Source organism: Undibacterium sp. 5I1 (genome assembly GCF_034314085.1).
Classification (GTDB): Bacteria; Pseudomonadota; Gammaproteobacteria; order Burkholderiales; family Burkholderiaceae_D; genus Undibacterium.
In genome coordinates, this window is record NZ_JAVIWI010000001.1 from 1,499,460 (window position 1) to 1,614,802 (window position 115,343).

Consider the following 115,343-nt stretch of genomic DNA (forward strand, 5'->3'; position numbering starts at 1 on the left):
TCATATATACTTACCCACAGTATATTTTAACGTCTAGGTTTATTCTGGACAATGAGGCTATTTTTGACACATACTCCCCTTTTTTTAGATATTTTAGGGGATTTATTTATATTGATCTCGCTCTTTAAGCAGCGCAACAATAACGCAATATTCGGTGCCAGCCCGGCAACACCATGCAGTGCGCATTATCATTGTTATTACTTTTTCTGCTCGTCCAACTGTTTTTGCTCATTTTTTAATTTCAACTCAGCATCTAGTTCTTCAATATGCTCTTTGCGTTTATAAGCTTTTGCTTCTACTGAGATACGCTGCAAAATAACAGAATGCTTGCGGCGACTAAGCTTGGCGTTGTCCAGACAAGAGTTGACGAAAAAACGTTCGTAACAAGTGTGTTGAGTGCGAATATACCAAGCTTGCAATTGTCTTTGGGTTGGCTCTACTTGGGCTAATGCGGCATCGGCAGCTTCGACGGTTTGAATGGCTTTTGGTGCATACGTCTGATCCAGTTTGCCGACAACACTAGCCAACTCATCCAGCGTCAAAGGCGGATCTTGTATCTGAGCAGAGGATACTGAGCAAAAACTGAATAAACCAATAGCCAGGACAGACGACAAATAAGTAAATCTGCGGTGAAACGGTGTCATAGATCAAGCTTTCAGAATAAGTTAAGTGAGAGTATCAGTACTGTGCCGCTGATCGGTTTCCATGTATTCACGCGATTGCATCTCGATAATACGCGATACGGTACGGTGAAACTCATTCGATAAAGTACCTTGTGTGTACAACTCTTCTGCAGGCACTTCAGCCGACATAATCAGCTTGACCTTGTTATCGTAAAACACATCAATCAACCAGGTAAAGCGACGTGCCTCAGACGACATTGCTGCCGACATGCGCGGGACCGAGGACAATATCACGGTATGAAAACGGCTGGCAATTTCAAGATAATCATTCTGCGAACGGGGGCCGCCACAAAGCGTGCTGAAGTCAAACCACACTGCAGTACCGGCGCGCCGTAAGGCTTTGATGTCCCTGCCCTCAATATTGACTCTGGAGTCTTCATCAGCGGTGTCTGCCAGTTTGGAAAATGCTGTGCGTAACGCTTTATCGGTCGCTGCATTGAGCGGTGTGAGATAAGCATCCACCTGTTCCAGCGCACGCTTGCGGTAATCGTTACCCGAATCGACATTTAAGACATCTAGCTTGTCTTTCAATAGCGCAATGGTGGGTAACATACGATCGCGATGCAGTCCGTCTGGATATAAAGTGTCGGGCTGATAGTTGGATGTCATGACAAATGACACGCCGTTTTCAAACAAGGCGTTCAGCAGATTGTATAGGAGCATGGCATCAGCCACGTCGGATACGTGGAACTCATCAAAGCAAATCAGACGGTATTTTTTAGCAATGCGACGTGCGACTTCATCCAGCGGATCCGCTACACCAGTCAACTCATCCAACTGCCGATGGACTGCACGCATAAATTCATGAAAGTGCTGACGAGTTTTACGCACAACTGGCACGACAGAATAAAAGCTGTCCATCAAAAACGATTTGCCACGCCCTACCCCGCCCCACATATACACGCCGCGTGGTACATCGGGACGGGTGATCAAACGGGTGAACTTGTTGGCGCGCTTGGATTTGTATTCCACCCATTCATCATAGGATTGTTGCAGCCGATCGACTGCGAGTTGTTGTGCAGCATCCGCTTGAAAACCACGCTTGGTCAGGGCTTCTTGATAAAACTCTAGAACATTCATTTTTTACCGCTTAGGAATAAATACGCCGCTGAGAGGATATTTATCCCATCAGCGGCGTCATGTTCAAAAATCGTTCTGATTAGAAGTTCAACGAACGTTTGTCTACTGCCAACGCCGCCTCTTTAGTCGCTTCCGACAGAGATGGATGTGCGTGACAAATACGGGCGATATCTTCTGCTGAGGCTTTAAACTCCATTGCTACAACAGCTTCTGCGATCAACTCCGATGCCATTGGACCGACAATGTGTACGCCTAAGATTTCATCCGTCGTCGCATCTGCCAAGAATTTGACCATCCCGGACGTATCACCTAAAGCACGGGCTCGACCATTCGCCATAAATGGGAATGTGCCAGCTTTGTAAGCAACACCATCTGCCTTCAACTGTTGCTCAGTGCGGCCAACCCAGGCGATCTCAGGTGAAGTATAAATAACCCACGGAATCGTATTGAAGTTGACATGACCATGCTGACCAGCGATGCGCTCAGCAACTGCAACGCCTTCTTCTTCCGCCTTGTGTGCCAGCATAGGGCCACGCACGACGTCACCAACCGCCCAGACATTTGGCAAATTAGTTTTGCAATCACCATCAACCGCGATAAAACCACGCTCATCGAGTTTTAAACCAACACCATCCGCATTCAAGCCGTTGGTGTTAGGTGTACGACCGATGGAGACGATCAATTTATCGAATACCGCTACATGCACAGTACCTTTGTCATCACTGTAATTGACGGTGACGTCGTTCTTACCTTTGACGATCTCGCCAATCTTTACGCCGAGATTGATGGACAAACCTTGTTTCACAAACAGTTTGTGCGCTTCTTTTGCGATTTGCTCATCCACTGCGCCAAGGAAGGTTGGCAGAGCTTCTAACACAGTCACATCAGCACCCAGACGACGCCAGACGCTGCCCATTTCCAAACCGATTACACCGGCACCGATGACGCCCAGTTTTTTCGGTACTGCTGGCAACTCTAAGGCGCCAGTGTTGGACAGAATCAATTCTTCATCAAACTCCGCACCCGGCAAAGCACGTGCATTAGAACCCGTCGCCAGAACGATATGCTTGCCAACGATGCTCTCTTCTGTTTTACCTACGACTTTGATTTCATAGCCGCCTTCAACTGCCTTGGTAAAAGACCCGTGACCGTGGAAAAACGTTACTTTGTTCTTCTTAAAGAGATACACAATACCGTCATTATTTTGCTTAACGATGGTGTTCTTACGTGCCAGCATTTGGCCGATGTTAAGCGCCAGGCCTTTGACTTCGATACCATGATCTGCAAAGGAATGGCCGGCATGCTCATAATGCTCGGATGATTGCAGCAAAGCTTTGGAAGGAATGCAACCAACATTGGTGCAGGTGCCGCCTAATGCTGGCGTACCTTTATCAGTACTCCATGCATCGATACATGCGGTGGAAAAACCGAGCTGTGCTGCACGGATCGCTGCTATATAGCCGCCAGGGCCGCCGCCGATAACGACGACATCAAATTGTTTACTCATGAATATTTTCCTGATGTGTTCAGATTGTGTTCGCTCTATTTATTCTTCTTCCGGGATAAATATCCATGCAAGGATATAAGCCACCAGACCAGAACCAAAATAGAAAGTGAACATAACGAAAAGCAAACGCCAGATCCAGGATTCGACTCCGGTAAGTTTGCCAAGACCACCACAAATGCCACCTAGCCATTGATCTTTTCTGGACCGGCGGAACTGATTTAATTGATTGATCGTTTGATCAGTGCCAGACCATGATTGTTCAGCACTTTCATTCGACGCCAGCAACTTAGCCTTGGCTTGCGCGAATTCGGCATCAGTCAGTGCGCCCGACTGATGCAGTTCGTGCAGACGTTTGATTTCGTCAGCGAAGTTCATATTACAGATCTAGCAACAAGCGAGCTGGATCTTCCAATGCTTCTTTCATTGCGACCAAACCTAAAACTGCTTCGCGACCATCAATGATACGGTGGTCGTAAGACATCGCAAGATAGTTCATCGGGCGGATTACAATTTGACCATTTTCAACAACAGCACGGTCTTTAGTTGCATGCACACCTAAGATTGCGGATTGCGGTGGATTAATAATCGGTGTGGACAACATCGATCCAAAAGTACCACCGTTGGAGATGGAGAACGTACCGCCAGTCAAATCTTCCAGTGTCAGTTTGCCGTCTTTGGCTTTGGCACCAAATTCACCAATTTTCTTCTCAATCTCAGCAATCGACATTTGATCCGCATTACGCAAGATAGGTACTACTAAACCACGTGGGGAACCGACTGCAATACCGATATCAAAATAGCCGTGGTACACGATGTCATTGCCATCAACAGAAGCATTAATAACCGGATATTTTTTCAAAGCAGCAACGGCAGCTTTAACGAAGAAAGACATAAAACCCAGTTTAACGCCATGTTCTTTTTCAAATTTGTCTTTGTACTTATTGCGCAATTCCATAACTGGTGCCATGTTGACTTCATTGAAGGTCGTCAAAATCGCATTCATCGATTGAGATTGCAACAAGCGCTCTGCAATACGGGCGCGCAAACGGCTCATTGGCACGCGCTCTTCAGGGCGATCACCTAAGTTCATTGCCGGCGCATTGACTTGCTGCAAAGCTGGCTTGCTTGCAACTGGTGCTGCGATTGGCGCAACTACTGGTGCAGTCGCTGTAACGGCAGGTTTTGCAACTGCGGCTAAGGCGTCGCCTTTGGTAACGCGACCGTCTTTGCCTGTGCCATCAATTGCACTGGCAGACATATTGTTTTCAGACAAAATTTTTGCAGCAGCTGGCATTGCAACACCAGCAGATTTAGCAGCAAGACTATTGATTGCATCAGTTACTGGATCAGTTGTTAAAGCAACTGGGAGTGCGGTGACTTGGAGCGGACTAACCTTGGCAGATGCGTCAGTATCCAAAATAGCAATGATTTCACCAGCAACCACGGTACTACCGTCTGGTTTGATGATTTGAGTAATAATACCGGCCTCTGGTGCAGGTAACTCCAGAACAACTTTGTCCGTTTCTACATCAATCAAGTTCTCGTCACGTTCGACGGATTCACCAACTTTTTTATGCCATGTGAGCAAAGTTGCCTCTGCAACTGACTCGGATAATTGCGGTACTTTTACTTCGATAATTGCCATGTTTTTTCTCCGTTTCGGATATCTGTTGGGCGCAGCAGCTTCTGCTGCGCCACGGATCACTAATTGATTTATGCGTAATGAATACGCACAGTCAATACAAGATCGTTATTTAGTCAGGACGTAGCCTTTGAGTTTAGAAAATGCCGTATCCAGCAATGCTTTTTGTTGTGCGTAGTGCTTGTCGTAGTAACCTACAGCAGGCGATGCGCTAGCTGGACGACCGGCATATGCCAGTTTTTGACCTTCATCCAGACTTTCAAAAATATTGTGCTGAATCTGGAACCAAGGTCCCTGATTTTGCGGCTCATCTTGTGCCCAAACCAACTCAGCCAATTGTGGGAATTTTTTCAACTCAGCTGAGAAGCTCTTATGTGGGAACGGATATAACTGCTCCACACGGATAATCGCCGTATCAGTCTGACCACGCTCTTTACGTGCGTTGACCAGATCATAGTAAACCTTGCCTGAACAAGCGATCACACGCTTCACTTTTTTGGCATCGATCTTGTCATCCACTTCGCCAATCACTGTATGGAAACTACCTTTTGCTAATTCAGACAACGGAGAACCCGCATCTTTATTACGCAGCAAGGACTTCGGCGTCATGATGACCAAAGGCTTACGGAACTGACGGATCATCTGACGACGCAAGAGATGGAAAATTTGCGCAGCATTCGTCGGCTGAACCACTTGCATATTATTGTCAGCGCACAACTGTAAGAAGCGTTCAGGACGTGCAGATGAATGCTCTGGACCTTGGCCTTCGTAACCATGCGGCAACATCAGCACCAAACCAGAAGCACGACCCCATTTTACTTCACCGGAGCTGATGAATTGATCGATAACAACTTGAGCACCGTTAGCGAAATCGCCGAATTGTGCTTCCCAGATTGTCAATGTATTTGGTTCTGCAGTGGAATAACCATATTCAAATGCCAATACAGCTTCTTCTGACAATACAGAATCAATCACGACGAATGGAGCTTGCTTGTCTGAAATGTTTTGCAAAGGAATATAAGTACCTGCATCCCAACGCTCACGATTTTGATCATGCAAAACCGCGTGGCGATGTACAAATGTGCCGCGACCGGCATCTTGACCCGTCAAACGGATTGCATAACCAGACGCAACTAAAGATGCGTAGGCAAGATGCTCGCCCATACCCCAGTCAAGATTTAATTCACCGCGACCCATGGTGGCGCGGTCGCCCAAAACTTTTTCAACCAGACTATGCGGCTTGAAGCTTTCTGGCACCGTCGTAATACGCTCAGCTAAACGCTTCAACTCAGAAAGAGGTACTGCTGTATCTGCTGCGTCAGTCCATTTACGGTTTAGGAAAGGAATCCAATCCACTGCATATTTGTTCTTGAAGTTGGAGATGACCGGATCAACCGTATGCTTACCTGCATCCATAGCATCACGGAAAGCCTTGACCATCGTATCGCCACCATCAGCTGGGATCGTACCTTGCGCTGCCAATTTATCGGCGTACATTTTACGAGTACCAGGGTGCTGAGCAATTTTTTTATACATTAAAGGCTGCGTCAGCGCTGGTGTGTCCTGCTCGTTATGACCTAGCTTGCGGTAGCAAATAATATCAACAACGACATCCTTCTTGAACTCCATACGGTAGTCCAAAGCGATCTGTGTTGCCAGAACAACGGCTTCAGGATCATCAGCATTAACGTGCAATACAGGTGCTTCAATCATTTTTACGACGTCGGAACAATACAAAGTAGAACGGGAATCGCGCGGATCAGATGTAGTAAAACCAATCTGATTGTTGATCACGATATGTACCGTTCCGCCAGTACCATAACCACGTGTTTGCGCGAGGTTCAGCGTTTCCATGACAACGCCCTGACCTGCAAACGCAGCGTCACCATGAACTAATATAGGTAGAACTTGAGAACCATCTTTGTCGCCACGACGCTCCATACGCGCCTTAACCGAACCCTCAACTACTGGATTAACGATTTCAAGATGGGATGGATTGAATGCAAGGGACAAATGGACTGGTCCGCCCGGAGTGGAAATATCTGATGAGAAGCCTTGGTGGTATTTAACGTCACCTGCTGGCAGATCGTCACCATGTTTACCTTCAAATTCAGCAAACAAATCTTGTGGCATCTTGCCCAGAGTATTGACCAACACGTTCAAACGACCACGATGCGCCATACCGATAACGATCTCTTCAACACCACGTTCACCAGCACGTTGAATAGTCTCGTCCATGGAGGCGATAAAACTCTCACCACCTTCGAGTGAGAAACGTTTTTGACCAACGTAACGAGTATGAAGGTAGCGCTCTAAACCTTCTGCTGCGGTCAAGCGATCAAGAATATGTTTTTTCTTTTCAGCGGAAAAACTTGGAGTCGAACGAATGGACTCAAGCTTTTGTTGTAACCAGCGCTTTTCAGTTGGGTCGCTGATATACATAAATTCAGCACCGATCGAACGACAGTAAGTATCGCGCAAAGAATTCAGCAAATCGCGCAATGATGCGGTTTCTGGCCCAAAATAGGTGTTGCTAATGTTGAACTGAATATCCATATCAGCATCTGTAAAGCCATAAAAACTAGCTTCAAGTTCTGGGATATTTGGACGTTCTTGACGTTGCAAAGGGTCCAAATTCGCCCAATGGCTACCTAAGAACCGATAGGCAGCAATCAATTGCTGTGCAGCGACACGTTTACGACCCATTTCGGCGTCGGCACTCGCACTGACTGTACGAATAGGACCTTGTTTGGCTCGCTCAGCAAACGAAGCAATCACAGGTGCATGCGCTACGTCCGGTTTACTTGAGCCATCGACCGCAGGAACGTTTTGCATCGCGTCAAAATACGCGCGCCAGTTATCAGGAACAGATCCGGGATTGTTTAGATACGCTTCGTAAAGTTCTTCTACGTACGGCGCATTGCCGCCGAACAAATACGAGTTAGCGTTATATTGTTGCATCATCTTGCTCACCTTTCTTCGCGTTTCGCGAGATTAGCGGGTTAATCTAACCTTCCGCGACACGGCCTGACCGGTTAGCGGATTGCACATCAAGTTGTGGGGAAGGGCTGGTTTCTAACTACTCCACTTTTAAATCAAAACTGTCATTCGTATATTTAAAAAAATAACTTTTTTGAATTAAAAATGAATTTACATCTAAAAATCTACTTACTAATTGAAGCATAGCATATTTAATGTAAAAAAAAGCGAGTCTAGCTGACTCGCTTTTTTCGATACCAACTATCCACGCTGATCAATAGGCAACACGGTACGCGTCTGAGATCCGACAAATAATTGGCGTGGTCGACCAATTTTTTGCTCTGGATCAGAAATCATTTCTTTCCACTGCGCGATCCAGCCAACTGTACGAGCCAAGGCAAAAATACCCGTAAATAAGGAAGTCGGAATACCGAGTGCACGTTGTACGATGCCGGAATAGAAATCGACATTTGGATACAATTTACGAGAGACGAAGTATTCATCTTCCAACGCAATTTTTTCTAACGCCATCGCAAGTTTAAACAATGGATCATCTTGCAAACCGAGTTCTTGCAGAACTTCATAGCAAGTTTCACGCATTAATTTAGCACGTGGATCATAGTTTTTATAAACACGATGACCGAAGCCCATCAATTTTACGCCAGAGTTTTTATCTTTTACTTGGGCAATAAATTCAGAGATATTATCAACGCTTCCTATTTCTTCCAACATGCTCAAAGCAGCTTCATTAGCACCACCGTGTGCAGGCCCCCACAAACAAGCGATACCAGCAGCGATACACGCAAATGGGTTTGCCCCAGACGAACCCGCCAGACGAACTGTAGAAGTAGATGCATTTTGCTCGTGATCAGCATGCAGTATCAAAATACGATCCAAAGCGCGAACCAAAACTTCATTTACCTTATATGGCTCACATGGCGTAGAAAACATCATGTGCATGAAGTTAGCGCTATATGACAAGTCATTACGAGGATAAACAAAAGGCTGCCCAATGGAATACTTATAGGCCATAGCAACCAGAGTTGGCATTTTTGCGATCAAGCGAATTGCAGATACTTCGCGGTGACGTGGATTATTAATATCGAGGGAATCATGGTAGAACGACGCTAAAGCGCCTACTGTACCAACCAGAACAGACATCGGATGTGCATCACGACGGAAGCCACGGAAGAAAAATTGCATCTGCTCGTGCACCATAGTGTGATTCGTTACAGTAGCAACAAATTCAGCCTTTTGCTCAACTGTTGGCAACTCACCGTTCAATAGCAGGAAACAAGTTTCTAAAAAATCACCGCCATTAACTGCTAGTTGTTCAATGGGGTAGCCGCGATACAGCAGTTCGCCTTTGTCGCCATCAATGTAAGTAATTGACGAGTTACATGCTGCCGTTGACATGAAGCCTGGATCATAAGTAAACATCCCTGTTGCGCCATACAATTTACGTATATCGATTACGTCAGGACCAACTGTACCTTTGTAAATTGGCATTTCTAATGATGCAGAACCATCAGAGAAAGATAGTGTGGCTTTTGTTTCAGAATTCGTCATGGCTCTTCCTTCAACATAGAGTTGAGTCGTTAATCAAAAAAACGAGAGAAAATTTTTATCAATAAATCTCTATCAACATCAGGCAATCTGCAAGCGAGCCAAAAGTGCGTGCACGTGCGGCAAATCAACTTCAGCTTCTGGTTGCTTTTTAGCCAAAATAAGGTCCATCAAAGTATTATCAGGCAATTCCATCAATCGACCAAAAGCATCCACTTCATCATCTGTAAGAGATGTCTCATGTAAATCTAAAAAGCGAGTGAGTATGAGATCATTTTCCAAAAGACCGCGTCTGGAGCGCCACCTTAGGCGAGCTCGTTTTACGGGGTCACTTTGATGGGATACGATTTTAATTTCAGACATAATTGCTTTCAATACTGAATTCATATTTCATGCAATTCTTGAGACTGCCATTCGAAGCAAAACAAAAATTACATAAAATAAGAGCTCCAAATTCAACATTCGAGGAATAACGAACTTGTAGCTCTCGATTGTTTTACTCGATTAAATTCTGCAACGACTAGACAGCTCGCCTAACCATTAACTCTTTAATCTTGCCAATAGCCCTGGTCGGATTAAGACCCTTAGGGCAAACATCAACGCAATTCATGATCGTGTGGCATCGGAACAAACGATACGGATCTTCTAAGTTATCCAAGCGCTCATTGGTCGCCTCATCGCGTGAATCTGCAATGAAACGATAAGCTTGCAATAAACCGGCAGGGCCAACGAATTTGTCTGGATTCCACCAAAACGAAGGGCAAGATGTGGAGCAGCAAGCACACAAGATGCATTCATACAAGCCATCTAATTCTTCACGTTCTGCAGGCGTTTGCAGGCGCTCTTTTTCAGGCGGAATCGACTCGTTCATCAAATATGGTTTGATGGAGTTGTATTGCTTGAAGAACTGCGTCATGTCCACGATCAGATCACGAATGACTGGCAAACCAGGTAAAGGACGCAAAACAATAGGCTCAGTCAATTCGTTCAGATTAGTGGTACAAGCCAAACCATTTTTACCATTGATGTTCATTGCATCCGAACCACACACACCTTCACGGCATGAACGACGCAAGGCAAGAGAATCATCAACGTCAGCTTTGATGCGTTGCAATGCATCTAGCAACATTTTGTCTGTGTCTTGCAGCTCAACTGTAAGATCTTGCATGTAAGGCTTTGCATCCTTGTCAGGATCGTAGCGATAAATTTTAAATTTGAGTGTACGTGCCATTTTGTTCTCTTCGCAATTCTTAGAAAGTACGTGCTTTAGGCTTGAAGGTCTCTACAGTCAGCGGCTTGGTAACAACTGGTTTGTAATCCAGACGATTAGCCTCCGAATACCATAGCGTGTGTTTCATCCAATTTTCATCGTCGCGCTTCTCATAATCACGATGCGCATGAGCACCACGCGACTCTTTGCGCGCAGCAGCAGATGTGATGGTCGCTTTTGCGGTTTCAATCAAATTATCCAATTCTAAGGCTTCAACACGTGCTGTGTTAAATACCTTAGATTTGTCTTTGAACGAGACATGCTTACGACGTTCATCTAACTCCATGATCTCTTTGACGCCCTCTTGCAGCAACTCGTCAGTGCGGAATACACCGCAGTGATATTGCATCGTTTTACGAATCGCATTCGCGACGTACTGTACACGCTCGGTACCCGTGCTAGTTTCCAGTTTGGCCAAACGAGATAATGCAAGATCTGCTGCATCCGCTGGCAGATCCTTATTGCTGCGAGCCTTCAAATTGCTGGCAACGATATGATTACCTGCTGCGCGACCAAATACTAGTAAGTCCAACAGCGAATTGGTACCTAAACGATTAGCGCCATGCACTGAAACGCATGCACACTCACCAATCGCATATAAACCATTCACTATTTCATTAGGGTTACCGTTTTTAGGGGCGACAACCTGACCGTAAATATTAGTTGGAATACCACCCATTTGATAATGAATAGTTGGCACTACCGGGATCGGTTCTTTGGTCGCATCTACGTTAGCAAACTTATGTGCGATCTCCAGAATCGATGGCAATCGTTTCTGAATGGTATCTGCTCCGATATGACGTAAATCCAGCATGACATGATCTTTATTTGGACCGCAACCGCGACCTTCTTTTATTTCCTGATCCATAGAACGGGAAACGAAATCGCGAGGAGCAAGATCTTTTAGTGTCGGTGCATAACGCTCCATGAAACGCTCGCCCTGGCTATTGACCAGAATACCGCCTTCACCACGCACGCCCTCTGTGATCAAAACGCCAGCTCCAGCAACACCCGTTGGATGGAATTGCCAGAACTCCATATCTTCCAGAGGCAAACCAGCGCGTGCAGCCATACCCATACCGTCACCAGTATTGATAAATGCATTTGTTGAGGCAGCCCAGATACGACCTGCACCTCCGGTTGCAAAGATGGTTTGCTTGGCTTCAAGCATCATCACTTCGCCAGTTTCCATTTCCAAGGCAACTACGCCCAAGACATCTCCATCAGCATCACGAATTAAATCAATTGCCATCCACTCGACGAAGAAATGAGTACGAGCACGAACGTTACGCTGATACAAAGTGTGCAATAACGCATGACCAGTACGATCTGCAGCCGCACATGCTCGCTGTACTGGTTTTTCACCGAAATTTGCAGTGTGTCCGCCAAACGGGCGCTGGTAAATAGTGCCATCAGCGTTACGGTCAAATGGCATACCGAAATGTTCTAACTCATAAACTACTTTAGGTGCTTCACGACACATAAATTCAATTGCATCTTGGTCGCCCAAATAATCTGATCCTTTTACGGTATCAAACATATGCCAGTACCAATTATCCTCGGACATATTACCTAGTGACGCGCCGATACCACCTTGTGCCGCAACTGTGTGCGAACGCGTAGGAAATACTTTAGACAATACAGCGACGTTCAGGCCAGCTTCTGCCAATTGCAAGGAAGCACGCATGCCCGAGCCACCTGCGCCAACGATCACCGCATCAAAGCGGCGGGATGGAATTGCGGGTTTGATTGCTGCCACGGTTACACTCTCCACAAAATCTGTGCCGCATATCCGACACAAGCGATCAGCCACAAAATAGTGGCGACTTGAAACACCAGACGCAATGCAACGCTGTGCGTCACATAATCCATCCAGATATCACGCATACCTACCCAAGCGTGATAAAACAAACACATAAAGACAGCAAAGGTCGCCAACTTAAACCACTGTTGCGCAAAAATACCTGCCCAGCCAGCATAACTGAAGTCGTTTGCCGTTAAAAACAATCCAAGTAGCAACACGGTATACAGCGCCATAACGATAGCTGTGACACGTTGCGCCAACCAATCGCGCAAACCATAATGCGCACCAGTGACAAACCGATTAGGCCCAATATTGTTATTTGCCATTTAAAATACTCCAAATAATTTAAGAGCAATCAAAGCAGCCAAAGACAGGCTCACAGCGAATACACCAACGGCAGATTGACGTGCAGAGTCTTTATTCAAGCCAACATGAAAATCCATGAACAAATGACGAATACCAGCACAAAAATGGTGCAAATAAGCCCATGACAGCGCCAAAATAGTCAATTTAACAAAAATACCCGAAGTGAAATTTTTGAGCACTGCAAATGACAGTTCTGAAGTAATGCTTTTATCCAATAAATACAAAATGAATGGTAAGAGCAAAAACATCAGCATTCCGCTTGCGCGGTGCAGAATAGAAACGAATCCAGCTAGTGGCAGCCGATATCCTGTGGCATCAATCAGCCGCATCACCCCGTAGCGAGGTTTAGCTTTTACTACTTCAGACATAAATAATCTCCCCATTAACTAGTCTGTACATGAACTTTATAATTTTCGCCTATTTTGGTGCATTGCACCAACCAAAAAGACATTTTGCTACAAAATAGTCATATCTTACTGCGAAATCTGAATACGTATTTTGACACGTAATGCCAATAATCGTCCTATATGACCCGCATTAACTCAGTTCATTACGATAATGATGTTGGTCGGTCAGATAAAGCCCACGTCGTAACTCGACAGGCTTATCGCCATAGGTAAACGAAATTCGCTCCACCTTTAACAAAGGTGCACCAACATCTAACTGAAGCAAATTAGCGGAAACCTCATCAGCACAAACCGCTCGAATTTCTTCGGACGCTCGGATCATGTGCGTACCAAACTCAGTTTCAAACAAACCGTACATCGGGCCTTTGTATTCATTAAGGCGCTCAGCAGTCAATCCCTTAAAGATCACCCCTGGCAACCACAATTCATCCAAAATGGTGGGTACGTTAGAAAAAGATTGAACTCTTCGGATAAACACAACAGAGTCACCTGACTTGATATCTAGTGCACGCGCAACATCAGCTGGTGCACGGAGCCGCTTCACCTCGATAATTCTATTCTCAGGATAATGTGGAATGCCAACATCTGGCACCAAGCGCAAAAAACGGAATTGGGAGCGCGCCTCATGATGAGTTGCGACAAAAGTACCCTTCCCCTGTCTACGTATAACCAAATTTTCTGCAGATAGCTCATCAATCGCCTTGCGAACAGTACCCTGACTTACCTTAAAACGACTAGCCAATTCCATCTCACTAGGGATCAACTCACCAGGCTTCCACTCGCCCGACTGCAAACTCTGGGTAATCAAAGCTTTAATTTGCTGATATAAAGGGCTAAAAGTAGGAGATGCGCCAGATGTCACATAACCAGGCGCAGCAACACCTACAGTCGAGCTATTAGGATTATTACCCTGATTATTGGCGGTTGGCACAGTAGAATTCATAGACCACAATTTCACCACAGAAAGTAGCATTCCGTCCACAACAAATTAACAAGTAATATGTCTTATATAAGACATAAGATATTGATTGACACTTCGTTCTAGCCAACCTAAACTCCCGTATGAACGAGTTGACACGAACCAACATTAAAGTCGTCAAGCAATATTAGTTCTTATAGATTCAAAGTAAAGAAGAAATCCACAAACACCGTAGATTGATATAAAGATTGAAGCTTAATATTGATAGATTAAGAAATTAGAGGTCGCTTGTGAATTTGGCTGACGCGCCCTACTTTCAACGGTATCATTGTGTGCTTTTTATGCTTAATAATCGAGTTTGAAATGATTGATTATAAAGCGTTAAGTCGACATAATTTTCACACCACTTCGGAGATGCATCATGGCAAAATCCCCTATGCGCGTAGCTGTAACAGGCGCTGCTGGCCAAATTGGCTATTCCCTTTTATTCCGCATTGCCAATGGCGACATGCTTGGCAAAGACCAACCGGTTATTCTGCAATTGTTAGAGATTCCTGACGAAAAAGCGCAAAAAGCACTTAAAGGCGTTATGATGGAAATCGACGATTGCGCATTCCCATTACTCGCTGGCATGACTGCTCATAGTGACCCGATGACTGCTTTTAAGGATATCGATGTTGCCCTGTTAGTTGGTGCGCGTCCACGTGGACCGGGAATGGAACGCAAAGATTTATTGGAAGCGAATGCACAAATTTTTACAGTTCAAGGTAAAGCATTAGATGCCGTTGCTTCGCGTAATGTGAAAATCTTGGTGGTTGGTAATCCTGCAAACACTAATGCGTACATCGCAATGAAATCGGCACCAAGCTTGCCATCCAAAAACTTCACTGCAATGTTGCGCTTGGATCACAACCGTGCGTTGTCACAAGTAGCCGCAAAAATTGGTAAACCAGTTGCCGCAATTGAAAAGCTTTGCGTATGGGGCAATCATTCGCCAACCATGTATGCTGATTATCGTTTTGCAACTGCTGATGGTGCATCGGTTAAAGATTTGATCAACGATCAAGAATGGAATAAAGACGTATTTTTGCCAACAGTTGGCAAACGCGGTGCAGCCATTATTGAGGCACGCGGCTTGTCTTCTGCCGCATCTGCGGCAAACGCAGCGATCGATCATGTTCGCGACTGGGTACTTGGCACTAACGGCAAGTGGACAACGATGGGCGTTCCCTCCGATGGATCTTATGGGATTCCTGAAGGTACTATGTTTGGTTTTCCTGTCACAACAGAAAACGGCGAATACAAAATTATTCAAGGTTTAGAAATCGATGCATTCTCTCAAGAACGTATCAACCTTACGCTTAAAGAATTGCAAGAAGAGCGTGATGGCGTAAAACACCTGGTTGGCTGATTTTTATCAGAGGCAAGTTGGTCGTAGTCTATGTCCAACTTGCCAAATCACTTCCTCTCTCATAGCGTGAAGATGCACCCTTCCCAAGTTTTATTTCAGGATCAGGAACAACCGACATTTTTGCCGGTATGTGATCACTATGCCGGATCTGAAAAACTCATGCATAAATCCATGTCGCTGCAAAATGCGCTGGGTGCTGTATTTGATATTACATTTGATTGTGAAGATGGCGCAGCAGCAGGCAATGAGGTCGCACATGCAAAACTTGTTGGCAATCTGATTGCATCAGAGAGTAATTATCTGCAGCGAATTGGCGTACGCCTACATGATGTCAACAGCCCTTATTTTGAACAAGATATTGATCTGATTGCACCTGTTGCCGGAGAAAAAATTGCTTATTGGGTACTGCCAAAAGTTGATGGCGTAGAGCAAGTCATCAAAGCCATACAGAAAATTAACCAGTACGCGACGAGTTCTCGACAAAGTCCCGCACCCATTCACGTCTTAATAGAAACTCACGGCGCATTGGCCAACGCTCATCAAATTGCCGCTTTACCTCAAGTCGAGTGCCTGTCATTTGGCATTATGGATTTTATTTCAGCGCATTATGGTGCTATTCCGTCTAGTGCAATGCGATCACCAGGACAGTTTACGCATCCATTAGTCATGCGCGCCAAGCTAGAGATTGCCGCAGCTTGCCATCGTTTCGGCAAAGTAGCGTCACATAATGTAACCACTGAAATCAAAGACACTGCAATTGTTGCAGGTGATGCTAATCGTGCAGGCATCGAATGTGGTTACACTAGAATGTGGAGCATACATCCTGATCAAATTAAGCCCATCGTCAAAGCATTGTCACCAAGAACTGCAGAAATTAACGAGGCAATTTCAATTTTGATTGAGGCTCAACAGAATGACTGGGGGCCGATACAGATCGCCGGACGACTACATGATCGAGCCAGCTACCGATATTATTGGACTTTGTTAAAAAAAGCCCAGCGCTGCCAGTTAGCATTACCAGATTCTGCGCTGATATTATTGTGATTTATCGTAATCGTTATAAAACTCAACAACGTTCCAAGAACTTATGTAATCAGGAGATATGAATGAAGAAAATTATCTACATCGTCAGCTTTATGGCGCTCACGTCCAGCATTTTGTGTTCGCCACTTTTGTCACAAGCGCAAACAACAAGTACCAGCAAAAAAGCAACTGCCAAAACAAATAAAATTGCGGAAAAACTATCTCCAGTAAAAGCTGTACCTGATGAAGATGATTTAGAACCAGACATCACCGAAAATAAAACTTTCGATTACAAATGTGAACTCGGCAATTTCTTCACTATTTATACCAACGCAGACGATGATAAACACGTTGCGATACGTTGGAAAAAACGTTTATATCGTCTCAGCAGAATTGATACGACAACCGGTGCTAACCGGTTTGAAAATAAAAAAGCTGGATTTGTATTTATCGGCATTCCATCTAAAAGTATGTTGTTAGATTCACGTCATGGCCAACAGTTAGCCAATGAATGTAAAACACCAGAGCAAGTTGTAGCAGAAACCGAACGACTCTCGACCGCATCGCAAGCGAAATAAACAAGCGTTTTGTACATTTCGTATTTAACTGAAGTGATTTAATAAGTAGATTTTTTTGATCATTGATTTTTGTAAAAAAAAGGAATAGCCATGAGCCAAAATGCGTATAAAGATGCATTCAAAACCCTGAAAGATTTCAAGATTTCAGATTCTAAAAAAGGCAAATTCTACTCATTGCCAGCACTAGAAAAAAATCTGGGTGTAAAGATTTCGCGCTTACCAATTTCCATCCGTATTGTGCTGGAATCTGTCCTACGCAATTGTGACGGCAAAAAAGTCACTGACGAACACGTTAAGCAACTCGCTAACTGGAGCGCTACTGGCGACCGTACTGACGAAATTCCTTTCGTCGTGTCTCGTGTAGTTTTGCAAGACTTTACCGGCGTCCCATTACTGGCTGACTTGGCAGCAATGCGTAACGTCGCTGCGAAACAAGGTAAAAATCCAAAAAATATCGAGCCTTTAGTACCAGTTGATTTAGTAGTCGACCACTCTGTTCAAATTGATCATTTCCGTGAAAAGAAAGCCTTGGATCTGAACATGAAATTGGAGTTTCAACGCAATAACGAGCGTTACCAGTTCATGAAATGGGGTATGCAAGCTTTTGATACATTCGGCGTTGTACCTCCAGGTTTCGGCATTGTCCATCAAGTTAACCTGGAATACTTGGCACGCGGCGTACATAAAGTAAAAGATGCAAAGAAAAATGATATCTACTATCCAGACACACTGGTAGGTACAGATTCACATACAACAATGATCAACGGTATCGGCGTCGTTGGCTGGGGTGTTGGCGGTATTGAAGCTGAAGCGGGCATGCTGGGCCAGCCAGTTTATTTCCTGACGCCAGACGTAGTTGGCGTAAACCTGACAGGCGCGTTGCGTGAAGGTTGTACTGCAACCGATTTGGTATTGACCATTACAGAATTGCTGCGTAAAGCAAAAGTTGTAGGCAAGTTTGTTGAGTTCTTTGGCGAAGGTACACGCACATTGTCTCTGACAGACCGTGCAACTATCGCCAACATGGCACCAGAATATGGCGCGACTATGGGTTTCTTCCCTGTTGATGAAGCAACGATTGATTATTTTAAAGGTACCGGTCGTACTAAAGCTGAGATCGATGCATTTGAAGGCTATTTCAAAGCCCAGAAAATGTTCGGCATTCCTAAAGCTGGTGACATTGATTACACAACAGAAGTATCGTTGGCACTGGACACCGTTGCACCATCTTTGGCTGGTCCAAAACGTCCGCAGGATCGGATTGAAATCGGTAACGTCAAATCGACCTTCGCTGATTTGTTTGCTAAACCAACCTCAGAGAACGGCTTTAATAAAAAAGCTGAAGATCTGGATGCGGTTTACACCAATGCAGACGGCGTTAAAGTTAAAAACGGCGATATCCTGATTGCTGCAATTACGTCTTGCACAAATACCTCCAACCCAAGCGTACTATTGGCAGCTGGTTTGTTAGCTAAGAAAGCTGTCGAAGCTGGCTTGAAAGTTGCACCACACATTAAAACATCGCTGGCACCAGGGTCGCGTGTTGTTACCAAGTATCTGGAAGCTGCGGGTCTGTTGCCATATCTAGAAAAACTCGGCTTCGGCGTAACCGCTTATGGCTGCACGACATGTATCGGTAACGCTGGTGATTTAACACCTGCCATGAACGAAGCCATCGTAGCAAACGACATCGTGGCATCTGCAATTCTCTCCGGCAATCGCAACTTTGAAGCCCGGATTCATCCGAATATTCGCTCCAACTTCTTGGCCTCCCCTCCTTTGGTTGTTGCCTATGCAATCGCGGGCAATATGACAAGAGATTTGATGACTGAACCAGTTGGCCGCGTAAAAGGTAAAGATATTTTCCTTGGCGACATCTGGCCAACCAGCGCAGAAATCCAGAAGTTAATGAAGTTCGCGATGAACTCAAAAACATTCAAAGAGAACTACGCTGACGTCAAAGGTGCACCAGGCAAATTGTGGGAAAACATCAAAGGTGTGGCAGAAGGTCAAGTCTACGACTGGCCAACCTCCACTTACATCGCTGAGCCACCGTTCTTCGCTGACTTTACTATGGAGCCAAAAGCTGCTGCTACTGGCATCACTGGTGCACGTGCATTGGGTGTGTTTGGTGATTCAATTACAACCGATCATATCTCTCCTGCTGGTTCAATCAAAGAATCTAGCCCAGCAGGTATTTGGTTGAAAGCAAATGGCGTACTGAAAGCAGATTTTAATTCCTACGGCTCACGTCGCGGCAACCACGAAATCATGATGCGCGGTACTTTTGCCAACGTGCGTATCAAAAACTTGATGATTCCAGCGAAAGAAGACGGCTCTCGTGTTGAAGGTGGCGAAACGCTGTTCCAGCCAACTGGCGAGCCAATGGCGATCTACGATGCCGCGATGAAATATGTTGCTGAAGGCACGCCAACGATGATCTTCGGTGGCGAAGAGTACGGCACGGGCTCATCCCGCGACTGGGCAGCTAAAGGCACGCAATTACTGGGCGTTAAAGCTGTCATCGCTCGTTCATTCGAACGTATCCACCGCTCTAACCTGGTCGGCATGGGCGTATTGCCATTGCAGTTCCTGGGTACTGACAGCGTTGATTCTTTGGGTATTACAGGCACAGAATCCTACGACCTGAAAGGTATCGAAGATGATATCAAGCCACAACAGCAAGTGACACTGGTGATTAACCGTGCCAATGGTGACAAACAAGAAGTCAAAGTCTTGTTGCGTATCGATACACCAATTGAAGTTGACTATTACAAGCATGGCGGCATCTTGCCATTTGTATTGCGTCAACTGTTAGCGGCTTAAGGGTTGAAAAACTGACATTCATCACCTTAGTTACCGACTTAGGCCGGTAACTAAGGAATGAAATGAAAAGAGGGCTGGATCAAAATCCAGCCCTCTTTTTTTGCGTAGTCAAAAATCAAACAAGCTACGATTGGACCAAGGAGTTTCATATACTCCCTATTTTTTATACTAATTATGCCAGATCGTCCAAAGAATCATTGGACAACTAAAATATACTAGTCAGCAGTATATTTAAAATAAATACTGAAAATCAATCGTTACTCGTCGATTTGCGGTAAAGCAATACTCCGTAATTGAAAGCGACCGTCATCGTTAAACAACCAAGTTTCAATAATTTCTAAGCGTCCATTACGCACCAGATGTGGCAGAGGCTTGGGGAATGGCGCACTGACTCGCAGACTATTCAAAGCAGTCGCCTCTGTCACTTTGTCGTGATTACTGCGCATAATTTCGCTTTTGATTAACTTACCATCTGACGCCAAAATAAATTTTAAAACAATGACAGACCGCAACAACGCTTGTGGCTGCTCTGAATATGATTTATCCGCATTGTGCTTTGTAATATATTGAGCAAGATCGCGTTTGTATCCATTGATCGTAAAAGCAGTCGAAGAGCTGGGAGCGGTCACAGGTTTTGGGGTCGCGGCTTTGCCTGCGTCTGGAGTTTGACCACGCGGGGCTGGCTCTTCTAACGAACGCGTAGCACAGCCGGTCAATACAAACACAACGAGCATGACCAGTTTTGATTTTTTCATCATGGATACGCCTTTCCAGCAGAATTTACGTCTTTTAAATAATTGAGAAAAGCTGAGTGCTATAAAGCAGACATCGCTTGCGCAATATCAGCAATTAAGTCATCGGCGTCTTCCAATCCAATATTAAAACGCACCAGCACACCTTGATGTGGCCATGTCGTCCGCATCTGCTGAATACGATAAGGTACGCATAAACTATTCGCACCGCCCCAGCTAAAGCCAATTTTAAACAGCTTCAAGGCATCGACAAAGCGGTCCGTTTGCTGCTCGGTATAAGCGCTATCAAATAACACAGAAAACAAACCGCCAGCACCACTAAAATCGCGCTTCCAAATATGATGTCCGGGACAGTCTGGCAAAGCTGGATGCAAAACCTTATTGATCTCCGGACGAGTTGATAACCAAGTCGCGACTTTACGGGCGCTGGCATCATGCGCATCAAAACGTAATTTCAAGCTAGGTAAATTACGCAATATTAGATAGGCATCATCCATACCGACGCCAAAACCCAAACGCATATGGGCTGATTGAAGACGTTGATTCAATAATTTGTCTTTGGTAATAACAGCCCCCATCAAGACATCAGAACCACCACTTTGATATTTGGTTAATGCCTGCATAACAATATCCACACCATGCGCAAAGGCGGGGAAAGCCAATCCACCAGACCAGGTATTATCTAGCGCCACCGCCACACCTTGCGCATGCGCTGCGGCACAAATGGCGGGGATATCTGGCACTTCCATCGATACAGAACCCGGCGCTTCGGTCCAAATCAATTTGGTATTTGACTTGATTAGTGCCGCAATACCAGCGCCAATGAGCGGGTCGTAGTAACGTACACTCAACCCAAAACTACTTGCCAGCCAATCACCTAATTCACGATTGGGATTGTAGACATTATCTGGAATCAAAACATCGTCACCGCTTTGCAACAAAGCCAGATCGATCAGCGTAATTGCAGCCAAGCCACTAGGTGCCAGCAAACAATGGTCGCCCTGCTCTATCTCAGCTAATCGCGCCTCTAAAGTAAAACTTGTGGGCGTTCCATGCAGACCATATGTATAGGCTGATTTATCTTGCCAACTGCGAGCACGCATTGCAGCAACATCTTTAAATAACACCGTAGAAGCGTGATGAATCGCCGTAGGAAAAGCCGCAAATCCATCTGGTGCTACATAATCAGAATGAATTAATGTCGTGTTTGTACCTGGGATTGTCATCATGAACGCTCGCGGAAATTTAGATAGAAGCGCCCAAAGATAAATATAAACTCTGACGCGGTGTTGAACCTATTGTTACAGATCACGCGATTACTTGGAAGTACAGCGAGGGACAATTTTATAAGTCCGTTATCTGAGGCTGAGTGCCAGGCAATGCAATTTTAATATTCTGAGCAGACAGGAAAGCCAGCTTTGACTAGGAATTATTGTGCAGCCTTCAAATGCAACGAAGATGCTCTCTTAGATTTACCAGTCTTACTTACTGCTGACGGCATTAATTCGAGAATAAAATCTTTGATGGTCTTACCGTCATCGGACTGCCATTTGCCACGCAGAATTTTGCCCTCTAACTTACCATCCCATTGACCAGAAACGTCGATACCATCTTCAGATTCTTCCATGCTTAAGGTAGTCCCATTGACCTCGCCGGCCAACAAGATTTTATGGCCTTTATTTCTGTTTCCACCAAAGACGATGTAGTCGCCCTCGACACTGTCAATATCTTCTAGCTTGGGCTGTAGACGCATTTCAACGACATCTTCTCCCAACTTACCACGCCACCTTTGTGCTTCTTTAAAAATGGGCGTGGTCACTCGCGTAGCTGCCGCGTTGGTGACCGTATTAGCAGTATCTTGCTGAGCGTGTGCAGCGGAAAATGATAAAAACAGCGTTGCAAGCAACAAGACTAAGGAGAAAATCCTAAATTGAATATTCAGAGCCGGCATAGACTTAAATCGCTTCGCCCCACAAATCGTGAGCATCAGCTGCCGTGAGTTTGACCTCGACAAAGTCACCTACTTTAAGTTTGCGATGTGGCTCGAATGGCGGTTTTACATAGACTACGCCATCGATCTCTGGCGCATCTGCAGAGGAACGTCCAACGCCGCCACTGCGGTCAAGAGAGTCAATCAACACGCGAATCGTTTTGCCAACTTTCGCTTGCAGACGTTTTTTGGAGATACCTTCTTGCAATTCCATGACGCGACGACGACGATCTTCACGGATATTTTCTGGAACTGGATTCGCCAGTTCATTCGCAGTAGCGCCGTCTACGGGCGAATAGGCAAAGCAGCCTAAGCGATCAATCTCAACTTCTTTTAAGAAATCTAACAGGTATTCAAACTCTTCTTCAGTTTCGCCAGGAAAACCGGCGATGAAAGTTGAACGTATTGTAATTTCAGGACACATTGCGCGCCATGCTTTAATCCGCTCAATATTTTTTTCGCCGCTAGCTGGGCGCTTCATGCGTTTTAGCACGTCTGGATGCGCATGCTGTAACGGCACATCAAGATACGGCAAGACATGCCCGTTGTTCATGAAGGGAATAATTTGATCAACATGCGGATAAGGATAAACATAATGCAAACGTACCCAGGCATCATATTGTTTTGCCAAATCACCCAATGCCTCGACTAATTGTGTCATATGGGTTTTGACTGGTTTGCCATTCCAAAAACCGGTGCGGAATTTCACGTCCACCCCGTAAGCACTGGTATCTTGTGAAATAACGAGTAATTCTTTTACTCCAGCTTTGAACAGATTTTCTGCCTCCAGCATAATGTCGGCAATCGGACGAGATACCAGATCCCCGCGCATGGATGGAATAATGCAGAAACTGCAACGATGATTGCAGCCTTCAGAAATTTTGAGATAAGCGTAATGCTTAGGTGTCAGTTTAACGCCTTGAGCCGGTACCAAATCAATAAAAGGTTCGTGTGGTTTAGGCAAATGCAAATGGACAGCATCCATCACTTCACCCAAGGCATGTGGCCCCGTCACCGCCAACACTTTGGGATGGATAGACATAATCATGTCATTACCATTGGCGTCTTTTTTGGCCCCTAAGCAACCTGTGACAATAACTTTACCATTTTCAGCCAGTGCCTCGCCAATTGCATCCAGAGACTCTTGAACTGCCGCATCAATAAAACCGCAGGTGTTGACGATCACTAGATCGGCGCCATCATAAGATTTAGCGGTATCGTAACCTTCGGCACGCAATTGTGTCAGGATTTGTTCGGAATCAACCAGTGCTTTTGGGCAGCCGAGAGAGACAAAACCGACCTTAGGATTAATTGCTGAAGGTTTGACTGAAGTGATAAGAGTATCTATGGACATAATAAAAAGAGGTACAAAGCAATCCGCTATTGTACCTCTTACTCACATGGCCACCTCAAAAGTGACTGGTTATCACCATTTAATTGGTGAGTTTATTAAATTTATAGCGATTTACTTTGGCTTACCGTCTGGATTGAAAGGAAATGTGCCGAATATATTCTTAGTTTGATTTTGCATTTGCTCTTGCATTTGTACAAATAAGCTTTTGCTTTGTTCAATATAATTACCCATCATTCCCTGCATCATTGGGCCTTGGACACTCATAAACTGCGCCCACATCTCGGGACTAAATGGTTTCCCTTCATAAACTCCCTTAGAGTTTTCTGTCAGTTTGTTCTGGATATCGATAAAAGCTTGGATGTTTTTCTCAAGATACGAGCCCATCATGCCTTGCATAGCGTGACCGTAGTAGCGAATAATCTGGGACAAAGCAACACTGGAAAACATGGGCGTGCCACCAGCTTCTGCTTCAAGAATGATTTGCAACAAAATACTCCGGGTTAAATCTTCTCCGGTTTTAGCATCTATTACTGCAAAATCATCATTCTCTAAAACGAACTGTTTTACATCAACCAAAGTGATGTAGCTACTTGTTTGGGTATCATAAAGACGACGATTAGGATATTTTTTGATCAAATGCTGCGTCGATTTTTTTGCACTATTCATTGAAGTCTCAATTAACAAATCGTTAAGCTTTTCGGCAAACGACTTAAGTATTGCCCGTCGTTTGCACTTATGCCCAATCTAAGCAAACAAATAATGTATTCATTGCAAGTAATGAAAAACATTAAATTTGTTTGTCACCTATTTTCGATAGTACAACTATTTTTGTTTTAAATGACAATGCCTATCGAAATCAATGATTCCGACAGGCATTATTTCGCCGCAATGCGACAAAAAATAAGGATCAACTAGCCCATATGTAAACCACCGTTAATTGAAAAGTCTGATCCAGTGGCGTAGCCACCTTCGTCAGAAGCAATCCAAGCAACGATAGAAGCAATTTCAGACGGTTCAGCTAAGCGCTTGACTGGAATGCCAGAAACGATCTTCTCCAGTACATCGGGACGTATTGCACGTACCATATCAGTACCTACGTAGCCTGGAGAAACAGTGTTAACCGTCACTCCTTTAGTCGCTACCTCTTGCGCCAATGCCATAGTAAAACCGTGAATACCGGCTTTGGCCGTGGAATAATTTGTCTGACCAAACTGACCTTTTTGGCCATTAACAGAAGAAATATTAATGATGCGCCCCCAACCACGATCGGCCATACCATCAATAATTTGTTTAGTTACGTTGAATAAAGAATTCAGATTGGTATCCATTACAGCATCCCAATCCGCCTTACTCATCTTACGGAATTGACCATCACGCGTAATGCCTGCGTTGTTGACCAGAACATCGACCTCACCGATTTCCGCTTTAACTTTATCAAAAGCTGCTTTAGTAGACTCCCAATCAGACACATTGCCTTCGGAGGCATGAATATCATGACCTTCTGCCCGCATATCAGCTAGCCATTTATCTTTGCGCTGAGAGTTTGGGCCACATCCGGCAACAACGATAAAACCCTCCTGGCATAAGCGCTTGCATATTGGAGTTCCAATTCCACCCATACCACCAGTTACATAAGCTATACGTTTTGACATACTAAATCTCCAATTTTTTTATTTAATCTGCTCTTACTTTGACATATCGCCCAGGTGCAGGCTCTATTGGTTTAAAACTGGCATTTCCTGGCTTTACCGGGGCTTTCACCATCTTGCCGCCGTGCTCACTCAAAAAAATTGCCCACTCTGGCCACCAACTGCCAGGATGTTCTGTTGCACCATCAAACCAGGTTTGTGCATCTGATCCGAGGCTAGAATTAGTCCAGTAACTTCTCTTCTTTTTCGCTGGAGGATTTACCACTCCGGCAATGTGACCAGACGCCCCCAAAATAAATTGATTACGTGATTTCTTCTTGGGGTTAAGCAAAACGCAGGAAGCGTATGCAGCCTGCCAAGGAACAATATGATCCTCGCGCGAACCATAAATAAAGACAGGCGCATCAATTTTACCGAGATCAATCTTGTTTCCAGCAACCGTCAGTGCATTTGGTTTTTTTAATTTATTTTCCAGATAAGTATTTCTCAGGTACCAGCAAAACATTGGTCCAGGCAAATTAGTGCTATCTGCATTCCAGTACAACAAATCAAACGGAGGTGGACTATCCCCCTTCAAATAATTAGTCTGAACATAATTCCAGACTAAATCATTCGCGCGCAAACTGGAAAAAGTACTCGCCAGATCACGCCCGGGCATCAGACCGCCTTGACCAATCGTTTGTTCACGCATGCTTACCTGCATTTCATCGACAAACACATCCAAAATACCTGTGTCTGAGAAATCCAATAGCGTAGTAAGTAACGTTAGACTACTAACGGGATGCTCTCCACGATCAGCCAAAGCAGCTAACGCTGTGGAAATAATTGTGCCGCCAACACAAAAACCAAAAGCATTAATTTTGTCTTGCTTACTAATTTCTTGAACAGTATGGATCGCCTGAATTGCACCCTCCTCTATGTAATCATTCCAACTAACGGTCGCCAAAGACTCATGCGGATTAGCCCATGAAACAAGGAAAACAGTATGACCCTGCTCTACCGCATAACGCACTACCGAATTCTCTGGTTGTAGATCAAGAATGTAAAACTTGTTAATGCAAGGGGGAACCATCAACAATGGGCGTTGATGTACAGTTTTGGTTAATGGACTGTACTGGATCAGTTGAAATAGGCGATTTTCAAAAACCACTGTACCTTCGGATGTAGCAACATTTTTACCAACTTCAAATGCAGATTCGTCGGTCTGTGAGATGCGTCCTTTTTGCATATCAGCCAACATATGCGTAATACCTTTTGCCAGGCTTTCGCCTTTGCTTTCTATAATTTTTGTTTGAGCTTCAGGATTAGTAACAAGAAAATTTGCAGGCGACATTGCGTCGGTCATTTGCTGCACCGCAAAACGAATTTTCTGCTTCGTCTTCTCGGGAGCCTGAACTGATTCAGCCATTGCCATCAAAAATCGAGCATTTAGCAAATATGACGCTGCGCTATAAGCATGCATGGCATGATTATGCCAATCGGGGGATGAGAAACGTTTATCGTTAAAATCAGGTACTTTGGAGACAGCAAAATCTTGCCACAACTTGCTAAATTCCTGCATATAATCACTTTGCAGTTTAGACATGGTTGCGGGGTCAATTTTTGCACCAACTTCTTTTAGTGACTCCAACATTGGGATGTGATTGATAGCCTCTGCTGGCTTCATCCAATCCTGCCATTTGTCCTGCTTCATTAGCTGTGACATCCAATTGGAGTACGTAGCTTGAGGATCAAAAGTCGTCATGCGTGTCTCCTGTTTTTAACTTGTCGTTATTATGTTATTGCAGTTACGTTGTGACACACTAAAATTTTTCAATGGATGTTTTAGTGCGACTTACAAATTACTTATAAATCTCTAATCTCTTCGGATTAACTTTAAGGCTTAGCAGTATGTATATTATCGCGATTGCCTGGATCTACGTTGTTTTAATGATGTCAATTACTGAAGCATCAGTTGTTGCAGGAATTATGACGTTTTTAATGTACTGTGTGTTGCCTTTAGGCTTATTTTTATACTTGTGGCTGACGCCAGCAAGAAAAAAACAAAGGGCTAGGGACAAAGAACTGATGAAAGCCGCACTAGCCAATAATACGACCGCTGCCAATACAAAAGCAGAGGCCTCCAGCCAAGATGCAGCAGAAAGTTAATTTATTCTGCGATCCAAATGAGGCTTGCCATCCGCCCTGTGATGCCATCCCTTCTGTAAGAATAAAATTGAGCTTTTTCAGTTACGGTACAGCGATCTCCACCATACACTTTGTCCACGCCTTCCTTTACCAAAATATAACGAGCTAGCCCATAAATATCGGCCACATATTTATCTTGCGTTATTCTTCTTTTAAAAAATTTTTCAGATATTCTGCTACTTAAACGAAACGCGTCCAGCACGTCTTGCCCCACCTCGAATTCATCAGGGCCAATGGCGGGTCCCATCCATGCGACAATATCTTCAGCGCCAGAATCACGCATTTTAGCTAATGTATTTTGCAATACTCCTGCGGCTAAACCGCGCCATCCAGCATGGGCTGCTGCCACCACTTTGCCTTTCATATCTGCAAACAAAACAGGCAAACAATCCGCCGTTAAAATTCCGCAAACAGTATTTGGTTCTGTAGCAAAAACTGCATCACCGACACTTGTATCAATCAACATTGCCGCATCCAACACAACTGTGCCGTGCACTTGCGATAAAAATCTGACATCTTCAGGTAAAAAACGATTAAGTATCTCGCGGTTCTGGGCAACGACTTTTATATCATCCCCTACATGATCGCCAAGATTATTGCCGCCACCTCCCAATCCATTATCGTAAGGAGCTAAACTAAATCCTCCAGCGCGAGTGGTAGAAAAAGCCTGTACGTTAGCAGGCAAGCCCTTCCAATTCGGATGAATAATAGGAAGGCTCAATAAACTTTCATTTATCTGGCCTGAAAAATTCATAGCAACATAGTAGTTGTAATGCCTGCTTGCAGTAACAAGTCAGAAAAATCATCCGCCAGATTCACCTCCCACTCCACATAGTCATGTGTCATCGGATGAATCAAACCCAGCTTACGAGCTTGTAATGCCTGGCGTGGGAAAAACCGTGCGAGATGCTGTTTGCCATACAGAGTGTCGCCAACCAGAGAAAATCCCAACGATTGCATATGCACACGAATTTGATGCGTACGTCCGGTTTCCAGTTGGCAGGCGACCAGACTGACTGGGAAGCGCTCCAGCATACCTGCAGCTTTCCGTTGGAAATGAGTAATCGCGGGCTTAGCCAACATACTCTCAGATACCGCCATTTTGATTCGATCTCTCGGATGTCTCGCCATTGCGGCATCAATCGTCCCGGTTGGTTTAGGTGTCCCCCAAACCAAAGCATAGTATTCACGACTCACAGTACGGTCTTGCAATTGCCTTACCAGCTCAGTTTGCGCAATCAAAGTCTTGGCGACTACCATCAAACCCGAGGTATCCTTATCAAGCCGATGCACAATGCCTGCACGCGGCACACCTGCCAAAGCAGGAAAGCGATGCAATAAGCCATTAAGCAAAGTACCTGACCAATTACCTGCAGCAGGATGCACGACTAAACCTGCTGGCTTATTGATAATAAGAATGGCATCATCCTCATAAATAATATCCAACGGCATTTCTTCAGGCTTGTAAGCACCTTCATCTGGCGCTGCCTGTGGTTGGATAATAATATGTTCGTCACCTAATACGGTGGTCTTACCGCGTACAATCTGGCCATCCAAACTAACAAAGCCAGCCTCTATCCATTGTTGAATGCGGCTTCTTGAATATTGTGGAACCAGTTTTGATAAAGTCTTGTCCAAGCGTTCGCCACAAACGTCTGGGCTTAATTTGAGTTCAATAACATCGATTTGCGGAGGCAAATCATCGATTTCGTCACCATCTTCAAGCTCGACAAGCCCCTCTTTAAATTGAGGATCTAATAAAATCGCTGCTTCAGTTGGTCTAACATTAATTGCCATCGGCTATAATCCGTAAATTGTTCTAATGCACACGCAAAAACTTATGCAAATTAAATCTATAAAATTGTTCAGTCTCATCCTCGCCTTGGCACTCACAGGTTGCGGCGTATTCGGCGACAAATCGGACGAAACTAAAACATGGTCTGCTGCAAAATTATACGCTGAAGCAAAAGACGAAATGAACAATGGTGGTTATGAAAGAGCAGTTCAGTACTTTGAGAGGTTGGAATCGCGCTTCCCGTTTGGTACCTACGCCCAGCAAGCACAAATGGAAATTGCTTATGCTTACTACAAACAAGGCGATCAAGCGCAAGCTCTGGCCGCGGTAGAACGTTTTATTAAACTGCATCCAAATCACGAAAGTGTTGATTATATGTACTACTTGCGCGGCTTGATCAATTTTAATGATCAACTTGGCTTTATGAATTTTATTGCCAACCAAGATATTACTGAACGAGATCCTAAAGCATCACGTGATTCATTTGACGCTTTCAAGCAACTTGCTATCCAGTTCCCAGACAGTAAATACACGCCAGATGCGATTTTACGTATGAAATATCTGGTAAACGCCTTAGCGCAATATGACGTTCATGTAGGAAAGTATTATCTTCGTCGTGGTGCTTATCTGGCTGCTGCAAACCGCGCCCAATCAGCCATTACAGAATATCCAGACGCGCCAGCAATTGAAGAAGCGATGTACATATTGGTTCGATCCTACGATGCGATGGGCATGACAGATCTGCGTGATGACGCTAACCGGGTATTTTTAAAGAACTTTCCTAATAGTCCGTTTTTAACTGGCAAAGCAGCCGGAAAAACTGCCTGGTGGAAGTTCTGGTAAAACTTACTAGAACTCATTAAGTGAAAAAGCCTCCGACATGGAGGCTTTTTTGTTTGAGTGAGCAGAATGTATACAAGAAAAATAATTAAACGTCCCTTACTTCAGCTTTCCAATTTACGCCTGAATACCCAATGTTGCGAATCAGACTCTTCTTGATTAAAGGAATATCCTTCAAAATCAAAAGTTTTTATTTTTTCAGGATTCTGTATTTTATTTAATGCGCAGTAACGTGCCATTAACCCTCTTGCTCGTTTTGCATAAAAAGAAATGATTTTGTACTTACCATTTTTCCAATCCTGAAAAATCGGCGTAACGACAGAGCCATTCAACATCGTAGGTTGCACCACTTTAAAATACTCTTCTGAAGCTAAATTCAACAACACTTTGTTTTTTTGCTCCGATAAAACTTGATTTAAAGTCTCCGTCACTTTAGCGCCCCAGAAAGCATACAAATTCTTACCGTTTGGGTTTTCCATTCGAGTACCCATCTCCAGTCGGTACGCTTGCATCAAATCAAATGGTCTCAATACTCCGTAGAGTCCAGACAAAATCCGTAAGTGATTTTGAAGATAATTAGATTGAGTATGACTTAATTGTTGCGCTTGTAAGCCCTCATAAACATCACCATTAAAAGCCAAAATAGCCTGCTTAACTTTGTCCGCCTTTGGTAAACGCGTCCAATCTTGAAAGCGATCTACATTTAATTGTGCTAACGCAGGAGAAATATCCATCAACTGCGCCAACTGATCTACTTTGTATTTTTTAGCTACTTTAATTAATTCTGCCGCCTCGTCCATTAATTCTGGATGAGTCACAATTTTACTTTTTACAGGCGTATCGTAGTCTAGGCTTTTGGCAGGAGATAATATAATGAGCATAATAATTTAAAGAAAGATGATTACCTCAATGATACCTAAGCGTGTGGTTCTTGACACTAATGTGTGCCTAGATTTGTTCGTATTCCATGATCCAAGATGGACTGCATTATTAGAGGGATTAAAGGATGGCAGCATCAAGGCAGTTACAAGGGAGGATTGCAGGCAAGAGTGGCTAGTCGTGCTGACCTACCCTCATCTGCCAATTAAAGAAGATCAGCGTAGCTCTATTATTTCGAGCTTTGATGCACTAATCGAATTGCAAGCTGGGATGGAACAAGTCAACATACGACTACCAATTTGTAGCGATAAGGATGACCAAAAATTCTTGGAAATTGCGAGGGATGCAAAAGTGGACGTGCTTATAACAAAAGATAAGGCTTTATTAAAACTAGCTAGAAAAGCGATCCAAGCCGGTTTATATCAAATCGAAACACCTGAAAAATTTTTGCTCCGCTTACAAACAACTTTTAAAGATAATTAACAATTTCCTCACCTTGTTTTTACTCGATGATTTGCAACAACCAAGAATGATCGATGCATTGTTAATATCGTTATCGGACGTATGTGTGTTGCAGAGTGTTGTAATAACGCTTGCAACTAATCCGTCAAGTGAAATCAATCGGTAAAAACGTGAATAAAAGATGACAAGTTTTATTTCCTAGAGTTATTCTAAGCTCATGTAAGTCCTGTTACTATGGCATGAAGGGGCGTGATTGTAATTATTCATTCGTCACGCGAAATTTGATCTGTATGAGATACCATGATATTTGTGAATACCGTCACAAAACTATCAAAGCGATTATGGAGAATAGAGGACTATGACCGATTCAGCAGATGATCTGGACGCATTATTCGAAGAAATGGCCAATCAACGCGTAGAGGCCGTTCCCCCGCCTCCCGCAGCAAGTGCACAAGGAACTGCTGACACAGCAGAAGTTGAAGATCCATCGCTAGCACTTAAAAATAAATTCCAAAGTACTGAAGATCAATCCGCCAAACCGATGTTTGACCGTCTGGGTGGTTTAGTGCGCATGATGCACGACTCCATGCGAGAACTTGGTTATGACCGTTCACTTTCTGACGTTGCCTCACAAATCTCTGATGCTCAAGGCCGACTAGAATATGTCGCGTCTCTCACAGAACAAGCAGCTAATAAAGTGCTGAATGCAACTGATGCAGGCATGCCAGAACAAGACGCTTTGGCAAAAGGAGCAAAAGATATCGATACCCGCTGGGCGAGCGTTTTCGCAGGCAAATTAAGTATCGACGATTTTAAAATACTGGCAAATGACTCAAAAACCTTTGCTAACACGGTAATCGCCTCCACCGATGCAGAGAAAGCTCGGCTGCTCGATATTATGATGGCGCAGGACTTCCAGGATTTAACGGGACAGTTAATTAAAAAAGTGCTGATTATTACCCAAGCAGTAGAACGGGAATTAGCACAAATTTTGATCGATAATGCACCGGTAGAGTTGAAAGAGAAAGCCATCGAATTGATGGAAGGGCCTTCCGTTCCAAATGCTGCACTAGAACAGGACGACGTAGATAACCTACTTGATAGTCTGGGCTTCTGATGGATGATATGCTCAAAGAATTTGTCGTCGAAGCTTTGGATCTGGCGACAAACGTAGAAGAACACTTGCTTACCCTGGAACGCAACCCGGGTGACATGAATACGCTTAATGCGGTGTTCCGTTCTTTCCACACCATTAAAGGTGGTGCTGGCTTTATGAATTTGACGGCAATGGTGTCTGCTTGTCATCTGACCGAGAATCTGTTCGATGCACTCCGAACAGGCCAAGCACCAGTCACTCCGATTGCGATTGAAGCGGCATTAGAAGCCAGCGGATTTGTTGCTGACCAACTGACGGCGCTATCTAATGGCACGCGTCCGGATCAACTGTCTACCATGCCCAAATCGCTGGAACAGCTGTTGACTGATGCGATCGAGGGTAAAATTACCTCGCGCAAAAAAACAACGCTGGCAAAAGAAGCACCAGCGCCGGCTGCAGCCAAACTCGATACCAGCGTAGCGCCAGCCAGTAGTGACGGCGTTAATTGGGAAGCCTACTTCCGCGCGGTCGTGCCTGAAGGTACCCTCCCCGAGCTAGTTGAAGATGAAAATACACAAGTCATTGAAGAGCACGAGGCGGTTAAAACTTCCTTAGCTTCGCCAACAACCGATGTAAAACAAAACGCGCCAGCTAAAGAAGAAAGTATTCGTATCGACGCAGTCAAGCTAGATGTGCTGCTAGAAGTTGCAGGTGAATCGGTACAAGCAGCAAACCAGGCTGCAGTCTTACTGGAAAAACTCTCTCAATTTAAATTTGATGGTCAGGCAGCGCCACTGATGTCGGCATTGACTGAAACCTTGACGAGAGCATCGCGCTACTCCACTGAGCTACAAAGAGCAACGCTAGCAACACGCATGCAGCCGGTGGGTCGACTATTTCAGAAATTCCCGCGTTTGATTCGTGAGCTTGCCCGCGATTTGGGTAAAGATGTTGATCTGAATATCTCAGGTGCAGAAACAGAAGTAGATCGCGTCGTAGTAGACAGTTTGTATGATCCGCTCGTGCATATGTTGCGTAATGCGCTGGATCATGGGATTGAAACCTCGGAAGAGCGCGCCGCCACTAAAAAATCGGTAAGAGCGACGATCTCGCTCAAAGCATGGCAAGAAGCTAGCAGTGTCATGATTGAAGTCACCGATGATGGCAAAGGGATGGATGCTCAGCGCCTGCGTGAAAAAGCAATTTCTAAAGGTCTGATCAACTCTCATGATGCTCGTACCGATGATGAGGCATTCCAATTAGTGTTTTTACCAGGATTTTCCACCAAAGAAGTCGCTTCCAGCGTATCTGGTCGTGGTGTCGGCATGGACGTGGTGAAAACGGCGGTAGAGCGGCATCGTGGTGCGATTCGTATTTCATCGCAGTTAGGTACTGGAACCACCTTCTTGATCCGCCTGCCAATCGAATTATCGATCGTACCGACGATGCTGGTTCGTACTGACGGCGCATCTTTAGCCTTACCTATGGCGACAGTACAGCGTGTGGTGGAATTGCCAGAAACCTTCGAAAGCGTCGGCGGTCATCCTGTATTGCGTGATTTAGGCAGACCATTGCCGGTACGCTCCCTCGGACAAATTTTGGGCTATGAAAAAAGTTCAGAACGCGTCGGTATCGTGATTGCAGCGCCAAATCCTTATATCTTATCGGTGGACTCGGTCGATGGAACAGCAGATTTGGTCATCAAACCACTCACATGCATTTCTACTCCGGGTATTACTGGAACGGCACGATCTGCCGAGGGAGAATTAGTGTTAGTCACTAGCCTCTCGTTCTTGCTTGATGGCTGCAAAATTACGGAGAGACTCACCGCTTAAGTTTTACAACTCAGTTTTAATTAAGCTTAATAACTAAGCAATGCTGCGTTCTGGCAAATTGGCTCTTGAAATAGCGATCTATTTCAAGAGCTTTTACTTTTTTAAAAAAGAAAATAAATCATTCCGAGTTTAAAACTGCAGTTCATCAGTTTTAGTAACGTCAGCGAACGACTGAGTCATCACAAAATATCCCAAAGTTATATTACGTCTGTCTCGTAATACCACCGATCAAAATCTAAGTAAGATATCAATGCGATATGACTGAGATTGACCAAAAAAAGATAGAAAATCATATACTCCCCTACTAATCACCTAAAATTAAGCGCTTAACCAATTAATACTAGGACAATTAAACTATACTAAGGATCAGTATATAAATTATCAATATGTTGATCGGTCGACTAATTCAATTATTTTGTATAAAAATATTCTAAGTAATATCAAAGTAATTGGCGAAAGTGGCTACGGCAATCCACTCTTCAGCCAACAACATAAACAACTCTGATAGATAAAAAACCGACTTTGCTTGAGTCTGTCAAAATGGAGTTCGTTAATATCCATTTCGCACTGGCTGCGACAATTACGCAATGACCAACACCGTTATCAGCACGCAACATAATTCATCTGACTTGCACGATTTCAGCAGTCTCAACTTAAGTAATCATTTTGCAACACTGCCTGCCGAGTTTTATACAAAACTATCCCCTACCCCCTTAGCTGCACCGTATCTGGTTGGCGCTAGCGCTAAAGTCGCGGCAAGCATAGGCCTGAGCAAAGATAGCTTTGCCGATCCGATATTTACCAGCATTTTTACCGGTAACCAGTTAGCCAGTAATAGCGAGCCACTGTCTGCGGTGTATTCGGGTCATCAATTTGGTGTTTGGGCAGGTCAATTAGGCGATGGACGCGCGATCTTACTGGGCGACGTAGCAGATAACGCACCTGACCAGAAAGAAACGAATCCGTCAGCCCGAATTGAAATCCAGCTCAAAGGCGCTGGCATGACACCTTACTCGCGCATGGGGGATGGTCGTGCCGTGCTTCGCTCATCAATACGCGAATTTTTATGTTCGGAAGCAATGGCAGGACTCGGCATTCCAAGTTCACGCGCACTCTGCGTGACTGGCTCGGATCAATACGTCATGCGTGAAACGCCGGAAACTACCGCCGTCGTTGCCCGGCTCGCCCCGAGTTTTATCCGGTTTGGCTCGTTTGAGCACTGGTACTACAACAACCAGCCAGAACAATTGCAAACCCTGGCCGATTTCGTACTGAATAACTATTACCCTGATTTATTAAAACAGCCCAATCCTTATCAAGCATTGCTCATAGAAGTCACGCAGCGGACTGCACGCTTGATGGCGCAATGGCAAGCCGTCGGCTTTATGCATGGTGTGATGAATACCGACAATATGTCGATTCTAGGACTGACACTGGATTACGGTCCATTTGGTTTTATGGAGGCATTTGATGCCAACCATATCTGTAACCACACCGACACCCAGGGACGCTATTCTTACCGCAACCAGCCACAAATCGGACATTGGAATTGTCATGCACTTGCTCAGGCATTATTGCCATTGATCGGCACAGTAGAAGATGCCCAAGCCGGATTGGCGGTATATCAGCCTACGTACAAAGAAGCCATGGATCGCTTGCTACATAAAAAATTTGGCTTGCCGTTCGTTGAACAACAGGGAGCAGAAAATGGTATTTTATTTGACCAATTTTTTGCTTTGATGCAGGAGAATCAGGCCGACTTTACACAAAGCTTCCGTCATTTAAGTAATCTGACATCAGAAAAATCAGACGCCGACGAGGCACTGCGTGATGGTTTTATAGATCGTCAAGCGCTGGATCAATGGTTAGTGCAATATAGAACCCGGTTGCATGCGGAGAAAAGCGATGATACAGAACGCCAGCAAGCCATGCGTAAGGTTAATCCCAAATATATACTGAGGAACTATCTGGCGCAAATTGCTATCGAAAAAGCCCAAAAGAAGGATTTTTCAGAGGTCGCCAAGCTGTTAGAAATATTAGAAAATCCGTTTGATGAACAACCAAAGCATGATCACTATGCCGATTTGCCGCCAGACTGGGCACGCGAACTAGAAGTGAGCTGCTCTTCCTGATTTGAAAAAACATACCGAAAGGCACAAAAATGTCAAAAATCACCAAAACCGATGCGCAATGGCGCGCTGCTTTAACCCCGATTGAATATCAAGTCACAAGGCATGCCGACACTGAGCGCGCTTTTACCGGCAAATTTTGGGATCACCACGAGGTTGGCACTTATATCTGCGTTTGCTGCGGCACTCCTTTATTTGAGTCCGACACTAAATTTGATTCTGGTTGTGGCTGGCCAAGCTACTTTAAAGCACTCAATCCCGCCAATGTGTTAGAAAAAGTTGACCGTACACATGGCATGACGCGCACCGAGATATTGTGTAATATCTGCGACGCTCACTTAGGGCACGTATTTCCAGATGGCCCGCCGCCAACTGGCTTGCGTTATTGCATTAATTCTGCCTCGTTAAAATTCGAGCCAAAAGCCTAGATTTTTAAATAAAATCTTTTAGTAAAGTACCTATGAAATTTTTGTACGACATTTTTCCTGTCCTTCTGTTTTTCGCCACTTTTAAATTAGGTGAAAAATACCCTGTTAACGCGCAAGAATTGGTCAACCGCTACCTGTCAGAATTCATCTCTGGCGGGGTAATTGCACCCGATCTGGCACCAATATTATTAGCTACCGCCATCACGATTCTTGCTGCGATCGTACAAATTGGCTTCCTACTAATACGGCGTAAAAAAGTCGATGCAATGTTGTGGATTTCATTCATCGTCATTGCCGTATTTGGTAGCGCGACGATTTATTTTCATAGTGAAACGTTCATTAAATGGAAACCAACCGTCATTTATTGGTGCTATGCAGGCGCTTTTTTGATGGGTCAATTTATATTTAAAAAAAATCTATTGCGCACAGCCATGGGAGCCCAAATCAACTTACCAGAACCGGTCTGGGGGAAGCTTAGCCTAGCTTGGATAAGTTACTTTATCGTGATGGGCTTAGGCAATATATATGTAGCATTCTCCTTTCCCACAACGACTTGGGTTAACTTTAAGCTTTATTCCATTGCTGCTTTGCCTGTCTTTGTTATTTTGCAAGGCTTTTACCTGTCAAAATATATGGAAGAGCCGACATGAACGATCGTTTTCAACGCATAGAAAGCTATTTACAAGAAAAATTACAGCCCGTTTCTTGCAATCTGCAAGACGACTCAGCCGCCCATGCAGGTCATGCTGGCGCAGCATCTGGTGGCAGTCATTACAGCGTAAAAATAGTTTGTTACCAATTTGAGGGCTTAAATCGTGTTTCCCGACATCGACTGGTGTATGATGCCGTTGGCGATATGATGCATACGGAAATTCATGCCCTTGCAATCACTGCGTTGGCTCCGTCAGAGATACCGACCTAACCACTTTGTTTTTACTTACTTTGTTATTTTAGGAACAGATAATGACTTTTAAACCTGCTCATTTGCTGGTAGTACTTTTCGCAACTGCCCTGCCTGTCATGGCTCAAAATCTCGCCGTTGTTAACGGCAAAGCAATTCCTGCTAATCGTGTTGACGCAATGGTCAAACAACTTGCAGAACAAGGTCAGAAAGATTCGCCAGAACTGCGCGAAATGGTCAAGAAAGAACTGATCAACCGTGAAGTGCTGATGCAAGAAGCTGACAAGGCTGCTTTAGCCTCGAATCCAGACGTCAAAACTCAATTGGAAGTTGCGCGTCAATCCATTTTGATCCGTGCCTTAATGCTTGATTATGTCAAGAAAAACCCAGTAACTGATGCTGAAGTCAAAGCAGAGTACGACAAAGCAAAAGCACAAGCTGGCGACAAGGAATACCACGCTTTCCATATTCTGGTAAAAACTGAAGATGAAGCAAAAGCGATTATTTTGAAATTGAAAGCAGGCGCTAAGTTTGACGAATTGGCAAAGCAATCAATCGATCCGGGTTCTGCAGGCAAAGGCGGCGATTTAGACTGGGCATCACCAGCAACCTTTGTTGAGCCATTCTCAAAAGCGTTAGTCGCTTTGCAAAAAGGTCAGTTCACTGAAACACCAGTGAAAACAGAATTTGGTTACCACATCATCAAATTGGATGATGTACGTACTGCTAAATTCCCGACGATGGAAGAAGTTAAACCACAAATCGTGAATGGCTTGCAACAGCAAAAAGTACAAGCTTATCAACAGTCTTTGTTGAAAAAGGCGAAGATCCAATAAGCAATTACAGATCTGATAAAGCTTCGATTCTGCTTTAATTGAGCTGCAATAAAAAAGACGCTACGGCGTCTTTTTTATTTTTATGATTAGATTTAAATGGTTTCACTCCAGCATCAAATAATATACTCCAGTATGTATATTTTATTGTCCATATTTTTATTGGTCAATAGAACGATTTTTTAAAAAATGATGGGGAGTATATGAATGTAGATAATTATTCAAAACAAAAAAACGCCACAGCAAACTGCGGCGTTTTTGCATTACTTACTATGCGTGAACTTATGTTTAAGTCTACGCAAATCCCTTATGCTACCCACTGACGTGCATTGCGGAACATCCGCATCCACGGAGAATCCTCGCCCCAAGCATCTGGATGCCATGACTGCAATACCGTACGGAATACGCGTTCGGCATGCGGCATCATGACGGTAAAACGACCATCTGTGTTTGTCACCGCCGTAATACCTTGCGGTGATCCATTCGGATTGTATGGATAAGCTTCTGTTGTAGCACCGTTGTTGTTCACAAAACGCATTGCCACTTGTGCCGCTTTAATGTCGCCAGTAATAGAGAAATCGGCAAAGCCTTCGCCATGCGCAACAGCGATTGGAGTTTGCGTCCCGGCCATACCCTGGAAAAAGATCGATGCAGACTCTTGCACTTCGACCATAGCGAAACGCGCCTCGAATTGCTCTGACTTATTCTTGGTGAATTTAGGCCAGGCTTGCGCGCCAGGAATAATCGATTTTAAATTGCTCATCATCTGGCAACCATTGCAAATACCTAGGCCGAAAGTGTCGTCACGCTGGAAGAACTCAGAGAACTGCTCTGCCATCATGGCATTAAACAAAATCGTTTTAGCCCAACCTTCACCAGCACCTAATACGTCGCCATACGAGAAACCACCCACTGCCATCAAGCCTTTGAAATCAGCCAGACGCGCACGTCCAGCGATCAGGTCGCTCATATGGACATCAACCGACTCAAAGCCTGCTTTGTGCATGACATAGGCAGTTTCAATATGAGAATTGACACCCTGCTCGCGCAAAATTGCCACGCGAGGACGAGCACCTGTATTGATAAACGGCGCGGCAATATCTTGTTGCGGATCAAAGCTCAGTTTCGGCTGCATACCTTTGTCACTAGCATCCAGCAAGCGCGCGTATTCAGCATCGGCGCAGGCTGGATTGTCACGCAGACGAGCGATTTGCCAGCTGGTTTTACTCCATATCTGATGCAAGCTTGCGCGTGGCTGGCTATAAATCTGCTTAGCATCGCGGGTAAATTCAATCACGTCACTAGCGTTGACTTTGCCAATTATATGGCTACAAGCACCCAGATTATGTGCGCGTAATACATCCATCACCTCTGAGCGTTGTTCGGTACGGATTTGGATAACAGCGCCTAACTCCTCGTTAAACAAAGCACGCAACGTCTGGTCATTGCGACGTTCTGCTACCTGCCCTGCCCAATTTTTGGCATCGCCCCAGTCAGCGGCCTCATCCATCGTCAAAATATCCAGATTGACGGATAAACCACTACGACCGGCAAACGCCATTTCGCAGAGCGTCGCATACAAACCACCATCAGAGCGGTCGTGATACGCCAGTAATTTGTCTTCACTATTTAATTGTTGAATCGCAGCGAAAAACGCTTTGATATCTTCGGCGCTATCCGCATCTGGCGTCTGATCACCGAGTTTTTGCATGACTTGGGCGAAACAAGATGCGCCAAGACGATTTTTACCTCGACCTAAATCGATCAGTAACAAGCTAGTGTCGCCAGCATCCAGACGAATTTGTGGGGTCAAAGTTTTACGCACATCAAACACGGGCGCAAAGGCGGAAATAATCAGCGAGACTGGTGATGTGACTGACTTGTCTTCGCCATCCTCTTTCCACGTTGTACGCATTGACAGCGAATCTTTACCAACGGGAATACTGATGCCTAACGCTGGGCATAATTCCAAGCCAATCGCTTTGACCGTATCGAACAAAGCAGCATCCTGACCGGGCTGACCACAGGCAGCCATCCAGTTAGCGGACAACTTAATGTCAGAGATATCTTTAATCGGCGCAGCAGCGATATTGGTAATTGCCTCACCAATTGCCATACGCCCCGATGCAGCAGCGTTAATCACGGCGAGTGGAGTGCGTTCGCCCATCGACATGGCTTCACCCAAATAGCCTTCAAAACTCATGGTTGTGACGGCACAATCGGCGACCGGAACTTGCCAAGGGCCGACCATTTGGTCACGCACTGTACTGGCGCCAACAGTACGATCGCCAATCGTGATCAGGAAGGATTTATCAGCAACCGTCGGCAAGCTTAATACCCGCTCAGCCACGACTTTTAAATCCATGCCAGTTAAGTCAATCGCAGGAAATTTTTTCTCTACATGCTTCACATCGCGATGCATTTTTGGCGGTTTGCCCAACAACACATTCATCGGCATATCAACCGGTACATTGTCGTGTTGAGGATCGATGACTTTTAATTGGCGCTCTTCTGTCGCAGTGCCGACTACTGCAAACAAAGCTCGCTCACGTTCGCAGAAATATTGGAATAGCGGCAGACTTTCCGGAGCGATACCAAGCACATAACGCTCCTGAGACTCGTTACTCCAGATTTCTTTTGGCGCCATACCACTCTCTTCCAGAGGGACTTTACGCAAATCAAAAATCGCACCACGTTTGGCATCATTCGTGATCTCTGGAAAAGCATTCGACAAGCCGCCAGCACCGACATCGTGTATCGACAAAATCGGATTAGCATCGCCCATTTGCCAGCAAGAATTAATCACTTCTTGTGCCCGACGCTCCATCTCAGGATTACCACGCTGGACCGAATCAAAATCCAGATCAGCGGTATTCGATCCTGTCGCCATGGATGACGCGGCACTACCGCCCATACCAATACGCATACCAGGACCACCTAGCTGAATCAGCAAGGTGCCAACGGGCAGATCATTTTTCTTAGTATGTTTATCTGAGATGCTGCCGATACCGCCAGCGATCATAATGGGCTTGTGATAACCATGTACCGTGCCGCCAACATTTTGCTCATAGGTACGGAAGTAGCCGCCCAGATTAGGACGACCAAATTCATTATTAAACGCAGCACCGCCCAGCGGGCCCTCGATCATAATTTGTAAAGGTGACGCGATGCGATCTGGCTTGCCGTAGACCTGGCCAGAAGGCGCGCTGTCAGAGCTAGCTATCGTATCTGTTGTGTTTTCCCAAGGTTGCGGCGCATCTGGAAGCATCAGATTAGAAACCGTAAAACCAGACAAACCTGCTTTAGGTTTAGCACCACGACCTGTGGCACCCTCATCACGGATCTCGCCACCAGCGCCAGTCGATGCGCCAGGGAATGGAGAAATTGCTGTCGGATGATTATGTGTCTCCACCTTCATCAAGGTGTGCGTCAATTCTTCTGACGCCTGGTACACATTGCCCTCTGCCGCTCCACGCGGATAGAAACGTTTTACTGTCGCCCCCTCCATAATGGAAGAATTGTCGCTATACGCAACGATGGTGCCTTTGGGTTGTAACAAATGGGTATTTTTGATCATGCCAAACAAGGAGATATCTTGCGCGACGCCGTCAATGGTCCAGTCTGCATTAAAAATCTTATGACGACAATGTTCGCTATTGGCCTGCGCAAACATCATCAGCTCAACATCGGTAGGATTACGCTTAGCTGTGACAAACGCAGCCACCAGATAATCAATCTCATCATCGGATAATGCTAAGCCAAGCTCAGTATTGGCTTGCAATAATGCGTCTTTACCACCGATCAGCACATCGATAGAAGCTAATGGTTTCGCTTCCAGCTCAGAAAATAGTGTCTGAGCTGACTCAACATCCGGCAGCACCATCTCTGTCATACGGTCATGCAATAAGGCCACCACTGCTTGCTTGGATTCTTCTGCCAGTTTTTTAGCGCCGCCCAGCAAACCCGACTTGACTTGCACAACATAGGAGATGCCGCGTTCAATTCGCTTGATTTGCTTCATGCCGCAGTTGTGAGCGATGTCTGTGGCTTTGCTGGCCCACGGAGAAATCGTACCAAAGCGAGGGATCACCACAAATACATCGCCCTCTTCTTTTCCGACAAATGCATCGCCATACGTCAGCAAAGCATTTAGACGAGCAATATCATCTTGCGGCAACGTGCTTGCTGTATCCACAAAATGGGTAAAGCGACCACTAATACCGATAATGTGCGGATCGATAGCTTGCAATTTGGATAACAGACCTTGGGTACGGAAAGCAGACAAGGCATTAGAGCCTGGCAATATCAACATGGCGAGAGAGTAGTTGAGGTAATGCGCACGAAAGTCAGGGATGACATCAGCGACATCACGGGTGGAATCAAAAAGCAAGATTATACCTTGATGCCTGCCTGCACTCCAGCCTGAAACCTAAAGCCAGTGACTACATCAGCAAGGTGTGTGCAAGACAAATACAGCGTGGTGAATGACACATGTGCGATGTAAGCAGTCTATGCATACATCATGTGTATTGGTGCGTCTAATACGCACAAGGACTTAGTTCAAAAATAAACTTACATTGGCAAATTTTTGACTAAGTCTAAAATTCTTCGAATAGGTCTTAGAGGTAAACAAGGCGACGTCGCGGTTTAACACGACTACTGCTAAAGATGACGTATTTGCTACATGTTCAAAATCGGAAGAACTCAGCGCAATATTATTTTTATGTAGCTTATTCCCCCAGAACAAATCACTGCTACGACTCTCGATTATATAAATTGGTTTTTTTAAATAAAAAGCCAGCGAAGACTGATCTTCAAATATTTGAAATAAAAATATCTTACGCTCTGAGTACTCACTCTTTAGCACATCTGCAATTGGACGGGCTGATGTCCACTCAGCGGAAACATGCAAAACATTTAAAAAAATAAACAAGCTTGCCATCGGTAACAAAACATACGCGAGAATACCAACACGTGACCAACGCCATGCCGATATGCCAGATATCGCTGCAACAAACACTAGTGCAAGCAAAGCGTAAAGTAGAAATTGATTGGCGCTCAAGCCCATTATTTGGACCGCATCCAGCTTCTCTTGCGGGTGGCGGAATAGAAACCATGCCAAACCGCCGAACAAGATTGCCAGAAGTAATCCAGGCAATAAACGCCCCCATCGGCCGCCGTATTGCCTGTTTTCCAGTAGCAGCGCCAGTTGAAAACTCGCTAGTGGCATCACCGTAACAAGGTAATAATTTGCCTTTGCACTAGAGATTGAGAAAAACAGCATTGGCATTAACCAGGCCAAACTCAAAAACCACTGTAGTTGCTTTGTTAATGGTCTGCTCGATTGAGACTCTGCCGACCCAGCTTGTTCGGCTTGTCCAACTAAGTCAGTTTGCTCTACATTTTTTTTAGCAAAAAATACCCCAAGTACTAAAAAAGACCAAGGAAAAAGATATAAGACCATTCTCGGCAAGTAATACCACCAGGCTCCAGCGTAATAATCATGTGGCTCGCGCTTGCCTAAAAAACGCAGAACATGCTCATTAATAAAATAAAACCAGGCGAAAATTGGTTCGGTGAGAACCGCAACTATATGCCACGGAAGAACGATTAATAAAAAAATACCGATCGCTTTCCAATTCCCGCATCTACCTAAGCGAATAAAAAAATCTTTGACTGACGTCGATTGACTTAAGATAAAACTACCAATGACGGCACAAAACAAAATGATCGCAATAAATCCTTTTGCCATCACCGCCAAAGCAAGAAAAGCGTAGGAAAAACGTGCAGTACGAGCATCATGATCAACGACAAAAAAATAGGCCCACATCAGGGCTGCCGTCAATAAAGCAGTCAGCAACATATCAAACATCAAAGTACGCGACATTGCCATGACGCCAAGACCAGAGATAAACATGATTGCGGCTAAGCGCACCGATTGAGGTCGTCCCAATTTACGACCAAACCAGAGCAATAAGCCTACACAAGACAACGCGGATAAAGCGGGCACCAGTCTGGCAGACCATTCAGATTCACCAAAAACGGCAAAAAACAACGCTGTCAGCCAATATAACAACGGGGGTTTTTCCATGTAGGCGAGGCCATTCAAATGCGGAATAACCCACTGATGCCAATCGCCAGAGCGCAGCATTTCTCTGGATATTTCTGAGTACAGCCCTTCGTTATTATCGAGAATAGCGTAGCTACCCAAACCGATACCAACAAAGAAAAATGCGGTCATCCATACCATCCAAACAGGAATGGATAATATAAAAGTATCTCTATTAGTTTTCGCTTGCGAGGTGTGCAGCATTAATAAATAATTTAAATATTTTGAATAAAGTAGCTGCGCATTTTGATATGTTTATTATCGTTTTGACGTCTCATCCGATAGCTGTCATAGAATTTACGTTATTACCTAAGTCCTAAAACTAAGTCGCAATCATGACAGGAGTCTATGCTATCGTTTTCTGTCATATTTTTCTATCGCATTTTTCTCTTGCTCACATAACCTCTATTTTCGCATGAAGCCCACTAATTCCAAATCGATTAGCACACTAAATTCTTATTCTCGCAAAGCACTAGTAGAAGCCAGCTTAGAGGTTGCCACCCAAAGTCGATCCATTTTTACGAAACTATATCCAGCATCGGCTTTGGCTGCGGCCGTGCAAGCAGACCATATGCGCAGTCTCGGCATGCCTGCGCTCTCCCCAATTGCAGGCTTGCCGGTTTCGATTAAAGATTTATTAGATGTGGCAGGAGAACCTACTTTAGCAGGCTCTGTTGTGCTGAGAAACGCAGCACCAGCATTGCAAGATGCACCTGTTGTGCGTCGCCTTAGGTTAGCGGGTGCTGCGATTATTGGTAAAACCAATATGACGGAATTTGCTTTTTCCGGTGTTGGGCTTAATCCACATTACGGTACTGCATCCAATCCAGCAGATCAAACGGTGGCGCGAATACCAGGCGGCTCGTCTTCTGGCGCGGCGGTTTCTGTTGCGACTGGCCTGTGTATCGCAGCGATTGGTTCGGACACCGGAGGATCGATTCGTATCCCTGCGGCACTCTGCGGATTGACTGGATTTAAACCAACTGCTAGCAGAGTCTCTAACGCGGGTACGGTGCCATTGTCCTTTAGCTTAGACACCATTTGCGCCATGGCAAATAACGTTGACGACTGCATCGCGATGGATCACATCATTGCAGATCATTCACTAAGCATCGTTGATTTACCGCTGAAAGGCTTACGTCTGGCGGTACCACAAACATTGGTGTTAGATGGATTGGATAGTGCGGTCGCCCGCGCATTTAGCACTACTTTGTCGTGCTTATCAAAAGCGGGGGCAAACATCATTGAAGTAGAAATGAGACCGCTGGCCGATTACCGGAAGATGGGGTCGTTCTCTGCTTCAGAGGCATATGCCTGGCATCGCACACTTTTGGCTACCAGGTCATATGAATACGATCATCGGGTGGCGCAACGAATCCAGTCTGGCGCAAGTTTGTCTGCGGCAGACTATATTGATTTACATAAAGCGCGTAATCAATGGATACAAATCATGGAAACTTTATTTGCGCCCTTTGATGCGATCATCATGCCAACAGTGCCTATCGTAGCGCCAGCCATCGCGGACTTGGAAGCATCCGACGACGTGTTTTTTGATATCAACGGACAACTTCTAAGAAATACCGCAACAATTAATGTTTTAAATGGCTGTGCAATATCGATTCCCTGCCATACACCTGATAGTTTGCCTGCTGGTTTAAGTATTGCCGGTGTGGCAAATTCGGATGCAAAAATTTTAGCTATTGCTCGCGCAGTTGAGGCCGAGCTGGCTCGTATTCGATAGCTTTTAATTTCAAACGATCATATATCCTCACGTAGTGTATATATTAGCTCCCCATAGAATCATTGGAGGATAGTAGATATTATAAAAAAATATTGGGGAGTATATTTCAAATGAGATTCATAAAAAATTGGGATTGGCCGTTTGAAGTGGAGAATCCCAATTTTTCATACGCAATTTTGCATCACTTATTTCCGTACATTCTGGCGACGGTTTCAGGCTGCTTATTCAGTTCGCTTAATTAATATACTGAAATAAAGATAACGACGATGTTTTTACAAACGATTGTTGAGCCGCTTGCAAAGTCACTTGTTGCTGGTTCAGCTCAGTAATTGCCTTGGCATAATCCAGAGACTGAATATCAGACAGAGATTGTTTGTATACCAGACCAATGCTATCGCCAGCGCTATTGAGGCCATCGATTTCTTTCAGGCTGGTACCGATAGCAGCTCTTGATGTTAACACGTTGGATAAGGACTTATCAACATTGTTATTCGCTTGCGATAAAGCGGCAGTCAAATCTGCCCTAGCGCCAGCGGTTGCTGTTGGCGTATTTAGCGCTTTGATAATGTCGGTCAACGTCTTAAAAATATCTTGATTGCCCGATTGGATGGTAAATTTATCCCCCGGCGCTGGTGCACCTGGCGTATTAGTCAACGTCGTGCTGATGCCATCAAAAGTTACCGTCTGCGGGCTGGTATAAGCAGTACTTGGGACGACAGTGGCCCCAGTAGTTTTATTTAACACACTGAAATTAGTGCCGGTATTATCAAATATAACTTGATAATCGTTACCTGTTAATGCGTTTTGGGTTGCCGGATCAATTGCCGCAGTGGTCACCAGTTGCCCTGTATTAGCCGAACTTGGGACGATATTAAATTGCCCAGTCGATGTACGAATGTTACCGAAAATAGCAGAGCCAATATCGCTGATAGCAAGCTGTCTTGACGTATCGACCTGCAATAAACGTTGTCCTTGATCGCCACTATATGCAGCGCCGTTGGCGGTCTTGGTATAAGGAGCGTTGGAATTCGAGAAACCTGCAAACAAATAGCCACCCGTGCCATCAGTCGAATTAGCATAGCTAATTAAATCATCCAGATTACCTTGTAATTGCGTCGCAATATAACCACGGTCAGTATCTGACAAAGCACCATTACCAGCACTAACCACTAAAGTTTTAACGTTCTGTATAGTGGTCGTTACGCTTTGCAGTACGCCCTCAGCGGTACTCAGACTATTAGTCGCGTTTTGTCTATTGACGGCATATTGGTCATTAATAGCATCTGACTGCGAAATGACCAAAGCACGTGCCGAACCGACTGGGTCATCGGAGGGCGTCAAAATTTTTCTACCCGCTGCGATTTGCTGTTGCGTCTTGTTTAAACTGACCTGTAAGTCGCTAATCCTCGAGCCGCCAGTATCATAAATAGTGCTAGTGCTTATACGCATGATGATGCCTTAAAGATTTAAGGATTAATGTTGAGCAATACGCTGAATAATTGACTAGCAATCTGCATCAATTTTCCCGCCGCTTGGTAGGCTTGCTGGTAGCGCAGTAAATTAGTGGCTTCTTCATCAAGATTAACACCCGATTGAGATTGTTGAATCTGAACACTTTGCGCCAACAACTGCGTTTCTGATGCACTAGTGGCTTCTAATTCATGCGTTTTATTACCTACCAAACTGACGAATTGAGCGTATGCCCCTTGGTATGTAGTCGTATTGCCAGCGACATTATTTTTTGTTTGTAGGCCAGCAAGCAAAACAGCATTTCGACTGTCGCCGGTACCAGTCGTATTTTGTGCAATATTAAATATATCGCCGTTTGCGGGCGAACCTGAGACATTAAAACTTGCACCGCTAAAACTGATCGTCGCACCGCTTGTGTATGGTACTGGCGTGTTAGCGACATAAGGACCGTACGAGGTGGTTACACCATTGTTAGTCACACTTACATTTGATCCGACGGGAAAACCAGTGAACGCATTAGCAGAAAAAGCCAGTTTTACAGGTGTGGATAGGCTTGCCGAAGTGTAAGTCGAATTCACGACACCTGCACTGATCGCGCCAGATCCGGTGTTGGTACTTGGTACTGACGTGGTAACAGGCGATGCAGCAGCGATTTTAGAGGTGTCAGTAATCGCTACGCTCAAGAAAGAGGCGCCGTTAATCGTTGGCTTGATCAAAAATTCATCGCCCGCTGCGGGTGTGCCGGTACCAGCAAAACTCAGCCCGTCAACCGTGCCTAGCGCTGCGAGGGTAGTCGCTGTAGCAGGTGAAGTTGGAAACGTTGCGCCATCAGACAGTCTCGTCAGTTTGTAATTGGTACCATCGTATTGCAAGCGGTAATCGCTAGTTGTCAAAGCACTGGCGCTGGCAATCGATGTAGTGACAGTCTCCGTACCAGTGTTATTACTGCTGGCATTCGTTAAAGGAGTTGCCACATTAAAAAAATTGCCACCCAGTTGCCCATTAAGATCCTGACCGAGTTTATGCTGATCATTGAAAGTGGTCGCAAGACTAATTGCTACACGTCCCAAAGAATTTTGCGCCACATCGAGCGTATTACTTCTAAAGTCAAATAAGCCTCCCAGTGTCCCACCAGGCAAACTATTCTCACCTAATAAAACAGTTTTTCCATTGGTAACATAGGCAACATCTAAACGCGACGGGTCAGTCAAAGACTGCGCCGCCTGCAACTTATTTATGTTAGCGCCGACTACAAGTGGTTGGCCACTGCCTATGAAAACATTGTATTTGGGGCCATCAGATATGACGGATACTTTTGTCAACTTACTGAGTTCAGTTACTAGTTGATCGCGCTGATCGAGTAAATCATTTGGTATAGCACCACCGTTAGTTGAACTCTCCGCGGTGGCAATAGTATTATTTAATTCAGATATTTGTGTCGCATAGCTATTAATTGAACCAACCGTCGATTGAATAGAATCGTTCACGCCGCTACGAATTTGGTCCAATTGATTTTGTAAGCTGTTAAATCTGGAGCTAAGTGCCTGAGCCGAGGACAATGTCGATTGTCTCGCGGCAGAACCAGCCGTGCCATTAGGGCTGGCAGCTAAATCTTGTACCGACTTGAAAAAATCTTGTAGTGCCGGAGAAACGCCGGCAGAAGGATCTGCAATCAAATTATTGATTTGCTGAATTTGGGAATAATAAGTGCCAACCTGATTACTGCTAGATTGGGAAGCATTGACTTGCTGTGCTAAAAATTGATCATAAACACGACTAATTTGACTAACCTGCACACCTTGACCAACAAAATTACCGCCTAAATTTTGCGGTGTGTTCGCTGTTTGAATTACAACCTGCCTGTTATAGCCTGGAGTTGATGCATTAGCAATATTATGACCGGTCGTCGTAATACCCAACTGAGCTGCAGCTAAGGCACTCTGCCCAACACTAAGAATATTTGAACCCATGGATGTTCCTGCCTGACGCTTTTATTGCTTCTGTTGTTACTCTATTGAGAGGTATCAATATTGTTTTCGGAGAAATCCTACAAAACTTTAATAAGTAAATCTACCGAAGAATGGTTGAAATCAAATGCCTGGCTAAGTTGACAAGGTTTGATTGATGATTTTTGACAACTTATTAGCATACTGAGGATCGGTTGCATAACCCGCTTTTTGCAAACCTTGCGCAAAACTAGAAGCATCTTTTGAGTTTGCAATTACACCTTCATAACGAGGATTATTTGTCAGTAATTTGGCGTAATCTTTGAAAGCGTCGCCATAAGAATCATAGGACTTAAATTTTTCTACTTTCTTGTACGCAACTCCGTTCACATACTCAGTCGTAACCGCATCAACCGTCTTGCCCTTCCATTTGCTATTAGCTTTCATGCCAAAAATATTGTGACTTGGCGTTCCATCAACTGATTTGATTTCTTTTTTGCCCCAACCACTCTCTAACGCCGCCTGCCCCAACATAAATTTGGCAGGTATACCCGTTTCTATACTGGCTTGTTCTGCATGCGCAGATAATTTTTGCTGGAACTCCTTCACATTGCCAGTTCCACTAATGGGAGAATCATCGGCAATACTCATTTTCTGCCCCAGCTTCATGTTGCTCAGGTAAGAGTCAATTCCACGCGCATTGATACTAGTAAGATTATTATTTAAACCACTATTTTGAGATAAACCGTCACCTTGCAATGCCTGACTCAATTGCGTATTCGAAAGCTGTTTAACCAAAGCGTCTGCCAATCCTATGCCGCGTTTTGCCATATTTTGTGACAACTGCTGATCGAGCATGGACGTGTACATCTTACTTTGCTCATTATCAAAAGGACCATCCTGACCACCTGCCTGTCGCATCGACTTCAACATCATCGTCATGTATAAGGCCTCGAACTGCTTGGCAGCCGCCTTCAACGCATCTGGAGAATTGTTCTTGGCAGATTGCTTGAGATCATCCAAACCTTTGGTATCAAAAGCAAGTTTATCCGAAATGTCTGCACGTCCTATCATGGCAACACCTTAAATGATTTCAAGATCGGCACGCATAGCACCGGAAGCTTTCATTGCCTGCAATATTGCAAGCAAATCTTGCGGTGTTGCGCCAATGGCATTGAGTGCTTTAACGACATCGGTCAAAGTAGTACCTGCCTTCAACATAACGAGCTGCCCTGCATCTTTGGTAATAGTGATATCAGATTTCTGAGTAAGCTCGGTTTGCCCGGCAGCAAGTGCATTTGGCTGACTCACTGCGGTATCTGTATTGATCACCACAGACAGATTGCCATGCGCGATGGCGCAAGCGTCTAGAGTAACCGCTTGATTCATCACAATTGATCCGGTTCTCGCATTCAGGATAACTTTTGCTGCAATTTGGGCAGGTGTGACTTCTATGCTCTCAAGATTGCCTAAAAATGCGACTCGCTGATCGCTGCCAAGCGGTGTTCTGACCTGGATTACGCGACCATCCATCGCCGCCGCTGTACCAGCACCGAATTTTTTATTGATTGCATCAACAACCTTGCTCGCAGTAGAAAAGTCACTGGTGTTCAATTCCAGATGCACTACACCATCTTGCCCCAATATGGATGCGACGGCTTTTTCGACAGTCGCACCGGAAGAAATACGTCCAACGCTCAGATGATTGACCTGCACTTTGCTTCCACCAGCGGCAGCGCCAACACCACCGACTAAAACGTTGCCTTGTGCCATTGCATAAATTTGGTTATCGGCACCTTTGAGCGGCGTCATCAATAAGGTACCGCCTCGTAAACTCTTGGCATTGCCCATAGAAGAAACGGTGATATCGAGTGTTTGCCCTGGCTGAGAAAAAGGAGGAAGCGATGCCGTTACCATGACAGCCGCTACATTTTTTAATTGCAAACTCGTGCCGACGGGAATACTCACGCCCAATTGCTGCAACATACTAATCACACTTTGTACCGTAAACGGCGTTTGCGTTGTCTGATCGCCGCTGCCATCCAGACCGACTACCAGTCCATAGCCCAGCAGTTGATTCTGACGCACGCCTTGAATACCAGCGATATCCTTCAAGCGCTCGGCATGGGATTGCATTGCCACCGTTGATCCCAACAGGCACATACAGACCATGCTGCGTCTGATCCAATTTAATATCATCATTTCAAGCCCCCAACTCTATTCCACTCAACTACAACTTCCATTGCCACAATCAAAGTGGAATAAAACTTAAGAAAAACCGCGTCAGTAAGGAATTAACCTCAGCGCGATCAATTCTGGCGGTAGATCGATATTCAAAACGAGCATCAGCAACTTGTCCTGATGCGACCACGTTGGCGGCCGAGATACTAGCCGGTGTTACTACGCCCGAGAAACGCACATATTCAGCCCCTTGATCAAAGGCAATTTGCTTCTCGCCACTGACCAATAAATTTCCGTTTGGTAAAACATCAATCACAGTGACTGCAATCGTGCCCGTAAAATTATTACTCGCTGTTTGTGCACCTGCTGAGTCAAATTTACTGGACGATGTACTTGATAAACCGGCATTACTGGTAATAGCAGAAGACAAGCCAAGAAATGAAGGTACATTGAACGAGGTGCTACCACTCTTGTTGGCAGAACTTGCACCGGCTTTACCGGCACTGGTTTTTTCGCTGATAGAGATGGTCAATACATCGCCTAACAAACGACCTTTTTGATCTTCAAATAAAGGCCGGTAAGATGCTGATTGATAAATTGCGCCATTAAGCTCCCTCTGCGGCTTAGCTGATTGTGGCGCTATCGTCATCGGTTGATGAATAATTGGCGGCGGCACGACAGCACAGCCAGCCATAGAAAATAAAACCGCTAAGAACAAGACAAAAAGGAAGGATGTAGATTTCATATGAAACTCACATTTGCGTTAATTTTTGCAGCATTTGATCCGAGGTTGTGATCGCCTTACTATTAATCTCGTAAGCACGCTGGGTCTGAATCATATTGACTAACTCTTCTGCAACATTGACATTAGACGTCTCAATAAAGCCTTGTGTCAGTAATCCAGCTCCGTTTGTACCAGGCGTGTTGGTGCCCGGGCTACCTGATGCCGCTGTTTCTGTATATAGATTTTCACCGTTCGCTAACAATCCGGCCGGATTGATAAAAGTAGCCAACTGTATGGAACCGACTTGCACCGGCGCAGCGGAACCGGGCTGCGTCACGGAGACAGTGCCATCCCGCCCTACCGTGATAGATTGTGCATTTGCTGGGATCGAAATAGCAGGCTGAATCACAAATCCACTAGACGTCACCATTTGGCCTTGGCTATCGGTCTGAAATGAGCCATCTCTGGTGTAACCAGTAGTGCCATCGGGCAGCAACACCTGGAAGAAACCTTCTCCCTGGATGGCAACATCCTTAGAATTACTTGTCTGTTGCAAATTGCCTTGAGTAAAAATGCGCTCTGTCGCAACTGGACGGACGCCCGTACCCAATTGCAAACCTGAAGGTAATTGAGTTTGTTGAGAACTCTGGGCGCCAGGCTGACGCAGTGTTTGATAAAGCAAATCCTCAAATATCGCACGCGACCGTTTAAAACCCGTGGTACTGACGTTGGCCAGATTGTTTGAGATGACATCCATTTGCGTCTGCTGCGCATCAAGCCCGGTTTTGGCAATCCATAATGAGCGTATCATTTTATTTCTCCTGAGCACGAAGGCAACATATCAATTCTTTAGTCATTTTGAGGCTAATAGCATCAAGTCAAAGCCATAATCTGACTAGCTTTAGTAGCGTTACTCTCAGCGTTCTGGAGTAACTTCATATTCATTTCAAATTGTCGGGCCAGATTAATCATTGAGACCATAGACTCGATAACACTGACATTGCTACCCTCCAACGTGCCACCGGCAACATTTACCGCAGGATCAGCGTCGAGCGCGCTGCCATCTTTGGTCTTAAATAAACCGTCGTCACCGCGAACCAAGTTTTGTTCAGGGGGATTGGCCAGTTTTAAACGCCCGATAATCTCCACTGCACTGGTTTTTGGGCCGTTTGGAACGCTGGAAATTGTGCCGTCGCTCGCAATGGTGATCGTTACGTCAGGCGGCACCGTGATCGGTCCGGTCTCACCGACGACATTAAGACCGCTTAGGGTCTGCAGTACGCCATTTTCATTCAGCTTTAAACTGCCATTGCGGGTCATCGCCTCACTGCCATCATCGCGCTGAACGACTAGCCACCCCTTCCCCTGCACCGCCACATCTAACGCGCGGCCTGTGATTTGGGCATTACCAGTAGAAAAATCCGAACCGACCGTCGCATCGACAACAAAAGCGCGTGTTGGTAAGCCCGGTCCAATCACTGGCACCGCACGAAAAGAATCTATCTGAGCACGAAACCCTGTAGTAGTCGCATTGGCGAGATTATTAGAATTTGTCGCCTGCTGCTCAAGGATGTGCTTCGCTCCCGTCATCGCGGTATAGATCAAACGATCCATTTCATATCTCTCTTCAATAAGCAATACACATTTTTACTGATCATACAAACACAATTAAACGCTAACAATTACCGTAATTTCATTTCTATTGCTTCAAATTTATAACGAGGAACTTAATATACTCCCCATCACTTTCTTAAAAATCGCCCTATTAGCAAAAAATTACCTAGACAATTAAATATACATACTAGGAGTATATAAATTAAAACATAAAAGAGTAAAGCATCGTACGAACCATTTAACGTCAACCCGCGCGGTGTAACTACGGATTTGCTTCACGCCCACCACACCAACGTAAAGGCGCACCCCGCATTCGCGCGAGTCATATCAGTCTATTGATTTAATGCTTATCGCAAGTTCACCAAGGTTTGCTGAATTTGATCTTCTGTTTTGATCGTCTGGGCATTAGCTTGATAAACTCGCTGGGCAGTAATCATGTTGACCAGTTCCGCCGTAAGATCTGTGTTTGAATCCTCAACGGCAGACGAGGTCAAAGTTCCTTGACCGCTAGAGCCTGGTGCGCCAATTAACGCTTGGCCAGAGGTTGAAGTCTCGTTCCATTGATTATCGCCAACTGACTGCAAACCATTTGCGTTGGTAAAACTCGCCAGAACAACTTGCCCTAACACTGCTGTTTTACCGTTGGTATAACTACCAACGATCGTCCCGTCTTTAGCGGTACTAAAACTGGACAACTTACCTGACGCAAAACCATCCTGCTTGAGCGTACTAACACTGAAATTAGAACCGAATTGGGTTGAACCAGTAAAATCTAATTTGATATCAATCGGCGTTGAAATTGGGGTAACCGCGCCAGTGGTAACTGGAACAGCAACCTTTAACGCTCTTGGATCATTTGCAGAAAATGCCGGCGTTGCAGCAACCATCTTGCCCAAATTGTCAAAGGTCAACTGTCCTAAGGCAACAGGCGCTGCTGGAGGCACATAACCAATCGGTACTCCATCACTTGTGGCATAAACATTCCATGTCAACGCGGCGGGGTCTTTTGCAAAAAAAGTTTGCAGCTCATGTGAATTACCCAAGCTATCAAAGACAGATACGGAAGTCGCGTTGTTATAAGAAGTTGGATCCGTTGGTGAAAACGCGATCGGTGAAGCACCACCAGGATTTGTCTGACGCGAATCCAGATTGACGAGTGCATTTGCGACCTTGGTTTGCGCTGGCGAAATATCAGCCGTGTTGATATTAATCGGCGCTGGGGCACCAGTCGATAAGACACCGTTTGCATTAGCAACATAGCCCGTTAGCTGTGCACCCTGCGCATTGATAATATTGCCGTTTTTATCTAACTGGAATTGACCATTCCGGGTATAAGACACTGAGCCATTCGTGTTCATTCTAAAAAATCCATTGCCATTGATCGCGATATCCAAAGGATTATTCGTATTGGTCACATTACCCTGCGTAAATTGCTGAGCAATCGCGGCAACTTTAGTACCAATACCAACTTGTCCACCACCTGAGCCATTGAGAGAATTGGCATAGACATCGGCAAATTGCACTTCTGCCTGTTTAAAGCCAACCGTGCTGGCATTGGAGATGTTATTGCCGATCACGTCTAACGATTTGGATGCCGCGTTTAAGCCGCTTAAGCCTTGTTGAAAACCCATGATATTTCCCCTTATTTACTAGAATTAAATTAACTGAAGTTGAACTTAAAATGACAAGAATAGATTTTTTGCAGATTGTTCTTAATAGATTTTTCTGATATCGGCCATACTGATATCACCAATATTCGCCACACTCAATTTAACTCCTTGCGCGTTGGATGTAACGCTAGACACGAGGCCAAAACTTAATGCAGTTGCATCCACCGCTTTGCCTGCTGAAGTTGCAGCTACAGAGAATGTGTACTGGCCGTCAGCCGCAACACCACCAGCATCGGTGCTACCATCCCAGGTTAATTGATTAAGGCCTGATGCTGTTGAGCCAAGACTAATTGTCTTAACCGTAGCACCGGCGGCATTTTTAATCGTGACATCGACCTTGTCTGCGCCCTGAACTAAATCGATGCCATAAATCGATTTACCGCTAGACAAACTAATTGCACTACCAGGTGCAATCACACCATGACCAATCATGTTGGCGGCCTGTAAATTTTGTCCAGCAATCATATTGGTGCTTAAAGTAGCGACTGCAGCATTGAGCTGATTGATCCCTGTTACTGTGGATAACTGGGCTAACTGACTTGTCACCTGAGCGTTGTCCATCGGGTTCAGTGGATCCTGATTTTTCATTTGCGTTACGAGCAAATTCAAAAATTGATTTTGAGTATCTGCTACAGTCGATTTTGTCGCTGCAGTACCGTTCTGCGTCGCCAGTAAAGCTGGATCAACGGTATTAGTAATAGTAGTCATTTGAACTCCTTCATCCAGTATTTAGAGCGTTGCAAAAGTATTTTATTGATACGCTGATGAGACATTTTTAACACAATGCTTTTACTAATTTTGCTAATAACAAAACTAAGTAGCATTGAACAACATGATTACTTACTGACCTAAAGTAAGGGTTTTAAGCAACAAAGTTTTAGCGGCATTCATCGTATCAACGTTTGTCTGGTAAGAGCGAGAGGCAGAAATCATATTCACCATTTCTTCGACAACATTGACATTTGGCGTCGCCACATAACCTTTTTCATCGGCAAGAGGATGCTTAGGGTCATATATCAATTTAGGTTGATTACCATCTTCGACGACCTCCTTCACCTTGACGGATGTGGCAGTGGCATCGCTGGACGGCACGGCGCTAAAAACGACCTGTTTGGCTTTATAGGGCTGACCGTTTGAGCTGGTTACGCTATCGGCGTTGGCTAAATTACTAGACACCACATTCAAGCGCTGTGCCTGGGCACTCATGGCGGAACCTGCGACATTAAAAATATTGAATAAGGACATAATTACCCCTGGATAGCGGCCAACATGCCGCGAATCTGCATATTAATCATAGTAAGGCTAGCCTCATAACGCAAAGAGTTATCCGCGAATTGATTGCGCTCCACATCCATATCTACCGTGTTGCCGTCCACGTTGCTCTGTACGGGGTTTCGGTACAATAGCTGACTAGTGCCGGCACTATTTTGTCCGTCAAGATGATTAGGAGATGTTTTTATTAACTCAGCTGAGGATTGATTTACTGTTTGGCTCATTGCATTATTAGCCAAATTGCCATTCTGGTTGACGGCAGCGCCAGTCGATGTTGAAGTGGCTGCATTATTCAATGCATTACTCATCGCGGACGAAAAATCGATATCGCGCGCTTTATAATTGGGCGTGTCAGCGTTAGCGATATTGGATGAAATCAATTGCTGACGCTGCCCTCTGACAGATAGCGCAGTTTCTTGAAAACGAAAATAATCGTCGATTCTGTTAGCCATATTCCCTCCAATTACGATCTGCTTTAGTCCAGTTTTAGCTTGATAACAACGCGATAATTTAAGTAAAAGCAATATCAGCGGCTGTTTAAACGGTTTTTGATGCTTTGCATGTTATCCCCGTAAAGGCAAGTCCAATCGTCTAAAAAGAAGACCAAAATACCGTCTATTCCTCGATTTACTTTCCAAGATAAAACCTACAATTTGATTCAATGCTTCCACCGAGAATCCAATGAAAAAGCGATTAATATCGAGATCAATGCTGGCCATCCTAAGCATAATCTTGAGCACGCAAGTCGTTGCCGAGCCAAACAACGCTCAGCAAAATCCCTTGGCGGTGAGAGAGGCAGCAGAAAACTTTTTAAAAACACAGTCCGCCGGCCAATCTGGCGATGTGCGCATTAGCGTTGGGCCACTGGATAGTCGCTTAAACTTAGCTGCATGCCCTAATTTATTGCCATTTTTACCTCAGGGAAGTAAACCTTGGGGCAAGATTACGGTAGGCGTACGCTGCGCAGAACCAACGCCTTGGATTGTGTATCTCACAGCAAATGTGCAAATTACTGGCGATTACTATGTCACTGCGGGATCTTTGGCGATAGGACATGTTCTGACAGCCTCGGATCTAATCAAAACCAAAGGAGAATTATCAAGCCTACCAAATGGTGTTGTGACAAATCCAGAGCAAGCGATAGGCAGGTCAATAACGACATCCGTCACGTCTGGCACTACATTAAGAGGAGACATACTAAAAAATCCTCCGGTAGTGCAACAAGGACAATCCGTGCGCGTAACCAGTACGGGTAAAGGATTTCAAGTGGCGACTGACGGACAGGCATTAAACAATGCCAGCGAAGGACAAGTAGCAAAAGCAAAGACAATGTCAGGTCAAGTAGTTAGCGGAATAGCCAGAGCTGGTGGGATCATTGAGGTCACCTATTGAATCGGAAATTACCATTTGGAACGATATTTCCTTACTCAAGGTTAAAGTTTAAAATAACGCAGCCGATATACATAACGTAGATGTATATAAATCCGAATAAAGAGGGTAACGCTGTGAAAATTAATGACGCACTACCAAGTACGCCGGCAGTACCAACTGGTACTCAGGTTCGTACTGATCGCTCGCCCGATAAAGCAGAGGTAGCAACGACGCCTTCGCATACGGTGCAGATCTCGCCCCTGTCGACGCAATTGCAGGCTTTACAAAATACTCAGGCTAATAGCGGTGTGTTTGCAACAAAAAAAGTGGAAGAAATTAAGCTCGCCATTTCTGAAGGACGCTTCCAGGTCAACTCAGAAAAAGTAGCTGATGGCTTGCTTGAGACTGTTAAAGATTTATTAAACTCCAGAAAACAATCATCATGAACCTCTCCAGCGCAAAACTACTCCAATTAAATCAATGCCTTGAAGATGAAGTCGTAGAAATGACATCATTATCTGAGTTGTTGAAATTGGAACAAGCTGCGCTAGTTGAAGCACGTGTGAATGATCTAATTGATCTGACTAAAAACAAGAGTCTCATAATAGCAAAAGTGTCAGAATTAGAAAAATTGCGCGCATCAAGCTTAAAAGAATTAGGATTCACTTCAGATAATTCCGGCATGCAGGCATTACTAGAAAAAGCTCCGGCAGAAGTAGAAACATCGAATTACTGGAAAACACTTTTAACAATTTCTGAGCAAGCGCAAGAAAATAACCGCACAAATGGCATTTTAATTAACCGCCAATTCACTCGCAACCAAAACGCATTAAATATACTGCAACAAAATAATCCCGCTGGATCAATGTACGGACCTAATGGTCAGTCCACTGTCAAAAATATGACGGGTCGTGGTGTCGTTGCAGGTTAATTGAACCCAACGACAGTTACTGCGTCAACTCTGGTTTGTCTGCGAAAGTCACAATTAGATAACAATTTTTGATAGCTATATATTGTTTTACAAACTAGGTAGCTTGATATACTCCCCTACCATACCCTCCAAATATATCTTATCGCCTAATAATTATTTGTACGACTAGACTATACTCATAGTGAGTATAGTCTAATCGAGAATGAGTATTTGATCCAGTATTTCACGTTACCTAGCAAAAAAGTAAAATATAACGAGCACGTAGCTGTATTTTTGTGCAAGGCTGATAACTAGTATTGCACTTATACTTGCACTAACACATTACACGCAGATTACAAGCTCAGTTAGTTCTTTTATCGGCAGAGGTAACCGGAACATCAATACCCGATTCCGGCAAAATAGCCAAGATAGTGACAGTGACGCGTCGATTCCTCGCTCTGCCGTCTATAGTGTCATTTGATCCAACTGGCATTTTTGGTCCCTGACCAACTGCAGTCATTCGATTCTCATCGACCCCATTTTCTGTGAACAATCGAACTACGGTGCTTGCACGTACAGCAGATAATTCCCAGTTCGAGGGAAAATTAGTATTTTTGATAGGAAGATTATCGGTATATCCCTCGACCTGAATTGCGTGACTATCTAACTTCAATACAGAAGCGATCGCCGTTAATGCCTGGTTTGAATCATCATTGAGCTTCGCTTCACCAGGGGCAAAAAGCACGCTAGCATTAATTTCTATCGTTACGCCGCGACTAGTCTGAGTTACGCGTACTTTCCCCTCTCTGACCAACGGTTCCAGCACGGCCAAAATATCGCGTGCAATGCCAGTCATTTGCTCACGTTCTTTGCGTAATGGTTCCGCATTTTTGGGTCTGATGATGGGAAGAGGATCTAGCTTAATCGTCGGTTCAACGTCGATATCCCGTTTTACTGATTGCACCAAAACTGCTTTACCGAATGCCCCCGTAAGAGAATTAGACAACACCCGATATTTGCCTTCGTTGACCGATGATATCGCGTACATCACTACAAAAAAAGCAAATAATAAGGTGATGAAATCGGCGTAAGAAACTAACCATCTGTCATGGTTATCATGTTCTTCCTGGTATTTCTTTCTCTTCATGACCAATTTAATTTTTATGGTTTGCCAGGCGCTCTTCGATTACACGAGGGCTATCACCAAGAGCAATGCTATAAAAAATATCTGATAACATCTCGCGCCGGACAACTTCCCGGTGAATAATTTCTTTGAGCTTATTACTAATGGGTAGAAAAAGTAGGTTTGCTAATCCAACACCGTAAATAGTCGCGACAAAAGCGACTGCAATACCACTACCGAGTTTGCTTGGGTCTGTCAGATTCTCCATAACATGGATTAAGCCGAGTACCGCCCCCAAGATTCCTATCGTCGGCGAGTAGCCTCCCGCGGCTTCCCAAATTTTTATTGCTTGTCTTTGCTCCATCTCGTACAAAGAAATATCGACGTCAAGAATGTCTTTTAAGCGGGATGGATCAACACCGTCAATCACCAGGCGTAAGCCTTTGCTAATAAATTGATCTTTACTAGAATCCATGTAGCGCTCAAGACTGAGGAAACCCTCACGACGTGCGACAACACTCCAGATCAAGGCTTCTTGTATAGTTTTTTTACTTGTATCTATTGGCATGGAGATGATCCACCGTAGCATTTTTATGCCACGGATAAACGTGGGCATCCGGCTTTGCAACAAAACAGCGCCAATCGTGCCGACGACAACGATAACAAACGCAGCAGGCTGCACTAAGGAGGATAAGCGTCCACCCTCAATCAGCTGGCCTGAAAAGATGCCGACAACTACTAAGATAAATCCAATTAGGCTAGCCCAGTCCACGCTTTCTCCCTTAACGAAGCCCTGAGTCGGGCTACTGCCTGGCTATGAAGTTGCGATATCCGGGATTCGGATACGCCCATGACGGCGCCTATCTCTTTTAAATTGAGCTCTTGTTCGTAATACAAACCCATGAGTAGCTTTTCTCGCTCGGGCAAACTATCAATCGCGAAGATCACAGCATCACGAAAATCGCCATGCAAAAGATCTTCTAAAGGATCGCCTGAACGATCGTTACAGTAATGATCGAGGAAATGCTCTTTGGTATCTGCATCATGAAAATCTTCGTAATACACGAGTTGATGTCCGCCACTCTCACCCAGCAAATCCTGGTATTCGGCCAGACTCAATTTCAGCAACTTAGCAACTTCCGTTTCTAGCGGTGGACGTCCTAATTTTTGCTGCAATGCGTTCATTGCGTTTTCAATTTTGCGCATGTTTTGGCGCACACCACGCGGCAGCCAATCACTGCTGCGCAATTCATCCAGCATTGCACCGCGTATGCGTTGCACTGCATAGGTTTCAAATTGTGCGCCGTGATTGTCTTCATAACGGTTAACGGCATCTAGCAGACCTATCATACCGGCCTGCACTAAGTCATCAACTTCGACGCTGGGGGGCAATCTCGCTTTTAATTGATAAGCGAGTCGCTTCACTAGTGGAGCATGCTCCGTAAGTAGGGAATTTTTATCTGATTTTCCGCTAGCGGTGTACATAATCAATCAAATTCCGAGACGAATACCTAACTCTGGCAATCCATGTAAACCTAATGTTGAGCGGGCTGTTGATCTTGCGGTCAAGGCAAGCCGCTCAGCTAATTGAGAAAACGCAATAGAGGCACCCGCCAATGGGAATGCATCAATCACCGAACGACCTAAATGCGCTGCTTTTTTCATGTGATCGTCCTCTGGCACGTAGCCAACAAAATGCAAAGGTACTGCTAAATATCGACTAGCTGCTTGTGCCATATTGGTATAAACCAATCGTGCTTCCGGTTCTGTTACACCCGATACTAAAATACCATAAGAACGACGGCCTACGCGGTTATTGACACGTTTAATCAAACCATAAGCATCTTTAATCGTGGCCGCATTGGCAGATACTTGTATTACGACTTCGCTCTCTTCAAATGAAGCTAGCGGGAACGCATCATCGCCATCAATTTCGCTGTCCACAATGACTAAGTCCGCACTGTTTGCAGCAACATCAAAAACACGGGATAAACGCTTAGTATTTTCGGCCGGCAGTCGCGCCAATGCAGTCGCATATTTTGAGAGCATCGTCACAGATAAGCCTGCTGATACAATTTTTACTGCCTCTTGCATTGTACGCCGTTGTCTTGCAACGTCCAACAAGGTCTGCTCGGTATTTGCATTGAGCCACGCGCCAATACTATTGGCCGAAGATCTGGCGTCAACCATCAAGACTTGCTGCCCTTTTCTCGCAAGAGAAGCACCTAAATTAATAAGCATGCCACTTTTTTCTTCGTCACGCAAAGCGGATAAAAACGTGAGCACACGAGGTCTTGGCGCCTCTAACATCCGGCGCAAGCCTTCTGCCTGATCAAAACTAGCCAAAAGACACCTCCCTCAAACCATTATTGGTATTCGCGGCGGAGGCGATAGCCGCATTTGCCATCACCATCGGTAGCTCTTCATCTTGCAATCGATAGGCAGATGTCTCTCGTTTTAATTTGAATGCGCGATCAACCAGGTACTGCTTGTTTGCGATGTGCAAATCCTCAGGCACACGCTGGCCACTGGCGAGATAATAGATATGAAGCTTTTGACGAATTGCGATATCTAACACGCCGCCGATAGTCGCGGCCTCATCAAGCTTGGTCAAAATACATCCCGCCAACCCGCTACCCTGATAAGCCCGAACGACCTCACTGAGTGTCTCGCCTGTAGAGGTCGCGTTTAAACACAATAAGCGTTTCACATTGGCATCTGCACCAGACAACATAGCAACCTGCTCCGTCACCATTTTGTCGCGTTGGCTGACGCCGACCGTATCGATTAATACGGTATGTTTATTTTTTAGTTCAGACAAAGCAATTCGTAAATCAGATTCATCTTTGACCGAGTGCACCATCACGCCTAATATTTTGCCGTAAATACGCAATTGTTCGTAGCCACCAATACGATAACCATCCGTCGTAATCAATGCCAGTTTGGCAGGGCCATGGCGCATCACGCAGCGGGCAGCGAGTTTTGCTGTGGTGGTGGTTTTGCCTACGCCTGTAGGGCCAACCAAAGCATAAACGCCGCCTTTTTCTAAGATTTCGCTCTCATTATTGATGGTAGATAAATTGCGATTTAAGACCGCTTTAATCCAATCCATGCTGCTAGCGACAGTTTCTGAATCTGGCATTTTATCGACGAGATAACGGGACAAGCTTGCACTGAAACCCGTTGCCAGCATCTCCCGCATTACTTCTGTTTTTTGAGGTTGACGCTTTTGGGTATTCGTCCAGGATATCTCCGCCAGCTGCGCTTCCAGCATACTGCGCATAGACCGGATTTCAGTCATCACGTCGGCTAATTCACCGCCACTGACTAAGTTATCTAAGGCGTGTGGCTGAGATTTTGAGAACAGAGGCGATTCGCTGGCTTGCCGTCCCTGTTCAGCCTGCTGTAACCGTGGTGGAAATTTCGCAATCTCTGGGATCGTACGCGAATCCGATGATGTCGCAATTGAACTCATCGTCTCATCTGTCATCGCCAGTATTTCCACTTTTCCATCGACATTACGGTTAGAGAGAATGACCGCATCCGAACCGAGTGCATCCTTCACCATACGAATTGCCTCGCGCGATGTATTCGCTGAAAATTTCTTCACGTTCATAATTGCCCTCCAACCAGGCCGGTAACTCTAATTGTTTTTGTTTCTGGTAATTCTGCTTGCGATAACACTTTTAACTGAGGCAAAGTGCGTCTCAAGAAACGCGACAACAGCGCTCTTAAAGGACCGGGTACTAAGAGAACCGGCGCTAAACCCATCTGCTCTTGATGCTTGGCTGCGGCCTCTGTCTGTGTTGCCAAGGTATCGGCCAATCCTGGCTCAATACCAGCACCATCAGAGCCACTCGTTTGCAATGCTTGCATCAGCAAACGTTCTAACCGGTTATCTAATGTCATGACAGTCAACTCATTGGTGGACGGGAATATCTGCTGCACAATTGCACGACCTAATGCAATACGAACGTAAGTCGTTAGCTCGTTCGCGTCTTGGGTATGCATGCCATGCTCTGACAAGGTTTCGATAATGGTGCGCATATCGCGGATGTGCACACCCTCGATCAAGAGGTTTTGTAATACCTTCTGCAAAATAGAGAGTGGCAATAGTTTGGGCACCAATTCCTCGACTAACTTTGGCGTATCTTTTGCAAGGTGATCCATCAATTGCTGAACTTCATGACGACCTAACAATTCAGCCGCATGCGATGTAATTAAATGGTTGAGATGAGTAGCAATGACAGTACCGGCATCCACTACGGTATAACCCATCGTCTGGGCTTGCTCGCGCATGGCAGCGTCAATCCAGGTTGCAGGCAATCCGAACGCTGGATCTGTAGTAATCGGACCCGGCAAGGTACCAGATACCATGCCAGGATTAATCGCCAGATACTGACCAGTAATTGCCTCACCAACGCCAACCTCAACACCTTTGAGCGTGATCCTATAAGCAGACGGTTTCAATTCTAAGTTGTCTCTGATATGCACAGGAGGCGACAAGAACCCCACCTCTTGCGCAAACTTCTTGCGGATACCTTTAATGCGTCTAAGCAGCTCCCCGCCCTGCCCTTTATCAACTAAAGGAATGAGGCGATAACCAACTTCTAAACCTAAAGTATCTACTGGCAGGATGTCTTGCCATGTTGCTTCTTCCATTTCAGATGGCGCAACTGGCGCTACAACTTGCTCTTCAGGCTTTGCGACGACATCCGATTTTTTGGTTAATAAATAACCGCCACCGATCAAAAGTAAGGCTAACAATAAAAAAGCCACATGTGGCATACCTGGAATCAGACCCATTCCACCAACGATACCACCTGTAATAAACAGCACCTGTGGTTTAGCGAATAATTGGCCTATCAGTTGACCGCCAATATCCTGATCACTGGCAACCCGAGATACGACGATACCTGCTGCTGTTGAAATAATCAGTGATGGGATCTGCGCAACCAAACCATCACCGATCGCCAGCAAAGTATAGTTTTTTAGCGCCGTTGCAAAATCCAGATCATGCTGCACCATACCTACAATTAAGCCACCGACAATATTGATGATAGTGACCATAATGCCTGCCACGGCATCGCCACGCACATACTTACTAGCACCGTCCATCGCGCCATAAAACTCAGCTTCTTGCGCGACTTCGGTACGGCGACGACGTGCTTCTTGTTCTACAATCAGACCTGCATTTAAATCTGCATCAATCGCCATTTGCTTACCAGGCATCGCATCCAATGCAAATCTGGCACCGACCTCCGCAATACGGCCAGCACCTTTGGTAACGACAGTAAAGTTAATAATCGTCAAAATAACGAATACCACAATACCAACTGTATAGTTACCGCCAATCAGAAAATGACCAAAGGCCTCAATCACTTTACCGGCAGCATCTGGACCAGTATGCCCCTCGGTCAACACTACCCGGGTTGATGCCACGTTGAGTGACAAGCGCAACATCGTGCTTACCAATAACACGGTTGGAAACACCATAAAATCTAGTGGCTTGATGGTGTATAAGCTGGTCAGCAAAACAATGATTGCCAAGGCAATATTGAAGCTAAAAAAGACATCGAGCACAAAGGCGGGCAGCGGCAATATCATCATCGACAACATCATGATGATGAGTATCGGTGCAGCAATGGCCTTATTGCTAAATATGCTCATCCAAGCGGGTAATTTAAAACCATTCATGGATTAGCTCCGACGGTATTGGCTGGTTGAGGAGCGTTATTTGGATCAAGTTCGGCAGGAACTGCCAGATCGAAAGGCGCAGACGGCCTGAGGCCACCATGCTGACGGAATGTTTTTAACTGGAAGACGTAAGCCAACACTTCTGCAACGGCGGCGTAAAGTGTTTCTGGGATTTCGTCGCCTAACTCTGTGTGCTTGAACAAAGCACGTGCTAACGGTGGTGCCTCCAGCAAAGGAATATTGTTCTCAGCGGCCAATTCACGAATTTTTGCAGCGACGGCGTCAGCGCCTTTGGCGACCACTCTTGGCGCACCGTTGCTACCATCTTTATATTTTAAAGCGACTGCATAATGCGTTGGGTTGGTGACCACGACATCCGCTGTCGGCACTTCTGACATCATCCGGCGACGTGCCATTTCACGCTGTTGCGCGCGGATTTTGGCTTTAATCTGGGGATTACCATTGGCTTCTTTTGATTCTTGTATAACCTCTTGATGTGTCATTTTGAGCTTTTTGGCATAACTCCACATTTGGTATGGAACATCAATTCCGGCAATCAATACCAAGGCACCGACGATCGATAAAAAACAGATCGCAAGCATGGTTGCCATGTGCGCGCTGCCAGCGGCCAAAGGCTCGGAAGCAAGGCCGAAGATGGCATCTTTTTGATTCATTACGACGATCCAAGCAACCGTTCCAACAATCAGCGCTTTGAGAATTGCCTTAACTAACTCCACACCGGCCTTGGACGAAATCATATTCGTCAGACCAGACAAAGGATTCATACGACTAAAATTAGGTTGCAAGGCTTTAGCACTAAAAAGCCAGCCACCGATTAGTAACGGAGATCCAATCGCAACCAGCATCAACAAACCACCTAGCGGAGCAAAAGCAAGCAACACATCCATCAAGATCATGCCGATGTGAGAAAACAACATATCGTGATCAAACGCCAAAGTTCGCTCCATCGATAATCCATCGATGAGCATATGATTCAACTGTCTGATTAAAGAACCGCCGGACATCCACAAGCCAGCGCCCGCAGCAAGCAAGATCGTGCAAGTAGACAACTCTCTTGAGCGCGGGACATCACCCTCCTCACGCGCCTGCTCTAAGCGCTTGGGCGACGCCGGTTCGGTTCTTTCGAGATCGCTATCTTCGGCCATTACCGACTCCCATCTATTTCTAAGAAGCAAGCAAAACGCTGCTATTACACATTTATACAAGTGTGATTATTGGCGATGTTGCATTCTGTAGATGCGCCGAACAAGTGACGATTTACCCCCTATTTCAGTAAACCAAAAAAAACGGAGCGAGTGAGATGTGACGTAAACTTAGATTTTCAGAAAAGACAGCTTTTTTAAAAGCGACGAAGCACTCTTGATCTGCACGCGCAATAGCGATGGCGTGATTAGAACAAGCAATATTGAAGAGCGGAATCAGAGATAGAACGATGGCTTTTATCTATCGTTCAAATAGTTGAATTAAACGCGAATGCATTAAAGAGGAATTAGAGAAAGAAAATATACTCTCCACGGGTATATTTTATTGTCCAGGTAATCACTGGACAATAGAGCATATTTATCAGAAATGGTGGGGAGTATATTAAATTTAGACTTTCTATTAGACCGCTACCACTTCTTTGCAACCCAGATAGCGTACGGCGCCCAGGGGATTAACGCCATCACGGTTTAAGTACAAACGCTACACCTACAATTGCACCTTTGGCGAACTGCCTTGCGTTGTTCTACTGGAAAATTTTGATTTAAAAAAAGAAGTGTTACAGCTTGCGCGAGATGAGGAAAAACATGGCTCCTCATCTCTGCAATTAAGATATCGTAATTAAGACTTGTTTTGCCTGCCTCTGTTAAAGCGAGGCAATGTTTTTAGCCCAAACTAAAGCCGCAAGATGTGCCGTGTTGACATCTGTTGGTGTAATACGCAGCGACTCTGCTAAAGAGCCAACCAACATACTATTTAACTCACAAGCCTCGGCTAATGCCAAATAAGGGCCATAGCTTCCGCCTCTGGAAATCAGCGCTTCGGTAACAGCTTCTGGTAATTGGATCGTTGATAAAACCTCATCCATAGGCACGCCCAGCAATCTATCCAGCAAAGAGAACATACCGGCAACGAAAAGATTTTCAGCTTCAGATTTGGACATGTGAGGCTGTCCAAGTAACTCTGCAAATCGACCACGGACAATGGCTGTTTCTAATAAAACTGGTGAGTAACCGCTGGTACTTGCGGTCGCCAGCAATACAGATAGCCAGCGATATAAAGGGCTATAACCTAGTATCTGCACAGCATGCTTGAGGGATTGCACTTCTGTACGCAAACCAAAACCAGCAGAGTTGATGTAACGCAATAATTTATACGCTAAAGTAGCATCTCTCTTTACAACAGATTCTAATTGTTGAATGTCAGCGTTTTTCCTGATCATTTCCATTAACTGCAAAATGGTCGTCTGCGCTGTATTTAATCCTTTTTTGTCCGCGCTAGGGCGAGGCGTTAAATGTAGCTTACCAACGAACGACTCTAAGCCAAGCGCAGAGCATGCATCAAAATCCTGCCAAGTTGACACATTGCGAGCAACCATATGTATGGCGGATTGTTTTAACGCTGCATACACCTTTGCCTGAGATGCAAAGTTAGACGCGTTCAACTGGACTTCAATATGAGAAATCTGCATGAAGAAAGATCTCTCCAAGGTGCTCAGATCAGCGCCACGCATACAAATACCATAACCCAAAGCACGTAGTTCTTTTATCGCCTCTAAGGTAGTCGGGTTAGTAAAATCACGTTTTGACAATATCAATACCGTGTTTTTAGGTGGTAATAATTTCAGGCCGTCGGTAAGCAATAGTTCTGGCGCTGCCTCTAAAAATAAGACGCTATCTCCTAGTAAAAATCCAGTTTCTTCATCGTTCAAATTCTCAGCAACAAACTCCATCAAGGAATCCAGATCCTGAATACTCATTGGCGCAGATTGACTTGGACTTTGCCAAGATAACTGGAAGCCGATAACGCGCTGTTTGGGATCAAGCAACGGCTCTCTTACAATGAAATTAGCGTCACTCATAAGGCACAATAGGTATAGTGGAATTAAACAGAAAAAAAGATACAAGATTCAGTAATTAAAAAGCAACGCTATCAAGCAATTCTTACACAGCTCGTTCAGGTAACTAAGCTTAGACGATGACGGCTGTCATGCAACAGCCTGGTCATATTAACGACTTTGGTACAGAGCTCATTTTATGGAATAGTGTTGTCCATATCTACACTCATATTTACTTCTTAATAAATACAAGTTCTGCTATGCAGGCTTTCCTAATTTTTCAAAAATTTTCGATAATTTCTCATCAAGAGTCGCTGCTGTAAATGGTTTCACAACATAACCATTTGCACCTGCTTGAGCAGCCGCAATAATATTTTCTTTTTTCGCCTCGGCAGTCACCATTAATACTGGCAACTTAGCAAGCGCTGGATCAGCACGAATGTGTTGCAACATCGTCAGCCCATCCATGTTAGGCATATTCCAGTCAGAAATCACGAAATCGAAATCACCACTTTTCAATTTGGCTAATCCCATGGCACCATCCTCTGCCTCATCGACATTAGAGTATCCAAGCTCTTTAAGCAAATTACGTACAATACGGCGCATCGTTGAAAAGTCATCAACAACTAAAAATTTGAGATTCTGATCGGCCATAAATTACTCCATTATTTCTTTAAGTATAGTTATAAACATTATCTGTCAAATTAATACAAAGTGGTGAGCAAAATCCACAAGAATATGAATTTTGCTCACTTAAACGCGCAAGGCTCGACTACCGTGTAACGCAAGATAATGCAAAACCTTGGTTGGCAACTCATTTAAGGGACCAACTTCATGTGTCGCACCGATTGCGATTGCTTCTCGAGGCATTCCAAATACTACACAAGTTGCTTCGTCTTGGGCAAAATTATAGGCGCCTGCGTTTTTCATCTCCAACATACCAACAGCACCATCCTTGCCCATTCCGGTCAGAATAACGCCAACTGCATTTTTACCGGCATAGGTGGCCGCAGAGCGAAACAAAACATCTACAGAGGGGCGATGTCGGTTCACTGCAGGACCGGCATCTAGCTGGGTCACATAATTTGCGCCACTCCTGGCCAAAAGCAAGTGGGAATGGCCAGGCGCAATATAAGCATGTCCTGGCAATACACGCTCGCCACCAGCGGCCTCACTAACTGAAATTTTACAAAGCCCGTCTAATCTTTTAGCGAAAGAACGAGTAAAACCCTCAGGCATATGTTGAGTGATTAAAATCCCAGGGCAATCCGAGGGCATTTGAACTAAAAAATTCTTGATCGCTTCTGTTCCACCAGTAGAAGCGCCAATGATGATGAGTTTTTCACTACTGGTCAGCGGATTTTTCACCATTGGCAGTGCAGTTAAGTCACCTTTATTCAAATCACTTGCATGAACTGCCCGTGGTCGAATTCGCGCCTTTGAAGCAGCACGAATTTTATCGGCAATCAGTTCTGCATATTCCAACATACCGCTTTGAATCGATAGCTTTGGTTTGGTAACAAAATCGACTGCGCCCAGTTCTAGCGCTCGCATGGTGATTTCAGATCCACGCTCAGTCAAAGACGAAACCATAATGACTGGCATCGGTCTAAGGCGCATGAGTTTTTCTAAAAAATCTAGCCCATCCATCTTTGGCATTTCAACATCAAGCGTCAAAACATCTGGATTTGTTTGCTTGATCAAATCCCTGGCGACCAACGGATCGGGCGCGACGCCAACGACTTCCATATCGGGCTGTCTGCTAATGATCTCACTGAGAACGCTCCGTATTAGCGCCGAATCGTCCACAATCAATACTTTAATTTTCATCACATACTCCGCGCGTACAACAGTCTCTTATTATTTTTGCTTAAAACAAATCAATTTCACCACTAACAGGCGTGGCTTTGAGTCGACTGGCGTAATCATTTTCGCGTTTCCTCAACGTATCATTGTGTTCAACTTTGAGCTTCTTCACAAGAACCTTACCTGTTTTTGGAAAAAAATATACTTTGCGAGGGTAGATGTCGTTTAAGTCCTCAGCAATAACGCGCATTCGCTCAGCGCGCAAATAATCGAGCACAAATTTCGCGTTTCTTTCACCAACATTGATCGCAGTAAACCCTCTCAAAACATTACCCCCGCCAAATACTTTGGCCTCCATGTTTTCGCGTTTAGCACCCGCTTTTAATAATTCATTGATCAGAACTTCCATTGCATAGGTACCGTAGCGCATTGATGCAGAAACAGGATTATCAGAATCTGCTCCGCCATCTGGCAGCATGAAATGATTCATCCCTCCGACACCAGAAACACGATCCCTTATGCAAGCGGAGACGCAAGAACCAAGAACGGTAACAATCAACATATCTTTTCCTGTGAAATAAAACTCACCAGGCAAAATTTTTGCAGCGTCACAATCAAAGGTACGGTCGTAATAAATATTCGTAGCGAAATGCTCTTCACTTAACTGGCTCATGGCTTAACCTTTGTTCGAATGGCGCGAAACTGCTTTACTACGTACTTCATGTTCACTTGCCAGCTCGTAGACTGTTTTGCCTCTAAGTTTGAAGTCATCAGATACGTACAAAAAATTCTCAGAATGTCCAGCAAAGAGTAAACCATCTGATTTCATTAATGGGACGAATTTTTTTAGAATTGCACCTTGGGTCGGCTTATCGAAGTAGATCATCACATTGCGACAAAAAATAGCATCAAAAACACCATTAATTGGCCAAACATCGGCTAACAGATTCAGCTGTTTAAAAGTGATTAAATCTCTCAACTCTGGCCTAACCCTAACCAATCCATCTTGCGCGCCCTTCCCTCTTAGGAAAAATTTCTTCGCTCTATCTGGCGACATCTTATCCAAGCGATCAAGGTTGTAGACTCCTCTTGAGGCGGTCGCTAATACGTTGGTATCTATGTCGGTTGCGATAATATGCACTGGAGGCTTCAGAGTACCAAATGCCTCGCACAAGGTCATTGCGATTGAATAAGGCTCCTCGCCAGTGGAGCTAGCAGAGCACCAGACGTTAATTGGCTCTTTTATTTTTTTAACGTGTTCGGCAAGTAAGGGAAAGTGATGCTCCTCTCGAAAGAAAGAGGTCAGGTTGGTGGTAAGCGCATTAGTAAAAGCCTCCCACTCAGCTTCAGAATTATCGGTCTCCAAACTATCGAGATAAATAGAAAACGAGTTCATTCCTGTTGCCCGAAGACGACGAGCTAAGCGGCTGTAAACCATCTCTTGTTTACTATCAGCAAGAGAAATTCCAGCCTTTTGATAAATCAAGTCTCTGACGCGATTAAAGTCTTTTGCATTAAAGTCAAATTCCTTTGAGGTCTCGCTCTTACCCTTTTCAGCAGACTTGGTCATTAAATTATCCTTAATATTAAGCATATTGATTAACTCATCATCCTAGATTAAGTTAATTTCAGAAAAATATGCATATACCTGCCTAGGGTAGTTAATCAGATTAAATTTGCACTTTGATGCTTAGGTGTTTTAATTTTTATGATTAACCAAAATTCGATATAACAAAAAAAGTAAATTTAATCATTTTAGTCATTATTAAATACTAAATTAAAACTCTTCCCAGTCATCCGTATTCTCCTTTTTTGCACTTTTACCAGTTGATACGGAAGACTCTGCCCGAGAGGCGATTTGTTTTAATTTTGGTTTAAGGTCTTTTTTCTGGACCACAGGATTCACTCGTATTGACTTTGCCGGGGGAGTGTTACTTGCGGAGGTAAGTTTAAATACGCTAACCGCCTGCGCCAAGGCCTGCGCCTGCTCTTCCATACTCTCTGCTGCCGCTGCTGCCTGCTCTACCAACGCTGCATTTTGCTGCGTCATTTCATCCATCTGCGTAATCGCTAGATTGACTTGTTCTATCCCTGCACTTTGCTCTTGGCTGGCGGCGGTGATCTCGCTCATGATGTCGGCGACATGCTGGACGCTGGTGACAATCTCGTCCATGGTTTTGCCAGCTTCGTCTACCAGTTTGCCGCCTTGGTTGACTTTGTCGACCGAGTCGTCGATCAGAGATTTGATTTCTTTGGCAGCGCTGGCACTGCGTTGGGCGAGATTACGCACCTCTGAGGCGACAACGGCAAATCCTCGTCCTTGCTCTCCGGCTCTGGCAGCTTCTACTGCGGCATTGAGGGCGAGGATGTTGGTCTGGAAGGCGATGCTGTCGATGACGCTGATAATGTCGACAATCTTGCGGGAGCTTTCTTTAATCGAGCCCATGGTGCTAACGACTTGATTGACAACAGCACCACCTTTGACGGCAACACCAGTAGCGGAGACAACGAGTTGATTGGCTTGCCGGGCGTTATCTGCATTTTGCCTGACGGTGCTGGTGAGCTCTTCCATGGAGCTGGCAGTTTCTTCTAGCGAGCTGGCTTGGGATTCTGTTCTGCTGGAGAGATCGGCGTTGCCTGAGGCAATCTCTTGGGATGCGACTGTGATCGTTTCTGTGCCAGTTCGTACTTGACCAACAGTATTAGCCAAACTTTCTGTCATCTCTTTTAAAGCGAATAAAAGAGATGAAACTTCGTCTTTACCACTCACACTAACATGGGCAGATAAATCACCAGATGCAACCTGTTCAGTAACAGAAATAGCTTCTTTTAAAGGCTGCGTAATACTCTTAGTAATAATCCATGCAAAAAATACGGCAATGGCTAGCGCACCAGCTAATACAACGAACAACCAAAAGTTTAGCTTGGTGCTGTTGGCGCCTGAGATTTCAAATACTTGCTTTGATGCAGACTCCTGCAGATCAACTAACTTGTTCATTTCCAAGATAGATTTAGTACTTAATGGATCAATAACCGAGGAGATAATTTTAATCGCGCCTTCAGCATTAAACGCTAGAGCCTGACCGACAGCGTCTTTAAACGGCTTGTCTATTTCCTGATCAATTCTCGCAATCTCTGCAAGAATTTTCTTCTCATCATCATTCAACCCAAGCTTTGACAGTTTATCCTTTGCGTCGTCGTAGCGTTTGCGTTGCAGTTTTACTTTGGCATCTTCTTTCTGCATCTCTGAGACATCGGATTGAATGCCAATATTTCGCATCGCAATACCACCCTCGAGCAAAGAGCTTTTCATAGAATTAACCAAGGCCTGCTTTTGGCTCGCTGTATTTAAGCCTTGAATCATGGTATTTCTGTTTTGTGAAGATAACAGGCTAGCCAGTATCAACACAATAATCAGTCCGCCAATGATGAAGCCAAAACCTATACCTAGTCTTGCACCGATCCGAAAATGACGTAAATTCATAGCCCGAGTCTCTCAATTTTTTAGGTTTAATTTTTACAGACACTTGTTGCAACTAGACAAAAATACCGCGCTTAATTACACGTCTACACTTCTAAACTTGAGAATCAACAAGCCCCATTTCTGGACTCGACATTAATTTATCGATGTCGACCAAAATGAGCATGCGCTCTTCTAAGGTACCCAAACCAATCAGAAAATCTGAACTAAATGTTGTTCCCATCTCTGGTGCCGGTCGTACTTGCTCTGGCAACAAAGTTGTCACATCGGAGACACTATCAACAACCATGCCGACAATACGTCCGCCAATATTTAAAATAATAACGACCGTGAACTGATCGTAAGTTGGCTCACCCAAATTAAATTTAATCCGCATATCAACAACCGGAACGATAATTCCGCGCAGATTGATAACACCTTTAAGAAAATTTGGTGCGTTAGCAATACGTGTTACGGCTTCGTATCCACGAATTTCCTGAACCTTCAGAATATCAATTCCGTATTCCTCGTTGCCGAGAGTAAACGCTAAAAATTCGTGTGTAGCTATATCTGATCCCGAAGCATCGAGTTTGGCATCTTTATTGTCAGACGTTTGCGCAGACTGCATCATATTTCTACCCCTTGTTATTAACTGTAAATACTAAAACTACCTAGCTGATCTCAATAAAGCAGCGACATCAAGAATCAAAGATACGCCACCATCACCCAAAATAGTAGCACCAGAAATTCCTGGGATTTTACGATAATTGGATTCAATATTTTTAACGACTACCTGCTGCTGCCCTACTAAATCATCAACAAATAGCGCTGCTTTTTTCCCATCAACTTCTACGATTACAGCAATACCATCAGAAGGCTGTGTAAATTTAGGTTGGATATCAAAACATTCGTATAGAGGAATTAAGGGTAAGTATTCTCCACGCACTTTAACTACTCGCCCCTTACCACTAATTTCTTTGATATCTTGCATCGCAGGCTGCAATGATTCCATCACAAAGCCAAGAGGTAATATATAAACTTCCTCACCGACCTTAATCGACATGCCATCTAAGATTGCCAGTGTCAGCGGCAACGAGATAGTGATGGTCGTACCAAATCCTTTAGCTGATCGAATATCGACCACGCCTCCCATGGCAGTAATATTGCGTTTAACCACGTCCATACCAACGCCACGCCCGGAAACATCGGTAACGGCCTCCGCAGTTGAAAATCCTGGCGCAAAAATAAGCAACCAAACTTCGCTGTCAGACATAGCATCAGATACGGGCAAACCATTTTGCTTGGCTTTAGCGAGTATTTTTTCACGGTGCAATCCACCGCCATCATCACTAACTTCGATGACAATATTACCGCCTTGGTGAACTGCAGATAACGATAACTTACCGGCCTCGTGTTTACCTGCCTTTAGCCTGGACGCTGGCATCTCAATACCATGATCAATGCTATTTCTGACCAGATGAGTTAAGGGATCAACGATTCTTTCGATCAATCCTTTGTCTAACTCGGTAGAGGCGCCATAAGTGACGAACTCAACTTTTTTACCAAGTTTGCTCGCTAGGTCACGCACCATTCGCGGGAAACGGGAAAAAACATAGTCCATAGGCATCATACGTATAGACATCACTGCCTCTTGCAGATCACGCGTATTTCTGGTCAGGTGTGCCACGCTACTAACTAAGCGCTCGTGTTCAATAGGATCCAGTACTTGGGTGCGTTGCTCCAACATCGCTTGCGTAATCACTAGCTCACCGATCAAATTGATCAGCTGATCCACTTTTTCAATACCAACCCTGATCGTCGACGACTCCTGCGATACCGATGCTTTTTCAACTTCTTTCTTAACTAAATTTTTCTTATCAGCACCGACAAGATTAGAACCGGATACAGGCTCTTTATTAGTAGCTGCCGGCGATTGTTCACCACCCGCCAGAGGAGGAAACATTGATTCAATTGGCTCGAAAAAGCCATAACCTAAATCGTCGTCAGATTGATTATTTTTTGAACTAGCTTTAGCTGAAACAAAATCGGTTCTAGTAATTTTTAAATCATCAGGGTTCAAGATAAAAGAACATATTGCAATAATATCGTCCTGACTTTCGTTGGTGTTCAAGGTAACGACCGTACGACCTTTTTCAACTTCCTCTTTGCTAATAAATCCGAGTAAACCTAATTCAGATACGATAGCTTTAATGTCATCGGCAGATATCGGAGGTAGCTCTACCCGAAAACAAGATGTGTAAATCACGTTCTCGTGGTCTACATCTCTCGATCTATCCGCAAAACTAGCAACTGGCGCAGCAATGGGTACAGCGTCTTGCGACAAAGATTGCAGCAACATTCTGACATCTGCTACGGCATCCTGATCCACTGGGCTGCCATGCTTATGTCCATCCAATTGCATTTTTAAGATATCTTTTGCAATCAAAAAAGCGTCGACGTGTTCAGATGTTAAGGCCATCTCCCCTTTTCTGATCTTATCTAAAAGTGACTCAAGTATATGTGTCACTTCAGTCATATCAGTTAAGCCAAATGTAGAGGCGCCACCTTTGATGGAGTGTGCTGCACGAAATATGGCATTCAGATCTTCAGGATCGGGGGAGGAAATATCGACGGCCAGCAATAGTTTTTCTTTCTCCGCAAGCAGCTCTTCTGCCTCGTCGAAAAAAACTTGAAAAAACTGACTCATGTCAATCGTCATTGTCGTACTCCGTGATTGGCTCGCATTAAAAAAGTAGTCTCAAAGGAGGTTTATCCAATGACTTTTTTAACGACCTCAGTTAACTTCTGAGGATCAAAAGGTTTTACCAACCAACCGTTTGCACCGGCAGCTCGACCTTTCGCCTTCATATCGTCACTCGACTCCGTAGTCAACATAAGGATGGGTACTCGCTGATAGGTTGGTAGAGCACGCAAGGACTTAATCAAGGTTAAGCCATCCATTCTGGGCATATTTTGATCAGTTAAAACGAGATCAACTACTTGATTTCTCGCTTTCTCCAAACCATCTTGCCCATCGACCGCCTCGATAACTAGATAACCAGCTGCTTTGAGACTAAACGCCACCATTTGTCTCAAAGAACCAGAATCATCCACTGCTAAAATTGTCTTGGCCATCATCACTCCGTTATGCAGATTAAAGGGACACACATCCCATCATCATTGAGTAGTTAAAATAACTCAATGTCACCACTATCTAAATGTTTTTGATTTACAGCTTTACGCAATAAACTTTTTAATTCAATGCTTTGTTTTTCTAACCGCTGGGTTATATCTTTGAGCAATAAGGCTATTTCATCCGTTTCACTATCAAGCGGAATGCCATCGCCAACCAAACCTAGATTGCTCAAAACCTCTCGTAAACCGGCACTGCGTTGAACAGTTCGGGAAATAAGCTGGCTAGTAAGATCCTGGAATTGAAGGCTAGTAACAGCAGCATTAATATGAACAGCAATGTCAACTTGTATCACTTTAAGTCGATCAATACTGGCAGTTGGTGCCGCGCCAGAGGAAATAACCAAATCAATTTCTTCTTGCTGACTGGTTATGGCTGCATGCAAGGCCAAAAAACTCGCCCCAAGTTTTTCGATCGCCTCAGCGAGCAGAATAGTAGTTTGAACTAGATCAGTCTCTACTTCCAGCAGATGTTCGTTCCCATGACTTGAGACGCCAGACAAGAGCTCTTTTACATGAGACCCTAATACTTTCTTTTTTGACATATTCAGCATCCCAATTTTCTATTCATCTGATCCGATTATGCCCGTGTAACTATTGCACCACTTTTACAGGAACTTCAGCTGAGGGCTCAGAAGGATTTGTCAGTTCAATTGAACCACCGTCTTGTGAAGCAGATTGTTCAGCTTTTTTATTCATAACGATGATACTTATGCGTCGATTAATCGGATTGAGAGGATCTTCTTTATCAAACAAAACCGATGATGATAAACCGACGACTCTTAGAACCTTAGTTTCATCCATACCGCCGTAAATCAGTTCACGACGAGACGCATTTGCTCTGTCAGCAGACAGCTCCCAATTACTATATCCCTTCTCGCCACTGCCATAAGGTGCTGCATCGGTGTGCCCAGACAAACTGATTCTGTTTGGCACATCGTTTAATGCCTTACCAATCTCATGCAGAATTTCTCTTGTATAGGGTTGCAAATCAGCTTTTGCAGAGGCAAACATCGGTCTGTTTTGCTCGTCAACCATCTGGATACGTAAACCGTCGGTTGTAATATCTAATAATAGCTGCTTCTTATACTGCTTTAATATCGCATTTGACTCGATTGCCGTCTCAATCTTGCCCTTCAAAACCTTAAGCCGCTCGGCATCTGCTTTTGCTAATGCGGCCTCTGCAGCTTGAAGGTTATAACTCTTTTTTTGCGCCTCAACATCGCCTTTTTTATTTTGACCATCACGCAAAGTAAGATCTTTACCGCCACCTTTAATGACACTCGAGCTGTCGCCACTACCATCACCGCCGGCCATGGCGACCTTGAGCGGAGTTTGGAAATACTCCGCAATCCCATTAAGATTACCTTTTGCTGTTGAACCGAGCAACCACATCAACAGAAAAAACGCCATCATCGCGGTAACAAAGTCAGCATAGGCAATTTTCCATGCTCCACCATGATGCCCGCCAGCGACCTTTTTTATTCGCTTGACGATAATCGGTCTTAGTTCCTCATTAGCCATTCTGCATTCCTGATCAGACTATCGAGCTTCTTGCAAAATACCCAAACCAGTAAAGTCGAGCATGGGTGTGGCCACTGTTGCGATTGGTTTTCTTGTTTGAAGCGGTACATGTGACATGAATTTGTGCCGGATTATCGTTTTATGGCGTGTCAATCCCTATGTGACCATCACTGCCCCTATGAACGTTGGGAAACGTTGTTTTTTTCGACTCTTTAAAAGCAAAGCTGTTACGTAAATAAACGCATCAACTGATCTGCGGTCAATACCAATAAACCAAACATCAAATGCGACATCACTTTTTCGCTACCACGCACCCGTACTGTCGTGCCACCAAATTCGTCTTTCAGCCTGCCATTGGTACGTTCAGCTTGCGTGCGTTCTTTATAACGCTGTTGTTCATGCGGGGCGAACGGTTTCTTCTCCCCGCCGCGTGCGTTGTGATCAATTAATGGCACGTGGCCAAGACTTTTGCTGTGTGCCCTTAACTCTTCACTGCAATACGCTGCATCCATCAAATCGTACAAATTCGTTACTCGTGCGGCCGTCATCGTTGCTAACGGCACCGCCGTTTGACTATCGTGCACCGAGGCGCTGGTCAATAGCGCACTGATGGCAACGCCGCAGTCAGCGGTGTCGATATGCAGCTTGTAGCCGTTCCAACTCACTTTATAACCTTGCGCATTGCATTTAGTGCCGCGGTCACACTCTTTGGGTAAAGCATTGACGATGCTCGGTAAAGTTTGCGTCAACTGCCAGCCTATCTTGGTCACTTTCTCTTCCTTTGGCGGCCTTATCTCGCCTTTCTTTGGCCGTCCACGGCGCTGCTTTTGGGCCTTTTCTACGGAAACAACTTTCATGTGTTTCTTCGGCTTCTCGCGCGCCGCAATCGCCGTGCCGTCACGGCTGATGTGTCCAATGAGGCTGTCGCCTAAATAACTCTTGATCAGCGCTTCGTGCACTTTCTCCGCTAATTTGGCTTGGGCAAATTCGCCAAAGGCGCGCGAAAAAGTGGCTTCATTCGGAACTTCTTTCCACATCTCAAAGCCGCACAGCCGTTTTAAACTGCGATCCATCGTCAATCGTTCTATTAAGGCCGCTGTTGTATTGAGCCCCAACACAGCTTTGGCGATGAAGGCGCTGGCCAATGCACCACGGTCATGCGGTTTGCGTCCTATCCCTTGCCATTGGTCCGACACAAATTCTTCGATGCGCACCCAGTCTAGTACATGAATCAATTTTTCCAGCTTCGGCGTCAGTGACCCGCATTGCTGTTTTATCTCCGGTAGCAAATCGTGTTGCAGTAAATTCCAGCGTTGCATTATCAGCAGGCGTTGTGTAGGATTCATAGCGGAGCGCAGATGGTTGTTTAGTCACTTTCATCTTGCCAGAAATGGCCGCTCCTTTCTCATCTATTTTGCGCTTCTCGCAATAAAATTACTCTCCGGTGTTTCGTTTTGCAAGAACCTCTATCTACTTAGATTTAGATTGCTTAATGTGTTCTTCTAGCTCACTAAATGTAGGTCGCTCCGTCGAATACAAAACTTTACGCCCAAACTCAACAGCAAGCGCCGGAGCATATCCGTTTAAGCTGGCCAGCAAAGTTACTTTAATGCATTGAAAGGTTTTAGAGGACTCGTCCAGTTGTTGCTCCATCAGACCAGCCAATGGCCCAACGAAACCATAAGCGAGCAAAATACCTAAGAATGTTCCTACCAAAGCATGTGCAATCAAAATACCGAGCTCTGCTGGCGGGATACCAACTGACTCCATTGTGTGGACCACACCCATCACCGCAGCAACAATACCAAAAGCAGGCAAACCATCACCTAACTTAGCAATAAAATGTGCCGGTGCCGCACCTTCATGGTGATGCGTTTCCAGCTCATTATCCATCAGATTTTCGATCTGAAATGCATCCATATTTCCGGACACCATCAACCTTAAATAATCCGCAATGAATTCCATTAAGTGATGGTCAGAAGCAACGAGTGGATACTTGCTAAAAAGAGGACTCTCTTCCGGCTTTTCAATATCACCTTCAATTGACATTAAGCCCTCTTTACGTATTTTTGTCAGCACATCAAACAGCATGGTCATCAATTCCATATACAAGGCTCTGGTGTATTTGGAGCCTTTTAATACACCAGGAATTGCTTTTAAAGATGCCTTCAGGGTTTTACCGTTATTGCCGACCAAGGAAGCCCCAACGGCGGCACCACCGATCATCAGCAATTCGAGTGGCTGAAATAAGACGGCGATGTGTCCGCCGGACATAACAAATCCACCGAACACTGACCCCATCACAACTATATAGCCAACGATGACTAGCACGAGCCAGACTCCTTATGAGAAAAGAACCAAATATAAACGTGGAAATTAATCAGTAAATTAATCATCACATCAATTTGATCAATTAAGAGATACAGGAAACAATTGCAAAAAACCGAATCTATCAACAAAAATAAGAGACAACGCTTCGCTGCTTTTTACGGGAATAGAATATACGTAAATTCAATATACTCCCCATTATTTTTATTAAAAACACCTTACTGTCCAAGTATTACCTGGACAATAAAATATACTACCTAGGAGTACCATAACCGATCACAATCAAAGTTCAAACAACAATAACGCAAAAGGTACGAAAAATTTACATAAAGAGACGTTTATTTCTCACTACTTCAAGCTCTTGGCTAAGCCAAATATTTTATTCTTAGCAGCTCTGCACTATTCTCTTGAAGCTTAAAAGCAATTGAGTATTGCCTGAGGAATACATTACATGATTACTATTATATGCGCCATACATATAGTGTTGGATCATTAGGATTTTTATTTATACACAAGTCGGGAGCAACATTCGGCACTATAAATTCATAGCTAAGCAGTAATGACCCTGGCGTCATTTCTTTCCGCACTTTCTCCCATAACGATGGCATTGCAGCAGGCGAAAGATAAGCAAATACAACATCGAATTGGTTCAAATCAATTCTCTCGTAGCTACGGAATAAAAACTCAACTTTGGCTCGATTAAATTTCGCTCTTAAATAACTGATAAACCACGGCAATGGCGCGATTTCAACACCATAAAAAAAACTGTCCCGCCTTACTTGCGCCAATTTGAGAACCAAGCCGCCCAGCCCACTGCCAACATCAACAAAATGGACAGGTCTGTTTGGCAATAACTCAAATAACGTCGGCAACAAAGAGGATTTAGATGGGTAATACGGCACCTGCGTGCGAAACGTACTCCAAAAAAGTAAAGCCAAAAAAATAAAACCACATAAATAGTAATAACGTGGAATATCAAAGGCCAAGAGTACGAAGACAGCAAGGGGAAAGAAGAAGTGAATAATCCACCACCACCAATCCATTTTTCGCCAATATGAAAAACAACAGGCAGCAATTGCTTGCGCAAAAATGATAATAATTGGAGGAATATTTTTTTTGAAGCTGACGCCTACAAAAAAAGTAATGAGGAGGCAAAGAAGGAAGGAAAAAATCTGTATCAATAACGACTGCAAGGCAGGCGGGAGCAATGGCTTACCCGCCAAAGAAATATCATTTTCGTTTGTTTGCTTTGACCTTAGGTTCAAAAAGGCTCCGAAAAATCGTCTGCATTATGCAACCATCGCTATTGAGTCTAATTCACGCGCTCTTTTAGTCTTGCCTGCTCGTGAAGGGACATGGCATAAACCACATGCATAATCATCATGCAAATCCAATGTGTGTGCAACAAATTGCCCGCCACATTTGTTGCATTTTGTGAATTTCAGAATTTTCGCATCAAAAAACCTCACCAAGGTCCAAGCGCGCGTCAATGACAGCACTGGCTCATCACCTGCTTGAGGCGGTGTTTGTTCTAAATAAAGTCGATAAGCTTTGACAACAGCTTCAATGCCACTGATATCCGCATGATCATGCAAATACTTGTGAATGTTCATAAATAACGATGAATGGATATTTGGCTGCCAAGTAATAAACCATTCTGTAGAAAAAGGCAGCATCCCTTTAGGAGGTGATACACCCTTTAGCTCTTTATATATTTTCAACAATCGCTCGCGAGACAAACTCGTTTCGGACTCCAAAAGCTGCAAACGTGCGCCAAGATTGACTAAATCAATTGCCAACCGAATTTCGTGTGCTTCATTTACTACGCTTTTGCTAGCCATTTTGCTCACCTCAGTGTTGAAAAATTATTAAATAGTCAGAAACTAATGAATCTCTTTAATGAATTTCTTCAACAGCTTGTCCAGCCATTAAAATTGCAGCATGAGAATGTGCCAAGGCGCGTTCTTTATTATAATTTGTCAACATGCACAAAATGGCACTGTCTTCAAATCTAAAGCGAGCAAGCATCATGTTAGAGCCAGCAAGCTTAAGAATCTGTGCGTTGTTCAACCCTTCAATCAGGTCAGCGATTTCTTTCGCTATGCCTAAACGAAATATCGCAGTAGCTTTGTCAGCACGAATCATTTGCTGAGCGAGCATCAGATAACTTAAGTTAGCGTCGCGAATTTCAGCCATCATATCGTTCGGTGTCATTTTTCTACCCTCCATCTTGTTTAACCCGGCACAGAGTTCGTTGCCAGTGAGATACATTGTGGATGCAAGAAAAATACCGGAGTATAGGCAGGAAGAGGTATTTAAGATGAGTAAAAACAGAAAAAACTCGTAGGAGTTTTTCCTACAAGCTATATTTGATTTCTTTTAGAAAGAATTCGAAAAGAATTTTTGATTTTTATTATTTTTAGAAAAGATAGTTTGTTCAATTAAATCAAGAACTTAGGTAAAAAATTAATATACTTTGCTCTATCTTCAATACTATTAACGGCACCGAAATCAATAACTTTAGGGTTTATTAAAAATATTTTTTTATTTATCTATGTTTGTTTAACGACGCAAAAATCCAAAACTTTAGTAAAAAATTGAAAAATATTTTGGAAGAAATCGCTTGCTTGCAACAAAACATGCCGAAAACCATACAAATCAATGATTTTTTATTATTAATTTGTATGGATTTGGAATTGTGGAGGGATGAACTACTGACAAAAGTTGAAAATATAATCATGTGCAATTAAAAATTGCAGTCAATGCAGAGATTTATTCTGCTGTTTGACTATTTGAATGCCAAATACTTTGGCCACGCACTTCTTTACCTAAACCGACCAACAAGGTCTCATGTGCAGCAAGCTCATCATCAGAGGCGCAAACAACAATAACGCCTTGCAGCGGAATGTCTGGAAGTATCTCCTCTACCACAGACACTTTTTCTTCCACTTCAGTCTCTATAGCAAAACTATTTTGCCCACGAGACATCGCCAGGAACACATCCGCCAATAACTCGGCATCTAATAATGCTCCGTGGAGTTTTCGGTGCGAATTAGAAACGTCATAGCGAGTACAGAGGGCATCGAGAGAGTTACGCTTTCCTGGATGCAACTCCTTTGCCTGCACTAATGTGTCAGTAACTTGCTCTACATAGTCGGTAAAGACAGGCAAATTAAGGCGGAGAAACTCGGCATTAAGAAAACCGACGTCAAACGGTGCATTATGGATAACAACTTCTGCATCTTTAATATAAGCGCAAAACTCTTGGACAATTTCTGCAAATTTAGGCTTGTCGCTTAAGAACTCTGTTGTCAATCCATGAACGGCTAACGCGCCCTCTTCCGAGTCACGTTCAGGATTAATGTAGCGATGAAAATTATTGCCAGTTAGCTTGCGGTTAACTAATTCTACGCAACCAATCTCAATCACTCTGTCGCCAGTTCTGGCGTTGAGTCCTGTTGTTTCCGTATCTAAAACAATTTGTCGCTTGATATTTGTCATTTCATACTCGTCATTATTTTTATTAATATTATCTAATTGATAGCAATAGTATTTAAAACTACGTAATTTTTTTTAAATCAATTAGATGAGATCAGGAAAATTTAGATAACTTTCTCGCATTAAATCTAAGGAAAACTAACTATACTCCCCATCATAATTCCAAAAAATGGCTGCTACCTCAATGATTATATGGACGACCTAATATACATACCGGGAGTATAAATATAATCATCTAAATTTACGCATCGACGACAGCATAAACCAGAATAAACACCGCGTATATTTTGGTACCTCACTCTTAAACTTTGATTCTTTTACGTGCTCGGTTAATTAGCATCAGATTCCCACTTGATACAGATTTTTACGTTTGCATCGTCTGTGAAAAATGCGGACTCCATGCCGACACCAGCAGCAAACAAGAGTTTGCTTCCAGCAGATATAAATGGCAAACGTTCTCGTTGCCAAAATGGGATTTTCAAGGTTTGGTAATGACTTTTGATATCTCTGGTTGGCCGATTAAATGCCAACTTCAAGCGCTCACCACCTTGGCGAGGATGTATAGTCAAAACTTGTTGCTTTAACCAAGTCAGATCAACTCCCGTAGAACACTCTTCAAAATATAAGGTTCCACCGTAACTGAGAAATGGGATGCTGGGCTCGCCATTCCAACTAAATTGTATTGGAGTTATCTCACTGCCTTTTACAACATCTTTCGGGGAAGCGTAAATCTTATTCTTGTATCGATGAATCCCCAACGTATCGTGAAAGACACTAATTTTTGCGTCGTCTCGCCCATCAAAAAGCTGATGTCGCATTTCTGTTAGCCTGGCGGTGGTTGGCATGCGCACGCCCTGCTCTCCCAGCCAAAATCGCAATAAATTATCGATGCGGTCAGCGCTGTAATTGCGCAACAAATTAATATCCAATGCGCCATCTATTTCGCAGACACTTCTATCTTGCCGCGCTAATTCCGTCAGTAATCGGTTTGTTGACTGGGCGTGGGAGGCACTTCTTGCCAAGCGTTCAGTGTAGCCTGGCGAAATCACCGATAAGACGGGCATCACCTGATGTCGTAAGGCATTTCGGGCATAACGCTGATCTGCATTAGATTCGTCGTCGACATAAGCAATCGTTGCTTCCTCGGAATAGTCTAACAAGCTTTGTCGCGTCACTCTAAGCAAGGGCCTGGCCAACATGACGGTATCAGACCCTAACAATTTAGGTGCTTTATTAGATAAATCCATCCCGGATAGCCCAGCAACACCAGAGCCACGTAATAACTGTAGCAATACAGTTTCGGCCTGATCGTCTTGATGATGCGCCGTCAGGATAATAGGTAGTTGTCGTTCTTGGCATAAAGCACCTAGCGCTTTATAGCGTGCCTCACGTGCAGAGGATTCGATACCATCCTTGCTTTGCCGATCCACTATGACTTTGACGCCAGCAAAAGTAACACCTGACAAAGCACAAACCGATGCGCAATGTCTGAGCCAAGCATCGGCGTTAATGCTTAAACCATGGTGTACATGAAATGCAAAAAGTGGGATTTTATGCTTCTGGCAAAACTGATTTGCCAAAGCGAGTAAGACTGAAGAATCTAAACCGCCGCTATAAGCGACAGCCAAGCCTTGTTCCGGCAAAGACAACGCATTTTTAGAAAGTATCTCGTTAAGCGTGCGTTCAAAATGATAAGCCAACGTACGCTCATTTTTGGTCGCCGTCATTCTGACAGTTTAGTTTCCTTGAACTTACCATAGCTCATCAATTTTTCATGACGTGCTGCCAATAAATCTTTGGTTTTAACACCTTGAAATTGACGCAAAGTATCTGCTAATGCACGCTTTACGAAAGCACACATTTGCTTAGGGTCGCGATGCGCGCCGCCTAAAGGCTCATTGATAATTTTATCGATCAAACCCATCGCTTTTAATCGATGCGCTGTAAGACCTAATGCCTCAGCCGCATCCGCAGCACGGTCAGAAGTTTTCCATAAAATAGAAGCACAGCCCTCAGGCGAAATCACTGAATAAGTTGCATATTGCAGCATCAATACTGCATCGCCAACCGCCAATGCCAACGCGCCACCAGAACCACCCTCGCCGATAATAGTTGCGATCAGTGGCACTTTTAACTCTGCCATCACATACAAATTGTGGCCAATAGCCTCAGACTGTCCGCGTTCTTCAGCGTCAATCCCAGGCCAGGCACCCGTGGTATCGATAAAAGTAAATACGGGAATATTAAATTTCTCAGCCAGCTTCATCAGACGCATGGCTTTTCTGTAGCCCTCTGGCTTCGGCATACCGAAGTTACGCATTGCGCGTTCTTTTGTGTCGCGTCCTTTTTGATGCCCGATTACCATGCAAGACTGTCCGTTAAAACGAGCCAATCCACCAACAATTGCCTGATCATCTGCAAAACTACGGTCGCCGTGTAACTCATGGAAATCCGTGAATATTTGATTCACATAGTCCATCGTATAAGGACGTTGCGGATGACGAGAAATTTGTGAAACTTGCCAAGGAGTGAGTTTTGCATAAATATCTTTGGTCAACATCTGGCTCTTTTTAGAGAGCCGGTCGATCTCTTCAGAAATATCTACTGCAGAATCATCTTGCACAAAGCGCAATTCTTCAATTTTTGTTTCGAGCTCTGCAATAGATTGCTCAAACCCCAGAAATGTCGTTTTAGTCATTGTGACTCCCAATTGACAACATTGATCTCAACATTAGTCAAAACCAAGCCGCTGTTTCTTAACTTTAAAATATTATTCTGCTACCGGATCAAGGCTGCGCCATAAATACCAAGTTGCAACCGTGCACCAAGTGCCCCAGTTTGCAGCCACCTCTCTTGCATCACTGCGAGAAACGGGCTCACCGGAAAAATAGTTAGTACTAATGCCTTTAAGTAATCCGGGATCATCCAAAGGCAAAATATTCGGACGGAGCAGATTAAATATCAAAAACATCTCTGCTGTCCAGCGTCCTATGCCCCGAATTTGTATTAACTCTGAAATGACGTCTTCGTCGGCCATCTCCGCCCATTTATCGACGTGCAGTCTTTTCTCTTTAAAATGCTCAGCAAGGTCAAGAATATATTCTGTTTTGCGTTTGGACAAGCCGCAGGCAAGCAATTTATCGCTCCCGACTTTCAACACTTGTACATATGTACATTTTGGGCAAAGTTCGAGAAAGCGTTGCCATAAAGCATCTGCGGATTTTACCGAAATTTGCTGAGCTAAAATAGAGCGAGTGAGGGTTGTAAAAGGGTCATCGCGACCAATTAGATACAAATCGCCAAATTGAGGGATCAATTTGCGCATAATTCTATCGCGCTTCATCAACTCAACTTTTGCACTCTCCCAATATGCTGGTACTTGCGGCATATCTTTAGATGAAAGACCTATTTTTTCGATAACACTCATGCCCTGCGCCATTCGGTCAAACCACCAGCTTTGTCCTCAAGAATAATGCCCTCAGCTAAAAGTTCGTTACGAAGCCGGTCGGATTCAGCAAAATTCTTTGCTATTTTAGCCGCAGTACGCGCATCAATCCTTGACTGGATCTGGGTCATATCGTTGTCATTCAAAATTTGGGGAGATGCATGCAAATACTCGCTTGGCGAGCGTTGTAGCAAGCCTATAGTTCCAGCTAAGGCTTTTAATTGTCGCGCAAGTATAGGGGATTTCGTTTTATTCAGGTCATTTGCCAAGTCAAACAAGACAGAGATTGCAATTGGCGTATTGAAATCATCCAACATTGCGTCAGCAAAACGTTCGGCGTAGGCATCACTCAGATCCAGAGGTAATGCGTCACCTGGTATTTCTTTTAAAGCATTGTACAAACGAGTCAAAGCTGATTTTGCATCATCCAAATGCGCATCAGAATAATTTAGTGGGCTACGATAATGCGCTCTTAATATGAAGAAACGAACCACTTCCGGGTCATATTTTTTTAGAACATCACGGATCGTAAAAAAGTTGCCCAACGATTTAGACATTTTTTCGTTGTCCAAACGCACAAACCCGTTATGCATCCAATAATTAACGAAAGTATGCTGATGAGCGCCCTCAGACTGGGCAATTTCGTTTTCATGATGAGGGAACTGCAAATCTTGCCCGCCACCATGGATATCAAATTGCTCACCCAATAAATCGCCTGCCATTGCTGAGCATTCAATATGCCAGCCCGGTCGTCCCGTTCCCCATGGCGATTGCCATTTCACTTCTTCAGGTTCGGTTTCTTTAGCGGACTTCCAAAGCACGAAATCCAAAGGGTCACGTTTACCGGTATTAATATCGATTCTCTCACCAGCGCGCAGATCGTCTAATGACTTACCCGATAACTTGCCATACCCAGCAAAGTCACGAACAGAATAATTAACATCGCCATCAGTTGCTTTATACGCCAAACCATTTGCTTCCAACTTGCCAATCAAATTAAGCATTTGTGGAATATATTGCGTTGCCCGCGGCGCATAATCAGGTGCCTGCACACCTAAGGCCTCAGCATCCTCATTCATATAATTGATAAAACGACCGGTCAGTTGTGAAATTGTTTCACCGTTCTCAACTGCGCGTTTGATGATTTTGTCGTCGATATCTGTGATATTGCGTACATAGGTCACATCAAAACCAGAATTTCTCAACCAGCGCTGCACCATATCAAATACGACCATCACGCGCGCATGCCCTAAATGACAATAGTCATAAACCGTCATACCGCATACATACATACGAATTTTGCCAGGTTCAATCGGGACGAAGATTTGCTTTTCGCGAGTCAGGGTGTTGTATATTTTTTGTTTAGTCATGAGCTGCGTGTAAATTGTTTTGCAAGATGATTGCGCGCAATGGCATTAAGCAAATAAACTCCGTTGTCGGCATGTTTACTTGTTAAAGCTAAAGCGTGTCAAAAACCCATTTTGTGCGCATCTTTGTTAAGATGTCGCTTTATACTCAGTATAACATTGCCGAAGCGATGTTCCTCTGTTCACTAATGAAACCAAGTCCATTTACTATGCGCCACATCTTTAAAAGTGTTTTTGCGTTATCAAGCCTGTCTTTGGCGCTGATGTCATCGCCATCTTTTGCGGATGACGCATCGGATATTTCTAAAATGTTTCGTGCTGGACAAACGGTAGAGGCCTCTGCAAAACTGGACGCATTATTAGTCCAACGCCCTAAAGACGCTCAATTACGCTTTCTTAAAGGTTTGATTCTGACTGATCAAAATAAATCATCAGAAGCGATTGCGGTATTTTCCAAGTTGACCGACGATTACCCTGAGTTGCCAGAACCTTATAATAATCTGGCAGTATTGTATGCCTCCACAGGACAATACGATAAAGCCAGAGCATCGTTAGAAATGGCGATTCGGACCAATCCTACTTATGGCACAGCGCATGAGAATTTAGGTGATGTCTACGCGAAATTAGCAAGTCAATCTTACGATAAAGCCTTGCAACTTGATTCTGCAAACAGCGGTGCGAAACTAAAACTGACGCTGGTCAAAAATCTGATTGGCAATACGACAGGCGGCACCAATCCTAAAGCAGCAAGCAGCACGTCTGCCGTCGCTGCAGCAAATCCAACTAAAGTCGCGCCGGCTAAAGCAGAACCAGACCCGGTTAAAACAGCAAAAGTTGAGACTAAAGCGGTTCCAAAAACCGATCCAAAAGTAGAAGCAAAACCGGTTGTCACCGCAACAAATAATGATCAGGATGACGCTTTGAAAGTAGTAGAAAGCTGGGCAAAAGCATGGAGTAGTAAAGATACCAGTGCATATCTTGCCCATTACGCCAAAGACTTCGATACTCCCAAAGGTGAAACCCGCAAAGCTTGGGCCGAAGAACGTCGCGCCAGGATTGAGGGCAAAGGTCATATTAACGTCAAGATTGAATCAGCTAAAGTCAGTATTGATGGTAACAATGCGACCGTAAAATTCCGTCAAATTTATAGCTCTGACCAACTGACAGCCAATAGTCGCAAAACCTTAGCGCTGGTAAAACAGGATGGGAAATGGCTCATCAAGCAGGAGCGTGCGGGTAGCTGATGTATCGCTCTGCTGTGTTTTTTTATTCTCGTCTGCTCAAAGTTAGACAATACTTTTGTTTGAGTTTTTTATTGTTGATAACGATGTCACTTTTCACAGTGCCATCATTACTTCATGCTAAGTCACGCGCTGAGAAAACAGCGTCTGCCGATGCCACTCAGCACCTGCCTGATCCAGATATTTTATTAATTGAAGTGTATAAAAGTCTTGCCGCGAATCACTTGCAAGAGGCGCAGTTAAAAGCGGATGATCTGATAGAAGCCTATCCAAATTTCCAATTAGGGCATTTGATACGCGGCGATTTACTCTTGATGCATACCCGCTCGGTGAATAGCTTTGGTGGCAGCTCAAACGGATCGGCAGAAAAACTCAAAGATCTGCGTGACGAAGCGATTGTCCGAATAAAAGCAATTCGTGAAAAACCAGATCCTAGTCTAATGCCACGAAATATTCTGCAACTCAGAGAAGATCAAAAACAAGTATTACTAGTTGACGCAAAAAAATCACGCCTGTACTTATATGAAAACGAACACGGTCAACTTAAATTCCTCACCGATTTTTATGTCAGCCAAGGCAAGTTTGGCATCAATAAATCAAAAGAAGGCGATCAAAAAACGCCGATAGGTGTCTATTACATTACGAGTCATCTGTCGGGCTCTAAACTCCCTGACTTTTATGGCCCTGGCGCGCTACCAATTAACTATCCAAACGAATGGGATAAAATCAATGGCCGCAGCGGATCAGGCATTTGGCTGCACGGTGTTCCATCAGAAAATTTTAGTCGACCGCCTATGGCATCTGATGGCTGCGTTGTTTTAACTAATCCTGATTTTTTAAAAATCGCTGCCATGATCGACATCGGCAAAACGCCTGTGATCATCAGCGAGCAATTAGAATTTTTGACAGCAGCAAAATGGAATGTAGAGAAACAATCTGCCAGTAAAATGTTAGAAGACTGGCGTTCGGATTTAGAAAGTCAAAATCCGAATCGTCTGCTGAATAATTATTCAAGAAATTTTAAGACCATGCAGGGCGACAATCTCAACGCCTGGTTTCCAAAACAGCAACAAGCGATTGAGGGCTTACAGCATTTGTCTGTCAAGCTGAAAGAGATAACGCAATTCCGCTACCCAGGCAAAGATGAGTTAATCGTCAGTACCTTTACTCAGGAAACGATTGCAGGTAAAAGTAAAAGTAGCGTACGTAAACGTCAGTATTGGATCAAAGAAGCTGCCAAGTGGAGAATTATCTATGAAGCGCAAGTTTAACCAGCCAAGGAAAACTATGTCATACAACCGCCGTCGCGCCCTCTCTTTATTATCTTTATTGGCTGGATCCGTTCTGGCTTTAAATACCACATTCGCCGTCGCGCAAGACTTTCCCAAAGTGGCATTGAAAACGAATTTGGGTGAAATTGTGTTGGAATTACATCCTGAAGCGGCGCCCAAAACGGTAGAAAATTTTATCCGTTATGTCAAAGCAGGCCATTACAACGGTACGATTTTTCATCGTGTGATTGATAACTTCATGATCCAAGGTGGCGGTTTTGATAAAAACATGAAAGAAAAATCAACCAATAAGCCTATCGCGTTAGAGGCACGTCAGTCCTTAGAGGCTGGCTGGAAAAATGATGTAGGCACCGTTGCTATGGCACGCACCAATGATCCTAATTCGGCGACAGCCCAATTTTTTATTAACGTCAACGATAACGAATTTTTAAATCATCAGGTATTACCAGAAGGTGATCCTGTAGAATTTAGTCGCAGAGGCAATCTGACCAAAGCGCCACGTGCAGAGGCCTTGTTAGCCACCGCTGGTTATGCTGTTTTTGGCAAAGTTATTAGCGGCATGGACGTAGTGAATAAAATCAAAGCAGTCGAAACCAGTAGTTCAGGCATGATGGAAAACGTCCCCAATCGTCCCATCATTATAGAATCTGCCAAGCTAATCAAATAATATACAATCAAGTATCTACCTAATAAAACCTCTTCATCTTTACTTATCAAGGACTATCATGGCCGTTATTCTGACCACCAATCATGGCAATATCACAATCGAACTCGATGCCGAAAAAGCGCCTAAAACAGTCGCTAACTTTATCGCCTATGTCGAGTCCGGCCACTACAGCGGCACGATTTTTCACCGCGTTATCGACGGCTTTATGATCCAAGGCGGTGGCTTTGAGCCAGGCATGAAGCAAAAACCGACTAATGCTCCGATTGAAAATGAAGCAAAAAATGGTTTGAAAAACCAACACTACACCATCGCAATGGCGCGTACTGGGGACCCTCATTCTGCTTCTGCGCAGTTCTTCATTAATACTGGCAATAACAGTTTTCTGGATTATCCTGGACAAGATGGCTGGGGCTATTGTGTCTTTGGCACAGTGACAGAAGGTAAGGATATTGTAGATAAAATCAAATCGGTTAAAACAACCCGTACCGGCATGTTCCAAGATGTGCCGGTAGAAAATGTTTTGATTGAAAAAGCAGAAATCGTTTAAATCATTAAACGAAAAGAAATTAGTCGATAGTGATCGCTCCACATAACCACTCAAAAGCGCAGCCAACTTTGGTTGCGCTTTTTGCTTCTGATGTGCATTTACGCGCATCACTCCCAAAAACTAGCCAGGCTTTTTTTGCGTTTTTAAAAACGCAGGCACCTCAAGCAAAACAATTATTTTTGTTGGGTGATTTGTTTGAATATTGGGCAGGCGATGACGATATTGTCGATGACTATAATCAAAAAATAGTCGACGCTCTACGCGCAGTGAACGATACCGGAACAGAGATCTTCTGGATCGCTGGCAATCGGGATTTTTTAATTGGCGATCTATTTGCAGAGGCAACCGGCGCTCAATTACTACCTGACCCAAGCGTGATTACGCTGGCTGGTAAGCAAATAGTGATTGCCCACGGTGACGCGCAATGTACTGACGATGTTGCTTATATAGCGTTTCGCAATCAAGTACGTCAAACGGCGTGGCAAACACAGTTTCTCAACATGCCACTGACACAGCGCAAAGCTATTATTGAAGGTATGCGTAAAGACAGCAAGATGGAACAAAAAGGCAAAAGCCTTGCGATCATGGATGTCAATCAAGCAGCGATAGAAAAGCTTTTCTCAGAGACCGGCGCGAAGATCATGATTCATGGCCACACACACAGGCCTGCAATACACCAGCACGGACAAACTACACGCTATGTCTTACCTGATTGGGATTGCGATGTAGGCATAACGGAGCTAGCTCGTGGTGGCTGGCTTGCGCTCTACGACAATGGAGAATTCGTCAGTTATCAGTTTGATGGAACACGCATTGGCACTCCATCTAAAGCGAGCTGAATACTCTCATCTTAAATATACTCCTATACAGTATATTTAAACGTCCAATAATAACCTGGTCAATATGGCTATTTTGACGAATTTAAGGGGGAGTATATCAATCCGACATGTAATTCAATGCCATTTTTGATTGATATTTCCAGGGTCTGGCCGACTAAGTTATTTTAGCTCTGTAAGAAAAGAAAAAGTACATTATCGATTTTGCGTAAGTCCTATAAAAATAGAATAATCGCCTCAGATCAATCAACCAAACTATTAATTTGTTCTGGATTGAGCTTATCGGTGGCCGCTTGTTGCTCGCAGGCGATGCCTGCACTGGCAAGTGCGATGGTTAATTTTTCTATTTGCTCTTGCTGTGCGGCGGCATGGTCGATCAACTTATGTAGCACTTTAGAAATCGGATCATCACCGTTCGACGTTACACCATAGGCACTAAACAAATTGCCTGTACCAGCATCGGACGCGGATTCTTTTTTTACGATATGAGCCGGATTACCGACGGCAGTTGCGCCAGCTGGCACGGGTTTAACCACGACAGAATTAGAACCAATTTTGGCACCTGCACCAATCGTAAAACCACCTAGCACTTTAGCACCGGCACCGACAATCACACCTGGTTCTAAAGTCGGATGCCGCTTAGCGCCTTTAGAGAGTGAGGTCCCACCTAAAGTCACTCCCTGATAGATCGTGCAGTCGTCACCGATCTCCGCGGTCTCACCAATCACAACACCAAAACCATGATCGATAAAAACTCTGCGTCCTATGGTTGCGCCCGGATGGATTTCTATGCCAGTCACGATGCGCGCCAAATGGGCAATAAAACGCCCCAGCCACTTCAAACCACGAGTCCAGCACCACTTTGCCCAACCATGCATCAAGATTGCATGAAAGCCTGGATAACAAGTCACGACCTCCCAAGTATTGCGGGCAGCAGGATCTCGTTGGATGATGTTGGCGATATCTTCGCGCAAGCGGCTAAACATGATGTGATCTGTAAAAAATAAAAGAATGAGAATGGCAGAAACCAAAAGGGAGATGCATCTTAGCGCGTCCAGAAAATTCCTGCCGACACTAAACGAACTCCTGAGGAGTCCGCGCTAAGATGAAGAGATCAGAGCACCGCTAAAGAAATGTCGATATAGAGACAAGAATATTATCGGACACCCGGCAAACGCTGTCTACGAGCTTCGTATAGACACAAGCCAGAGGCAACTGAGACATTTAAACTTTCAACCGAACCAAACATTGGAATACTAACCAATGCATCGCAGGTTTCTCTAGTCAAGCGGCGCATGCCCTCGCCTTCCGACCCCATAACGATCGCAATACCGCCCTTAAAATCAACGTCGTAAATCGTCTTATCCACTTCATCAGAAGTACCAACCAACATGATGTCGCGTTCTTTTAATTCACGCAAAGTACGCGCCAGATTCGTTACTGTGATGTACGGCACCGTCTCTGCCGCGCCGCTGGCGACTTTGGCTGCAGTCGCGTTTAAACCAACAGCCCGGTCTTTTGGCGCAATGACTGCGTGTGCACCGGCACCATCAGCCACCCGTAAACATGCGCCCAGATTATGCGGATCGGTGATGCCATCCAAGATGAGCAATAAGGGTGGGCCTTCAATTGCATCCAATAATTCATCCAAATTGCGTGCTAAAGATAACTCACCTGCTTTTGCCACAACACCTTGATGACGGCGAGTGCCGACAATATTGGATAAACGCTGATCATCTGCCGGAATAATACGCACACCTGCTGCTTTTGCTGCACTTAACAGGTCTTTCATACGGCCATCAACACGCGAAGAATCCACGTAAATTTCTTCTACTGAGGACGCCTCATGACGAATACGAGATGTCACAGCATGGAAACCAAAAATCATTTTATTTTTCATTATTTACTTCTTTAATTTATTTCTTTGTTCAACTAAATGGGGCGTTCATTCCATGTACCACAGATCACACGGAATATTTACTACGTCAGAAACTTACTATGTTTGTCGCACTTACTACATTTGCAGCAAATCCAACATATCGTGTGCATATCTGTTTTACTTAAGCACCTTCAATTACGTGCTTTTTGATGCAGGAATTGATCATTTCTTTTACTGTTTCTTTTACCGTTTCTTTTTGCCGCTCCTAGATGCTGCGCGAGGTGCGCGTTCGGTGGTTGCAGGCTTACCGGAACGCGAATTCGCAGCCGGACTAGCGGCTTTAGCTGCGGTTTTATTCGGCGCTTTTGCACTTGCCTTATTTGTCTTCACGCCAGCTTTACCTACGCTGGCTTTACCTGCTTTAGCGCGCTCAGTAGCGCCTGAATTACCACGGGCATCTGCCGCTGGTGCAATGCGAGCAGCAGCACCGCTGGCTGGTACGATTGCCAAATCAATTTTGCGTGCGTCGAGATCAACCCGGCTTACCTGCACTTTGATTTTGTCTGCTAATTGATAACGCTTGCCCGTGCGCTCACCACGCAACTCGTGACGTGCATCATCGAACTGAAAATAATCAGCACCAAGTTCAGTAATATGCACCAAGCCTTCGATATAAATATCATCCAATTGCACGAAAATACCAAACTGCGTTACGCCCGAAATAGTGCCGCTAAATTCTTCACCGAGTTTATTCCTGATGAAATAACATTTCAGCCAGGCTTCCACGTCGCGGGACGCTTCATCTGCTCTGCGCTCATTTGCAGAGCAATGCACACCAAGAGCATCCCAAATGGTCAGATCTTGCTCTGCTTTGGGCTTTTTACCAGCAGCCTTATCAATAATTTGCTGTTTGCGCGCGGCATTAGAAACCGTCGTATTGAGCAAGCTGGTATCTATCCCTTTTGGCTCATATTTTTTGCCTAACAAAATGGCTTTGATCGCTCTATGCGTCAACAGATCAGGATAACGTCGGATCGGGCTGGTGAAATGCGCATAAGCGTCATAGGACAAACCAAAATGGCCGATATTATCCGGGCTGTAGACCGCTTGTTGCATAGAGCGCAGCAACATGGTTTGCAGCAAACTGGAGTCTGGACGCCCTTTGATTTTGCCCATGAGTTCAGCATAATCAGAGGCGGATGGTTTATCCCCACCCGTTAAATTAAGGCCGACTTGCTTTAAGAAGTTTCTGACTTGCGTCAGTTTTTCTTTGGTCGGTCCTGCATGAATGCGATAGGTTCCCGGTTGCTTGTATGTCTCCAGCAAATTAGCAGCACATACATTGGCAGCCAACATGCATTCTTCGATCAGCTTGTGCGCATCATTGCGAGTACGCGGCAGAATTTTTTCTATCTTGCCGGCGGCATTGCAAACGATATAGGTTTCCGTCGTCTCAAAATCAATTGCACCACGACGATGGCGGGCTTTTAACAATGCCTGGAAACAGTCGTATAAATCCAATAAGTGCGGTACTAAGGTCAGACGTTTGTTTGCCTCCGGACCTTTGGTATTACCTAAAATTGCAGCGACTTCTGTGTAAGTAAAGCGAGCGGAAGAATGAATAACAGATGGATAAAATTGATACGCTGTCACTTCCCCGTCGAGAGAAATCACCATATCGCAGACTAAAGTCAATCGATCCACATCAGGGTTAAGCGAGCACAATCCGTTCGACAATTTTTCCGGTAGCATCGGGATAACCCGGCGCGGGAAGTAAACCGATGTACTGCGTAATAATGCATCTTGATCGAGTGCGTCATTTGGTTTGACGTAATGACTAACATCGGCAATCGCAACAATCAGACGATAGCCTTTTGATCGACCAGTTTTAATGGCTTCGCAATAGACGGCATCATCAAAGTCACGTGCGTCTTCACCATCAATGGTTACCAGCGGGATATCGCGCAAATCAACACGATCAACCAAATCAGCATCGCGGATCTCGGAAGGCAATTTACTGGCTGCTTTTTTTGCTGATTCAGAAAACTCATGCGGTACGCCAAATTTTCTGACGGCGATTTCGATTTCCATTCCGGGATCATCAACGTCGCCTAATACCTCAACAATGCGGCCAACTGCTTGTGCATATTTAGTCGGTTGTTCGGTCAGTTCTACGCTAACAACTTGTCCCGATTTAGCTTTGCCAGGCGAACCCGCAAGCAAAATATCCTGACTAAATCGTTTATCTTCTGGAGCAACGATCCACACGCCATTCTCATTGAGCAACCGTCCAATGATATGGGTATTAGCACGCTCTAAAATTTCGATAATGCCGCCTTCCAGGCGACCTCGCCGGTCTGTGCCGACAACACGTGCGGTGACGCGATCACCATGTAATACGCGTTGCATTTCTCTTTCTGGCAAAAACAAATCTTCGCTACCGTCTTCTGGCGTTAAAAACCCATAACCATCGCGATGGCTACTAACCCGACCGGAAATAAAATTATCCTGATTGGCAAGCGTGTAGTTTCCAGACTTATCTTGCTTGACCTGCCCATCTCTTTCCATCGCGTTTAATCGTCGCACCATGCCGTCAAGCTCCTCAGGTTTTACGCCTAGTTGGTCTGCAATCGTCTCCACCTGTTGCTTCGAGCTCGAGGTGCGCAGGATGCCGAGAATTTCCTCGCGGCTTGGAATGGGGTAGGAATGTTTATTCAAGAGTTGAAAATCTTTTCTTCAGTATGATTAAAAATGGGTTCCTGTCACTTTTACAGGAAGTACTTAGTTTACCGGAGCGCAAGCAAATTGCCTAACTTTACTCTCTATCTTACGTCCCTGAACTGGCCAAGCTATTGACTTAGTACGCGGATACTCTATAATCACGTCTTTCGTTGCCCACGTGGCGGAATTGGTAGACGCGCATGGTTCAGGTCCATGTGCCTTCGGGTGTGGGGGTTCGAGTCCCTCCGTGGGCACCAAGTATTTTAAGCCTCGTTGATTTTTCAACGAGGCTTTTTGCTATTTGGATGACTAAATTCGTTTGCATTTTCGCTTTCGCTCAACACCGCTCCTAGCTTCTACTCAATGCATTACACATCGAGTATTTGGTCGCTGAGTTGATTGAGGAGAAATCTCATCTGTTCAGCGAACGGTTTTAAGATTATAACTGCGAATACACGACTCATTGATGACACAAGCGAAGCAAATGTGATCGATCTAAAGATCAACCCCGATCTTTGCTCAAGCCCATCTAAAACTATCGTTTTATTTATACATCTCCTAGCTTTTTATCTCATCTGCTCTTCAGATAACATATTGATTACTAGAGAAATTTAATCTATCAGTTTTTTACCTACGATCACTAAGCAACGTAAAATAAAACTGCAACATAGTGGCAAATACTGCCAGCCAAAACAAAAAGATGCCATACGCCATGGCCATGCTTCACCTTGTGATCGGTAGCATAAAAACCAATTCCTAAAGTATAAAACAGCCCTCCTGCAGCAAGCCATGCAAAACCATATGTGCCTAGCGCAGTGAATAAAGGCTTAATGCCGATCAATGCCAACCAGCCCATCATTACATAAATGATCAGCGACATGATGCGCGCGCCTTTAGCCAGCCATATTTCCTGAAGAATACCGGCCAACGCTAAGCCCCAGACTACGCCAAACAAGGTCCATCCCCAAGCACCACGCAAGGTCACCAGAGTGAACGGCGTGTAGCTTCCGGCAATCAATAAGTAAATTGCACAGTAATCAAATTTTTGAAACACATTTTTAGCTCCTCCACGCAGGCTGTGGTAAAGCGTGGACGCTAGATAAAGAATCAATAAGGTAGCGGTATAAATACTGAAGCTAACTATTTTCCAAGGATCACCAGATTTTGCTGCGAGTACGATTAAGACAGTACCGCCTATAGCAGCCAAAGCGGCGCCGACTGTATGGCTGATACTATTGAAACGTTCACCGTAATGCATAGGTTATTTGTCCGTTATTTGTTAATAATTTACTCATCATTTTGATTGCCTGTTTGCTTATTTATCTTAATTGTTTAGGCTATGTAATCAATCGTTGAATAGTTTGGTTATGTGTACAACAACCGGAATTTCAAGCAACACCATACCGCTTTATATTTATTCACAAGCTGCGAACAGATACAAACTAAGAGTCACTATAAGCAGCTATGCGAGCATCATTGATAGATCTAAACGCTCCAACAATATTAATACTGATAGTGAGTATATTTTAATTGTCCAGAGATTAATTGGACAATACAGCATTTTTATTGAAAATCTAGGGGAGTATATTTAACTCGATAAATCCGTGGATCAAATATCACTCTCAACAATAGGTAATACCGATTTTGTATTCCTGTTGGGCAATTAGTTTTGAATTCGCGTGGGGCTTGATTTCTGTTAATTCGAATGATCTATGTCTTATCAATATCAAAAAAAACGGGAGCAAATTTTGTTTGCTCCCATCATGATGATTACTCTTTTGTCTCACCTTTTTTTAACCAAGCATTTAATTGCTGTGGTCGAATACTGTCGTACTCTTCAAAAGGTTGATGTATCCAAGGATTGCTTGCAAGGTAATCCAGATAAAAATCTGGCTTTACAGTCGAGCAAGCCTTATACCAAATCACGGCTGATTTGGCCTCAGTAACACCTGGGAAATTTTCACGCAGATGATGCAAAACTTTTTCTAAGGTGACACCGGAATCGACCAGATCATCCACTACTAAAACGCGTCCTTGCAAACTACCCTTGGTCATCGAAATATATTTACCTATATCCAATGATCCCTGCACTGTACCCGCGTCTTCACGATACGAGCTAGTCGATAAAATTGCCAATGGCACATCAAAAATACGGGATAAAGTATCACCGGGACGCAAGCCACCACGCGCGAGGCATAAAATCTGGTCAAACTTCCAACCAGACTCATATACTTTTAACGCCAAATGCTCGACGGAGCGATGGTAGGACTCCCATGAAACCCATAAATCTTTATCTGTTGAAGCTGGCAACGTCATCTTACTTCCCTTATTTTATTTATTTGCTGAATTATAGAAATGGGTGACGCAAAACGATAGTCTCTTCCCGATCCGGGCCAGTAGAAACCATATCAATAGGCACGCCAACTAATTCTTCAATACGCTTAATATAATTACGCGCGTTCAATGGCAAGGCATCCATACTTTTTGCACCTACGGTTGTTTCTGTCCAGCCTGGCATTTCCTCATAAACAGCGACACAACGAGCTGCTTCTTCGGCGCCAACCGGGAAGATATCCACGGCTTTACCATCAACGATATAGCCAGTACAAAGCTTCAATGTCTCAACACCATCCAACACGTCTAGCTTGGTTAAGCACATGCCAGACACGCCATTGATCTGTACAGAACGCTTCAGCAGTGCTGCATCAAACCAGCCGCAACGACGAGCGCGGCCAGTGACTGTACCAAACTCATGTCCAACGCTAGCTAAATGTTTTCCAACACCTTGATCCGTCGGCAATTCAGAAGGGAAAGGGCCAGAGCCAACACGGGTTGTATAGGCTTTAGTAATTCCCAAAATGTAATGCAACATATTTGGGCCAACACCAGAGCCTGCGGCAGCGTTACCCGCGACGCAATTGCTGGAGGTAACGAACGGGTATGTGCCATGATCCACATCTAACAAACTACCTTGTGCACCTTCAAACAGCAAGCTAGCGCCATTTTTATATGCGGCATAAAGGGCGCTAGAAACATCGGCAACCATAGGACGGATACGCGGCACATTTGCCAAGGTATCATCCAATGTTTTTTGAAAATCAACGGCTGGCGCTTTGAGGTAATTGGTTAGCACAAAATTGTGGTAATCCAGATTCTCTTTGAGTTTTTCAGCAAAGCGTTCTGCGTTAAGCAAATCGGCAACGCGAATCGCACGACGAGCGACTTTATCTTCATACGCTGGGCCGATGCCTTTTCCAGTCGTACCAATTTTGGCCGCGCCACGCGCTACTTCACGCGCTGCATCAAGTGCCGTGTGGTAAGGCAGAATTACCGGGCAAGCTTCTGAAATTTTGAGGCGCGATACAACCTCTACGCCATTGGCCTGCAGTTTATCAATTTCACGTAATAAATCGGGGACTGACAACACAACGCCATTCCCGATATAGCAAGCAGTGCCAGCGCGCATGATGCCGGAGGGGATCAATTGCAATGCCGTTTTTTGCCCGCCAATCACCAAAGTGTGACCAGCATTATGTCCGCCTTGAAAACGAACTACGCCTTGTGCGTGATCCGTCAACCAGTCAACGATTTTGCCCTTACCTTCATCGCCCCACTGGGTACCAATAACGACGACGTTTTTTGCGATTTTATTTTGTGACATCACTTAACCTACACTTTTAAGAATCCAATGACTACCATCAAATACGACTGCCCTATTACAGTCAAATTCGTCCTGTTCGCTCTCATGACCTGGCAAACTTTGAATAACAATTTCTCCACTTTTGCGTAATTCACCAATCTTTATTCGCAGTGCAGGGTCTTTACTCCATGGGGCAAGAATCGCATCTTTGCGCTCTGCCGATGGCATTAGACGCGCTAACTCGCGTAAATCAAGTGAAAATCCAGTCGCTGGGCGTGCACGGCCAAAAGCTTCACCAACATGATCGTAACGTCCGCCGCGAGCAACTGCATTTGGTAAGCCTGGCACAAAAGCATTAAACATTACTCCGCTGTGGTAATGATATCCACGTAAATCTGCCAAATCTATCGTAACTCTCGCACTACCGGCAAGCTTCACCAGATAGTCAAGCTCATCCAAGGCAACAGCAATTCCAGTAAGTGGCGGCAATATAGCGCGTGCGCGCTCAATCACCGAGATATCTCCATATAACTTAGGCAAATCTAACAAAGCTTGCCTTACGACCGGACTAAACTCTTTAGAAATTAACTCTATTGCAGACAAGTCTTTCGCTTCCAGTAAGGCGAATAAACTAGACGCATGCTTTTTAGCAACGGGATCACTTTCTAACAGAGATCTCAGTACACCAACATGGCAAAGGTCAAGGTGCACTTCTGAGATATTTGCTATTGCTAAAGAAGCTAACGCTAATTCCTGGATTTCAGCATCCGCCTCTAAACCAGCATGCCCATAAATTTCAGCACCAATCTGAATTGGCTCACGTGTTGCATGCAGGCCAGACGGGCGCGTGTGCAATACACTGCCTGCATAACATAAACGCGTCACAGAATTACGGTTCAGTAAATGCGCATCAATCCTTGCGACCTGAGTTGTCATATCAGCCCGAACTCCCATGGTTCGGCCGGATAATTGATCAACCAATTTAAACATACGCAAATCCATGTCCTGACCGGCACCTGTCAGCAAGGATTCTATGTATTCGAGTAAAGGTGGCATGACCAACTCGTAGCCATACAATCTAAAATTGTCCAACAACACACGTCGTAACTCTTCTATTTTGCGTGCTTCGGATGGCAAAACATCAGCAATATTTTCCGGTAAAAGCCAATTTGGCATGAGCTTACAATCAAATAAAAACAAACAACAAATTATCAAACCTCAAACGCAACAAACGTAGGTCTGCCATCATATTAGATAGCACGACCTACGTTATCACCTTGTCAGTTACGGGTATTACTTAATAAATTAATTACTTTGACTTACTTGGAGCGACGGCTGAACCACTTGAGCCACCTACGCCAGGCGCTTTAAAATATTTAAAAAACTCAGAATTTGGATCAACTACCATCACATCATTCTTAGTTTTAAAGCTGGCACGATATGCCTCCAAGCTGCGATAAAATTTGTAAAACTCTGGATTTTGACCGAACGCCTGCGCATAGATTTGTGACGCTTCAGCATCACCAGCGCCACGCATCTTTTCAGCCTCACGATATGCTTCAGCCAGAATTACCGTTCTTTGTTTATCTGCATCTGCTCTGATTTTTTCGGAATCGGCAGATCCGGTAGAGCGTAATTCATTGGCCACGCGAGTACGCTCTGCTTTCATTCGATCGTAAACTGAACTATTGATCTGATCTACATAATCAACGCGTTTCAATCGCACATCAATAATCTCTACGCCGATTTGCTTTGCCTCATCAGTAACTTTGACGCGGATCGCTTCCATAACTTTGCCACGCTCACCAGAAATGACTTCACGTACAGTGCGTTTAGTGATTTCATCATTTAAGGCTGCTTTTACAATTTGATATAAGCGGTCACGAGCTCTGCCCTCATCACCTTTGAAGCTAACGTAATACAATTTTGGCTCGATAATGTGCCATTTTACGAAAGCATCAACCAATATGTTTTTCTTTTCTGCCGTAATGAAACGATCTGCATCTGGAGTATCTATCGTCAAAATACGTTTATCTAAAAACAAAACATTTTGAAACGGTGGTGGCAATTTGAAATGCAAGCCTGGCTCGCTAATCACCGCTTTTACTTCACCTAATGCAAAAACAATGGCATATGATTTTTGATCCACAACAAAAATCGTGGAATACAAAATCATTATTGCAACGATGAGAGCAAGTATCGAGGAAAATAACTTATTCATTATCTTACCTCCCGATCACGAGAATCACGACTATCACGGGATCTGCCGTCTTTACTGTAGCGCAACTCAACCGTCGGAATCTGCTCAGTTACTTGCGGGGTTGGTGCTGCCGGTGTCGTTGTTACAGATGAAGGTGAGGACTTAACATTGGCATTATCCGACGCTTGAATTAACTTATCTAAAGGAAGATAAATCATATTGTTACCACTCTTAGAATCCATCATGACCTTAGTCGTACTGGAAAAAATTTGTTGCATCGTTTCAAGATACATACGGTCTCGCGTAACTGCAGGCGCCTTTTGATATTCAGCCAACACTTGCTTAAAACGCGATGCATTACCTTCGGCGGTCGCTACAATTCTTGACTCGTATGCTTCTGACTCTTGCAACATGCGCGATGCCTCACCACGTGCTTTCGGAATCACATCGTTTGCGTAGGCTTGGCCTTCGTTTTTTTGACGTTCTTTATCCTGACCTGCTTTTACGGCATCATCAAAAGCTGCTTGTACTTGCTCAGGAGGCTGTACACCTTGCATCGTGACATTCGCAACCTGTACACCGGCTTGATACCGTTCAAGAATTTGCTGCATTAAAGCACCAACATCTTGCGCAACCTTTTCTCGTCCCTCGTACAGAACAAAATCCATTTTACTTTTCCCTACAACTTCACGAATCGCAGTTTCTGCAACTTGCTTGATCGTACCCTCTGGATCACGATTATTAAACAGCCAATCAGACGCACTCTTTAATTTATATTGAACGGCGAACTGAATATCGATGATATTTTCATCCTCGGTCAACATCAGTGCTTCTTTTGGCTCTTTATTCTTAACATTGGAGCGATAACCAACTTCGACGGTGCGTACCTGAGAAACGTCGACGATTTCATGAGCCTGAATCGGGTAAGGCCAACGCCAGTTAAAACCGGACATTGTTGTATGGCTGAACTTACCAAATGTCGTAATAACGCCGGTTTGACCTTCTTGAACAATGAAGAATCCACTGATTAACCAAATAAACGCCAGCACAACAACGATGATGCTTACACCTAATTTAGCACTGGCAGCATCAGGAGTGAATCCACCGCCACCGCCGCCATTATTACCATTATTTTTTGAGCCTAGGAAACGACTAATGCGTTCATTAAAGTCGCGCCATAATTTCTCTAAATCGGGTGGGCCCTCAGGTGGCTTCTTGCCATCCTTGTCGTTATTTTGAGAGCCACGACCCCACTGAGGATCGTTCAACGACATCGTTAAGCCAATTTTTTTTAGAAGTGAAACGAACATTCTGTCGTTATCCAATAAAATAATGAGTTGAACTACAAATAGACTTAATACTGAATAAATTTTTAGACAAACCGCGCATCATCAAACTGGGCGATCTCTACTGGATTATTTCTTTTTAATGCGTAGTCTTTAGCAAACTCTGTAACCGCTTGCCGCAACAAACCTACTCCGGCACCAGTTTGCGCACTCAAAAAAACTCTTTGAATTTTATCATACTCACCTAGCTCCAAACTCGGCTCCAAACCAGCCAAATCGATCTTATTCCAAACCAATAATTGAGGAATATGGTCAGCACCGATCTCTTTCAATACGTCATTAACTTGTTGAATTTGGTCTAAGCGCACTGGGCTACTTGCATCAACTATATGCAACAACAGATCGGCATGAATTGTCTCTTCCAAAGTAGCACGAAATGCATCGACCAATTGATGCGGTAGTTCCCTGATGAACCCTACCGTGTCAGATATCACGACACTACCTGCATCGGCAAGATACAAACGTCGTGATGTAGTGTCTAACGTAGCAAACAACTGGTCTGCTGCGTAAGCACCCGCCTTCGTCAACGAATTAAATAACGTAGATTTACCCGCATTGGTATAACCAACCAAAGATACTGAAAAGGTGTGGCTTCTACCACGCGAACGTCTTTGTGTTTCACGCTGCTTATGCAACTTACCCATACGAGCTTTAAGTGCTTTAACTCGATCCCCGATTAAACGGCGATCAGTTTCAAGCTGAGTCTCTCCAGGCCCGCGCAAACCAATACCACCCTTTTGTCGCTCCAGATGAGTCCAGCCGCGTATCAACCTTGTAGCAAGATGCTGCAACTGCGCTAATTCGACTTGGACTTTACCTTCATGACTATGAGCACGCTGCGCGAAAATATCAAGAATCAGACTAGTTCTGTCGACCACCCGTATTTTCAAACGTCGCTCTAAATTCCGCTGTTGTGCAGGTGATAATGCATGATTAAAGATTGCAATATCGAGCTCAGCATCAGCAATGGTATTTGCAATCTCATCCGCTTTACCAGAGCCCACAAATAACGCAGCATCAGGACTAGAGCGCTTGCAGGTAATGGTTGTGATGGGCTCTGCCCCCGCAGATTGGGAGAGCAGAGATAGTTCTTCTAAACTAGCGGCAAAATCATCTTTACCGAAGTCCACACCGATTAAAACGGCGCGCATAGAAAAATTTTATTTTTCAAAAAATAAATGCCTAATAATTACTCGGGCTCTGACTCAGTATTGATGGTCACAGCACGTGCGGGAACAACAGTAGAAATGGCGTGTTTGTATACCATCTGCGTCACTGTATTACGCAATAAAACTACGTATTGATCAAAAGATTCAATATGACCTTGCAACTTAATGCCATTCACCAAATAGATGGATACAGGAATATGTTCTTTACGAAGTGCGTTCAAGAACGGGTCTTGTAACAGTTGCCCTTTATTACTCATAACAGCTCCAATATGTTGTTGTGATCAGGAGTTGGGGACACATTGCAAAAGTTCAAGAGTCCCAATAGTTGATTACCTTGTAACTGTAATCTATTTTCGCTTGCGCTGCTTGCTAGATCCACCAACGATCAAATGAAAATTCTTATTTTTCAGTTTTAGAGAAAGGATTTTTACCTGAGCGCATTTCTATGCGCAAAGGGGTTCCCACTAAAGAAAAGGTTTCTCGGAAATGTTTTTCCAAATAGCGTTTATATACATCACCAATGGAATCCAAGGCATTGCCGTGAATAACAATAATGGGTGGATTTTGACCGCCTTGGTGGGCATAACGCAGCTTAGGTCTTATCGAGCCTTTACGCTTCGGCTGCTGATGCTCCACAGCTTCTATCAACGCACGAGTTAATTTTGGCGTTGATAAGTTCGCTGTTGCTGCAGCATAAGCAGCATCGACTGATTTCATTAAAGAGGCAATACCGCTAGCTTTTAAAGCAGAAATAAAATGAAACTTAGCAAATGTTAAAAAATTTAGCTTACGTTCAATATCTAATTTGATTTCATCGCGTCTGTCGCTTTGCAAGCCATCCCATTTATTGACACCAATAACTAAGGCTCGTCCAGACTCCAAGATAAAGCCCGCTATATGTGCATCTTGCTCAGATATATCTTGCTGCGCATCGAGCATCAGCAACACGACATTTGCTTCCGAAACCGATTGTAAAGTTTTGACTACAGAAAATTTTTCTATTGCCTCAAACACTTTTCCACGGCGGCGAATACCCGCTGTGTCAATCAAAGTGTAATGTTTTCCATCGCGCTCAAAAGGAATTTCAATCGAATCACGGGTAGTACCGGGCATATCAAATGCTATGACCCGATCCTCGCCTAATAGTGTGTTAACTAAAGTTGATTTACCAACATTGGGACGCCCAACTATCGCGAGCTTGATTCCCCTTACGACATCATCTGGCTCCTCCAATTCTGGAGGTCTTTGCGCAAACGCAATGTCTAACGACTCCTCAACTAAATCTGTTACGCCATCTCCGTGCGCTGCTGAAATGACGTACGGATCGCCTAACCCTAATTCATAAAAATCGGCTGTAACAGAGCTATATTTCATACCCTCAGCTTTATTTACTACCAACATCACGGAGCGTCCAGATTTTCGCAAAAAATCCGTAATAGTTTTATCATGCGGAGTCAAACCCTGACGTCCATCAACGATAAACACAACCACATCAGCCTCAGCTACAGCCTGCTTAGTTTGCTTAGCCATTTCATGCATGATGCCTTCTTTGGCAACGGGCTCGAAACCACCAGTATCTATAACCAAAAATGGACGTTCACCAATACGTCCCTCACCGTAATGCCTATCCCTTGTCAAACCAGGAAGATCTGCCACTAGCGCGTCACGAGAGCGAGTAAGTCGATTGAACAGCGTGGATTTGCCGACATTTGGTCGACCTATAAGTGCAATAACCGGCTTCATTTAGTATTACTCGGTTGTCAATGCAACCACTGCCCCTGATTTGGTTTGAACGATCAAACTCGAGCCAACTACAGTTGGAGCTGCCAAAATTTGACTGCCATCGGTACTAATACGACCGATGAAAGAACCATCCTCTCGTGAGAGAAAATGGATAAAGCCAGAACCGTCGCCAACAGCAACAGCTCGACCGAAAGAAATTGGTGCGGACAAACGCCTGTAAGCTAATTTATCATTTCGCCAAACACTAGCACCGGTACTACGAGCATAAGCGGATACAGCGCCCGAATTATCTGCGGCAAAAACAAATCGCTCATCTGCACTTACACCAACTTCGCTGGATAAAGTTTTCGCCCAGCGCGCAGCACCAGTGGTTAAGTCATAACAACCAACACGTCCTTGATAAGCAGAAACACAAGCCTCATTTCCAATAATAAACGGAGTTCCAGAAACATCGGTAATTCGCTCAAGCTCAGTCGCACCTTTAGGATCTGCAACAGCAACCTCCCAACGCAAACCTCCATTAGCTAAAGAAAAAGATGCTAGCTTACCGCCAGGCAATGCGACTATAGCCCACTGATCCGCGATTGCGATGCCTTGAATGGTACGTAAGGTCAAAATTGGCAGTGGTCTCTCGATAGACCATTTTTTTGTTCCTGTTGCTATATCGTACGCCGCGATTTTGTTATCCATACTACGAACAACCACAACATCTTTGGCCACAGCTGGAGAGGAAAGTATCTCGCTGGAAGTTTGTACACTCCAGTGCAACTTACCCTCGGTATCAAAAGCGAATAACATACCTTTTCGCCCTGCAACAACTATTACAGAAGCGCTAGCACCAACTCCAGCAGTCAAAGAAGAGCCTGCATTGATACGCCAGACCGCCCGACCATTAGCAGCATCCAATCTAACTACAGTACCATCCACTGCAGCCGCATATACGTCTGCACCAACTTGAGCAGGCGTAAATACATATTCACCTGATGAGCCAACCGAGCTTGACCAAAGAGTCTTCACTGGCATGGTCACAGTAAAATCCTGCAAGGTAGCCGGAATATTTTTTGTTTCAGACTTACTCGCAAACGGATTCATAGAGGAACAAGCCGCGAGGGAAAGCAATACTAATGAGGCCAGCAATTTGCCAGAAAAATGCATGAACTACTCCTATTATTTACTAGCTGAATTACTTGCAAGCTTAGCCTCGGCACCACCAAGAGCATCGAGCTTTATTTGGATTAACTGACGCGCAGGATTTTTCTCTTTTGTCTTTTCTAATGCACTCTGAAATGCAGCGCGGGCTTCTACAGGTTTATTTTGAGCGAGATAAATATCGCCTTTCCGATCAGCAATATCTCCAGCAAATTCTGGCGAAAAATCACCTGACAAAAAAGCTAGTCCTTCATCGTAAGCTCGTTCATCCAAGGCAATACCTGCTAAACGAATTTTTGCGATCGCTTTATATTCTTCCACACTACTATGATCAATGACCCAATGTAATTGGGCTTTGACTACTTTGATATCTCCAGCATCAAAAGCACTCTTAGCTGCTGTCATTGCGGACATTGCCGCATATGGTGTTTTAGAAAATTTTTGAACGACGTCATTAGCCGCTCGCTGCACTTTTGCATTATCTTTAGCTTGCACCGCCTTTTGTAGCACGTCATACAATTGTGACGCCTGACTTGACTGATCACGCTGATAGCTGGTCCAGCCCGTCCATGCAGCGTAAGCAGATAAAGCGATTACCAACAGCCAAGTAACTAGGTTGCCGTATTGTTTCCACCATGCTTTGAGAGTGTCTAATTGCTCTTGTTCTTCGAGATCGTATGCCATTTTGTATAAAGTCTAGTGATGAATATGAATATGAGTTGGATCGTCACAGCATTCGCCTGCATCACCGATCCCAGCGATCTGGTCAACCAAATAATCAACAGCAGTATCAAACGGCACCGTGACTTGGTTATTCTCCATATCTTCCGTGCGCATTGCTTTGATACTGACAGTATTCGATGCGGACTCATCCTCACCGATGATGACTGCGTAGGCTGCTCCACTACCGTCTGCTTTTTTCATTTGCGATTTAAAACTACCTACACCGCTTGCAGTTGCGCAATGTAACACAACATCTAGCCCCGCATCGCGCAAACGCTCGCCTAATACGAAAGATTGTTCTTGTGCTTTGCTACCTTGATGCACAAGATAGATATCGCATTGGGCTGGCGCATGTGTCTCGCCAGATGCTTTCATTAACTCCAACAATCGCTCAATCCCCATTGCGAAGCCACAAGCGGGAGTAGGTTTACCACCGAAAATACTAAATAAGGAATCATAGCGACCACCTGCACACACTGTACCTTGTGAACCCAATTGATCAGTTACCCACTCAAAAACTGTACGGTTGTAATAATCCATGCCGCGCACCAGACGTGTATTGATCGTGAATGGAATACTATTGTCACGCAATATTTTTTGAACACCTAAGAAGTGTGACATAGACTCTTCACCAAGATAACTAAGCAGCTTAGGTGCAGCATTTACCATTTCTTGCATTGCCGGATTTTTAGTGTCAAGAATACGCAGAGGATTGCTATGCAAGCGTCGCTGCGCCTCGGCATCTAAAATATCTTTATGATGTTCAAAGTAGGCAATCAATGCTACACGATGCTGAATACGCTCTTCTGCGTCACCAATCGAATTTAGTTCAAGACGTACGTCTTGCAAACCTAAATCATCCCAAAGACGCTGACACATAATGATTAATTCTGCATCGATATCAGGGCCACTAAAGCCTAAAGCCTCAGCCCCTACTTGATGGAATTGACGATAGCGTCCACGTTGCGGCTTTTCATGCCTAAACATGGGTCCGTTGTACCAAAGACGTCGCGGACCTTCGTAAGTCAAATTATGCTCTAGTGCTGCACGCACAACGCCGGCCGTGTTCTCTGGACGCAGGGTTAATTTATCCCCATTCATTGCATCTTCAAAGGAGTACATTTCCTTCTCAACGATATCAGTAACTTCACCAAGACCGCGAGCAAATAAGGCCGTAGGCTCAACGATAGGCGTACGAATTTGTTGAAAGCCATAACTCTTCAAAACAGACTGCACCGTATTTTCAAACAATTCCCATAAGGGAGAATCGGTTGGAAGAAGGTCATTCATCCCCTTCACACCAACAATTTTTTCTATTTTTTTATTTTCAGACATACTTTACAACCTAATTATTTATTAGCCGCATACGTTGGTTACACATTAGAGGGAGTGTAATGATTCTTCACATAATCCAATACGATAGCTTGGAATTCTTCTGAGATATTATCGCCTCGCAAAGTGAGCGCCTTTGCTCCATCAATAAAAACGGGTGCGGCAGGAGACTCGCCGGTACCAGGCAAGCTAATCCCAATATTGGCATGTTTGGATTCTCCGGGACCATTTACGATACAGCCCATCACCGCAACATTCATGCTTTCCACGCCGGGATATTGTTTTTTCCAAACAGGCATCTGATCGCGTAAAAAGGTTTGAATACTATCTGCCAATTCTTGGAATACAGTAGAAGTAGTACGCCCGCATCCTGGGCAAGCAATCACCATAGGAGTGAATTTTCTTAAACCCATCGTCTGTAAAATTTCTTGCCCAACTACGACTTCCTTACAACGATCACCGCCTGGCTCAGGAGTAAGAGAAATACGAATCGTATCGCCAATCCCCTCTTGCAACAACACAGATAGTGCGGCTGTCGATGCCACAATACCTTTGCTGCCCATACCTGCTTCTGTCAAGCCTAAATGCAAAGGAAAGTCACAGCGCTGCGCAAGTTCTCGATACACAGCAATTAAATCCTGCACTCCTGAAACCTTGCAAGACAGAATAATCTTATCGCCAGCTAAACCTAGCTCTTCAGCTCGTTGTGCATTTTCTATTGCAGATGTAATCAACGCCTCATACATCACCGTTTGCGCACTCCACGGCTCTGCACGCTGTGCGTTTTCATCCATAATACGCGCGAGTAAAGCTTGATCGAGACTCCCCCAGTTCACTCCGATACGAACAGGCTTATCGTAGAAACATGCCATCTCTATCATCTGTGCAAACTGAGTATCGCGTTTTGCGCCCTGCCCTACATTGCCTGGATTGATACGATACTTGGATAAAGCCCGGGCACAATCAGGAAAGTCTTTTAGCAACGTATGTCCGTTGTAATGAAAATCCCCAACCAAGGGAACATCTATTTCCATCTTATCCAATTGCGCACGAATCGCTGGCACTGCTGCCGCAGCTTCCGCATTATTAACAGTCAACCTAACAAGTTCAGAACCAGCTCTTGCTAACTCTTTAATTTGAATGGCAGTACCGATTACATCAGCGGTATCCGTGTTTGTCATCGACTGAACCACAACTGGCGCAGAACCACCAACGATAACTTGACGCGAGCCATATACAATTTTTGTACTCCGGCTCAAGCGGCGTATAAATGGTCCAGATGCTATGCCAGAAAAAGAAGATGTCATACTTACTTCACACTTAGGTTAAAAACGTTGCTTTCTTTTGTCGGCGCAATATTTAGAGAAACGCCACGTAATGTCCCATCAACACCAGCTGCATTGCCAATTTTTATCTGCAAAACTTCTTTTACATCAAAACTCTCTTCTGTTCCGGCCTTTGCCATGTGGGACGTTAATACGCTACCGTTTTCACGCTTTAGTAGTATCCAAGAATCTTGCCGAAATTTAAATTTTATTAAATTATTTGGTGAATTAACTACCGCAGGCAGGGTAGATTGAGCGGAAATAGTTGCTTGCTGATCAGACACGTTAGTATTTAAAGGTGGCACTGGAGAGACATCCGCAACTGTGCCTTGATCAGACTGCGCAACCTTAGCCCGCGCCGTATCAGAAGACGGGATTTGAAGTTGTCCATCTGAGCTCTTTTGAGTGGTTAGAGTGTCTAAGGCAACGGGGGGCGCCAAATCTGACGGGATCGCGATCCTGGTCGTTGTCCCCAAACTGGATGAGGATTTAGAAGATATTAAATTTTGAATAAAACTGATGCGTTCATATTTTTGCATCACAAAAAAACTAATCGCCAACACAGCAAGAACAATGGCTCCCCACACGTATTTTTTGTTATTTGCGTCCTGACGTCCCATTAAAGGCAATCTGGATTCAAGAAACGGAGTTGTCAGTGCAGGTCTCAAATACGCGGACTGAACTGGAGGTTCCAAATTTTTCGGCAACAATGCCAAAATTGGTTCTCCGTCTATTTTAAGTAACTTAGCATAAGACCGTATAAAACCTCGAACTATTACCATTTTTGGCAAAGCATCAAATTGATCAGCTTCTAATGCAATTATCTGCCTTGCAGA

The 115,343-nt window shown here is 44.5% G+C and carries 104 protein-coding genes and 1 tRNA gene (1 of these 105 only partly in view); 24 read left to right on the top strand and 81 right to left on the bottom strand.

What is annotated here, in order from left to right:
* Positions 1-197 precede the first annotated feature (197 nt).
* From RGU72_RS06705 to RGU72_RS06765, 13 genes are all read right to left on the bottom strand, one after another.
* Complete coding sequence (locus tag RGU72_RS06705) at positions 198-644, bottom strand: hypothetical protein (RefSeq protein WP_322118990.1); 447 nt, start codon at positions 642-644, stop codon at positions 198-200.
* Between the two features lie 21 nt (positions 645-665).
* Positions 666-1,763: a cell division protein ZapE gene (gene zapE / locus RGU72_RS06710; protein ID WP_322118991.1), complete on the bottom strand. Its 1,098-nt coding sequence runs from the start codon at positions 1,761-1,763 to the stop codon at positions 666-668.
* 79 nt (positions 1,764-1,842) lie between these two features.
* A complete protein-coding gene (gene lpdA / locus RGU72_RS06715; RefSeq protein WP_322118992.1) occupies positions 1,843-3,270 on the bottom strand; it encodes a dihydrolipoyl dehydrogenase in 1,428 nt (475 codons plus the stop codon).
* A 39-nt stretch (positions 3,271-3,309) separates the two neighbouring features.
* Entirely contained in the window at positions 3,310-3,645 is a 336-nt protein-coding gene (locus RGU72_RS06720) for a PspC domain-containing protein (RefSeq protein ID WP_322118993.1), read from the bottom strand.
* A 1-nt stretch (position 3,646) separates the two neighbouring features.
* Positions 3,647-4,915: a 2-oxoglutarate dehydrogenase complex dihydrolipoyllysine-residue succinyltransferase gene (gene odhB / locus RGU72_RS06725; protein WP_322118994.1), complete on the bottom strand. Its 1,269-nt coding sequence runs from the start codon at positions 4,913-4,915 to the stop codon at positions 3,647-3,649.
* Positions 4,916-5,020: 105 nt separating this feature from the next.
* Entirely contained in the window at positions 5,021-7,876 is a 2,856-nt protein-coding gene (locus tag RGU72_RS06730) for a 2-oxoglutarate dehydrogenase E1 component (RefSeq protein WP_322118995.1), read from the bottom strand.
* Between the two features lie 276 nt (positions 7,877-8,152).
* Positions 8,153-9,460 carry a citrate synthase gene (gene gltA / locus RGU72_RS06735; RefSeq protein ID WP_322118996.1) on the bottom strand — a complete coding sequence of 436 codons (1,308 nt, stop codon included), beginning with the start codon at positions 9,458-9,460 and terminating at the stop codon, positions 8,153-8,155.
* Between the two features lie 78 nt (positions 9,461-9,538).
* Entirely contained in the window at positions 9,539-9,844 is a 306-nt protein-coding gene (locus RGU72_RS06740) for a succinate dehydrogenase assembly factor 2 (RefSeq protein ID WP_416200105.1), read from the bottom strand.
* A 133-nt stretch (positions 9,845-9,977) separates the two neighbouring features.
* Positions 9,978-10,688, bottom strand: a complete 711-nt coding sequence (locus RGU72_RS06745) for a succinate dehydrogenase iron-sulfur subunit (RefSeq protein WP_322118997.1) — start codon at positions 10,686-10,688, stop codon at positions 9,978-9,980.
* Between the two features lie 19 nt (positions 10,689-10,707).
* On the bottom strand, positions 10,708-12,486 hold the full coding sequence (gene sdhA / locus RGU72_RS06750; protein ID WP_322118998.1) for a succinate dehydrogenase flavoprotein subunit: 1,779 nt from the start codon (positions 12,484-12,486) through the stop codon (positions 10,708-10,710).
* A gap of 2 nt (positions 12,487-12,488) precedes the next feature.
* Entirely contained in the window at positions 12,489-12,857 is a 369-nt protein-coding gene (gene sdhD / locus RGU72_RS06755; protein WP_322118999.1) for a succinate dehydrogenase, hydrophobic membrane anchor protein, read from the bottom strand.
* Positions 12,858-13,265, bottom strand: a complete 408-nt coding sequence (sdhC, locus tag RGU72_RS06760; protein ID WP_322119000.1) for a succinate dehydrogenase, cytochrome b556 subunit — start codon at positions 13,263-13,265, stop codon at positions 12,858-12,860. It abuts the gene before it with no gap.
* A gap of 169 nt (positions 13,266-13,434) precedes the next feature.
* A complete protein-coding gene (locus RGU72_RS06765) occupies positions 13,435-14,247 on the bottom strand; it encodes a GntR family transcriptional regulator (RefSeq protein WP_322119001.1) in 813 nt (270 codons plus the stop codon).
* 397 nt (positions 14,248-14,644) lie between these two features.
* On the opposite strand from RGU72_RS06765, the gene RGU72_RS06770 reads away from it, so the two are divergent.
* The 4 genes from RGU72_RS06770 (at position 14,645) to acnA (ending at position 20,061) form a co-directional block, all read left to right on the top strand.
* Positions 14,645-15,634: a malate dehydrogenase gene (locus RGU72_RS06770; protein WP_322119002.1), complete on the top strand. Its 990-nt coding sequence runs from the start codon at positions 14,645-14,647 to the stop codon at positions 15,632-15,634.
* Positions 15,635-15,706: 72 nt separating this feature from the next.
* On the top strand, positions 15,707-16,678 hold the full coding sequence (locus tag RGU72_RS06775) for an HpcH/HpaI aldolase/citrate lyase family protein (RefSeq protein WP_322119003.1): 972 nt from the start codon (positions 15,707-15,709) through the stop codon (positions 16,676-16,678).
* A 62-nt stretch (positions 16,679-16,740) separates the two neighbouring features.
* Positions 16,741-17,235, top strand: coding sequence for a hypothetical protein (locus RGU72_RS06780; protein ID WP_322119004.1), 495 nt, complete (start codon positions 16,741-16,743; stop codon positions 17,233-17,235).
* A gap of 90 nt (positions 17,236-17,325) precedes the next feature.
* Complete coding sequence (gene acnA, locus RGU72_RS06785) at positions 17,326-20,061, top strand: aconitate hydratase AcnA (RefSeq protein ID WP_322119005.1); 2,736 nt, start codon at positions 17,326-17,328, stop codon at positions 20,059-20,061.
* Positions 20,062-20,318: 257 nt separating this feature from the next.
* Here acnA and RGU72_RS06790 read toward each other — a convergent pair whose 3' ends face one another.
* From RGU72_RS06790 to phaC, 7 genes are all read right to left on the bottom strand, one after another.
* A complete protein-coding gene (locus RGU72_RS06790) occupies positions 20,319-20,819 on the bottom strand; it encodes a hypothetical protein (RefSeq protein WP_322119006.1) in 501 nt (166 codons plus the stop codon).
* Between the two features lie 56 nt (positions 20,820-20,875).
* Complete coding sequence (locus RGU72_RS06795; RefSeq protein ID WP_322119007.1) at positions 20,876-22,042, bottom strand: cystathionine beta-lyase; 1,167 nt, start codon at positions 22,040-22,042, stop codon at positions 20,876-20,878.
* Positions 22,043-22,242: 200 nt separating this feature from the next.
* Positions 22,243-22,764, bottom strand: a complete 522-nt coding sequence (locus tag RGU72_RS06800) for a hypothetical protein (protein WP_322119008.1) — start codon at positions 22,762-22,764, stop codon at positions 22,243-22,245.
* A gap of 4 nt (positions 22,765-22,768) precedes the next feature.
* Positions 22,769-24,157: a 30S ribosomal protein S12 methylthiotransferase RimO gene (gene rimO, locus RGU72_RS06805; RefSeq protein WP_322119009.1), complete on the bottom strand. Its 1,389-nt coding sequence runs from the start codon at positions 24,155-24,157 to the stop codon at positions 22,769-22,771.
* Positions 24,158-24,268: 111 nt separating this feature from the next.
* The gene (gene phaR, locus RGU72_RS06810) at positions 24,269-24,823 is read right to left on the bottom strand and encodes a polyhydroxyalkanoate synthesis repressor PhaR (RefSeq protein WP_322119010.1); all 555 of its coding nucleotides are present in this window, start codon (positions 24,821-24,823) and stop codon (positions 24,269-24,271) included.
* Between the two features lie 245 nt (positions 24,824-25,068).
* On the bottom strand, positions 25,069-25,809 hold the full coding sequence (locus RGU72_RS06815) for a 3-ketoacyl-ACP reductase (RefSeq protein ID WP_322119011.1): 741 nt from the start codon (positions 25,807-25,809) through the stop codon (positions 25,069-25,071).
* A 22-nt stretch (positions 25,810-25,831) separates the two neighbouring features.
* Positions 25,832-27,550, bottom strand: a complete 1,719-nt coding sequence (phaC, locus tag RGU72_RS06820; RefSeq protein WP_322119012.1) for a class I poly(R)-hydroxyalkanoic acid synthase — start codon at positions 27,548-27,550, stop codon at positions 25,832-25,834.
* A 146-nt stretch (positions 27,551-27,696) separates the two neighbouring features.
* Between phaC and RGU72_RS06825 the strand changes: the two genes are divergently transcribed.
* Entirely contained in the window at positions 27,697-27,954 is a 258-nt protein-coding gene (locus RGU72_RS06825) for a hypothetical protein (protein ID WP_322119013.1), read from the top strand.
* A gap of 1 nt (position 27,955) precedes the next feature.
* Here RGU72_RS06825 and pgeF read toward each other — a convergent pair whose 3' ends face one another.
* Positions 27,956-28,747, bottom strand: coding sequence for a peptidoglycan editing factor PgeF (pgeF, locus tag RGU72_RS06830; RefSeq protein WP_322119014.1), 792 nt, complete (start codon positions 28,745-28,747; stop codon positions 27,956-27,958).
* Entirely contained in the window at positions 28,744-29,790 is a 1,047-nt protein-coding gene (locus RGU72_RS06835) for an RluA family pseudouridine synthase (RefSeq protein ID WP_322119015.1), read from the bottom strand. The genes pgeF and RGU72_RS06835 overlap by 4 nt, the downstream gene beginning before the upstream one ends.
* Before the next feature lie 43 nt (positions 29,791-29,833).
* On the opposite strand from RGU72_RS06835, the gene RGU72_RS06840 reads away from it, so the two are divergent.
* Positions 29,834-30,631, top strand: a complete 798-nt coding sequence (locus tag RGU72_RS06840; RefSeq protein ID WP_322119016.1) for an outer membrane protein assembly factor BamD — start codon at positions 29,834-29,836, stop codon at positions 30,629-30,631.
* A gap of 101 nt (positions 30,632-30,732) precedes the next feature.
* Here the strand turns inward: RGU72_RS06840 and yaaA are convergent, their stop codons facing one another.
* Entirely contained in the window at positions 30,733-31,509 is a 777-nt protein-coding gene (gene yaaA, locus RGU72_RS06845; RefSeq protein WP_322119017.1) for a peroxide stress protein YaaA, read from the bottom strand.
* 28 nt (positions 31,510-31,537) lie between these two features.
* On the opposite strand from yaaA, the gene RGU72_RS06850 reads away from it, so the two are divergent.
* From RGU72_RS06850 to RGU72_RS06885, 8 genes are all read left to right on the top strand, one after another.
* Positions 31,538-31,990, top strand: a complete 453-nt coding sequence (locus tag RGU72_RS06850; RefSeq protein ID WP_322119018.1) for a putative toxin-antitoxin system toxin component, PIN family — start codon at positions 31,538-31,540, stop codon at positions 31,988-31,990.
* A 337-nt stretch (positions 31,991-32,327) separates the two neighbouring features.
* The gene (locus tag RGU72_RS06855) at positions 32,328-33,086 is read left to right on the top strand and encodes a protein phosphatase CheZ (protein WP_322119019.1); all 759 of its coding nucleotides are present in this window, start codon (positions 32,328-32,330) and stop codon (positions 33,084-33,086) included.
* Positions 33,086-34,900 carry a chemotaxis protein CheA gene (locus tag RGU72_RS06860; protein WP_322119020.1) on the top strand — a complete coding sequence of 605 codons (1,815 nt, stop codon included), beginning with the start codon at positions 33,086-33,088 and terminating at the stop codon, positions 34,898-34,900. Before RGU72_RS06855 ends, RGU72_RS06860 begins: the two co-directional genes overlap by 1 nt.
* A gap of 587 nt (positions 34,901-35,487) precedes the next feature.
* Positions 35,488-37,032 carry a protein adenylyltransferase SelO gene (locus tag RGU72_RS06865; protein ID WP_322119021.1) on the top strand — a complete coding sequence of 515 codons (1,545 nt, stop codon included), beginning with the start codon at positions 35,488-35,490 and terminating at the stop codon, positions 37,030-37,032.
* A gap of 29 nt (positions 37,033-37,061) precedes the next feature.
* Positions 37,062-37,457: a peptide-methionine (R)-S-oxide reductase MsrB gene (gene msrB, locus RGU72_RS06870; protein WP_322119022.1), complete on the top strand. Its 396-nt coding sequence runs from the start codon at positions 37,062-37,064 to the stop codon at positions 37,455-37,457.
* Between the two features lie 32 nt (positions 37,458-37,489).
* Positions 37,490-38,107 (top strand): septation protein A, encoded by a 618-nt coding sequence (locus RGU72_RS06875; protein ID WP_322119023.1) that lies wholly within the window; start codon positions 37,490-37,492, stop codon positions 38,105-38,107.
* On the top strand, positions 38,104-38,379 hold the full coding sequence (locus RGU72_RS06880) for a BolA family protein (RefSeq protein ID WP_322119024.1): 276 nt from the start codon (positions 38,104-38,106) through the stop codon (positions 38,377-38,379). Before RGU72_RS06875 ends, RGU72_RS06880 begins: the two co-directional genes overlap by 4 nt.
* A gap of 41 nt (positions 38,380-38,420) precedes the next feature.
* Positions 38,421-39,194, top strand: a complete 774-nt coding sequence (locus RGU72_RS06885) for a peptidylprolyl isomerase (RefSeq protein ID WP_322119025.1) — start codon at positions 38,421-38,423, stop codon at positions 39,192-39,194.
* Between the two features lie 304 nt (positions 39,195-39,498).
* Here RGU72_RS06885 and purL read toward each other — a convergent pair whose 3' ends face one another.
* Together purL and RGU72_RS06895 are read right to left on the bottom strand one after the other, a co-directional pair.
* Positions 39,499-43,503: a phosphoribosylformylglycinamidine synthase gene (gene purL, locus RGU72_RS06890; protein WP_322121574.1), complete on the bottom strand. Its 4,005-nt coding sequence runs from the start codon at positions 43,501-43,503 to the stop codon at positions 39,499-39,501.
* Between the two features lie 243 nt (positions 43,504-43,746).
* A complete protein-coding gene (locus tag RGU72_RS06895) occupies positions 43,747-45,432 on the bottom strand; it encodes a glycosyltransferase family 39 protein (RefSeq protein WP_322119026.1) in 1,686 nt (561 codons plus the stop codon).
* A 283-nt stretch (positions 45,433-45,715) separates the two neighbouring features.
* On the opposite strand from RGU72_RS06895, the gene RGU72_RS06900 reads away from it, so the two are divergent.
* Positions 45,716-47,041, top strand: a complete 1,326-nt coding sequence (locus RGU72_RS06900; protein WP_322119027.1) for an amidase — start codon at positions 45,716-45,718, stop codon at positions 47,039-47,041.
* Between the two features lie 234 nt (positions 47,042-47,275).
* Here the strand turns inward: RGU72_RS06900 and flgL are convergent, their stop codons facing one another.
* The 11 genes from flgL to flgB all read right to left on the bottom strand — a co-directional run bounded on the left by flgL (position 47,276) and on the right by flgB (position 58,370).
* Positions 47,276-48,490 carry a flagellar hook-associated protein FlgL gene (flgL, locus tag RGU72_RS06905; protein WP_322119028.1) on the bottom strand — a complete coding sequence of 405 codons (1,215 nt, stop codon included), beginning with the start codon at positions 48,488-48,490 and terminating at the stop codon, positions 47,276-47,278.
* Between the two features lie 17 nt (positions 48,491-48,507).
* Positions 48,508-50,481, bottom strand: coding sequence for a flagellar hook-associated protein FlgK (flgK, locus tag RGU72_RS06910; RefSeq protein ID WP_322119029.1), 1,974 nt, complete (start codon positions 50,479-50,481; stop codon positions 48,508-48,510).
* Between the two features lie 132 nt (positions 50,482-50,613).
* On the bottom strand, positions 50,614-51,531 hold the full coding sequence (flgJ, locus tag RGU72_RS06915; RefSeq protein ID WP_322119030.1) for a flagellar assembly peptidoglycan hydrolase FlgJ: 918 nt from the start codon (positions 51,529-51,531) through the stop codon (positions 50,614-50,616).
* Positions 51,532-51,540: 9 nt separating this feature from the next.
* Positions 51,541-52,659 (bottom strand): flagellar basal body P-ring protein FlgI, encoded by a 1,119-nt coding sequence (locus tag RGU72_RS06920; RefSeq protein WP_416200106.1) that lies wholly within the window; start codon positions 52,657-52,659, stop codon positions 51,541-51,543.
* Positions 52,660-52,708: 49 nt separating this feature from the next.
* Positions 52,709-53,383: a flagellar basal body L-ring protein FlgH gene (locus RGU72_RS06925; RefSeq protein ID WP_322119031.1), complete on the bottom strand. Its 675-nt coding sequence runs from the start codon at positions 53,381-53,383 to the stop codon at positions 52,709-52,711.
* 7 nt (positions 53,384-53,390) lie between these two features.
* Positions 53,391-54,173 (bottom strand): flagellar basal-body rod protein FlgG, encoded by a 783-nt coding sequence (flgG, locus tag RGU72_RS06930; protein ID WP_322119032.1) that lies wholly within the window; start codon positions 54,171-54,173, stop codon positions 53,391-53,393.
* A 62-nt stretch (positions 54,174-54,235) separates the two neighbouring features.
* Positions 54,236-54,976 carry a flagellar basal body rod protein FlgF gene (locus tag RGU72_RS06935; protein WP_322119033.1) on the bottom strand — a complete coding sequence of 247 codons (741 nt, stop codon included), beginning with the start codon at positions 54,974-54,976 and terminating at the stop codon, positions 54,236-54,238.
* 347 nt (positions 54,977-55,323) lie between these two features.
* Positions 55,324-56,607 carry a flagellar hook protein FlgE gene (gene flgE, locus RGU72_RS06940; protein ID WP_322119034.1) on the bottom strand — a complete coding sequence of 428 codons (1,284 nt, stop codon included), beginning with the start codon at positions 56,605-56,607 and terminating at the stop codon, positions 55,324-55,326.
* Between the two features lie 81 nt (positions 56,608-56,688).
* Positions 56,689-57,354 (bottom strand): flagellar hook assembly protein FlgD, encoded by a 666-nt coding sequence (locus tag RGU72_RS06945; RefSeq protein ID WP_322119035.1) that lies wholly within the window; start codon positions 57,352-57,354, stop codon positions 56,689-56,691.
* Positions 57,355-57,486: 132 nt separating this feature from the next.
* Positions 57,487-57,891 (bottom strand): flagellar basal body rod protein FlgC, encoded by a 405-nt coding sequence (flgC, locus tag RGU72_RS06950; RefSeq protein WP_322119036.1) that lies wholly within the window; start codon positions 57,889-57,891, stop codon positions 57,487-57,489.
* Between the two features lie 2 nt (positions 57,892-57,893).
* Entirely contained in the window at positions 57,894-58,370 is a 477-nt protein-coding gene (gene flgB, locus RGU72_RS06955; RefSeq protein WP_322119037.1) for a flagellar basal body rod protein FlgB, read from the bottom strand.
* A 280-nt stretch (positions 58,371-58,650) separates the two neighbouring features.
* Between flgB and flgA the strand changes: the two genes are divergently transcribed.
* From flgA to RGU72_RS06970, 3 genes are all read left to right on the top strand, one after another.
* The gene (gene flgA, locus RGU72_RS06960; protein WP_322119038.1) at positions 58,651-59,310 is read left to right on the top strand and encodes a flagellar basal body P-ring formation chaperone FlgA; all 660 of its coding nucleotides are present in this window, start codon (positions 58,651-58,653) and stop codon (positions 59,308-59,310) included.
* 113 nt (positions 59,311-59,423) lie between these two features.
* Positions 59,424-59,735: a flagellar biosynthesis anti-sigma factor FlgM gene (gene flgM, locus RGU72_RS06965; protein ID WP_322119039.1), complete on the top strand. Its 312-nt coding sequence runs from the start codon at positions 59,424-59,426 to the stop codon at positions 59,733-59,735.
* Positions 59,732-60,220, top strand: a complete 489-nt coding sequence (locus tag RGU72_RS06970) for a flagellar protein FlgN (protein WP_322119040.1) — start codon at positions 59,732-59,734, stop codon at positions 60,218-60,220. Before flgM ends, RGU72_RS06970 begins: the two co-directional genes overlap by 4 nt.
* Positions 60,221-60,560: 340 nt before the next feature.
* Here the strand turns inward: RGU72_RS06970 and motD are convergent, their stop codons facing one another.
* The 28 genes from motD to cysS all read right to left on the bottom strand — a co-directional run bounded on the left by motD (position 60,561) and on the right by cysS (position 90,700).
* The gene (gene motD / locus RGU72_RS06975) at positions 60,561-61,346 is read right to left on the bottom strand and encodes a flagellar motor protein MotD (protein WP_322119041.1); all 786 of its coding nucleotides are present in this window, start codon (positions 61,344-61,346) and stop codon (positions 60,561-60,563) included.
* A gap of 7 nt (positions 61,347-61,353) precedes the next feature.
* Positions 61,354-62,094, bottom strand: coding sequence for a flagellar motor protein (locus tag RGU72_RS06980; protein WP_322119042.1), 741 nt, complete (start codon positions 62,092-62,094; stop codon positions 61,354-61,356).
* A complete protein-coding gene (locus RGU72_RS06985) occupies positions 62,076-62,807 on the bottom strand; it encodes an RNA polymerase sigma factor FliA (protein ID WP_322119043.1) in 732 nt (243 codons plus the stop codon). Before RGU72_RS06985 ends, RGU72_RS06980 begins: the two co-directional genes overlap by 19 nt.
* A gap of 6 nt (positions 62,808-62,813) precedes the next feature.
* Positions 62,814-63,668, bottom strand: coding sequence for a MinD/ParA family ATP-binding protein (locus tag RGU72_RS06990; protein ID WP_322119044.1), 855 nt, complete (start codon positions 63,666-63,668; stop codon positions 62,814-62,816).
* Entirely contained in the window at positions 63,661-64,938 is a 1,278-nt protein-coding gene (gene flhF / locus RGU72_RS06995; protein ID WP_322119045.1) for a flagellar biosynthesis protein FlhF, read from the bottom strand. Before flhF ends, RGU72_RS06990 begins: the two co-directional genes overlap by 8 nt.
* On the bottom strand, positions 64,935-67,019 hold the full coding sequence (gene flhA / locus RGU72_RS07000; RefSeq protein ID WP_322119046.1) for a flagellar biosynthesis protein FlhA: 2,085 nt from the start codon (positions 67,017-67,019) through the stop codon (positions 64,935-64,937). The genes flhF and flhA overlap by 4 nt, the downstream gene beginning before the upstream one ends.
* On the bottom strand, positions 67,016-68,185 hold the full coding sequence (flhB, locus tag RGU72_RS07005; RefSeq protein WP_322119047.1) for a flagellar biosynthesis protein FlhB: 1,170 nt from the start codon (positions 68,183-68,185) through the stop codon (positions 67,016-67,018). The genes flhA and flhB overlap by 4 nt, the downstream gene beginning before the upstream one ends.
* Before the next feature lie 701 nt (positions 68,186-68,886).
* Positions 68,887-70,101 (bottom strand): EAL and HDOD domain-containing protein, encoded by a 1,215-nt coding sequence (locus RGU72_RS07010; protein WP_322119048.1) that lies wholly within the window; start codon positions 70,099-70,101, stop codon positions 68,887-68,889.
* Positions 70,102-70,335: 234 nt separating this feature from the next.
* Positions 70,336-70,731 carry a chemotaxis response regulator CheY gene (gene cheY / locus RGU72_RS07015; RefSeq protein ID WP_322119049.1) on the bottom strand — a complete coding sequence of 132 codons (396 nt, stop codon included), beginning with the start codon at positions 70,729-70,731 and terminating at the stop codon, positions 70,336-70,338.
* Positions 70,732-70,830: 99 nt separating this feature from the next.
* The gene (locus RGU72_RS07020; RefSeq protein WP_322119050.1) at positions 70,831-71,907 is read right to left on the bottom strand and encodes a chemotaxis response regulator protein-glutamate methylesterase; all 1,077 of its coding nucleotides are present in this window, start codon (positions 71,905-71,907) and stop codon (positions 70,831-70,833) included.
* 40 nt (positions 71,908-71,947) lie between these two features.
* On the bottom strand, positions 71,948-72,556 hold the full coding sequence (gene cheD / locus RGU72_RS07025; protein WP_322119051.1) for a chemoreceptor glutamine deamidase CheD: 609 nt from the start codon (positions 72,554-72,556) through the stop codon (positions 71,948-71,950).
* Between the two features lie 3 nt (positions 72,557-72,559).
* Positions 72,560-73,453: a CheR family methyltransferase gene (locus RGU72_RS07030; RefSeq protein WP_322119052.1), complete on the bottom strand. Its 894-nt coding sequence runs from the start codon at positions 73,451-73,453 to the stop codon at positions 72,560-72,562.
* A gap of 207 nt (positions 73,454-73,660) precedes the next feature.
* Positions 73,661-75,367 carry a methyl-accepting chemotaxis protein gene (locus RGU72_RS07035; RefSeq protein WP_322119053.1) on the bottom strand — a complete coding sequence of 569 codons (1,707 nt, stop codon included), beginning with the start codon at positions 75,365-75,367 and terminating at the stop codon, positions 73,661-73,663.
* Positions 75,368-75,458: 91 nt separating this feature from the next.
* Positions 75,459-75,971 (bottom strand): chemotaxis protein CheW, encoded by a 513-nt coding sequence (locus RGU72_RS07040; RefSeq protein ID WP_322119054.1) that lies wholly within the window; start codon positions 75,969-75,971, stop codon positions 75,459-75,461.
* A gap of 39 nt (positions 75,972-76,010) precedes the next feature.
* Entirely contained in the window at positions 76,011-78,062 is a 2,052-nt protein-coding gene (cheA, locus tag RGU72_RS07045; protein ID WP_322119055.1) for a chemotaxis protein CheA, read from the bottom strand.
* Between the two features lie 50 nt (positions 78,063-78,112).
* On the bottom strand, positions 78,113-78,478 hold the full coding sequence (locus RGU72_RS07050) for a response regulator (protein ID WP_322119056.1): 366 nt from the start codon (positions 78,476-78,478) through the stop codon (positions 78,113-78,115).
* A 53-nt stretch (positions 78,479-78,531) separates the two neighbouring features.
* Positions 78,532-79,080 carry a chemotaxis protein gene (locus tag RGU72_RS07055; RefSeq protein ID WP_322119057.1) on the bottom strand — a complete coding sequence of 183 codons (549 nt, stop codon included), beginning with the start codon at positions 79,078-79,080 and terminating at the stop codon, positions 78,532-78,534.
* A gap of 49 nt (positions 79,081-79,129) precedes the next feature.
* Positions 79,130-80,059: a flagellar motor protein MotB gene (motB, locus tag RGU72_RS07060; RefSeq protein WP_322119058.1), complete on the bottom strand. Its 930-nt coding sequence runs from the start codon at positions 80,057-80,059 to the stop codon at positions 79,130-79,132.
* Positions 80,060-80,286: 227 nt separating this feature from the next.
* Positions 80,287-81,405 (bottom strand): transposase, encoded by a 1,119-nt coding sequence (locus RGU72_RS07065; protein WP_322117783.1) that lies wholly within the window; start codon positions 81,403-81,405, stop codon positions 80,287-80,289.
* 124 nt (positions 81,406-81,529) lie between these two features.
* Entirely contained in the window at positions 81,530-82,390 is an 861-nt protein-coding gene (motA, locus tag RGU72_RS07070; protein ID WP_322119059.1) for a flagellar motor stator protein MotA, read from the bottom strand.
* Positions 82,391-82,848: 458 nt separating this feature from the next.
* Positions 82,849-83,652: a class I SAM-dependent methyltransferase gene (locus RGU72_RS07075; protein WP_322119060.1), complete on the bottom strand. Its 804-nt coding sequence runs from the start codon at positions 83,650-83,652 to the stop codon at positions 82,849-82,851.
* Between the two features lie 24 nt (positions 83,653-83,676).
* The gene (flhC, locus tag RGU72_RS07080) at positions 83,677-84,228 is read right to left on the bottom strand and encodes a flagellar transcriptional regulator FlhC (protein WP_322119061.1); all 552 of its coding nucleotides are present in this window, start codon (positions 84,226-84,228) and stop codon (positions 83,677-83,679) included.
* A gap of 55 nt (positions 84,229-84,283) precedes the next feature.
* On the bottom strand, positions 84,284-84,601 hold the full coding sequence (flhD, locus tag RGU72_RS07085) for a flagellar transcriptional regulator FlhD (protein ID WP_262836001.1): 318 nt from the start codon (positions 84,599-84,601) through the stop codon (positions 84,284-84,286).
* Between the two features lie 558 nt (positions 84,602-85,159).
* Complete coding sequence (gene dnaQ / locus RGU72_RS07090; RefSeq protein ID WP_322119062.1) at positions 85,160-85,888, bottom strand: DNA polymerase III subunit epsilon; 729 nt, start codon at positions 85,886-85,888, stop codon at positions 85,160-85,162.
* A 326-nt stretch (positions 85,889-86,214) separates the two neighbouring features.
* Positions 86,215-87,612 (bottom strand): tRNA lysidine(34) synthetase TilS, encoded by a 1,398-nt coding sequence (tilS, locus tag RGU72_RS07095; protein ID WP_322119063.1) that lies wholly within the window; start codon positions 87,610-87,612, stop codon positions 86,215-86,217.
* Entirely contained in the window at positions 87,609-88,583 is a 975-nt protein-coding gene (locus RGU72_RS07100; RefSeq protein WP_322119064.1) for an acetyl-CoA carboxylase carboxyltransferase subunit alpha, read from the bottom strand. Before RGU72_RS07100 ends, tilS begins: the two co-directional genes overlap by 4 nt.
* A 72-nt stretch (positions 88,584-88,655) precedes the next feature.
* A complete protein-coding gene (locus RGU72_RS07105; RefSeq protein WP_322119065.1) occupies positions 88,656-89,312 on the bottom strand; it encodes a DNA-3-methyladenine glycosylase 2 family protein in 657 nt (218 codons plus the stop codon).
* Positions 89,309-90,700: a cysteine--tRNA ligase gene (gene cysS, locus RGU72_RS07110; RefSeq protein ID WP_322119066.1), complete on the bottom strand. Its 1,392-nt coding sequence runs from the start codon at positions 90,698-90,700 to the stop codon at positions 89,309-89,311. Before cysS ends, RGU72_RS07105 begins: the two co-directional genes overlap by 4 nt.
* Before the next feature lie 206 nt (positions 90,701-90,906).
* Between cysS and RGU72_RS07115 the strand changes: the two genes are divergently transcribed.
* The 5 genes from RGU72_RS07115 to RGU72_RS07135 all read left to right on the top strand — a co-directional run bounded on the left by RGU72_RS07115 (position 90,907) and on the right by RGU72_RS07135 (position 95,283).
* Entirely contained in the window at positions 90,907-91,941 is a 1,035-nt protein-coding gene (locus RGU72_RS07115; protein ID WP_322119067.1) for a tetratricopeptide repeat protein, read from the top strand.
* An 83-nt stretch (positions 91,942-92,024) separates the two neighbouring features.
* The gene (locus RGU72_RS07120; RefSeq protein WP_322119068.1) at positions 92,025-93,209 is read left to right on the top strand and encodes a L,D-transpeptidase family protein; all 1,185 of its coding nucleotides are present in this window, start codon (positions 92,025-92,027) and stop codon (positions 93,207-93,209) included.
* A gap of 16 nt (positions 93,210-93,225) precedes the next feature.
* Positions 93,226-93,897: a peptidylprolyl isomerase gene (locus RGU72_RS07125; protein WP_322119069.1), complete on the top strand. Its 672-nt coding sequence runs from the start codon at positions 93,226-93,228 to the stop codon at positions 93,895-93,897.
* Between the two features lie 58 nt (positions 93,898-93,955).
* A complete protein-coding gene (locus RGU72_RS07130; protein WP_322119070.1) occupies positions 93,956-94,444 on the top strand; it encodes a peptidylprolyl isomerase in 489 nt (162 codons plus the stop codon).
* Positions 94,445-94,473: 29 nt separating this feature from the next.
* On the top strand, positions 94,474-95,283 hold the full coding sequence (locus RGU72_RS07135; protein ID WP_322119071.1) for a UDP-2,3-diacylglucosamine diphosphatase: 810 nt from the start codon (positions 94,474-94,476) through the stop codon (positions 95,281-95,283).
* A 239-nt stretch (positions 95,284-95,522) separates the two neighbouring features.
* On the opposite strand, the gene cysE is transcribed toward RGU72_RS07135, so the two are convergent.
* The 3 genes from cysE to rnr form a co-directional block, all read right to left on the bottom strand.
* Positions 95,523-96,266, bottom strand: a complete 744-nt coding sequence (gene cysE, locus RGU72_RS07140) for a serine O-acetyltransferase (RefSeq protein ID WP_323493725.1) — start codon at positions 96,264-96,266, stop codon at positions 95,523-95,525.
* Between the two features lie 170 nt (positions 96,267-96,436).
* Positions 96,437-97,180, bottom strand: a complete 744-nt coding sequence (rlmB, locus tag RGU72_RS07145; protein ID WP_322119072.1) for a 23S rRNA (guanosine(2251)-2'-O)-methyltransferase RlmB — start codon at positions 97,178-97,180, stop codon at positions 96,437-96,439.
* Positions 97,181-97,402: 222 nt separating this feature from the next.
* A complete protein-coding gene (gene rnr / locus RGU72_RS07150; RefSeq protein ID WP_322119073.1) occupies positions 97,403-99,877 on the bottom strand; it encodes a ribonuclease R in 2,475 nt (824 codons plus the stop codon).
* A gap of 175 nt (positions 99,878-100,052) precedes the next feature.
* Between rnr and RGU72_RS07155 the strand changes: the two genes are divergently transcribed.
* A tRNA-Leu gene (locus RGU72_RS07155) sits at positions 100,053-100,137 on the top strand.
* A 383-nt stretch (positions 100,138-100,520) separates the two neighbouring features.
* Here the strand turns inward: RGU72_RS07155 and trhA are convergent.
* From trhA to RGU72_RS07225, 14 genes are all read right to left on the bottom strand, one after another.
* Positions 100,521-101,138 carry a PAQR family membrane homeostasis protein TrhA gene (gene trhA / locus RGU72_RS07160; protein WP_322119074.1) on the bottom strand — a complete coding sequence of 206 codons (618 nt, stop codon included), beginning with the start codon at positions 101,136-101,138 and terminating at the stop codon, positions 100,521-100,523.
* A 512-nt stretch (positions 101,139-101,650) separates the two neighbouring features.
* Positions 101,651-102,190: a phosphoribosyltransferase gene (locus RGU72_RS07165; RefSeq protein WP_322121577.1), complete on the bottom strand. Its 540-nt coding sequence runs from the start codon at positions 102,188-102,190 to the stop codon at positions 101,651-101,653.
* Positions 102,191-102,227: 37 nt separating this feature from the next.
* Positions 102,228-103,541, bottom strand: coding sequence for an adenylosuccinate synthase (locus tag RGU72_RS07170; RefSeq protein WP_322119075.1), 1,314 nt, complete (start codon positions 103,539-103,541; stop codon positions 102,228-102,230).
* Between the two features lie 3 nt (positions 103,542-103,544).
* Positions 103,545-104,696, bottom strand: coding sequence for an ATP phosphoribosyltransferase regulatory subunit (locus RGU72_RS07175; RefSeq protein WP_322119076.1), 1,152 nt, complete (start codon positions 104,694-104,696; stop codon positions 103,545-103,547).
* A 133-nt stretch (positions 104,697-104,829) separates the two neighbouring features.
* Positions 104,830-105,741 carry a protease modulator HflC gene (hflC, locus tag RGU72_RS07180; RefSeq protein WP_322119077.1) on the bottom strand — a complete coding sequence of 304 codons (912 nt, stop codon included), beginning with the start codon at positions 105,739-105,741 and terminating at the stop codon, positions 104,830-104,832.
* Complete coding sequence (hflK, locus tag RGU72_RS07185) at positions 105,741-107,030, bottom strand: FtsH protease activity modulator HflK (RefSeq protein WP_322119078.1); 1,290 nt, start codon at positions 107,028-107,030, stop codon at positions 105,741-105,743. The genes hflC and hflK overlap by 1 nt, the downstream gene beginning before the upstream one ends.
* Positions 107,031-107,092: 62 nt before the next feature.
* On the bottom strand, positions 107,093-108,217 hold the full coding sequence (gene hflX, locus RGU72_RS07190; RefSeq protein WP_322119079.1) for a GTPase HflX: 1,125 nt from the start codon (positions 108,215-108,217) through the stop codon (positions 107,093-107,095).
* 38 nt (positions 108,218-108,255) lie between these two features.
* Entirely contained in the window at positions 108,256-108,492 is a 237-nt protein-coding gene (gene hfq, locus RGU72_RS07195) for an RNA chaperone Hfq (protein WP_322119080.1), read from the bottom strand.
* A 142-nt stretch (positions 108,493-108,634) separates the two neighbouring features.
* A complete protein-coding gene (gene der / locus RGU72_RS07200) occupies positions 108,635-109,978 on the bottom strand; it encodes a ribosome biogenesis GTPase Der (protein ID WP_322119081.1) in 1,344 nt (447 codons plus the stop codon).
* Between the two features lie 6 nt (positions 109,979-109,984).
* Positions 109,985-111,133 carry an outer membrane protein assembly factor BamB gene (gene bamB, locus RGU72_RS07205; protein ID WP_322119082.1) on the bottom strand — a complete coding sequence of 383 codons (1,149 nt, stop codon included), beginning with the start codon at positions 111,131-111,133 and terminating at the stop codon, positions 109,985-109,987.
* 12 nt (positions 111,134-111,145) lie between these two features.
* Positions 111,146-111,811: a tetratricopeptide repeat protein gene (locus RGU72_RS07210; RefSeq protein WP_322119083.1), complete on the bottom strand. Its 666-nt coding sequence runs from the start codon at positions 111,809-111,811 to the stop codon at positions 111,146-111,148.
* 12 nt (positions 111,812-111,823) lie between these two features.
* Positions 111,824-113,185 carry a histidine--tRNA ligase gene (gene hisS / locus RGU72_RS07215; protein WP_322119084.1) on the bottom strand — a complete coding sequence of 454 codons (1,362 nt, stop codon included), beginning with the start codon at positions 113,183-113,185 and terminating at the stop codon, positions 111,824-111,826.
* Between the two features lie 38 nt (positions 113,186-113,223).
* Entirely contained in the window at positions 113,224-114,489 is a 1,266-nt protein-coding gene (gene ispG, locus RGU72_RS07220) for a flavodoxin-dependent (E)-4-hydroxy-3-methylbut-2-enyl-diphosphate synthase (RefSeq protein ID WP_322119085.1), read from the bottom strand.
* 2 nt (positions 114,490-114,491) lie between these two features.
* Positions 114,492-115,343, bottom strand: the 3' portion of a protein-coding gene (locus tag RGU72_RS07225) for a RodZ domain-containing protein (RefSeq protein ID WP_322119086.1). 168 nt of this gene lie beyond the right edge of the window; 852 of the gene's 1,020 nt are visible here — the last part of the coding sequence; the start codon falls outside the window, past its right edge — the gene reads right to left on this strand; its stop codon occupies positions 114,492-114,494.

Excerpts from the sequence above, each read along its gene's own strand:
- RGU72_RS06880 (WP_322119024.1), top strand. The coding sequence starts at position 38,104 with ATGAACGATCGTTTTCAACGCATAGAAAGCTATTTACAAGAAAAATTA.
- RGU72_RS07175 (WP_322119076.1), bottom strand. The coding sequence starts at position 104,696 with ATGCCAAATTGGCTTTTACCGGAAAATATTGCTGATGTTTTGCCATCC.
- RGU72_RS06900 (WP_322119027.1), top strand. The coding sequence starts at position 45,716 with ATGAAGCCCACTAATTCCAAATCGATTAGCACACTAAATTCTTATTCT.
- hisS (WP_322119084.1), bottom strand. The coding sequence starts at position 113,185 with ATGTCTGAAAATAAAAAAATAGAAAAAATTGTTGGTGTGAAGGGGATG.
- RGU72_RS06985 (WP_322119043.1), bottom strand. The coding sequence starts at position 62,807 with ATGTACACCGCTAGCGGAAAATCAGATAAAAATTCCCTACTTACGGAG.
- trhA (WP_322119074.1), bottom strand. The coding sequence starts at position 101,138 with ATGCATTACGGTGAACGTTTCAATAGTATCAGCCATACAGTCGGCGCC.
- RGU72_RS06835 (WP_322119015.1), bottom strand. The coding sequence starts at position 29,790 with ATGGCAATTAATGTTAGACCAACTGAAGCAGCGATTTTATTAGATCCT.
- flgL (WP_322119028.1), bottom strand. The coding sequence starts at position 48,490 with ATGCGTATAAGCACTAGCACTATTTATGATACTGGCGGCTCGAGGATT.
- RGU72_RS06730 (WP_322118995.1), bottom strand. The coding sequence starts at position 7,876 with ATGATGCAACAATATAACGCTAACTCGTATTTGTTCGGCGGCAATGCG.
- RGU72_RS07065 (WP_322117783.1), bottom strand. The coding sequence starts at position 81,405 with ATGAATCCTACACAACGCCTGCTGATAATGCAACGCTGGAATTTACTG.
- RGU72_RS07130 (WP_322119070.1), top strand. The coding sequence starts at position 93,956 with ATGGCCGTTATTCTGACCACCAATCATGGCAATATCACAATCGAACTC.
- hflC (WP_322119077.1), bottom strand. The coding sequence starts at position 105,741 with ATGAATAAGTTATTTTCCTCGATACTTGCTCTCATCGTTGCAATAATG.
- pgeF (WP_322119014.1), bottom strand. The coding sequence starts at position 28,747 with ATGAATTTTTCAGGCCAGATAAATGAAAGTTTATTGAGCCTTCCTATT.
- RGU72_RS06855 (WP_322119019.1), top strand. The coding sequence starts at position 32,328 with ATGACCGATTCAGCAGATGATCTGGACGCATTATTCGAAGAAATGGCC.
- flhC (WP_322119061.1), bottom strand. The coding sequence starts at position 84,228 with ATGGCTAGCAAAAGCGTAGTAAATGAAGCACACGAAATTCGGTTGGCA.
- cysE (WP_323493725.1), bottom strand. The coding sequence starts at position 96,266 with ATGTTTAGCCGCTTGCGCGAAGATATCGCCAACATCATCCAACGAGAT.
- RGU72_RS06825 (WP_322119013.1), top strand. The coding sequence starts at position 27,697 with ATGTATATTATCGCGATTGCCTGGATCTACGTTGTTTTAATGATGTCA.
- tilS (WP_322119063.1), bottom strand. The coding sequence starts at position 87,612 with ATGACGGCGACCAAAAATGAGCGTACGTTGGCTTATCATTTTGAACGC.
- motD (WP_322119041.1), bottom strand. The coding sequence starts at position 61,346 with ATGAAGAGAAAGAAATACCAGGAAGAACATGATAACCATGACAGATGG.
- RGU72_RS07020 (WP_322119050.1), bottom strand. The coding sequence starts at position 71,907 with ATGAAAATTAAAGTATTGATTGTGGACGATTCGGCGCTAATACGGAGC.
- flgJ (WP_322119030.1), bottom strand. The coding sequence starts at position 51,531 with ATGATAGGACGTGCAGACATTTCGGATAAACTTGCTTTTGATACCAAA.
- RGU72_RS06740 (WP_416200105.1), bottom strand. The coding sequence starts at position 9,844 with ATGAATTCAGTATTGAAAGCAATTATGTCTGAAATTAAAATCGTATCC.
- flgK (WP_322119029.1), bottom strand. The coding sequence starts at position 50,481 with ATGGGTTCAAATATTCTTAGTGTTGGGCAGAGTGCCTTAGCTGCAGCT.
- RGU72_RS06885 (WP_322119025.1), top strand. The coding sequence starts at position 38,421 with ATGACTTTTAAACCTGCTCATTTGCTGGTAGTACTTTTCGCAACTGCC.
- zapE (WP_322118991.1), bottom strand. The coding sequence starts at position 1,763 with ATGAATGTTCTAGAGTTTTATCAAGAAGCCCTGACCAAGCGTGGTTTT.
- phaC (WP_322119012.1), bottom strand. The coding sequence starts at position 27,550 with ATGACGACTTTTGATCCTCAAGCTACGTACTCCAATTGGATGTCACAG.
- RGU72_RS06970 (WP_322119040.1), top strand. The coding sequence starts at position 59,732 with ATGAACCTCTCCAGCGCAAAACTACTCCAATTAAATCAATGCCTTGAA.
- flhB (WP_322119047.1), bottom strand. The coding sequence starts at position 68,185 with ATGGCCGAAGATAGCGATCTCGAAAGAACCGAACCGGCGTCGCCCAAG.
- RGU72_RS07100 (WP_322119064.1), bottom strand. The coding sequence starts at position 88,583 with ATGACTAAAACGACATTTCTGGGGTTTGAGCAATCTATTGCAGAGCTC.
- motB (WP_322119058.1), bottom strand. The coding sequence starts at position 80,059 with ATGGCTAATGAGGAACTAAGACCGATTATCGTCAAGCGAATAAAAAAG.
- RGU72_RS06780 (WP_322119004.1), top strand. The coding sequence starts at position 16,741 with ATGAAGAAAATTATCTACATCGTCAGCTTTATGGCGCTCACGTCCAGC.
- RGU72_RS06860 (WP_322119020.1), top strand. The coding sequence starts at position 33,086 with ATGGATGATATGCTCAAAGAATTTGTCGTCGAAGCTTTGGATCTGGCG.
- bamB (WP_322119082.1), bottom strand. The coding sequence starts at position 111,133 with ATGCATTTTTCTGGCAAATTGCTGGCCTCATTAGTATTGCTTTCCCTC.
- RGU72_RS06705 (WP_322118990.1), bottom strand. The coding sequence starts at position 644 with ATGACACCGTTTCACCGCAGATTTACTTATTTGTCGTCTGTCCTGGCT.
- RGU72_RS07125 (WP_322119069.1), top strand. The coding sequence starts at position 93,226 with ATGTCATACAACCGCCGTCGCGCCCTCTCTTTATTATCTTTATTGGCT.
- RGU72_RS07210 (WP_322119083.1), bottom strand. The coding sequence starts at position 111,811 with ATGGCATACGATCTCGAAGAACAAGAGCAATTAGACACTCTCAAAGCA.
- sdhD (WP_322118999.1), bottom strand. The coding sequence starts at position 12,857 with ATGGCAAATAACAATATTGGGCCTAATCGGTTTGTCACTGGTGCGCAT.
- acnA (WP_322119005.1), top strand. The coding sequence starts at position 17,326 with ATGAGCCAAAATGCGTATAAAGATGCATTCAAAACCCTGAAAGATTTC.
- flhA (WP_322119046.1), bottom strand. The coding sequence starts at position 67,019 with ATGAATGGTTTTAAATTACCCGCTTGGATGAGCATATTTAGCAATAAG.
- der (WP_322119081.1), bottom strand. The coding sequence starts at position 109,978 with ATGAAGCCGGTTATTGCACTTATAGGTCGACCAAATGTCGGCAAATCC.
- rimO (WP_322119009.1), bottom strand. The coding sequence starts at position 24,157 with ATGTCCATAGATACTCTTATCACTTCAGTCAAACCTTCAGCAATTAAT.
- cysS (WP_322119066.1), bottom strand. The coding sequence starts at position 90,700 with ATGACTAAACAAAAAATATACAACACCCTGACTCGCGAAAAGCAAATC.
- odhB (WP_322118994.1), bottom strand. The coding sequence starts at position 4,915 with ATGGCAATTATCGAAGTAAAAGTACCGCAATTATCCGAGTCAGTTGCA.
- RGU72_RS07050 (WP_322119056.1), bottom strand. The coding sequence starts at position 78,478 with ATGGCCAAGACAATTTTAGCAGTGGATGATTCTGGTTCTTTGAGACAA.
- RGU72_RS06840 (WP_322119016.1), top strand. The coding sequence starts at position 29,834 with ATGCAAATTAAATCTATAAAATTGTTCAGTCTCATCCTCGCCTTGGCA.
- RGU72_RS07120 (WP_322119068.1), top strand. The coding sequence starts at position 92,025 with ATGTCACTTTTCACAGTGCCATCATTACTTCATGCTAAGTCACGCGCT.
- gltA (WP_322118996.1), bottom strand. The coding sequence starts at position 9,460 with ATGACGAATTCTGAAACAAAAGCCACACTATCTTTCTCTGATGGTTCT.
- purL (WP_322121574.1), bottom strand. The coding sequence starts at position 43,503 with ATGTTGATATTGCCAGGCTCTAATGCCTTGTCTGCTTTCCGTACCCAA.
- RGU72_RS07035 (WP_322119053.1), bottom strand. The coding sequence starts at position 75,367 with ATGAATTTACGTCATTTTCGGATCGGTGCAAGACTAGGTATAGGTTTT.
- RGU72_RS07105 (WP_322119065.1), bottom strand. The coding sequence starts at position 89,312 with ATGAGTGTTATCGAAAAAATAGGTCTTTCATCTAAAGATATGCCGCAA.
- flhD (WP_262836001.1), bottom strand. The coding sequence starts at position 84,601 with ATGACACCGAACGATATGATGGCTGAAATTCGCGACGCTAACTTAAGT.
- hfq (WP_322119080.1), bottom strand. The coding sequence starts at position 108,492 with ATGAGTAATAAAGGGCAACTGTTACAAGACCCGTTCTTGAACGCACTT.
- cheA (WP_322119055.1), bottom strand. The coding sequence starts at position 78,062 with ATGACGATTGACATGAGTCAGTTTTTTCAAGTTTTTTTCGACGAGGCA.
- cheD (WP_322119051.1), bottom strand. The coding sequence starts at position 72,556 with ATGAGCCAGTTAAGTGAAGAGCATTTCGCTACGAATATTTATTACGAC.
- RGU72_RS06865 (WP_322119021.1), top strand. The coding sequence starts at position 35,488 with ATGACCAACACCGTTATCAGCACGCAACATAATTCATCTGACTTGCAC.
- ispG (WP_322119085.1), bottom strand. The coding sequence starts at position 114,489 with ATGACATCTTCTTTTTCTGGCATAGCATCTGGACCATTTATACGCCGC.
- RGU72_RS06815 (WP_322119011.1), bottom strand. The coding sequence starts at position 25,809 with ATGTCAAAACGTATAGCTTATGTAACTGGTGGTATGGGTGGAATTGGA.
- flgB (WP_322119037.1), bottom strand. The coding sequence starts at position 58,370 with ATGGCTAACAGAATCGACGATTATTTTCGTTTTCAAGAAACTGCGCTA.
- RGU72_RS06920 (WP_416200106.1), bottom strand. The coding sequence starts at position 52,659 with ATGATGATATTAAATTGGATCAGACGCAGCATGGTCTGTATGTGCCTG.
- flgC (WP_322119036.1), bottom strand. The coding sequence starts at position 57,891 with ATGTCCTTATTCAATATTTTTAATGTCGCAGGTTCCGCCATGAGTGCC.
- RGU72_RS06945 (WP_322119035.1), bottom strand. The coding sequence starts at position 57,354 with ATGACTACTATTACTAATACCGTTGATCCAGCTTTACTGGCGACGCAG.
- RGU72_RS06775 (WP_322119003.1), top strand. The coding sequence starts at position 15,707 with ATGCACCCTTCCCAAGTTTTATTTCAGGATCAGGAACAACCGACATTT.
- msrB (WP_322119022.1), top strand. The coding sequence starts at position 37,062 with ATGTCAAAAATCACCAAAACCGATGCGCAATGGCGCGCTGCTTTAACC.
- RGU72_RS06935 (WP_322119033.1), bottom strand. The coding sequence starts at position 54,976 with ATGGATCGTTTGATCTATACCGCGATGACGGGAGCGAAGCACATCCTT.
- RGU72_RS06790 (WP_322119006.1), bottom strand. The coding sequence starts at position 20,819 with ATGATGAAAAAATCAAAACTGGTCATGCTCGTTGTGTTTGTATTGACC.
- yaaA (WP_322119017.1), bottom strand. The coding sequence starts at position 31,509 with ATGCTCATTATATTATCTCCTGCCAAAAGCCTAGACTACGATACGCCT.
- hflX (WP_322119079.1), bottom strand. The coding sequence starts at position 108,217 with ATGCGCGCCGTTTTAATCGGTGTGGACTTCGGTAAAGATGATTTTGCC.
- lpdA (WP_322118992.1), bottom strand. The coding sequence starts at position 3,270 with ATGAGTAAACAATTTGATGTCGTCGTTATCGGCGGCGGCCCTGGCGGC.
- rlmB (WP_322119072.1), bottom strand. The coding sequence starts at position 97,180 with ATGAAAAATAAAATGATTTTTGGTTTCCATGCTGTGACATCTCGTATT.
- cheY (WP_322119049.1), bottom strand. The coding sequence starts at position 70,731 with ATGGCCGATCAGAATCTCAAATTTTTAGTTGTTGATGACTTTTCAACG.
- RGU72_RS07055 (WP_322119057.1), bottom strand. The coding sequence starts at position 79,080 with ATGTCAAAAAAGAAAGTATTAGGGTCTCATGTAAAAGAGCTCTTGTCT.
- RGU72_RS06875 (WP_322119023.1), top strand. The coding sequence starts at position 37,490 with ATGAAATTTTTGTACGACATTTTTCCTGTCCTTCTGTTTTTCGCCACT.
- flgE (WP_322119034.1), bottom strand. The coding sequence starts at position 56,607 with ATGGGTTTTCAACAAGGCTTAAGCGGCTTAAACGCGGCATCCAAATCG.
- RGU72_RS07170 (WP_322119075.1), bottom strand. The coding sequence starts at position 103,541 with ATGTCACAAAATAAAATCGCAAAAAACGTCGTCGTTATTGGTACCCAG.
- RGU72_RS06770 (WP_322119002.1), top strand. The coding sequence starts at position 14,645 with ATGGCAAAATCCCCTATGCGCGTAGCTGTAACAGGCGCTGCTGGCCAA.
- RGU72_RS07040 (WP_322119054.1), bottom strand. The coding sequence starts at position 75,971 with ATGCAGTCTGCGCAAACGTCTGACAATAAAGATGCCAAACTCGATGCT.
- RGU72_RS06745 (WP_322118997.1), bottom strand. The coding sequence starts at position 10,688 with ATGGCACGTACACTCAAATTTAAAATTTATCGCTACGATCCTGACAAG.
- RGU72_RS06765 (WP_322119001.1), bottom strand. The coding sequence starts at position 14,247 with ATGAATTCTACTGTGCCAACCGCCAATAATCAGGGTAATAATCCTAAT.
- RGU72_RS06800 (WP_322119008.1), bottom strand. The coding sequence starts at position 22,764 with ATGCCGGCTCTGAATATTCAATTTAGGATTTTCTCCTTAGTCTTGTTG.
- RGU72_RS06720 (WP_322118993.1), bottom strand. The coding sequence starts at position 3,645 with ATGAACTTCGCTGACGAAATCAAACGTCTGCACGAACTGCATCAGTCG.
- phaR (WP_322119010.1), bottom strand. The coding sequence starts at position 24,823 with ATGAATAGTGCAAAAAAATCGACGCAGCATTTGATCAAAAAATATCCT.
- hflK (WP_322119078.1), bottom strand. The coding sequence starts at position 107,030 with ATGTTCGTTTCACTTCTAAAAAAAATTGGCTTAACGATGTCGTTGAAC.
- flgG (WP_322119032.1), bottom strand. The coding sequence starts at position 54,173 with ATGATACGCTCATTATGGATTGCCAAAACCGGGCTTGATGCGCAGCAG.
- RGU72_RS07030 (WP_322119052.1), bottom strand. The coding sequence starts at position 73,453 with ATGACCAAGTCTGCTGAAAAGGGTAAGAGCGAGACCTCAAAGGAATTT.
- RGU72_RS06895 (WP_322119026.1), bottom strand. The coding sequence starts at position 45,432 with ATGACCGCATTTTTCTTTGTTGGTATCGGTTTGGGTAGCTACGCTATT.
- RGU72_RS07115 (WP_322119067.1), top strand. The coding sequence starts at position 90,907 with ATGCGCCACATCTTTAAAAGTGTTTTTGCGTTATCAAGCCTGTCTTTG.
- RGU72_RS06850 (WP_322119018.1), top strand. The coding sequence starts at position 31,538 with ATGATACCTAAGCGTGTGGTTCTTGACACTAATGTGTGCCTAGATTTG.
- RGU72_RS06925 (WP_322119031.1), bottom strand. The coding sequence starts at position 53,383 with ATGAAATCTACATCCTTCCTTTTTGTCTTGTTCTTAGCGGTTTTATTT.
- dnaQ (WP_322119062.1), bottom strand. The coding sequence starts at position 85,888 with ATGACAAATATCAAGCGACAAATTGTTTTAGATACGGAAACAACAGGA.
- flhF (WP_322119045.1), bottom strand. The coding sequence starts at position 64,938 with ATGAACGTGAAGAAATTTTCAGCGAATACATCGCGCGAGGCAATTCGT.
- RGU72_RS07010 (WP_322119048.1), bottom strand. The coding sequence starts at position 70,101 with ATGAGTGACGCTAATTTCATTGTAAGAGAGCCGTTGCTTGATCCCAAA.
- sdhC (WP_322119000.1), bottom strand. The coding sequence starts at position 13,265 with ATGTCTGAAGTAGTAAAAGCTAAACCTCGCTACGGGGTGATGCGGCTG.
- RGU72_RS06795 (WP_322119007.1), bottom strand. The coding sequence starts at position 22,042 with ATGATGACAATCCCAGGTACAAACACGACATTAATTCATTCTGATTAT.